Annotated in this window: 105 protein-coding genes and 2 riboswitches (2 of these 107 only partly in view); of the genes, 35 read left to right on the top strand and 70 right to left on the bottom strand. The window is 52.0% G+C overall.

Annotated elements, in window-relative coordinates:
- Together NDK47_RS05365 and NDK47_RS05360 are read right to left on the bottom strand one after the other, a co-directional pair.
- On the bottom strand, positions 1-1,179 hold the 5' portion of the coding sequence (locus tag NDK47_RS05365) for an anti-sigma factor (RefSeq protein ID WP_251873836.1). Its footprint begins 15 nt before the window's first position; 1,179 of the gene's 1,194 nt are visible here — the first part of the coding sequence; the start codon lies at positions 1,177-1,179; the stop codon falls past the left edge of the window.
- The gene (locus NDK47_RS05360) at positions 1,154-1,675 is read right to left on the bottom strand and encodes a sigma-70 family RNA polymerase sigma factor (protein ID WP_251873835.1); all 522 of its coding nucleotides are present in this window, start codon (positions 1,673-1,675) and stop codon (positions 1,154-1,156) included. The genes NDK47_RS05365 and NDK47_RS05360 overlap by 26 nt, the downstream gene beginning before the upstream one ends.
- A 248-nt stretch (positions 1,676-1,923) precedes the next feature.
- Positions 1,924-2,022: riboswitch (SAM riboswitch) on the top strand.
- Between the two features lie 161 nt (positions 2,023-2,183).
- Here NDK47_RS05360 and NDK47_RS05355 point away from each other — a divergent pair.
- From NDK47_RS05355 to NDK47_RS05340, 4 genes are read left to right on the top strand one after another with little or no spacing between them, the layout of a single operon-like run.
- A complete protein-coding gene (locus tag NDK47_RS05355; protein ID WP_251873834.1) occupies positions 2,184-3,395 on the top strand; it encodes a 2,3-diketo-5-methylthiopentyl-1-phosphate enolase in 1,212 nt (403 codons plus the stop codon).
- Positions 3,395-4,072, top strand: a complete 678-nt coding sequence (locus NDK47_RS05350; RefSeq protein WP_251873833.1) for a 2-hydroxy-3-keto-5-methylthiopentenyl-1-phosphate phosphatase — start codon at positions 3,395-3,397, stop codon at positions 4,070-4,072. The genes NDK47_RS05355 and NDK47_RS05350 overlap by 1 nt, the downstream gene beginning before the upstream one ends.
- Positions 4,069-4,716 (top strand): methylthioribulose 1-phosphate dehydratase, encoded by a 648-nt coding sequence (locus NDK47_RS05345; RefSeq protein WP_251873832.1) that lies wholly within the window; start codon positions 4,069-4,071, stop codon positions 4,714-4,716. The genes NDK47_RS05350 and NDK47_RS05345 overlap by 4 nt, the downstream gene beginning before the upstream one ends.
- 26 nt (positions 4,717-4,742) lie before the next feature.
- Positions 4,743-5,252 (top strand): 1,2-dihydroxy-3-keto-5-methylthiopentene dioxygenase, encoded by a 510-nt coding sequence (locus NDK47_RS05340; RefSeq protein ID WP_251873831.1) that lies wholly within the window; start codon positions 4,743-4,745, stop codon positions 5,250-5,252.
- 63 nt (positions 5,253-5,315) lie between these two features.
- On the opposite strand, the gene NDK47_RS05335 is transcribed toward NDK47_RS05340, so the two are convergent.
- The 3 genes from NDK47_RS05335 to NDK47_RS05325 are packed head-to-tail and all read right to left on the bottom strand — an operon-like array spanning position 5,316 to position 9,084.
- Positions 5,316-6,434: a Ger(x)C family spore germination protein gene (locus NDK47_RS05335; RefSeq protein WP_251873830.1), complete on the bottom strand. Its 1,119-nt coding sequence runs from the start codon at positions 6,432-6,434 to the stop codon at positions 5,316-5,318.
- Entirely contained in the window at positions 6,431-7,531 is a 1,101-nt protein-coding gene (locus tag NDK47_RS05330; protein ID WP_251873829.1) for a GerAB/ArcD/ProY family transporter, read from the bottom strand. The genes NDK47_RS05335 and NDK47_RS05330 overlap by 4 nt, the downstream gene beginning before the upstream one ends.
- Complete coding sequence (locus NDK47_RS05325; RefSeq protein WP_251873828.1) at positions 7,528-9,084, bottom strand: spore germination protein; 1,557 nt, start codon at positions 9,082-9,084, stop codon at positions 7,528-7,530. The genes NDK47_RS05330 and NDK47_RS05325 overlap by 4 nt, the downstream gene beginning before the upstream one ends.
- 157 nt (positions 9,085-9,241) lie before the next feature.
- On the opposite strand from NDK47_RS05325, the gene NDK47_RS05320 reads away from it, so the two are divergent.
- Genes NDK47_RS05320 through NDK47_RS05310 form a run of 3 tightly spaced genes read left to right on the top strand, consistent with a single transcriptional unit; the run spans position 9,242 to position 13,003 of the window.
- Positions 9,242-10,354, top strand: coding sequence for a GerAB/ArcD/ProY family transporter (locus NDK47_RS05320; protein WP_251873827.1), 1,113 nt, complete (start codon positions 9,242-9,244; stop codon positions 10,352-10,354).
- Positions 10,320-11,837, top strand: coding sequence for a spore germination protein (locus NDK47_RS05315; protein WP_251873826.1), 1,518 nt, complete (start codon positions 10,320-10,322; stop codon positions 11,835-11,837). The genes NDK47_RS05320 and NDK47_RS05315 overlap by 35 nt, the downstream gene beginning before the upstream one ends.
- Positions 11,834-13,003, top strand: a complete 1,170-nt coding sequence (locus NDK47_RS05310; RefSeq protein WP_251873825.1) for a Ger(x)C family spore germination protein — start codon at positions 11,834-11,836, stop codon at positions 13,001-13,003. The genes NDK47_RS05315 and NDK47_RS05310 overlap by 4 nt, the downstream gene beginning before the upstream one ends.
- An 83-nt stretch (positions 13,004-13,086) precedes the next feature.
- On the opposite strand, the gene NDK47_RS05305 is transcribed toward NDK47_RS05310, so the two are convergent.
- The 7 genes from NDK47_RS05305 to NDK47_RS05275 all read right to left on the bottom strand — a co-directional run bounded on the left by NDK47_RS05305 (position 13,087) and on the right by NDK47_RS05275 (position 23,276).
- Positions 13,087-14,865: an acyl-CoA dehydrogenase FadE gene (locus NDK47_RS05305; protein ID WP_251873824.1), complete on the bottom strand. Its 1,779-nt coding sequence runs from the start codon at positions 14,863-14,865 to the stop codon at positions 13,087-13,089.
- A 54-nt stretch (positions 14,866-14,919) separates the two neighbouring features.
- Entirely contained in the window at positions 14,920-16,098 is a 1,179-nt protein-coding gene (locus NDK47_RS05300; RefSeq protein WP_251873823.1) for an acetyl-CoA C-acetyltransferase, read from the bottom strand.
- A 22-nt stretch (positions 16,099-16,120) separates the two neighbouring features.
- Complete coding sequence (locus tag NDK47_RS05295) at positions 16,121-18,529, bottom strand: 3-hydroxyacyl-CoA dehydrogenase/enoyl-CoA hydratase family protein (protein WP_251873822.1); 2,409 nt, start codon at positions 18,527-18,529, stop codon at positions 16,121-16,123.
- A gap of 335 nt (positions 18,530-18,864) precedes the next feature.
- Positions 18,865-19,983 carry an S-layer homology domain-containing protein gene (locus NDK47_RS05290; protein ID WP_251873821.1) on the bottom strand — a complete coding sequence of 373 codons (1,119 nt, stop codon included), beginning with the start codon at positions 19,981-19,983 and terminating at the stop codon, positions 18,865-18,867.
- A gap of 290 nt (positions 19,984-20,273) precedes the next feature.
- The gene (locus NDK47_RS05285) at positions 20,274-21,938 is read right to left on the bottom strand and encodes a putative ABC transporter permease subunit (RefSeq protein ID WP_251873820.1); all 1,665 of its coding nucleotides are present in this window, start codon (positions 21,936-21,938) and stop codon (positions 20,274-20,276) included.
- Positions 21,931-22,656: an ABC transporter ATP-binding protein gene (locus tag NDK47_RS05280; protein WP_251873819.1), complete on the bottom strand. Its 726-nt coding sequence runs from the start codon at positions 22,654-22,656 to the stop codon at positions 21,931-21,933. The genes NDK47_RS05285 and NDK47_RS05280 overlap by 8 nt, the downstream gene beginning before the upstream one ends.
- 203 nt (positions 22,657-22,859) lie before the next feature.
- A complete protein-coding gene (locus NDK47_RS05275) occupies positions 22,860-23,276 on the bottom strand; it encodes a hypothetical protein (protein WP_251873818.1) in 417 nt (138 codons plus the stop codon).
- 197 nt (positions 23,277-23,473) lie between these two features.
- On the opposite strand from NDK47_RS05275, the gene NDK47_RS05270 reads away from it, so the two are divergent.
- The 7 genes from NDK47_RS05270 to NDK47_RS05240 all read left to right on the top strand — a co-directional run bounded on the left by NDK47_RS05270 (position 23,474) and on the right by NDK47_RS05240 (position 29,505).
- The gene (locus tag NDK47_RS05270) at positions 23,474-24,082 is read left to right on the top strand and encodes an IseA DL-endopeptidase inhibitor family protein (protein ID WP_251873817.1); all 609 of its coding nucleotides are present in this window, start codon (positions 23,474-23,476) and stop codon (positions 24,080-24,082) included.
- 354 nt (positions 24,083-24,436) lie between these two features.
- The gene (gene proB, locus NDK47_RS05265; protein ID WP_251873816.1) at positions 24,437-25,552 is read left to right on the top strand and encodes a glutamate 5-kinase; all 1,116 of its coding nucleotides are present in this window, start codon (positions 24,437-24,439) and stop codon (positions 25,550-25,552) included.
- Positions 25,553-25,609: 57 nt separating this feature from the next.
- The gene (locus NDK47_RS05260) at positions 25,610-26,881 is read left to right on the top strand and encodes a glutamate-5-semialdehyde dehydrogenase (protein ID WP_251873815.1); all 1,272 of its coding nucleotides are present in this window, start codon (positions 25,610-25,612) and stop codon (positions 26,879-26,881) included.
- A gap of 92 nt (positions 26,882-26,973) precedes the next feature.
- On the top strand, positions 26,974-27,816 hold the full coding sequence (gene proC, locus NDK47_RS05255; RefSeq protein ID WP_251873814.1) for a pyrroline-5-carboxylate reductase: 843 nt from the start codon (positions 26,974-26,976) through the stop codon (positions 27,814-27,816).
- A 96-nt stretch (positions 27,817-27,912) separates the two neighbouring features.
- Positions 27,913-28,722: a nucleoside/nucleotide kinase family protein gene (locus NDK47_RS05250; RefSeq protein WP_251873813.1), complete on the top strand. Its 810-nt coding sequence runs from the start codon at positions 27,913-27,915 to the stop codon at positions 28,720-28,722.
- 120 nt (positions 28,723-28,842) lie between these two features.
- Entirely contained in the window at positions 28,843-29,157 is a 315-nt protein-coding gene (locus NDK47_RS05245; protein WP_251873812.1) for a ferritin-like domain-containing protein, read from the top strand.
- Between the two features lie 15 nt (positions 29,158-29,172).
- On the top strand, positions 29,173-29,505 hold the full coding sequence (locus tag NDK47_RS05240; RefSeq protein WP_251873811.1) for a spore coat protein: 333 nt from the start codon (positions 29,173-29,175) through the stop codon (positions 29,503-29,505).
- A 46-nt stretch (positions 29,506-29,551) separates the two neighbouring features.
- Here NDK47_RS05240 and NDK47_RS05235 read toward each other — a convergent pair whose 3' ends face one another.
- The gene (locus NDK47_RS05235) at positions 29,552-31,006 is read right to left on the bottom strand and encodes an aminotransferase-like domain-containing protein (RefSeq protein WP_251873810.1); all 1,455 of its coding nucleotides are present in this window, start codon (positions 31,004-31,006) and stop codon (positions 29,552-29,554) included.
- A 152-nt stretch (positions 31,007-31,158) separates the two neighbouring features.
- Between NDK47_RS05235 and NDK47_RS05230 the strand changes: the two genes are divergently transcribed.
- Both NDK47_RS05230 and NDK47_RS05225 read left to right on the top strand, forming a co-directional pair.
- On the top strand, positions 31,159-31,782 hold the full coding sequence (locus NDK47_RS05230) for a LysE/ArgO family amino acid transporter (protein ID WP_251873809.1): 624 nt from the start codon (positions 31,159-31,161) through the stop codon (positions 31,780-31,782).
- Between the two features lie 95 nt (positions 31,783-31,877).
- Positions 31,878-32,267, top strand: coding sequence for a cupredoxin domain-containing protein (locus NDK47_RS05225; RefSeq protein WP_251873808.1), 390 nt, complete (start codon positions 31,878-31,880; stop codon positions 32,265-32,267).
- A 57-nt stretch (positions 32,268-32,324) separates the two neighbouring features.
- Here NDK47_RS05225 and NDK47_RS05220 read toward each other — a convergent pair whose 3' ends face one another.
- From NDK47_RS05220 to panE, 4 genes are all read right to left on the bottom strand, one after another.
- Positions 32,325-33,512 carry an MFS transporter gene (locus NDK47_RS05220; RefSeq protein ID WP_251873807.1) on the bottom strand — a complete coding sequence of 396 codons (1,188 nt, stop codon included), beginning with the start codon at positions 33,510-33,512 and terminating at the stop codon, positions 32,325-32,327.
- 79 nt (positions 33,513-33,591) lie between these two features.
- Positions 33,592-33,846: a hypothetical protein gene (locus tag NDK47_RS05215; protein ID WP_251873806.1), complete on the bottom strand. Its 255-nt coding sequence runs from the start codon at positions 33,844-33,846 to the stop codon at positions 33,592-33,594.
- Positions 33,847-34,584: 738 nt separating this feature from the next.
- The gene (locus tag NDK47_RS05210) at positions 34,585-35,520 is read right to left on the bottom strand and encodes a 4-hydroxy-3-methylbut-2-enyl diphosphate reductase (protein ID WP_251873805.1); all 936 of its coding nucleotides are present in this window, start codon (positions 35,518-35,520) and stop codon (positions 34,585-34,587) included.
- Positions 35,521-35,593: 73 nt separating this feature from the next.
- Positions 35,594-36,523: a 2-dehydropantoate 2-reductase gene (panE, locus tag NDK47_RS05205; protein WP_251873804.1), complete on the bottom strand. Its 930-nt coding sequence runs from the start codon at positions 36,521-36,523 to the stop codon at positions 35,594-35,596.
- Between the two features lie 224 nt (positions 36,524-36,747).
- On the opposite strand from panE, the gene glnA reads away from it, so the two are divergent.
- Positions 36,748-38,166, top strand: coding sequence for a type I glutamate--ammonia ligase (gene glnA, locus NDK47_RS05200; RefSeq protein WP_251873803.1), 1,419 nt, complete (start codon positions 36,748-36,750; stop codon positions 38,164-38,166).
- A gap of 171 nt (positions 38,167-38,337) precedes the next feature.
- Entirely contained in the window at positions 38,338-39,609 is a 1,272-nt protein-coding gene (locus NDK47_RS05195; protein WP_305883373.1) for an MFS transporter, read from the top strand.
- A 141-nt stretch (positions 39,610-39,750) separates the two neighbouring features.
- Here NDK47_RS05195 and NDK47_RS05190 read toward each other — a convergent pair whose 3' ends face one another.
- The 9 genes from NDK47_RS05190 to NDK47_RS05150 form a co-directional block, all read right to left on the bottom strand.
- Positions 39,751-40,668, bottom strand: coding sequence for an energy-coupling factor ABC transporter ATP-binding protein (locus NDK47_RS05190; protein WP_251873802.1), 918 nt, complete (start codon positions 40,666-40,668; stop codon positions 39,751-39,753).
- Positions 40,665-41,456 (bottom strand): cobalt ECF transporter T component CbiQ, encoded by a 792-nt coding sequence (gene cbiQ, locus NDK47_RS05185; protein WP_251873801.1) that lies wholly within the window; start codon positions 41,454-41,456, stop codon positions 40,665-40,667. The genes NDK47_RS05190 and cbiQ overlap by 4 nt, the downstream gene beginning before the upstream one ends.
- On the bottom strand, positions 41,453-41,737 hold the full coding sequence (locus tag NDK47_RS05180) for an energy-coupling factor ABC transporter substrate-binding protein (protein ID WP_251873800.1): 285 nt from the start codon (positions 41,735-41,737) through the stop codon (positions 41,453-41,455). The genes cbiQ and NDK47_RS05180 overlap by 4 nt, the downstream gene beginning before the upstream one ends.
- Before the next feature lie 3 nt (positions 41,738-41,740).
- A complete protein-coding gene (locus NDK47_RS05175) occupies positions 41,741-42,499 on the bottom strand; it encodes an energy-coupling factor ABC transporter permease (RefSeq protein WP_251873799.1) in 759 nt (252 codons plus the stop codon).
- 171 nt (positions 42,500-42,670) lie between these two features.
- Positions 42,671-42,864, bottom strand: a riboswitch (cobalamin riboswitch).
- A gap of 66 nt (positions 42,865-42,930) precedes the next feature.
- Positions 42,931-44,019, bottom strand: a complete 1,089-nt coding sequence (locus tag NDK47_RS05170; RefSeq protein ID WP_251873798.1) for a quinone-dependent dihydroorotate dehydrogenase — start codon at positions 44,017-44,019, stop codon at positions 42,931-42,933.
- A 294-nt stretch (positions 44,020-44,313) separates the two neighbouring features.
- Positions 44,314-45,438: an alanine dehydrogenase gene (gene ald, locus NDK47_RS05165; RefSeq protein WP_251873797.1), complete on the bottom strand. Its 1,125-nt coding sequence runs from the start codon at positions 45,436-45,438 to the stop codon at positions 44,314-44,316.
- Between the two features lie 128 nt (positions 45,439-45,566).
- Positions 45,567-46,802, bottom strand: a complete 1,236-nt coding sequence (locus NDK47_RS05160; protein WP_251873796.1) for a PucR family transcriptional regulator — start codon at positions 46,800-46,802, stop codon at positions 45,567-45,569.
- Between the two features lie 124 nt (positions 46,803-46,926).
- The gene (locus NDK47_RS05155; RefSeq protein WP_251873795.1) at positions 46,927-47,280 is read right to left on the bottom strand and encodes a response regulator; all 354 of its coding nucleotides are present in this window, start codon (positions 47,278-47,280) and stop codon (positions 46,927-46,929) included.
- A gap of 129 nt (positions 47,281-47,409) precedes the next feature.
- Positions 47,410-47,571, bottom strand: coding sequence for a hypothetical protein (locus NDK47_RS05150; protein ID WP_251873794.1), 162 nt, complete (start codon positions 47,569-47,571; stop codon positions 47,410-47,412).
- 281 nt (positions 47,572-47,852) lie between these two features.
- Here NDK47_RS05150 and NDK47_RS05145 point away from each other — a divergent pair, with 281 nt between their 5' ends.
- Positions 47,853-48,845 carry a BMP family ABC transporter substrate-binding protein gene (locus tag NDK47_RS05145; protein WP_251873793.1) on the top strand — a complete coding sequence of 331 codons (993 nt, stop codon included), beginning with the start codon at positions 47,853-47,855 and terminating at the stop codon, positions 48,843-48,845.
- Positions 48,846-48,865: 20 nt separating this feature from the next.
- Positions 48,866-50,686 (top strand): sensor histidine kinase, encoded by a 1,821-nt coding sequence (locus NDK47_RS05140; protein ID WP_251875999.1) that lies wholly within the window; start codon positions 48,866-48,868, stop codon positions 50,684-50,686.
- On the opposite strand, the gene NDK47_RS05135 is transcribed toward NDK47_RS05140, so the two are convergent.
- Positions 50,680-51,456, bottom strand: a complete 777-nt coding sequence (locus NDK47_RS05135; RefSeq protein ID WP_251875997.1) for an alpha/beta hydrolase family protein — start codon at positions 51,454-51,456, stop codon at positions 50,680-50,682. The two genes, NDK47_RS05140 and NDK47_RS05135, sit on opposite strands and share 7 nt — an antisense overlap.
- A gap of 43 nt (positions 51,457-51,499) precedes the next feature.
- Positions 51,500-52,381 (bottom strand): LysR family transcriptional regulator, encoded by an 882-nt coding sequence (locus tag NDK47_RS05130; RefSeq protein ID WP_251873792.1) that lies wholly within the window; start codon positions 52,379-52,381, stop codon positions 51,500-51,502.
- Between the two features lie 112 nt (positions 52,382-52,493).
- On the opposite strand from NDK47_RS05130, the gene NDK47_RS05125 reads away from it, so the two are divergent.
- Positions 52,494-52,913: a rhodanese-like domain-containing protein gene (locus NDK47_RS05125; protein ID WP_251873791.1), complete on the top strand. Its 420-nt coding sequence runs from the start codon at positions 52,494-52,496 to the stop codon at positions 52,911-52,913.
- 208 nt (positions 52,914-53,121) lie between these two features.
- Here the strand turns inward: NDK47_RS05125 and NDK47_RS05120 are convergent, their stop codons facing one another.
- From NDK47_RS05120 to NDK47_RS05100, 5 genes are all read right to left on the bottom strand, one after another.
- On the bottom strand, positions 53,122-53,535 hold the full coding sequence (locus NDK47_RS05120; protein ID WP_251873790.1) for a S1 RNA-binding domain-containing protein: 414 nt from the start codon (positions 53,533-53,535) through the stop codon (positions 53,122-53,124).
- Between the two features lie 236 nt (positions 53,536-53,771).
- A complete protein-coding gene (locus NDK47_RS05115; protein WP_251873789.1) occupies positions 53,772-54,269 on the bottom strand; it encodes a VanZ family protein in 498 nt (165 codons plus the stop codon).
- Between the two features lie 151 nt (positions 54,270-54,420).
- Entirely contained in the window at positions 54,421-55,695 is a 1,275-nt protein-coding gene (gene ltrA, locus NDK47_RS05110; protein WP_251871740.1) for a group II intron reverse transcriptase/maturase, read from the bottom strand.
- A gap of 579 nt (positions 55,696-56,274) precedes the next feature.
- Positions 56,275-59,523 (bottom strand): efflux RND transporter permease subunit, encoded by a 3,249-nt coding sequence (locus NDK47_RS05105; RefSeq protein ID WP_251873788.1) that lies wholly within the window; start codon positions 59,521-59,523, stop codon positions 56,275-56,277.
- Complete coding sequence (locus tag NDK47_RS05100) at positions 59,516-60,757, bottom strand: efflux RND transporter periplasmic adaptor subunit (RefSeq protein ID WP_251873787.1); 1,242 nt, start codon at positions 60,755-60,757, stop codon at positions 59,516-59,518. The genes NDK47_RS05105 and NDK47_RS05100 overlap by 8 nt, the downstream gene beginning before the upstream one ends.
- A gap of 421 nt (positions 60,758-61,178) precedes the next feature.
- On the opposite strand from NDK47_RS05100, the gene NDK47_RS05095 reads away from it, so the two are divergent.
- Both NDK47_RS05095 and NDK47_RS05090 read left to right on the top strand, forming a co-directional pair.
- Positions 61,179-61,871: a CoA transferase subunit A gene (locus tag NDK47_RS05095; RefSeq protein ID WP_251873786.1), complete on the top strand. Its 693-nt coding sequence runs from the start codon at positions 61,179-61,181 to the stop codon at positions 61,869-61,871.
- Positions 61,872-61,914: 43 nt separating this feature from the next.
- Entirely contained in the window at positions 61,915-62,571 is a 657-nt protein-coding gene (locus tag NDK47_RS05090; protein ID WP_251873785.1) for a CoA transferase subunit B, read from the top strand.
- A gap of 407 nt (positions 62,572-62,978) precedes the next feature.
- Here the strand turns inward: NDK47_RS05090 and NDK47_RS27790 are convergent, their stop codons facing one another.
- On the bottom strand, positions 62,979-63,047 hold the full coding sequence (locus NDK47_RS27790) for a putative holin-like toxin (protein WP_407653429.1): 69 nt from the start codon (positions 63,045-63,047) through the stop codon (positions 62,979-62,981).
- 241 nt (positions 63,048-63,288) lie between these two features.
- Between NDK47_RS27790 and NDK47_RS05085 the strand changes: the two genes are divergently transcribed.
- Entirely contained in the window at positions 63,289-63,999 is a 711-nt protein-coding gene (locus NDK47_RS05085; protein WP_251873784.1) for an alpha/beta hydrolase, read from the top strand.
- Here the strand turns inward: NDK47_RS05085 and NDK47_RS05080 are convergent.
- Positions 63,928-65,172 carry an MFS transporter gene (locus tag NDK47_RS05080; protein WP_251873783.1) on the bottom strand — a complete coding sequence of 415 codons (1,245 nt, stop codon included), beginning with the start codon at positions 65,170-65,172 and terminating at the stop codon, positions 63,928-63,930. The two genes, NDK47_RS05085 and NDK47_RS05080, sit on opposite strands and share 72 nt — an antisense overlap.
- 119 nt (positions 65,173-65,291) lie before the next feature.
- Here NDK47_RS05080 and NDK47_RS05075 point away from each other — a divergent pair, with 119 nt between their 5' ends.
- Both NDK47_RS05075 and NDK47_RS05070 read left to right on the top strand, forming a co-directional pair.
- Positions 65,292-66,176 carry a LysR family transcriptional regulator gene (locus NDK47_RS05075; RefSeq protein ID WP_251873782.1) on the top strand — a complete coding sequence of 295 codons (885 nt, stop codon included), beginning with the start codon at positions 65,292-65,294 and terminating at the stop codon, positions 66,174-66,176.
- A 102-nt stretch (positions 66,177-66,278) separates the two neighbouring features.
- A complete protein-coding gene (locus tag NDK47_RS05070; protein WP_251873781.1) occupies positions 66,279-66,902 on the top strand; it encodes a LysE family translocator in 624 nt (207 codons plus the stop codon).
- 143 nt (positions 66,903-67,045) lie between these two features.
- On the opposite strand, the gene purU is transcribed toward NDK47_RS05070, so the two are convergent.
- The 4 genes from purU to adhP all read right to left on the bottom strand — a co-directional run bounded on the left by purU (position 67,046) and on the right by adhP (position 71,070).
- Positions 67,046-67,945 (bottom strand): formyltetrahydrofolate deformylase, encoded by a 900-nt coding sequence (gene purU / locus NDK47_RS05065; RefSeq protein WP_251873780.1) that lies wholly within the window; start codon positions 67,943-67,945, stop codon positions 67,046-67,048.
- Between the two features lie 138 nt (positions 67,946-68,083).
- Entirely contained in the window at positions 68,084-68,443 is a 360-nt protein-coding gene (locus tag NDK47_RS05060; RefSeq protein WP_251873779.1) for a DUF779 domain-containing protein, read from the bottom strand.
- Between the two features lie 39 nt (positions 68,444-68,482).
- The gene (adh, locus tag NDK47_RS05055; protein ID WP_251873778.1) at positions 68,483-70,003 is read right to left on the bottom strand and encodes an aldehyde dehydrogenase; all 1,521 of its coding nucleotides are present in this window, start codon (positions 70,001-70,003) and stop codon (positions 68,483-68,485) included.
- A gap of 53 nt (positions 70,004-70,056) precedes the next feature.
- Complete coding sequence (adhP, locus tag NDK47_RS05050) at positions 70,057-71,070, bottom strand: alcohol dehydrogenase AdhP (RefSeq protein ID WP_251873777.1); 1,014 nt, start codon at positions 71,068-71,070, stop codon at positions 70,057-70,059.
- 245 nt (positions 71,071-71,315) lie between these two features.
- Between adhP and NDK47_RS05045 the strand changes: the two genes are divergently transcribed.
- From NDK47_RS05045 to NDK47_RS05035, 3 genes are read left to right on the top strand one after another with little or no spacing between them, the layout of a single operon-like run.
- Entirely contained in the window at positions 71,316-72,464 is a 1,149-nt protein-coding gene (locus tag NDK47_RS05045) for an iron-containing alcohol dehydrogenase (protein WP_251873776.1), read from the top strand.
- An 8-nt stretch (positions 72,465-72,472) separates the two neighbouring features.
- Positions 72,473-73,729 (top strand): ATP-binding protein, encoded by a 1,257-nt coding sequence (locus NDK47_RS05040; protein WP_251873775.1) that lies wholly within the window; start codon positions 72,473-72,475, stop codon positions 73,727-73,729.
- 20 nt (positions 73,730-73,749) lie between these two features.
- Complete coding sequence (locus NDK47_RS05035; protein ID WP_251873774.1) at positions 73,750-75,186, top strand: sigma-54-dependent transcriptional regulator; 1,437 nt, start codon at positions 73,750-73,752, stop codon at positions 75,184-75,186.
- A 9-nt stretch (positions 75,187-75,195) separates the two neighbouring features.
- Here the strand turns inward: NDK47_RS05035 and NDK47_RS05030 are convergent, their stop codons facing one another.
- From NDK47_RS05030 to NDK47_RS05010, 5 genes are all read right to left on the bottom strand, one after another.
- Entirely contained in the window at positions 75,196-75,873 is a 678-nt protein-coding gene (locus NDK47_RS05030; protein WP_251873773.1) for a TetR/AcrR family transcriptional regulator, read from the bottom strand.
- A 46-nt stretch (positions 75,874-75,919) separates the two neighbouring features.
- On the bottom strand, positions 75,920-77,059 hold the full coding sequence (locus tag NDK47_RS05025; RefSeq protein ID WP_251873772.1) for an ABC transporter permease: 1,140 nt from the start codon (positions 77,057-77,059) through the stop codon (positions 75,920-75,922).
- Positions 77,056-77,886 (bottom strand): ABC transporter ATP-binding protein, encoded by an 831-nt coding sequence (locus NDK47_RS05020; RefSeq protein WP_251875995.1) that lies wholly within the window; start codon positions 77,884-77,886, stop codon positions 77,056-77,058. The genes NDK47_RS05025 and NDK47_RS05020 overlap by 4 nt, the downstream gene beginning before the upstream one ends.
- 26 nt (positions 77,887-77,912) lie before the next feature.
- A complete protein-coding gene (locus tag NDK47_RS05015; RefSeq protein ID WP_251873771.1) occupies positions 77,913-79,109 on the bottom strand; it encodes an HlyD family secretion protein in 1,197 nt (398 codons plus the stop codon).
- Positions 79,110-79,301: 192 nt separating this feature from the next.
- Positions 79,302-79,820, bottom strand: a complete 519-nt coding sequence (locus tag NDK47_RS05010; protein WP_251873770.1) for a ribonuclease FAU-1 family protein — start codon at positions 79,818-79,820, stop codon at positions 79,302-79,304.
- A 300-nt stretch (positions 79,821-80,120) separates the two neighbouring features.
- On the opposite strand from NDK47_RS05010, the gene NDK47_RS05005 reads away from it, so the two are divergent.
- Together NDK47_RS05005 and NDK47_RS05000 are read left to right on the top strand one after the other, a co-directional pair.
- Positions 80,121-80,876 (top strand): DUF2087 domain-containing protein, encoded by a 756-nt coding sequence (locus NDK47_RS05005; protein ID WP_251873769.1) that lies wholly within the window; start codon positions 80,121-80,123, stop codon positions 80,874-80,876.
- Positions 80,877-80,897: 21 nt separating this feature from the next.
- Positions 80,898-81,245, top strand: coding sequence for a GIY-YIG nuclease family protein (locus tag NDK47_RS05000; protein ID WP_251873768.1), 348 nt, complete (start codon positions 80,898-80,900; stop codon positions 81,243-81,245).
- A gap of 70 nt (positions 81,246-81,315) precedes the next feature.
- Here the strand turns inward: NDK47_RS05000 and NDK47_RS04995 are convergent, their stop codons facing one another.
- The 5 genes from NDK47_RS04995 to NDK47_RS04975 form a co-directional block, all read right to left on the bottom strand.
- A complete protein-coding gene (locus NDK47_RS04995; RefSeq protein WP_251873767.1) occupies positions 81,316-81,888 on the bottom strand; it encodes a DUF4825 domain-containing protein in 573 nt (190 codons plus the stop codon).
- Positions 81,878-82,546: a permease prefix domain 1-containing protein gene (locus NDK47_RS04990; RefSeq protein WP_251875993.1), complete on the bottom strand. Its 669-nt coding sequence runs from the start codon at positions 82,544-82,546 to the stop codon at positions 81,878-81,880. Before NDK47_RS04990 ends, NDK47_RS04995 begins: the two co-directional genes overlap by 11 nt.
- Positions 82,547-82,560: 14 nt before the next feature.
- A complete protein-coding gene (locus NDK47_RS04985; RefSeq protein WP_251873766.1) occupies positions 82,561-82,908 on the bottom strand; it encodes a PadR family transcriptional regulator in 348 nt (115 codons plus the stop codon).
- Between the two features lie 161 nt (positions 82,909-83,069).
- Positions 83,070-83,954, bottom strand: coding sequence for an AraC family transcriptional regulator (locus tag NDK47_RS04980; RefSeq protein ID WP_251873765.1), 885 nt, complete (start codon positions 83,952-83,954; stop codon positions 83,070-83,072).
- Positions 83,955-84,183: 229 nt separating this feature from the next.
- A complete protein-coding gene (locus NDK47_RS04975) occupies positions 84,184-85,542 on the bottom strand; it encodes a glycoside hydrolase family 10-like protein (RefSeq protein WP_251873764.1) in 1,359 nt (452 codons plus the stop codon).
- 329 nt (positions 85,543-85,871) lie between these two features.
- Here NDK47_RS04975 and NDK47_RS04970 point away from each other — a divergent pair, with 329 nt between their 5' ends.
- Together NDK47_RS04970 and NDK47_RS04965 are read left to right on the top strand one after the other, a co-directional pair.
- Complete coding sequence (locus tag NDK47_RS04970; protein ID WP_251873763.1) at positions 85,872-87,329, top strand: DUF1254 domain-containing protein; 1,458 nt, start codon at positions 85,872-85,874, stop codon at positions 87,327-87,329.
- Between the two features lie 267 nt (positions 87,330-87,596).
- Complete coding sequence (locus NDK47_RS04965) at positions 87,597-88,721, top strand: hypothetical protein (protein ID WP_251873762.1); 1,125 nt, start codon at positions 87,597-87,599, stop codon at positions 88,719-88,721.
- A 7-nt stretch (positions 88,722-88,728) separates the two neighbouring features.
- Here NDK47_RS04965 and NDK47_RS04960 read toward each other — a convergent pair whose 3' ends face one another.
- The 7 genes from NDK47_RS04960 to NDK47_RS04930 all read right to left on the bottom strand — a co-directional run bounded on the left by NDK47_RS04960 (position 88,729) and on the right by NDK47_RS04930 (position 97,088).
- Positions 88,729-90,735: a response regulator gene (locus NDK47_RS04960; RefSeq protein ID WP_251873761.1), complete on the bottom strand. Its 2,007-nt coding sequence runs from the start codon at positions 90,733-90,735 to the stop codon at positions 88,729-88,731.
- On the bottom strand, positions 90,677-91,558 hold the full coding sequence (locus tag NDK47_RS04955) for a CheR family methyltransferase (RefSeq protein WP_251873760.1): 882 nt from the start codon (positions 91,556-91,558) through the stop codon (positions 90,677-90,679). The genes NDK47_RS04960 and NDK47_RS04955 overlap by 59 nt, the downstream gene beginning before the upstream one ends.
- A gap of 2 nt (positions 91,559-91,560) precedes the next feature.
- Complete coding sequence (locus tag NDK47_RS04950) at positions 91,561-94,263, bottom strand: ATP-binding protein (RefSeq protein WP_251873759.1); 2,703 nt, start codon at positions 94,261-94,263, stop codon at positions 91,561-91,563.
- 151 nt (positions 94,264-94,414) lie between these two features.
- The gene (locus NDK47_RS04945) at positions 94,415-94,621 is read right to left on the bottom strand and encodes a hypothetical protein (RefSeq protein WP_251873758.1); all 207 of its coding nucleotides are present in this window, start codon (positions 94,619-94,621) and stop codon (positions 94,415-94,417) included.
- Positions 94,622-94,735: 114 nt separating this feature from the next.
- Complete coding sequence (locus NDK47_RS04940; RefSeq protein WP_305883391.1) at positions 94,736-95,482, bottom strand: amino acid ABC transporter ATP-binding protein; 747 nt, start codon at positions 95,480-95,482, stop codon at positions 94,736-94,738.
- A gap of 20 nt (positions 95,483-95,502) precedes the next feature.
- Positions 95,503-96,162: an amino acid ABC transporter permease gene (locus tag NDK47_RS04935; RefSeq protein ID WP_251873757.1), complete on the bottom strand. Its 660-nt coding sequence runs from the start codon at positions 96,160-96,162 to the stop codon at positions 95,503-95,505.
- 152 nt (positions 96,163-96,314) lie between these two features.
- A complete protein-coding gene (locus NDK47_RS04930) occupies positions 96,315-97,088 on the bottom strand; it encodes an amino acid ABC transporter substrate-binding protein (protein WP_251873756.1) in 774 nt (257 codons plus the stop codon).
- 276 nt (positions 97,089-97,364) lie between these two features.
- Between NDK47_RS04930 and NDK47_RS04925 the strand changes: the two genes are divergently transcribed.
- Positions 97,365-97,547 carry a hypothetical protein gene (locus tag NDK47_RS04925; RefSeq protein WP_251873755.1) on the top strand — a complete coding sequence of 61 codons (183 nt, stop codon included), beginning with the start codon at positions 97,365-97,367 and terminating at the stop codon, positions 97,545-97,547.
- Positions 97,548-98,073: 526 nt separating this feature from the next.
- Here the strand turns inward: NDK47_RS04925 and NDK47_RS04920 are convergent.
- Positions 98,074-98,229 (bottom strand): hypothetical protein, encoded by a 156-nt coding sequence (locus tag NDK47_RS04920; RefSeq protein ID WP_251873754.1) that lies wholly within the window; start codon positions 98,227-98,229, stop codon positions 98,074-98,076.
- Between the two features lie 204 nt (positions 98,230-98,433).
- On the opposite strand from NDK47_RS04920, the gene NDK47_RS04915 reads away from it, so the two are divergent.
- On the top strand, positions 98,434-100,479 hold the full coding sequence (locus NDK47_RS04915) for an ATP-binding protein (protein ID WP_251873753.1): 2,046 nt from the start codon (positions 98,434-98,436) through the stop codon (positions 100,477-100,479).
- Between the two features lie 71 nt (positions 100,480-100,550).
- On the opposite strand, the gene NDK47_RS04910 is transcribed toward NDK47_RS04915, so the two are convergent.
- From NDK47_RS04910 to NDK47_RS04850, 13 genes are all read right to left on the bottom strand, one after another.
- The gene (locus tag NDK47_RS04910) at positions 100,551-101,537 is read right to left on the bottom strand and encodes a diaminopimelate dehydrogenase (protein ID WP_251873752.1); all 987 of its coding nucleotides are present in this window, start codon (positions 101,535-101,537) and stop codon (positions 100,551-100,553) included.
- A gap of 189 nt (positions 101,538-101,726) precedes the next feature.
- Positions 101,727-102,611: a DUF4367 domain-containing protein gene (locus NDK47_RS04905; protein WP_251873751.1), complete on the bottom strand. Its 885-nt coding sequence runs from the start codon at positions 102,609-102,611 to the stop codon at positions 101,727-101,729.
- A complete protein-coding gene (locus NDK47_RS04900; protein ID WP_251873750.1) occupies positions 102,604-103,179 on the bottom strand; it encodes an RNA polymerase sigma factor in 576 nt (191 codons plus the stop codon). The genes NDK47_RS04905 and NDK47_RS04900 overlap by 8 nt, the downstream gene beginning before the upstream one ends.
- Positions 103,180-103,466: 287 nt before the next feature.
- On the bottom strand, positions 103,467-104,909 hold the full coding sequence (nhaC, locus tag NDK47_RS04895) for a Na+/H+ antiporter NhaC (protein WP_251873749.1): 1,443 nt from the start codon (positions 104,907-104,909) through the stop codon (positions 103,467-103,469).
- Between the two features lie 37 nt (positions 104,910-104,946).
- Entirely contained in the window at positions 104,947-106,296 is a 1,350-nt protein-coding gene (locus NDK47_RS04890) for an aspartate aminotransferase family protein (protein WP_251873748.1), read from the bottom strand.
- Between the two features lie 228 nt (positions 106,297-106,524).
- Positions 106,525-108,333 (bottom strand): sigma-54 interaction domain-containing protein, encoded by a 1,809-nt coding sequence (locus tag NDK47_RS04885; protein WP_251873747.1) that lies wholly within the window; start codon positions 108,331-108,333, stop codon positions 106,525-106,527.
- 123 nt (positions 108,334-108,456) lie between these two features.
- Entirely contained in the window at positions 108,457-109,638 is a 1,182-nt protein-coding gene (locus NDK47_RS04880) for an NAD(P)/FAD-dependent oxidoreductase (protein WP_251873746.1), read from the bottom strand.
- A 34-nt stretch (positions 109,639-109,672) separates the two neighbouring features.
- Positions 109,673-110,104 (bottom strand): DUF1641 domain-containing protein, encoded by a 432-nt coding sequence (locus NDK47_RS04875; RefSeq protein ID WP_251873745.1) that lies wholly within the window; start codon positions 110,102-110,104, stop codon positions 109,673-109,675.
- A gap of 142 nt (positions 110,105-110,246) precedes the next feature.
- On the bottom strand, positions 110,247-111,122 hold the full coding sequence (locus NDK47_RS04870; protein WP_251873744.1) for a radical SAM/SPASM domain-containing protein: 876 nt from the start codon (positions 111,120-111,122) through the stop codon (positions 110,247-110,249).
- Positions 111,123-111,265: 143 nt separating this feature from the next.
- Positions 111,266-111,865: a response regulator transcription factor gene (locus tag NDK47_RS04865; RefSeq protein WP_251873743.1), complete on the bottom strand. Its 600-nt coding sequence runs from the start codon at positions 111,863-111,865 to the stop codon at positions 111,266-111,268.
- A complete protein-coding gene (locus NDK47_RS04860; RefSeq protein WP_251873742.1) occupies positions 111,862-113,001 on the bottom strand; it encodes a sensor histidine kinase in 1,140 nt (379 codons plus the stop codon). The genes NDK47_RS04865 and NDK47_RS04860 overlap by 4 nt, the downstream gene beginning before the upstream one ends.
- 135 nt (positions 113,002-113,136) lie before the next feature.
- On the bottom strand, positions 113,137-114,162 hold the full coding sequence (locus NDK47_RS04855) for a Delta(5) desaturase DesA (protein ID WP_251873741.1): 1,026 nt from the start codon (positions 114,160-114,162) through the stop codon (positions 113,137-113,139).
- Between the two features lie 213 nt (positions 114,163-114,375).
- On the bottom strand, positions 114,376-115,343 hold the 3' portion of the coding sequence (locus NDK47_RS04850; protein ID WP_251873740.1) for a winged helix-turn-helix domain-containing protein. The gene runs 277 nt beyond the window's last position; 968 of the gene's 1,245 nt are visible here — the last part of the coding sequence; its start codon lies beyond the right edge, outside the window; its stop codon occupies positions 114,376-114,378.

The following is a 115,343-nucleotide window of genomic DNA, read 5'->3' as shown; positions in this document are numbered from 1 at the left end:
CTCTCCAGAGGCACTGGGGTGATTCAAATTCCACCAGTCTATTTTCCCCAGAAATGCCGCTGTAATTGAAGGCTCTTGTTTGAGCCTGAGCAGTTCTTTGGTTGCTCCCGTCACTACGACACCATAGATTTTTACGCCGTTTTCCTCGAGGTACTGATAGCGCTCCTGTATCTGCGCCCCCTCTCTTTGGAAAATCAGGCTCTCGGCAATCGACTGACTCAAGCGCTTCTGCTCCGCGAGGTATTTCATCTCCGCCACGTAGGCAGCCGTGCGGCGCTCCTCCTCCCCTCTGACGATAATCGGAACTTCCCCGAAGTCAAGACCATTTTCCGGATATCCCCAAATCTCACCCGCAGACAGTAAAACAACGCCTTCTTTTGCCATTTCATGTTTGCGTTCCTGTCCGGTATCTACTGCCAGCCAGGTCAGATCCAGGTCATAAGGCGCCAGGAATTGATAAAGCTCTCTTAGGCTCATCAAATGGTCAAAAGAGATCGCCAGCTGTGATACGGTACCCTCCGGCAATTTTTCGAGGGTAGACCACGCCGGATCACGCCGATATGAGTGATCCTGCGAAGGAGTGTTTTCCAGCGGGAAGAGAAAGAATAAGTGTTTCTCGCGGAAGCCGTTATTCCAGACAGGCCGGGCTGAAACCTTGTAGAGCACATTGGTCGTTTCAAAGCTCCCCACCCGCTGCCTATCTCCTCCGATCCGCTCCCGCATTTCCATTTGAATTTTGCCGTACAAAAGACCGACCTGCGCACCACTGCTCCCCACTTCAATTCCCGGCTGGGTAAAGTTGACCAAATCTTTGGAGACACGATAGGTCTCATCGTAGAGGGAGCGGCCAATCCAGAAATTCACGAGCCATGCCGCAATCCCGATCAACAGAGAAATTCCCACCGTATAGGCTGCATTTGAGAGCCTGCTTTTCCACTTCCCCCGGCGGATGATCGCGCGCTGCTTGTCTTCAGGCAAGCTCTCCAACAAGGATTTGTCACTTCCTTTTTCCAAGGGTTCTTCCTCTCCGAGCAGTAGCTCTTCCAATCTCTCGGCATACTCCGGATCATCGGCTAGGCGCTGCCGCAGCTCTGCTTCTTCCTGCGCGCTCAGCTCGCCGCGCAGATACGCCAAGAGCATCTCTTCCCGCTCCCTATTCATCCTGTCCGCATCTGTCATCCTGATTATCCCTCCACCATTTTCGCATCTTCACACGTCCCCGATAGAGGGACCGCTTCACATCCGCTACATCGATCCCGAGGACATCCGAAATTTCCGCATAGCTTAGCTTCCCGGCATAGAGAAGCAGCGACTGCCGCTGTTTTTCCGGCAGCGCATCCAGCGCATCCTGCACAGAGGCAAATGTCTCTTGAAGAACGACCGCAGCCTCCGGACTCGCTGCCCTCTGATCTGCCTGATCGGGAAATGCATCGGTCAAGTATTCCGGCTTTCGCTTTTGCTTGCGATGCCAATCGATAAATGCGTGGTACGCAACCTTGAACAGCCAGGGGCGAACCTTTTCTCCCCGATAGGTATCCAGGTGCTGAAAGGCGCGGAAAAAGGTTTCCTGCGTCAAATCCTCCGCGAGACCGGCATCACCGGTCAGTTTGCGGAGATAGCGGTAAATATCGTTGACATGCAGGCGGTACACCTCCTCCACCCCTGCCTTTCTCATTCCTTCACACCCTTTCTCCTGATACCACGCTCGATTCTGCAAAAAGTTTCAGGTGTCCTTCCCATTTTTTCTTCTGAATTCTTCTGCCGGCTAAGGTAACTGTCTTGCCTCGCGATTCTGGCTACTGAGAAAGAGTCTATCCTGCTCGCCTCCTCATCTCTGCCCGACCAATTGCAGGGTTGACTGAAGATTACGAACGTCTTATGATTAGGGATATCGCTAGACTAATCACATAAAAACACATATCACTCTTATCGTGAGCTGGCTGAGGGACTGGCCCTATGATGCCCGGCAACCGGCGCTTTCCATTTTGGCAGGCGAAACGGTGCTAATTCCAACGGTGAGAGTCGTACTCCGCGATAAACGTCGGGTTGTTTCGACTCTGAACCGAGAGATGAGAGGAGACGAAAACGTTACCGAACGAACGCCTCCCCTCGCGAAGGGGAGGCTTTTTACGTGTTCTCCACATGGTAGTCAGTAATGCAGTGAAGAAAAGGAGGGTTTCTCAATGAGTGAGCCGCGCATCCTCGTTACCTATCTGACGCAGGCCAAAGACCTGCAAAAAAAGGCGGAAGCCATCGCTGTCGGCATGACCGTCGGCAGTTGGACTGATCTGCCCGCAGCCAAACAGGAAGAACTGAAGCCCTATCTGGGAGAAGCAGTCAGCTCCCAGGTGCTGGAGACTGCAGAAAATGGCGAGAGCCGCGGTCTGATTACCGTCAGCTACCCGCTCCGTAACTTTACGGCAGATATTCCTTCCTTGTTGACCGGCATCTTCGGCAAATTATCCATGGACGGCAAAATCAAGCTGGTCGATATCGATTTCCCGGACTCGCTTCTCTCTTCTTTTCCCGGACCAAAATACGGCATCAGCGGTCTGCGTGAGCGACTTGGCATTCACGATCGCCCCCTGCTGATGAGCATTTTCAAGTCCTGCCTGGGATTGCCGTTTGACGATTTGAAAACACAGTTTCGCGCCCAGGCACTCGGCGGGGTCGATCTGGTCAAGGATGACGAGATTTTTTTTGCAGACGACCGCGCACCTTTTCTGGAGCGCATTCGTGCCTTTAAACAAATTGCCCGGGAAACGGAGGCGGAAACAGGCAAAGCTGTTCTGTACGCAGCCAATCTCACCGGTCCAATTCACGACCTGAATGAACGTGCCAAGCGCGCTGTTGACGCAGGAGCGGACTGCCTGCTGTTCAACGTGCTCGCTTTTGGCTACGACGCGCTTCACCGTCTTGCCGCAGATCCGGACATCCAGGTGCCAATCATGGCGCATCCCGCGTTGGCAGGCGCATTTTACCCCTCGCCCGATTACGGAATCGCGACGCCGCTATTGCTGGGCAAGCTTATGAGAGTCGCCGGGGCGGACCTGGTGCTCTTCCCGTCCCCCTATGGCAATGTGGCGCTGAACAAAGACGAAGCACTTCAACTGTCCCAGCATTTGATCCAGCCATTTGGATCACTGCGCCAATCCTTCCCCGTACCATCGGCTGGTATACACCCAGGGCTTGTTCCCCAGTTGTACGAAGACTTCGGATTGAACCAGGTCGTCAACGCCGGTGGCGGGATTCACGGACATCCTGGAGGTGCCACCGCCGGTGCGCGTGCATTTGTCGCCGCCATTGATGCGGTCGTCGCCGGCCAAACATTGGAGGAAGCCGCAGCCGCTTCCACCGAGCTGGCACAAGCTCTTGCAAAATGGGGGGCGAAGTAATGAGTAAACAACTCGTGTTGTTCTGCGATTTTGATGGGACGATTACGGAAAAAGACAATATCGTGGCGATCATGCGCCGTTATGCACCACCTGAGAGAGAAGAGCTGATCGAACAGATTCTCACCCAAAAAGTCTCGATCCAGGAGGGAGTCGGAGCGTTGTTTCAACTGCTCCCCTCCGAGTTGAAACAAGAGATCATCGACTTTATCGTCGCGGAAGCAACGATTCGTCCCGGCTTTGCCGAGTTCGTCCATTTTTGTCGGGAGCAGGGCATCGAGCTGTTAATCACCAGCGGCGGCATCGACTTTTTCGTCGAGCCGATCCTCGCGCCGTATGAGCTTGATGTACCGATTTATTGCAACGGCAGTGATTTCAGCGGACCGCGGATCACCATTACCTGGCCGCATAGCTGTGACGAGCAATGCCAGAATCGCTGCGGCATGTGCAAGACAACGATTATCCGCCGCTACGATCCTGAGCACTACTACCGCATTGTGATCGGTGACTCCATTACCGACCTGGCCGGTGCCAAAATTGCTGACTTTGTCATCGCGCGTTCGCTGCTGGAACAAAAAAGCGAGGAGCTGGGACTTCCCTACCGGCCGTTCTCCACGTTTCATGATGTCATCGCTATTTTGCAGGAGTTGAAACACCAACAGGAGGTTCTATCAACATGAGCACAACATTGGAACAACGCTTGGATGCTTTCCGCCGCCTGGACGAAGCCAAGCTGACATTTGCCCGCCGGGACTGGTTTCCCGGAACCAGCGGCAATCTCTCGATCAAATTGAGCGATGACCCGCTTCACTTCGCCGTAACAGCGAGCGGCAAAGATAAAACCAAGCTGTCCCCGGAGGACTACCTGGTCGTAGACGGAGATTCCAAACCGGTGGAGCCTACCTCGCTCAAGCCTTCAGCCGAAACGATGATTCACGCCGTCGTCTACCGTATCATTCCCAAGGCACAGGCCTGCTTCCATGTTCATACCGTATGGAACAACCTGATTTCCGAGCTATACTTCAGTCAGCGCGCCTTCTCCATTCAGGGTCAGGAGTTGATCAAGGGACTGGGCATCTGGGAAGAAAATGCTCGCATCACTGTTCCGATTGTCGAGAATTTTGCCGATATTCCTACGCTCGCCTCAGCCATTGACAAGGTGATTACGCCGGAAATCCCCGGTGTGCTGATTCGCAATCACGGCATCTACGCTTGGGGCGACAGCGATTTTGCAGCCAAACGTCATCTCGAAGCCTTTGAATTTCTGTTTGAATATCACGCGCGCTGGCTGCAGCTTCGCCAAGCCGCTGTGGTTACACCATAAACAACCATCATAAGGGAGGTATTCGCATGGCAAAAGTACGTTTTCACGACAACAACGAGTATCTGACGGGAGAAGATGTGATCTCCTTTTTGGAAACACAGGGGATCATTTACGAACGCTGGGGTGTAGATCGTCTGGATGAGCAGCTCCGCAACAACTACAGCCCGACCGATGAAGAAAAGCAACAAATTCTGGATGCTTTCAAACCGGAAATTGACGCCATCAGCCAACGCCGCGGTTATCTGACAGCCGACATCATCGTGCTGTCCGACAAGACGCCAAACCTGGACGAATTGCTGGTAAAATTCAAAGGGGAGCATCATCACACAGACGACGAGTGCCGCTTCTGCGTGGACGGTCACGGTATTTTTGCTATCAAGGGCAAAGACGGCCGTTACTTTGACGCCGAGCTGGAGCCGGGCGATCTGATCTCCGTTCCTCCGAACTACCGCCACTACTTCACCCTGATGGATGACCGCAAGATCAAAGCGATCCGCCTGTTTGTAACCCCTGCAGGCTGGGAAGCGATCTATTAAGAAAATGAGCACATGCCCTCTCTTCTCCGCAAACCTTTTTGCCGGAAGAGGGGGCATGTTTGCTTAATCGATGATTCCGTTCCCTTTGATGAAAATGATTGGGGTAACCTTCACCTTCGCCTGCGAAAAGGCTTTGGGCCAATCGTCCTCTACCTTTTTCCATTCTTTGTACTGATAGGCTCTCGCGTATTGTCCAAAGCCAACCGGATCAAGTTGAAGCTTCTGCCATTGATGAATCAGCTTTGTATATCTTTTGGCCAGTTCCTCCTTCACCAGCTTCTCTAGTTCCTTGCGCTGTTTGGTTACATCAAACGCAAACAGCCGCTCAGAGATAGAGATATTCATTTTGATCTTCACATCGAATTCAAATTGGCCATTCTGATAGCCGGTTTTAATCTTTCTGGAGATATCCTTGGCAAAAAAGGTGAGCTTTGGTTTGATGAGCCGGTTCGGATTGAGATGATCAGGAACCTGTATGGTGATAATAGTTTCTCCTTTTTTTCCATGCGTCAGGGTCTGCAGCAGAACCGTATCTTTGGGAAGCAGCCTGGTGGCGTACTTTCCGTGCTTATCCAGAAGAGAGGTGCCCATCACTTCAACGCCAGCATGCAATTTCTTGAATTCGGACACAGACGGGGTTATCCCTTTGTCCGCCATCATGCTGCGTAATTCGCTGGCTGTCGTCCTGACGGTATAATTGCGGCGATTGGCTGTATCCAGCAGTTTGGTCAGATGGATGGGAATGATGGGCTTGTCAGGCGGATTAAAGTGAAAAACGTCATGTAAAGGCCCATCTACCACTACGATGCGCGAATTAACCGTCACTCTGGCGTCCCGATAGATGGTGTCGAGAAGAATGAACCAGTCGGGATGTTCTACCAGCCTCTTGCCAAGGGCCAAAACTTGGGTTTTCCCCTCAACCGTCAAAGCTGATACCAGGGTATCCATCCTTGCCCTCGCTTGTTTTACGCTGTCTGCTCGAACCCCAAACTCCTCCACTTTCCTTTTGGCGATTTTGTTAAAGACCGGGCTAACGATGTAGAAAAGCAGTTCATTTTTTTCGTTTAGATCAATCCCGGTCATCAGAGTCAAGGTAATATCCTCGAGATTGATCCGATCCGAACAGCCCGGCAAAATTGCCAGCCAAACAGTCAGTGCGAAGATAGACAAACGGCGCGTCATGGTATCCTCCTTTGACTGACGTAGTCAAACAACCGGGTATAGGCCCACAGGAAGACGGGAACCGCATATCCAAACACCATTCCAGCCCAGTTCCAACCGAAACGAAGCTTTTGTACATCCGTAAACGAGGGCGTGTACAGATACGTTCCAGCGGTTAAAAGCAGCATCAAAGCGATCAGATACCCGCGCTCATATGATTGTCTCCACAGTTTTCCAAGTGAGAAGACGGAAAAGTACATGTACGGCATCCAGGACGTCGAGATGATAAACAGATAGAAGGCGAGAAATACAAGATCCAGACGCTCCAAAAAGCGGTATTCAATGACTTTCCACATGCTGAGGACAGGGAAGTCCAAATGGGTGATCTCGTCCGGGCTAAACGTGACGTAGGCTGCGAGCGTGCCAAACAAGAAAACGCCCATGGACAAAGTATTGGCAATCACGATACCAACGGAAGCAAATTGTTTTTTCCGCAGATAGGGATAAAGAAAAAAAGCGATCTCAAATCCGAGGAAAGCAATAATGGTAGTCGGTACAGCCTTCAGAACCGGTTGAAGTCCCGCTTTCCACACGGGCAGCAGATAGAGAAAGTGCATTTCCTTGATCGATAGAATCAAAACGATCGGAACCCATAAGCTGAGGTAAAAAATCAATTCCGCATAACGGGCCAATGTCTTTACCCCTTTGCCGACGATAAACAGAACCGGAACCAAAATCAGGAACATGATCAAATAGTATGGAGTTTGCGACAGCAGCCACAGCTTCAAAAGGGAAACGATACTCAGCAAAATCGTTGTCGTCGCGAAGAAAAAATAGAGTAAGGTGACCACGGTGATGAGTTTCCCGCCCCATTTGCCGAATAAATGGGGCAGGAGATCCAGGATCGTCGAATTGGGATACCTTTTCATCGTTTGGATGGTGATCAGACTAACCAAAACCGCGAGCAGCCACCCCAGAATGATCGATATCCAACCATCCGTTCCGGCGATTTCGGCCAATTCACGGGGAAGTGTCAAAACAGAGAATCCGACCTGTGCTCCATGGATGAAAAAGATGTATTGCAGCACACTTATTTGCCTGGGAGCGTATGGATTCATGATTCCGCTTCCCCCGACGGCTTATGATCCTGTTTTCTTAACTGGACGGCTCTGGTGCTGACTGGCCTTTTGTCCATCCCCCGCAGCGGCAGGCGGACAAAGAGATCCTTCCAATCAGAGAATCGAACAGGTGCCAAAGGAGTCCCATAGGGAACACCCAAAGATTCCAGGGTAAGAAAATGTCCAACCAAGCACATCAAGCCGATCACAATCCCCACGATTCCAAACATGGCGGCAAGCACCATCATCAGAAAGCGAACCAGACGAATGGCTGAGGCCATATTGTAATTCGGGATGATAAACGAAGCGATCGCCGTAAAGGCAACAACGATGACCATGATGTTGCTGACGATCCCTGCTTGCACCGCAGCTTGACCAATGACGATACCACCGACGATGCCCACTGTCTGGCCAATCGGAGCTGGCAGCCGGACCCCCGCCTCGCGCAGCATTTCGAGCGTAATTTCCATCAGCATCGCTTCCAAGAGCGGAGGAAAGGGTACGCGTTCTCTCGATTCACCAATAGAGATCAGTAAGTCGAGAGGCACGATCTCATAGTTAAAGGAGATGAGCGCAATATACAGCGCCGGCAGAAACGTCGCGATCAAAAAGGCGGAAAATCGCAAGACCCGGAAGAAGGTTGCAATCGGCCAGCGAATGTTGTAATCATCCACATTTTGGAAGAAGGTGGAAAAGCTTGCAGGCCCAACTAGCACTTTGGGTGAACGGTCCACGACCACCGCGATTCTGCCCTGCAAAATATGAGACGCGGTCGTATCCGGACGTTCCGTGGTGATGAGCAACGGAAACGGGGAATACCGGCTGTCCTCGATCATCTCCTGCAATTCACCCGTGTTTAAGATCGCATCGACGTCGACCTGTTGGATGCGCTTGATCAATTCATTCAGAACGTCAGAATAGACGACATCCTCCAGATAGATGACGGATACCTTACAGATCCCCCTCTCCCCAATGTGCATCTCTCTGATTTTCAACGTGCGATTGGGGATATAGCGGCGGATCATGGCAATGTTTTGCTCACTGGTTTCTACAAAGCCTTGATGGGCTCCCAGAAGCGAAGCCTCGGTTTGCGGGTCTTCGATGGCCCGCTGCGGCCAGCCTGTGGCTTTGATTTCATAAGCTTCCTGTTTGCCTTCCATGAAAACCAGACTGTTGCCCAGCAAAACGGCCCGTTCCACACGTCCCCAATCTGTGATCACTTCGATGCTGCCGACCGTGATGACTTGATCAAGCCTGCTCTCTTTTGTTTTTGTGTGCCCCCTCCTCAGTAGCGGTGCAATGATATTGTTATCGATGGCGTTTTTGTCTACCAAGCCGCTCAAATAGACCAATACAGCCCGCTCATTTGTTTTGGCGTTGTCCAGGTAGCGAATGATCAGATCAGGGGCAAGGGAAAAAAGCCGCTGAATCTCCTGGATGTTCTCCAACAGATTGCTGCTGATGCCGCGCCCTGCTGATCCAGACAGGGGTGCTGCCAGCGGAGAACGGGGAGTGGTTTTTTTTTGTTTGAGCCATTCGAGAAGGTTTCTCATCGATTTCCTGCCTTGGATTTTCGTGGTATTTTCCCGTTAGATTGAGAGCGTTGCCCGCAAATTATACATGACTGCCCGATAGATTTGTGGCCCGCATACTCTCATGAGGGCTGGACATACTGAAAAGGAAATCAGGAAAAGTCTGGCGGGAAACCCAATGCAAAATGGCATTTCTTTTATACAAGTGGTATTTATCCTCATGCTGTCCAATGGCCTGGTCAATCACGTCATCATTATCCCGCATATGCTGGAAGCAGCAAGGCGCGATGCATGGATTTCGATCATCTGCGCCGCCCCGCTGTACTTCCTCTTGATCGGGATCATCGCTTACATTTTTCGCAAAACGGGGAAAGAGCCCTTGCTTTCGTGGATCAAAAGGCGCTACGGAGCAGGCATCACGAACTTTTTGATTGTCTTGCTGTCTGTCTATCTATTCGCCATTGCCGTCATCACGATGAAAGACACCATCACCTGGGTAAATCTCACCTTTGCTCCGCGTATTCCGATGATCGTTTTGGCCGTTGTCTTTGGTTGTGTATGCCTCGTCAATTGCCTTTTTGGCATACGCTCGATCTCCATCCTTTCTGTTTTTCTACTGCCTGTCGTTGTCATTCTCGGTTTCTTTGTCATGACGACCAATTTTCAGTACAAGGATTACACCTACCTCAAGCCCTTTATGGAATTTGGCTGGGCTCCTGTGCTTCGAGGGATGATCTATGCCGGTTCAGGTTTTTCCGAGATGATTCTCATCTTGCTGATGAAACAGTACATCGGCCCAAAGGTGAACTTCTGGAAGCTGGCGCTGCTTGGCCTGATTCAAATATGGCTGACGATGGGACCTCTGATCGGAGCCATTGCCGAATTTGGTCCCCAGGAAGCAGCCAAATTGCGCTTTCCCGCCTACGAAGAGTGGCGTCTGGTCAAAATTGGCTTGTACATTGAACACGTCGATTTCTTCAGTATCTACCAATGGTTTAGCGGTGCGACGATTCGCGTTTCCCTCGCCCTCTATCTTTTGGCCGAGCTGTTTAAATTGCCGGATGGACGAAAACGTGTTTATATCCTCGCGGGTTTCTTTCTGCTCACACTCGGACTCTCCGTATGGCCAAAAAATGACATCTGGTTCTATGAATTTCTTACCCGTGTTCTATTGCCCAGTCTCTTGGTTCTTTCCCTGTTTTTGGCTGTGATGCTTGGATTGCTGGCTCTATTCTCTCGCAGGAAGGGGCAGACAGATGGACAACAATCGTCAACGCGAAACTCCCTATGATCCCATTTCCAATCATGGAGAGCTGCCTCCACTGAATCGACTACGCGCCGCGGACATTCGTCAACTTTTCTCCGGATGCCACGATGTTTCAGTGGAAGAGTATGGCTTTCTCCCACATACGCCAAGCCTTCAAGTATATCTGATCTATGCGAATGGTTTATGCGATAAGAGAAAGATCATGCATATGTTTCTTCCGAGGATCAGTGAGCTGTTCGAAGCAAAAGAGATCGCGAACGCAGAAGATCTGGAAAGAAAGCGCCCTTTTCTGTTATCGAAGTTGAAGGTACCCGATGCCCATACGGTCGTCGACCACGTCTTCAACGGCAAGCTGCTTCTGCTCTTTGAAGCATGGGAGACGATCTTCAGTATAGATCTGACCGATCGACCCGAACGAAGTCCGGAGGAGCCTAGTACGGAGGTTTCCGTCAGAGGACCGCGAGATGGATTTATTGAAGATATAACGGTCAATGTAGCGCTGGTTCGCAAACGGCTTAAAACGCCGCTCCTCCACTATGAGGTATATACGGCAGGCAGCCAAACACGCACCCGCATCGGTTTGATGTACTTGCATCAAACGGTTGATCCCAAATTGATTGAGGAGATTCGCAACAAACTCTCCTCAATCAAAACAAACGGCATCGTTTCAAGCACTCAGCTTGAGGAGCTAATCCTGGACACTCCTTTTACACTTTTGCCTATGTACGAGTACACCGGCAGGCCGGACTTTGCCGTAAATAGCTTGCTAACTGGCCGTTTCGTTATTTTCGTCGACGGTTCCCCGACAGCATTGGTCGCACCCGTTAACTTTTCGTTTCTCTTGAATACAGCAGAGGACGTCAATGTATCCTTCTACCAGGCGGTTTTTGTACGACTGATCCGCCTTATCAGCGTAGGCACAGCCCTCTTTTTGCCGGGATTCTGGGTTGCGCTGATCACCTATCATCAGGACCAGCTCCCTTATACGCTGATTGCTACCATATTTCTGTCTCGTCAAGGGGTTCCGCTTCCTGCTGCCCTTGAGACTTTGCTCATGCTGATGTTATTTGAACTCTTCAGGGAAGCAGGCTTGCGCATGCCGACACCAATCGGTCAAACGCTCTCGGTCGTAGGTGGCCTAGTCGTGGGACAAGCCGCTATTTCGGCAGGGTTGACATCGCCTGCGAGTCTGGTCATCATGGCCATTTCCGTCATGGCTACTTATACCATTTTGAATCAATCCCTGGTCGCGTCGATCAGCATTACCCGTATCGCTATTCTTCTGATCTGTTCGTTTCTGGGGGCTTTCGGGTTTATGATGGCTTTGATTGGCACTCTGCTTTTCTACGGAAACACTCGCTCCTACGGTGTGTATTACATGGAGCCTTTTTCACCGCCGGTTATGAAGGATTTATTGAAAGTTCTCATCCGAACTCCCTGGCGTTTGTGGGAGGGGCGGGCCAGCATTTTAAAGCGTTCCTCCCGCAAGGAGCTGGATTCGGAATGAGTCGGTTTCCTAAATGGCTGGCTGTCGTATTGTGCACCTCCATGTTGCTGAGCGGTTGCTGGAACGCCCTGGATATTGAACAAATGCTCTACATCGATTCGATTGGGGTCGACTATGTCGATAAAAAAGTCGTGGTCTACCTGCAAGACATCGGCTTTTCGAATATCGCCAAAAAAGAAAGCAACCAAAAAGAAACCGAGGAGAAGATTGCCGTTGTAAAAGGGACTGGGAATACTGTGGAAGGGGCGATTCTCCAAATTTATTCATCTTCCCAGCAGCGGCTGGTCTGGAGCCACGTCCATTCCATCGTCTTTACCGAAAGAGCATTAAAGAATCATCTCTTTTCCCAAGCAATGGACACATTGGACCGCTACCAGGAATTTCGCTATACGATCTGGACCTTTGCTACCAAGGATTCACTGGAGGACATTTTTTACTCCAGACCAATCTTGGGTATCTCTACTCTTTATGCGATGCTTGCTAATCCCAAAAGCGTCTACAATCAATACTTGTTGATCCGACCGATATTGCTGGTTCACGTCATTTCAAAGCATAATGAGCCAAACGGCGTCGTTCGTCTCCCCTATTTAACCATACTGAAAAATCAATGGACGGAGAACAATATGCCGAAACCTCATTTAAAAATGGATGGATTCTGCTTTATGCAGGATAACCATTTGCTCGGCTGTTTGTCCCGAAAGGATGCATCGGGCATCCGTTGGATTGACAAAAAGACAGAGCGCACCTTTCTTCACCCAACGAAAAAAGGCTCAGCGATCTTGACCCTGGAAAAGTTACATGTGCACATCGATCCCCAGTTGAAAGGGGGGAAACCGGCCTTCCACATCAAAGTAAAGGCAGAAGGCTACACGACACAGGTCCTGGAGCCCACCCCCATTCACAAATTGGAAAAGGAGGCGCAAAAAAAGATCGAAAGCGAAATCCGTCACGTGTATGAGAAAGGGCTGAAGGAGGGCATTGACACCCTTGGTCTGGGCCATCTCTTCTACCGCAAGTATCCTCATGACTGGCACCGGCTGAGCAAGGACGGAACCCTCCCCCTTGTACGGGATTCGATCCAAAGCATACGGGCAAAGATCAATATCACCGACGGCGGAATCTCGAAGATCCGGCAGCATAAATCTCCCCACCAGAAGAAAAGGTAAGGGGACGGAAAAAAGAGCAGAGAAGTCACTCTCTGCTCTTTCCCGTTTTCTTATAACCGTTCGAATTCGTAGACTACTTATTCTTAGAGAACGTAGCCCCCAGCTTCAATGACCCGGTCGGCAATGACGCGTTTGAGCTGGACTGTGTTGATAGGCGTTCGGCGCGTCAGCTTTTTCAGAATCGAGAGACGGACGCGGAGATCATCTCCCTCCTCCATAGCCGCCAGTGCTTCCTTGGCCCAGCCTTCTACTTTGTCAAAGGCATCACTGACGTAAACGGTGGTCAAATCCAGTTTTTGCTGCTCCGCTTCGACGCCGTTTTTCTCAATGGCCTTCTCTGTACGCTTCACGATGCTGTCCATCGCGTACAGTTCAATCAGCATATCAGCAGAAAGCGCCAGCAGCTCCTGTTCTTTGGCGATGGCCTGCTGATACTTCATCAAGGCGGAGCCCGCCACCATCAGGATGATTTTGCGCGTCATGTCAATCAGATGCTTCTCCTGGGCCAGCGGCACATCCTCGATCTCCTCTGGATAGTAGCTCATCAGCTCTTCCTGCAGACCGGCTGCCGCTTGGAGAAGTGGCAGTTCGCCTTTCATGGCCTTTTTGACCAGCATGTCAGGAATCAGCAGACGGTTGATCTCATTGGTTCCTTCAAAAATCCGGTTGATCCGGGAATCCCGGTACATGTTTTCGATTTCGTACTCGGACATGAAGCCGTAGCCTCCGTGAATTTGTACCCCTTCATCCACGCAGTAGTCCAGCACCTCGGTGGCAAAAACCTTGTTGATCGAGCACTCGATGGCGTATTCAGCAATTGCTTTTGCAACCTCCCGACCGTCATCGGCCTTTTCGCCGAGGCTGGAGAGGGCGGTATCGAACAGACCAACCGTCCGGTACACTGAGCTTTCCGACGCGTAGGTTTTCAGCGCCATGTTGGCCAGCTTGTTTTTGATCAGCGTAAAGTTGGCAATCGGCGTCTTGAACTGCTTTCGTTCTTTGGCGTAGTTCGTAGCCAGCTCCAAAGCCCGCTTGGCGGAACCGACTGACCCAACAGCCAGCTTGTAGCGGCCGACGTTCAGGATATTAAACGCGATCACGTGGCCTCTGCCCGGCTCGCCCAGCAGATTTTCCACCGGTACCGGCACATCTTCCAGAATCACGGTGCGCGTCGAGGAGCCTTTGATCCCCATCTTCTTTTCCTCGGGGCCAAAAGAGACGCCCGGATAGTCGCGCTCGACGATAAAAGCGGTAAACTGCTCGCCGTCAATTTTGGCATAGACGATAAAGACATCCGCAAATCCCGCATTGGTAATCCACTGCTTCTCGCCATTCAGGATGTAGTGCTTGCCGTCCCCGGACAGCTTGGCTGTGGTTTTCGCACCCAGCGCGTCAGAGCCGGAGCCTGGTTCTGTCAGGCAGTAGGCAGCCAGACGTTTGCCGGATGCCAGATCAGCCAGGTAGCGCCGCTTCTGATCGTCGTTGCCGAAGTAGACAATCGGGAGCGAACCAATGCCCACATGCGCTCCGTAGCTGAGGGCAAATCCCCGCGCCAGCGAGAACTTTTCCGTGACCAAGGCTGTGCTCACTTTGTCGAGGCCGAGTCCATCGTATTTTTCCGGTACGTCGCCACCCAGGAGGCCAAGCTCCCCAGCCTCTTTCAGCAGGCGAACAGAGATGTCAAAGTGATGGTTCTCGATTTCCTCCAAATGCGGGCGAACTTCTCCCACAACGAAGTCTTCCGTGGTTTTGGCAATCATTTTTTGCTCATCGGTGAACTCTTCCGGAACAAACATCGAATCAGCAGAACCTGCATCAATCAGAAAACTGCCCCCGCGGATCAATTCTTTGGTATCAGCCATTGCCATCCCTCTCCTTTACAATTGAAAAGTATGCGTAAACGCCACGTTCCCTGCCTACAACATTTCAAACACACCTGCGGCTCCCATTCCGCCGCCGATACACATCGTCACAACTCCGTACTTGCCGCCTCTGCGTTTCATTTCATTCAGGAGGGAGACGGTCAGTTTGGCGCCTGAGCAGCCCAGCGGGTGTCCAAGGGCAATCGCTCCGCCGTTTACGTTGACTTTTTCCATATCCAGACCCAGCTCCCTGATCACGGCTAGCGATTGGGAAGCAAAGGCTTCGTTTAATTCAAACAAATCGACATCGGCCAAACTCAGACCGGCTATTTTCAGCGCCTTGGGAATGGCGACCACCGGCCCAATTCCCATGACGTCCGGATCTACCCCGCCTACAGTGAAAGAGCGGAATTTGGCGATAGGCCGTGCGCCCAGCTCTGCCGCTTTCTCTGCCGACATGACCAAAACGGCGGCAGCTCCATCACTGGTTTGCGAAGAGTTTCCGGCTGTCACGCTTCCCTTTACGTGGAAAACGGGCTTTAATTTCGCCAGGGCCTCCAGGGATGTATCGGCACGGACGCCTTCATCCTGGTCAAAGACGCGCTCCTTCACGTGCAGCTTGTGATTCTCGTCGATCACATGGGATTTGACCGTGATCGGCACGATCTCGTCGCGGAATTTCTCCGCAGCCAGCGCGGCAGCCGCCCGCTGATGGCTTCTCAGCGCAAACGCATCCTGATCCTCCCGGCTGATTTGGTACCGCTTTGCCACTTCTTCGGCGGTATGCCCCATGCTCATGTACGCTTCCGGCATGGTCTCGACCAGGGTCGGGTTGAGCGCTACTTTGTGACCGGTCATCGGCAGCAGGCTCATGCTTTCCACGCCGCCGGCGATCATCACATCTGCTCCTCCCACCATGATCTGGTGAGCGGCATAGGCGATCGTTTGCAAACCGGATGAACAGAAACGATTGATCGTAATCCCCGCTACATTGGTCGGGAGCCCGGCGCGCAAACCGATCAGTCGGGCCATGTTCATGCCCTGCTCTGCTTCCGGTACCGCGTTGCCGATGATAATGTCCTCGATCTCGGCCGGATCCAGCCCTGGCACACGGCGAAGCAAATCACTGACGACCGCCGCGCCCATATCAACCGGATGAACATCCTTCAGACTGCCGCGCTTCGCTCTTCCGACTGCGGTGCGGGCGCCTGCGACGATAACTGCTTCCTTCATGGATTTTCCCCTCTTTCTGGCATTAGTTGCGCAAAGGCTTGTTTTTCGTCAGCATATGCTGCATCCGCTGCTGGGTCTTCGGCGTTTTGATCAGCTCCAGGAAAGCTTGTTTTTCCAATCCGAGGATGTACTCCTCCGACACTTCTGTACCGGCCGGAACATTTCCGCCCGACATCACATAGGCGATTTTGCTGGCGATCAGCTCATCGTGATCGCTGATATAGCCGCTCTTCTTCATCGCATAAATATTTTGGCGAAGGTTCGCATAGCCGCTTTCGCCGATGACGCGGATTTTGCGCGATGCGGACGGTGCGTATCCTTCCCGGTCCATCGTCAAGACGAGCTGCTTCGCATCGTAGAGCAGATGATCGGGATTGACACTGATCCGGTCTGAACTGCGCAGATAGCCCAGCTCCATCGCTTCCCTGCCGCTGGTCGACACTTTCGCCATGGCAATGGTTTCAAAGGCGCGAGCCACGAACGGGAACGGATCAACCGGTACGCTTCCGCCTACAGGCACCTGCTCCATGGCCCGGAACAGCATCTCTTTCGTGCCGCCGCCGCCTGGCAGAAGACCTACGCCTACCTCCACCAAGCCCATGTAAGTCTCGGCCGATGCCTGCACGCGGTCAGCGAGGAACAGGACTTCCACACCGCCGCCCAGCGTCATTCCAAACGGAGCGGCTACCACCGGACGATGCATGCTTTTCAAGGCGCTTCCTGCCTTATGGAAACGCGTGACCAGCGTATCCAGCTCAAACCAGTTTTCATCCTGAGCCTCCATCAGTGCAAACCCGAGATTCATACCGACACAGAAGTTCTTGCCCTGATTGCCGATCACCAGTCCGAGGAAATTGCGCTGCACTTCTTCGACGGCGAAGCTGGTCATCTGGAGGACATCCATTCCCAGGGCATTGTGCGGTGAGGTGAACTCCAGGCAGGCTACGCCGTCACCCAGATCGATTAGCGCTGCCCCCGCATTTTTCTTGATCAATTTGCCCTGTTCCTTGAGAGCTGCAAGATTGATTTTTTCTTTCGGCTCCTCCACGGCCCGATACACACCGCCGATGGAAAACGCCGATCTGAGCCCCTCCTGCTTTTGGTAAAAGGAGGTTTTGCCGCTGGCGAGCAGCTCTTCTACCAAGGCCGGGATGCTCTCGCCCTCTTCCCGCATCCGCGCTACCGATTTTTCGACACCGATGGCATCCCAGGTCTCAAACGGCCCAAGCTCCCAGCCGAAGCCCCATTTCATCGCCTGATCCACGGCTACAATATCATCGGCAATCTCATGGGCCTTTGCCGCAGAGTAGAGCAGCACCTTTTTGAAGACGCTCCAGACAAATTCGCTGCCCTTGTCCTTCCCGTAGACGAGCGCTTTCAGTTTTTCGGGCAGGGTTTTCGCTGTTTTGGCCGCTTCCAGCGAGGCGTATTTCGCTTTGATGCGGGGACGGTATTCCAGTGTCTGGCAATCCAGCGCCAGAATTTCCTTTCCTTCTGCCGTCCTCACCTGTTTGAAAAAGCCCTGGCCGGCCTTTTGACCGATCCAGCGTTTCTCTACCATGCTGTGGACAAATGGCGGGATTTCAAATACAGCGATCTCTTTTTCATCGCTGCTCTTCTCTCTGACGTTGCCTGCCACATGCACATAGGTGTCCAGTCCCACCACATCGAGCGTACGGAATGTCGCGCTCTTCGGCCGGCCGATCACAGGGCCGGTCAACGCGTCGACCTCATCGACACCGAGGCCAAGCCGCATCATTTCCTGAATCGAAACCTGAAGGCCGTATGTTCCAATCCGGTTGGCAATAAAGTTGGGAGTATCTTTGCAAAGAACGGTTCCCTTGCCGAGAACGCTTTCTCCAAAATGCATCATAAAGTCAACAATCGCCGGATCCGTATCCCGACCAGGGATAATCTCCAGAAGCTTCAGATAACGGGGAGGGTTAAAGAAGTGTGTGCCCAGGAAATGCTTGCGGAATTCCTCGGAGCGCCCTTCGATCATTTCATTGATGGATACGCCGGATGTATTGGAAGAGACGATCGTGCCGGGCTTTCTATGCGCCTCCACGGTTTCAAAGACCTTTTGCTTTACATGCAGGTTTTCGACCACGACTTCAATGATCCAGTCCACTTCTTCTAAATAGGAGAGATGATCCTCCAGATTGCCCACGGTAATCCTCTCCAGGTTTGACTTCGTGTAGAGCGGGGCCGGCTTTTCCTTCAGCAACCGTTCCTTGCCGCTCTGCGCAAGGCGATTTCTCACCTCTGGGTCAGCCAGCGTCTTTCCCTTTTTGCTCTCTTCCTCCGTCAATTCACGCGGCACGATATCCAACAGATAGACGGGAATGCCGACGTTTGCCAGATGAGCAGCGATTCCCGCCCCCATCACACCGGAACCGAGAACAGCCGCTCTGCGAATTTTGCGCTCCATCCAATACCCTCCCTTTTCAAAACTTGGTTGCACCAAGCTTTTTGGCATAAGCTTCGTTGCTGCAGGACACCGAATGAAGGCAGTCAGACCATAGGCCCTGCCCGGATCGGTCATAAAATCCTTCTGTCCTGTTTTTCTCCCTGTTTCAAAAATATTCCTCTGCGAACCCAAAGATGTTTTTCTTGAATGAATGCTCATTCATTTTCTCAATTTTTATTTTAATCGAAAAATAGAAGCGTTGCAATCTCCATTTGTCAGTTTTTAAAACCGCGCTTCTCCCCTTTTTCTGCAACAGAAAAAGCCCGGTTTCCCGGGCACTCTTCTACATTTTCTTCCTACCTTTCTCGGAAAGTGATATTCGTAATTTTTTTGCCAAATGGGTTGGATTCATCTTTTTCAAACAGGAATTCCAGCTCGTACGGACCGATCTGGCGCTGCTCATACTGTCCGATTACCCACATTTTTTCTGTGGCAGACTCGTCCTTTCGAATCTGCAAAACAGATGGAAATTGATGCAGCGGCAGTTGGATGTCCCCCTGCTTCAAAGCGGCCAGGGCCGCTTCGCTTACATATGTAGATAAACGCTTCTGATTTTTGCTGGAAAGCGCCTGATTGGCCGCAGTCAGGTACAGGCTGGCAGCCAGTTGTTGACGCTTCGGGCTATCTCCAAACTGTTTTCCGGCGTCTGCCTGAAGATACTGGTGCAGGCGAGCAAGTACGACAGCTAACTGCCCCCGCGTCATATTTGCATAGGGATCAAAGTTTCTCTGATCGCCAAAAAGACGAAATTCCCGAATTCCTTCCGCATAGGGGGATGCTGTATCGACGTAGAAACTTTTCTGTTTCCATTGATGATAGCCATCATAAAAGATTTGGACATCCTCCACCTTTGGCTCCACAACCCGAAGCTTGTACGGAGACATCACGTAAAACAGAATCATGCTGGCCTCTTCCCGTGAAATCGGATACTGCAGGTAAGACGTGGACAACCACCAGTCCGGATTGTCTTTCTGCGGTTTTTTCATCAGAAAACCATTCGACGCCAGGTGCAGGTTGTAGAGCATCTGGTCACCCGGTCGAAAGGAGTTCACAAAACCGGTGTTGACATCCAGCAACGCCTGCATATTGGCGACAAGACTCTCAACCTCTGCTTTGAGTGGGTACCGATGATCGATATAAGATTTCTTGCCCGGCTCTGCCAGATTGCCGTACACATCCTCCAGCACCCGGTTGACCAGCACCATTGCTTCCCCTCGCGAAATCGTCTTATCCGGGTTAAAGTAGGGGTTACCTCCGCTTTTATATATACCGCGCTCAGCCAGAAAACGGATTTCCTTCTCTGCCCAGTGCCCGTTGATATCATCATAGAAAAATGCCGCGCCGACCTGAGCAGTGAAAAAGGACTGCACCCAAAACGCGACCATTGCCAGGTAAAGAAAATACCTTTTAGCCATGACATACTCCTCTCTTCGTGATTGGCTCTTCTGTAGATTTGTCGGACGGGTTAAACGATTGGACCCGAGACAAAAATACCAATCATTCCTACAATTGTAAAGATTGCAGGAAAAATTGAACAGTTAGAAGTAGGCTTCGAGCACTACGCATAGTACCTATATCCCATAAATAAGAGGAATGTATGGCCGGGCAAAATCGGAAAATAGTTCGAAAGATTCATATGATCTTTTCCCAAATAGAAAAACCGGAAGCTCTTTGTCTTTGGCCTCCGGTTTTTTGCATGTTCTGGTTATCCACCGATTTTTTCAAACCAGATCGGTCCCTTGGTCATGAGCACACGATACAGGATCAGGTCCAGGATGCACAGCCCTGCAAAAAGGACACTCGTCATCACAACCCCTGTTGCCCCTCCCCAAATCGCAAAGAACAGAACTGCTCCTGATAAAACAAAGGTGAATATCAACGGAATCAGGGTATTCAAATTCTGCTTGACTGCCTTTTGTTCGGAATCCCAATCCAGCTTGGGCATGTTCAGATCGATCACAATCCCGATCAGATTGATAAACAGGATTCCCGGGACGGCACTCAGTAAGCCCATCAGCAAGAAGGTAAACGGCGCCTTCAAGACAACGGCTGCCACTATCTCCATCAGCAGCAGGCTGAAAATCCCCAGAAGTATTCCCGGTATTGTTTTAGACAGGATGATCACTGTGGACCGGACTGGCAAAAACTTGTTGACGAAAAACCCCTGGCCTTCCCGGGAGATCGCCGTGACCGAGATACTGTTGGTCGTGGAAATAAACAGAGCGACAGCAAAAACAATCGCGATGCCGACACCCGCAGCCGTATCCGACTGCAGCTTGGCCCCGAGCTCCGCCAGTTCAGACATGCCCTCCGATCGGGCGAACAGCGGAATAAATGCAATCAACGGCAAAAAGAGACTGGAAAGAACACAATTCAGCAGGAATGCAGGTGTCCGGATCAACATCTTCCATTCCTTCCAGGCGTAAGCAACAAAAGCAGAGCTTTTCCCGGTCAGTCGGTCAAATTCTTCTGCAGTCGCCTGCTTTCGTTTTGCCGCTGTTTCCGTAATCCCGACGACGCCTTTCAGATAGAGGCGCTCTCCAAGGAGGATGAATACAGCAGCGAACGCCGCAGTAACTGCCAGAAACATTGCCAAGTAGCCCAGACCTACCAGTGTACTCGCTTCAGCCAATGCCATGGCCCCCAGCCTGCTGGTCGGGAATAACTGGGTAACGAGCGTAAGGAAGCCATTTTTGTCCGTTAACAGCATTTCCTGTATCTGCTCTGGACTGTTGAGATTGCGGGCTCCCCGTTGGACGACGGCCTGGAAGCCCACGGCGATTGAAATCCCGATCAGTCCCCCTACCAGTCTGAAGCGGTCCTTGCTTTTGCCGACATTGGTAAACCGCATGAACAGCATCGCCACCAGTGAAGCGAGAGAGAGCGGGATGATCGGCAAGGCCAGAAAGGCTATCAGCGCGTAGAGGTAGTACAGCGGACCTGCACTGCTTTTTACCCCGTACGTGATTAAAAGCGGCGCAAGCAACAAAAGCTCCGTCAAGTATTCATAAAGCAGAGTGACGAGGAATTTTGCCCCGATGATTTGTCCCGGCTTCAGAGGCAACGGCAGCAGATGCTGTATGTCCTGCGAGTAGTAAAAGACTGAAAGAACATAAAAAATGCCAAGCAAAAAAATCGCCAGAGATGCGATCCCCAGCCCCAAGCCCAGTAATACCGTTTCCTGTCCAACCATCTGCAGGCTATCGTACATCATCGAGGTGAAAAGTACGTATCCCGACATCATGGGGAAAAACCCAAGCGCGACCAAGAGCAGCAACAGGATCTTTTTCCACTGGGACTGCTGTTTGCCTCCCCACATGCCGTTTCCGTTCTTCACCAGCACTTTGGTTAATTGCCAGGTCTTATTCATGGCCAGTCATCTCCAGGAACAGGCGCTCAAGAGAATCGTTGGATTGGAAATGATCCTGCATCTCACGGAAGGTCCCGCAGAATTGGAGCACTCCTTTGTTGATAATCCCAACACGATCACACAGTTTTTCCGCCACTTCCAGCACATGCGTGGAGAAAAACACAGTCCTTCCTGCATCCGCGTGCTCACGCATCATCTCTTTCAGCGTAAACGACGATTTGGGGTCGAGACCGGTCAGCGGCTCGTCCAGAATCCAAATCTCTGGCTCATGAACCAGCACGCCCATGATTACAATTTTTTGCCTCATTCCGTGCGAATAGCTTTGAATCGGGTCCGTCAGCGCGCCCGTCATGTCAAAGCGTTCTGCCAGCTTGTTGATTCTCTCTTTGCGCACTCCCTGCGGCACGTCGTACATATCAGCCATGAAGTTGATGTATTCCAGCCCTTTCAGGCGCAAAAAAAGATCCGGACTGTCCGGTACAAATCCAAACTGTCGTTTGGCTGCGAGCGTATCCGTCAAAATATCTTTGCCGTTGATCAAAACCGTTCCAGTATCGGGGCGTGTAATCCCCGTGATCATTTTGATCGTCGTGGTTTTCCCTGCTCCATTTGGGCCCAGGAAACCAAATATTTCTCCGCTTGGAATAGTCAAACGCAAGGAATCAACCGCTTTGGTCGAAGCATTGAAGCTTTTTGAAACATCTTGAATCTCGATCATGTTTTTCCTCCTCTTCTGTCCATCTGGAAAGGAAGGTCCCACTTGTAATACGTTTGCCCATATGGAATAGTTGCAACCCATATTTTTCTGTGAACAATTTTTCAAGACGACGCCGATTTCAAAGGAGCCAATGAAAAAGGAGTGGTGATGAACACCCCTCCTTTTTTGCTAATCTATTTCCCCGTATGGTACCCGAATGATACTTAGGATTGGGGAATGAAGCTGCCGTCGCGAAGCATCGTCAGTTCACCCATGATAAAGGCGATATCCTCGTTGTCGTCGAGTACGCCCTGCTCTTCCAGTCCTTCCAGTCTGCGCAGTAGAATATTGGCAAAGTCCTGAATTTGAACAGGATGGCCTTCCATGTCTGCATCATCCAGAATGGTAATGTCCGTAAGTGCCTCCAGATGGGTCACCATGCGAAAACCGCCAATTTCCCCCAAGTATTCCTGCTTGTTCACAGGAGAGTTTTCCAATTTTTTCAACATGCTAACAATATCATTGGCAAATTGGCTGGGGAAAGCGACCTGATAAAAGTTACGGCTGGAAGCCTCGTCGGTCTTGATAATCAATACATCGGTACCGTCAAGCTTCTTCGCCTTTTTTCCAAAACCAAACATTCATATCCACCTCAATTTTTGGAACTCATCGCTTTCTCCATGATAGCCGTAACTGCAGGGAAGAAACAACCCCTATCTGTTTCCTGTTTCTCCTGTTCCGGTTCAGCCGCGTCCTTTCAGGAAAAACTTAACGCGATTGGCTGATCTCTACCCTAGGCATCCTAGGGGTAGAGAACTTGGAGAATGGAGATGCAGAGATGAAAAAGATATTGATTTTGCTTGTGGTAGCTGCTCTTTTCGCTGGCTGCAGCGGCACCCAGAAGAACGAAAAGGGAAAGGGGAAGGCAAAAACCACCTCCAAAAAGGGCCAGACGCAGACGCAATCCGTGCAGAAGCTGGAAAACAAGAGCGACACAGTCGTGTTCCTCAATCGAGCGGAGCATGTCTGGGAGGATCTCTATTACGCTGCCATGAACAACCAAAAAGGGAAGCCAATTCAAGAAGATGGTATGACCTATCGGCCGCTCCCCTCCCGTTTTGACAGCCGGGAAAAAATCGTCGCTCATTTTTCGCGCTTCTGGGCACGTCCCATGGCGGAGCGCATGTACGACCATCTGTCGACAAAAGAGGTAAAGGGGAAAGTTTACCTCGCCGAGCCGAAGACAACGTATCCCGTTTTGATCGCAAACAGCAACACCGCGGTGGAACAAGCGGCAGATGGATTGCTCGTCACAGTGACCGAGGCGACTTCCCCTGCGTTTGCTTCCGATCGTACGGTTCACTACACGCTCGTGCGCGACAAAAAAACAAAGAAATACGAGATTCAATCCAGATCAGGCGAATATGGCAAGGAGCAATTTGAATAATTCCCTTGACATTTTTATCCCTCCATGCGAATAATTATGAATTAATAAGCACATACGCAAAGGCAATGACGGGGACCAGTAAAACCGCATGTCCGGACCAGAGAGCGAAATTCAGCGGCTGAGAAATTTCGCCCGTGAAACCGGTTTGAAACCCACCCCAGAGCGGCTAGGGATGACCTGGACAGGTTTCTTTCACCTGTTACAAAAGAAAGAGAGCTGGACGATCTGTGAGCGTAAAGGATGCTCCTGTCGTCAAGTAAGGTGGTACCGCGAAGGTAAATGATACCCTTTCGTCCTTATTTCGAGGAACGAAAGGGTTTTTTATTTTTTTTTGACGAATGAGGAGGCAAGACGATGAACAAGAGAAAGATGCGACTGGTCGTAAAGGTGGGCAGCAGCTCGCTGGCTGCGCTTGGAGGCGGCTGCGACCCCGGCAAGATGTCCTTGCTCGTCTCCGCAGTCAACCAGCTTCGGCAAGCAGGCCATCAGGTCGTGTTGGTCTCTTCGGGAGCGGTTGCCAGCGGATTTAAGGGACTGGGCTATCAACAACGGCCACGGACTCTTGCGGCCAAACAGGCTGCAGCGGCGATCGGGCAGAGTTTGTTGATGCAAACATACACACAGCTTTTTGGCGCTCATGGGATCACAATTGCGCAAATATTATTGACACGCAGTGATTTTTCCCATCGCGGCCGTTACCAGCATGCTTTCCAGACCCTCTCGCTGCTGCTGGAGAAAACGGTGCTGCCGATCATTAACGAGAACGACACGGTTTCGGTTGAGGAGCTGACCTTTGGCGACAACGACATGCTGGGTGCTTTGGTGGCCGGACTGGTCCACGCCGATCTCTATCTGATCCTGACCGACACCGACGGACTGTACGACAAAGACCCGCGCACCCATAAAGACGCTGTGCGCATCCCGTACCTCTCGTCGATCACGGAAGACGTGGAGGAGCTGGCCGGCGGGGCTTCTGAGCTGGGCACGGGCGGTATGCGCTCCAAATTAATCGCAGCAAAAACAGCCCAGCAGCTGGGCGTCCCCAGCTTTATCGGACATCTGGGAGAGCCGGGTGACCTGCTCGCTGTTTTGGCAGGGCAAGGCAAAGGCACGTATGTCGACTACAAAGCAGAGAAGCAAAAGCGCTCCCTCCCCACCCTGCCCACACGCAAGCAATGGATTGCGGTGCACTCCCCGGTACGGGGACGGATCACGGTTGACGGCGGGGCAGCGGAAGCCATTTTAAAGAATCGCGGCAGTCTGCTGGTAGCCGGAGTCGTCGATGTGGACGGATCCTTCTTGCAAGGTGAAGTCATTGATGTGTTTTATGATGGCAGCCTGATCGGCCGAGGTGTCAGCCGTTACGACGCGAGCGAGCTGCAACTGCTGCTGTCCCCGCATCAAGACGGGAAGCCAAGCGGAACGGTGATTCACCGGGATCAATGGACCGAAGCCAGCTTCCTCGCGTAACGCCGCTGCAAAAGAGACGATGAAATATCGTGCGAAGCACATTGGGGGATGAGAAAAATGGAACAACTCATAAAAGAGCAAACACTGGAACAAATGAAACGGGCCAAACAGGCTTCACGGCGCTTGTCACTTTTGACACAGAAAGAAAAAGACCGAGCGCTGTACGAAATCGGAAAGCAACTGCTGCAAAGCCAAGAGACGATTTTGGCGGCAAACCAGCAGGACCTGATGCGGGCCGAGCAGGACGGCCAGCCCGCTTCTTATCTGGACCGGCTTCGTCTGACTCCAGAGCGGCTGCAGGATTTGGTCGACAGTCTGCACCAGTTGGCAGAGCAAACCGATCCGGTCGGAGAAGTAATCACAAGCTGGACCCGGCCCAACGGACTGATAATCGAGCAGGTACGCGTTCCGCTCGGTGTGATCGGAATGGTCTATGAGGCAAGGCCCAATGTAACGGTTGACGCGGCCGCAATCGCCCTGAAGACTGGCAATGCCATCGTGCTTCGCGGCAGCAGAAGCGCACTGGAGAGCAATCTCGCACTCACCGCGTGCATCCGTCAAGCATTGACAGAAACTGGTCTGCCGGAAGAGGCGGTTCAGTACCTCCCCTACCCTGACCATGCAGTTGTCGACGTCTTATGTACCGCCAATGCGCTGATCGATGTGATCATTCCCCGCGGCGGCGCCAATTTGATTCAGCGAGTCCTGCGGACCTCTACCGTCCCGGTTTTGGAAACGGGCGTCGGTAATTGTCACGTATTTATCGATAAGACAGCCGCCTATGACATGGCTGAGGCCATCATCCTGAATGCCAAAACCAGCCGGCCAGGTGTTTGCAATGCCGCTGAAACCCTTTTGCTGCACAAAGACTGGCCACAGGAACAGCAAGCTGCCCTGCTCTCTCGCCTGCTGACGGCCGGGATCGCGCTGCGTGCTTGCGAGAAGACGCGCACCCTTCATCCTGAGCTGGCTGAACGGCTGGCGATCGCTTCCCCTGAGGATTGGGACACCGAATATCTCGAACTGACGCTTGCCGTCCGCACCGTTGACAGCCTGGATGACGCGCTCGAGCATATCAGCATTCACGGTACCGGACACTCCGAAGCGATTATCGCCGAGGATGCCCAGAGAGCACAGCGATTCCTTTCTGGCGTGGACGCTGCTGCGGTGTACCACAATGCCTCCACCCGCTTTACCGATGGTGGTGAATTCGGATTCGGGGCAGAGATCGGCATCAGCACCCAGAAGCTCCACGCACGCGGACCGATGGGATTGATTGCGATTACGACGAGCAAATACTTGGTCCGGGGCTCCGGACAGATTCGTTAAAAGCTCACTACTGCCAACGGGCTTGGCTCCCCTGATTCGTTCTTGTTGCGAAAAAGAAGGTCTGGGCTCGTAGAAATAAAGGAGGATTCAGCATGAGTAGCCACACCATCAACCTGCAGACGATGCGCATCGGTTTTCTCGGCGCTGGCTCAATCGTCGAAGCCATGCTGTCCGGGATTGGAAAAAACTGTTTACTTGCACCGGATAGAATCATCGTCACCAATCGCTGCGATCAGGAGCGGCTGGACTTCTTGGCGAAGAAATTTGGCATCACCGCTTCTGCTGACAAGGAAAAAGTGATTGCCGAATCCGACATCCTGATTTTGGCCATGAAGCCAAAGGATGCAGCCGAAGCCTGCCTCAACCTAAAAGGCCTAGTGAGGAAGGAGCAGTTGATTATCTCCGTAATCGCCGGTGTCGCAACCTCTTGCATCGAGGAGTGGCTGGGCATCAATTGTCCGATCGTCCGAACCATGCCCAACACCTCGTCTGCCATCGGTTTGTCGGTCACCGGTTTGGCCGCCAATTCGTTCGTGACCGCTGAGCAATTGCAGGCCGCCACTCTCCTCTTCGAAGCGATCGGTTCTGTCTATACCGTTGCGGAGGAGGAGCTGGACATCATTACGGGTCTTTCCGGAAGCGGTCCCGCCTATATTTACTACCTGGTGGAAGCGATGGAGGGCGCCGGTGAAGAAGCTGGCCTGTCGCGCGAGATGGCCCGCCAGCTTACCGTCCAGACGCTCCTGGGAGCTGCCCAGATGTTGCTCCATTCCGCAGATGAACCGTCGCTTTTGCGTAAAAAAGTAACCAGTCCGGGCGGAACCACGCAGGCAGGATTAGAGGTGCTGGAATCCTATCGGTTTCAACAAGCCATTGTTTCAGCGGTGCATCGTGCTGCCGAACGGGCCAGAGAGCTCGGGGCGCAGTACCGCTAAACCGTACCTTCATACAAGGGAATCCCATTACCAGCTCCTGCTTCCCTCCACTTTCGTGTATACTGGTAAAAACATGTCCAAGCAAGGAGAGTACCCATGGAGATCTACGCCCTTTACGGAACAAGCGGAACCGGGAAAAGCACCAGCGCTCTCCAGCTTGCCCACCAACTGGAGATCGATGCCATCATCGATGACGGGATACTGATCTATCAAGGACGTAAGCTGGCAGGAACTTCTGCCAAGTATGAAAAGACAAAAATTCAGGCCGTCAAACGGGCGATTTTTCATTACCAGGAGCACGCTGATGAAGTGCGGAAGGTCATTGAGATGACGCAGCCCGGGCGGATTTTGATTTTGGGCACATCCCGCCGGATGATCTCGCGGATCATCGAAGCCTTGTCCCTGCCTGAGCCTGTTCGCTTCATCCCGATCGAATCGATCAAGCCGCAGCAGGAGATTGAAGCGGCCCGATACATTCGCGAGACAATGGGCAAGCACGTGATTCCGATCCCCCGGGTGGAAGTGGAAAAAGACTTGCTGCAGCGCCTGATTGCATCAGCTCAACAGATTTTCTCTCCCAAAAAGGAAGTTATCGGGGAAACCACGGTCGTCCATCCTTCCTTTGCCGGGGGACGCATTATCATCCATCCGCAGGTCCTGCGAAAAATCGTACAGGTGACGTGTGGCCGTTTCCCCGCCATTACCCAGATTCACAAAACCACGTACACCTTTGAGGATTTGCCGCGCCTGACGGTTGCCCTGTCGGTGAAGGTTGGCTTTGGCACCGCCATTCCCCCGCTGGTCGAGCAGGTGCAAATGGCACTTCATGAGGAAGCGACATACTGTTTAAATATTGCTCCTGCAAGCATCGACATTAAAATTACCGGGATAGAACTCGTCAAATAACCGGCTGAAGGCTTATCCCTTTGGCCGGTTATTTTTACTGCCACATATAGCGGATAATCCAAACTCTGTTGCCCATGCTAAACATGTGTAGCCCATCAACAGGATGAAAGGAGCACACCTATGCCTGCCACCATTTCTTCTACCCTGCAATCGCAAGTACCGATCCCTCAGCCGCCCCGTGTTATCACAACCAAAGACTGCAGCTATCTGAAGGACGCCCTTTCCTGGGAGCTCTTGGCCTTCAAAAAGTTTCACTTCTACGCGCAGCAGGTAACGGACCCAGAGGTGAAGCAAGCGTTGGAAAAAGCCGGTCAGATGCACCAGCAGCATTACCAGAAGCTGCTTGCTCATCTGCAGGTGAACAACACAGCGGCGATGGCAACCATCCCGCAGACACAAATGCAGTCCCAGCAACAGCAAAACCAGGCTCAGTAAAGGGAGGGGAACCTGATGCCAAACCAAAATCAGATCGCTAACCCACATACGGGACAGCTCCCGCAGGTAAAAGGTCCTCAGATGAATGACCGGGACTTTCTCAATGACGGACTGGCTACATGCAAATACCTGACTGACAGCCTCAATGTTGCTGTACGGGAGGCAAGCCATCAGCAGTTGTACGCGGATATGCTGCAAATCCTGACACAGACGCACCAGAGCGCCCGTGAGATGTACGACTTGATGTTTCGAAAGGGCTGGTACAAGCTGGAAGCAGAAGAACAGCAAAAGCTGCAGCAGGCTCACCAGCAATTCAGCGGTTACTCTACTCAGTTTCCTTACCATTGATGGGGATATGCACAGGGACATCCAGCCCAAAGCCGGATGTCCCTTTTTACGCACGGAGCAATTGTGACAATTCATACAGTGCTGATTCCAACTCTTCCTCTGAGGCGTAAGCATACGAGATACGGAGATGCCAGGAATCGGCGTAGTCGTAGATGTATCCAGGGTTCAGCAAAATTCGCTTGGCCAGCGCGCGGGAAAATAATGATTTCATGGATGTTGCCTGCTTCAGACGCAGCCAGATATAAAAGCCGCCCTTCGGCTCCTGCCATTCCGCTATATCGGAAAACCAGCGCTGAAGAGTTTTCATGGCAATCGCCCTGCGCTTGCAAAGGGACGCTCTGATGTCTTGCAAATGCCGTTCGTAACGCCCTTCCCGCAGCCATTCGGCCGCCACCAGTTGTGAAAAGGCACTGGTGCCGTAGTCTGTCTGCATCTTTACATCTGCCAGCCGCTCGATCACGGGCTGAGGACCGACAATCCAACCGATGCGAAGGCCCGGACTCAAGGTTTTGGACAAGCTGCCCACATACAGAACCAGCCCGTGATGATCCATTGCTTTCAACGGGAAAGGCGCTGGTTCATCCAGCCACAGCTCCCCGTATGCATCATCCTCTAATATCGGCAACCGCTCCCTTTCACAAATGGCCATGACCTGCCGCCTTCTCTCCTCTGACATCAGCGTACCGGTCGGGTTGTGAAACGACGGGATCGTATAGAGAAGCGCCGCATCCCGCATTTGCTTTTGTCTGGCCAAAGTCTCAGGCCGAATCCCTTGTTCATCCATGGGCACTCCGTGCAGACGCATGCGCGATGTCTGAAAGACTGAGAGAGAATACAGATAGGACGGACGTTCCAGCAAAATTCCGGAGCCCTGGCGCAATATCCCCTGGGAAATAAGCTGCAAGGCTTGCAGGGCACCTGACACGATGAGGATTGAGTCAGGCGGCGCCTCAATTCCTCTTGTCCGCAAATGTGCACTGACCGCCTCCCTTAGCGGCAGCCAGCCTTTTGGTTCCGAATATCCAAGATGGAGAAGCTTCCCCTGCAGCGAGCCGAGAATTTCCTCCATTTCCCGATAAGGCAAGAGTGCAGGTGTCAGCTCTCCTGTCCCCAATCGGATGATGGATGGATCGTTTTCATAGGTATTGATCGCCTGGACCGTTTGTGAATTGGCCGGATGCTCGCCCATTTGCACATAGCTCATCCAATCAGGAGGAGCAGCAGAAGCGAGAAGCGACCATGTATTATTGCTGACAATCGAGCCGCTCCCCGCAACCGTTTCGATCAGGCCTTCTGCCTTCAGCTCATCCAACGCTGTAATTACGGTGCTGCGGTTGACCCCCCAAGTATCGGCCATGGCTCTCTGCGTTGGCAGGCGGCTGTGGACCGGCCAGTCCCCACTGGCAATTTTTTCTTTTATATACTCGATTATCTGCACATAAACCGGTTGATCCGCATTCTTGTCCGGCTTCCAATCTGCCGGAAGGCCCGCTTTCAGCATATCTTATCATCCCTCCTCCCCATTTTCCCTTTTTTTGATGTGTCATGAGATTGGTTGGGTAATAGGTAGACCAATTGGCTGGAGACTTGTCGTACATTTTCATGTACCCTGATGGTTGTAATTGAGGTTGTTTTGAAAAGGAGGTTCCCCTCATGTGGGAAGCAATGGCACATGGATTCATGCTCGCACTCGGCCTTATTTTGCCGCTTGGTGCACAAAATGTTTTTGTATTCAATCAGGGCGCCGTACAACCTACCCTCTGGCGGGCATTGCCTGTCGTGATTACAGCCGCTCTTTGCGACACCCTGCTGATATTGCTGGCCGTGCTGGGTGTTTCTCTGGTCGTACTTACCTTTGCCTGGTTAAAAACCATTCTGTTTGCGGTCGGTGTCTGTTTTCTGACCTACATGGGCTTCATTACCTGGCGAAGCAAGCCGACTATCGACAAACAGGAAGCGGAGCGCTTCACACCACGACGCCAGATCGTCTTTGCCGCTTCGGTATCCCTGTTAAATCCGCACGCGATTCTGGATACAATCGGGGTCATCGGCACCAGCTCTCTTCAGTATTCAGATTCACTCAAATGGGGGTTCGCCCTCACCTGCATCCTGGTCTCGTGGCTGTGGTTCCTTTCACTCGCCATCGTTGGCAGAGGAGCCGGTCGTCTTGACCCATCGGGAAAATTGCTCCGGGGCATGAATATCATTTCCGCCCTGATCATTTGGGCAATTGCCTTGTACATGGCGACGTCGCTGCTGGGTGAGTTGTTCTTCTAAACCGGAACAGATCGCTTGTTTATCCCAATCAGGTCCAGGGCAGGATATTAGTAGCATCTCTACGAATATCCTGCTCGCGAAGGAGCTGAAGGGACATGACACGTCAACGGTTCAGACTGCTACGCTATCCATTTCTTGCGTTGGCGCTGATTTTGGGACTGCTCGTCATTCATCACCAATACTGGATGTCTGCCGCTCCCGCATCTGTCCAGCGGATGCAAACCGTCACGATCTCCAATGCCGGTTTTTTACCCAATAAGCTGACGGCTCGAAAAGGCGAGATCGTCTCCCTAACCATCATCAATACAGATATCCGTCCCCACAACCTGGTTATCCAGGAGCTCAACGTATCGTCAATTGATTTGAAACCAAGCCAATCAACGACTTTGCAGTTCGCTGCTGCCAAGGAAGGTCAATTTCCCTTTGTCTCAAATACACCAGGGTACCCGGAAACAGGGTATCAAGGCATTCTGATCATCAATTAGAAGTTTGCGTCTCACGCAAAGGCTCCCCCGTCTTTCCGGGCTGAGGCTGCCGTTTGTTCAAGACTGGCTGCTCGGAGCAAAGACCTGCTGCTTCCAGGGACCATAGCGAATCACGAGCAAAGGCACCAATCCGACCAGGGTCACAATCCCAAAGAATAAATACGTCTCCAGAATGGATGCAGCGTCTTTGATCATGCCGCCGACGAGATTGCACGTCATGGCCCCGAGTCCGTTGCCAACGGAAACAAACAAGGACAAGGCCGTTACTTGCAACGAGGCTGGGGTATTATCCCGGACAAACTGGGAAGCTGTCGCCAGGTAAAAGCCGACGGACAGACCCTGCATGAAAAAGAACGCGATGACCCAGCTCGTCCCTGGAGCAGAGCTGTACCACAGCCAGCGCATGGCCGAAACCGAAGCTGCCAGGATAATCGTCAGTTCCAAACCGTAGCGTCTTACAATATAACCGGCGATCTTCATAAAGGGCGCTTCACTGCCGGCGAAAAGCATGAAAGCCAGCCCTACCCCTGCAATGGAGCCGCCGATATGTTGGTAGTAGAGAGAAAACCAGATATTATGTGCGTTAATCGCCCCGTAAATGAAGAAGGACGCCACCAGAAAAAGGACGTACCGGGGCAGCTTCAACAGTTCTTTCACTCCCTGCAGCATGCCCACTTTGATGCGGGCTCCCGGCTCGAGGTAATCCGGTATTTTTCTCAAAAAGAGTCCTGCCAGCAGCAAGGCCGTACAGTAGGAGAGAAAAATACTGGAGATTCCCCATTTCTCCAGTGCAATGCCTGTCAGCAAAGCTGCCAGAGCAAATCCGACTGCTCCCCAAAGACGAATATCCCCAAACTGGAGGTTATGCTGTTTGGCATACCCTAGAGCCATGCTGTCCGAGATTGGAACCAGCGCACTTTGGAAGATGGACAGGAGGATGTACAACAGAAAGACAAACGCAAACGTAGAGATGGCTGGGAAAAAAAGTCCCAGCAGGCCCGAGATGAGCAGTGTGACCATCAGGACGGGTTTGCGTATATGAAACCGGTCGCAGATCATTCCCCAGATTGGCTGTGTGATCATCGAGACTACTGGCGTCACGGCGCTGATGATGCCGATCTGGGTGCCCGATAGCTGAATGGATTGATAATACTGGGTAATCAGCGGATAAAACGCTCCGTATGCGTAGTAGATAAACAGATAGAGCGCGCTCAGACTGATGTGCCGACCAGCGTTGCCTTTCATAGGGTCCTCCTTCGTGATTTGGCGAAAAATATGCGGAAAATTTGGATGTTTTTTTCTGTCTTTCAGTCTATTTGATTGTTCACCTGCTTTGAGGCAGCCCCTGACTCTGTTCGCGATACGGTGCTGCGGTGAGAAGAATCATGTTTCCCTGCTCAGCTCCGTATTCCGCCCTGCAGGGAGGATTCACTGTCCGCTCCACAGCGTCTGGCGGGGGTCCGCAAAAGCAGTAACGCTTCGGGGTCATCCCAAGGTTGCGGCCCTGTTTCCCGCCAGCCGCTGCTCCGCTGAGCTGGGCTACACAGTCGCACCGCAGGGAAACATGATTCTTCTCCATACATACTGCTTCTTCGTGTTTTTTATAATGATGGAAAGAAAGGGAATTTTTGCTTAAATGCAGATCGTTTTTCGTTTTTCATGAAAAGGTAGGCTATTATGAATGAAATCCAGGATCAATATTGATAAAATTCAGGATCATTGAAGTTGAATAGCTTACGACACCTCTGTTTGACACAGATGAAAGGCTCAATCAATCATATTACCCGTCCACGAATGATCATTTTTTCACCTTTGAACGAGCATATGTATAATTGTATACCTCGAATAACACTGTTCTTTATCGCTTTCATTTTGCTTACATAGTTATTATCATCTTTGTTTGACCTGGGTTTTGATCTTTGTGATCCTCAATTCTTTCATCATTGTTCCACCTACACGTTTTTAAAAAGCCCGGTATCGTGAAGAAGCATGTTTCCCTGCGGTGCGACTGTGGAGCCCTGCCCCAGCGGAGGGGGGATTCGCGGGAAAAAGGAGCGCAACCTTGGGATGACGTCGAAGCGATGCGGCTTTTGCGTCTCCCCCGCGAATCCCCCAGGAGCGGACAGTCCATACATCTATGCGGGCGGAATACGGAGCTGAGCAGGGAAACATGCTTCTTCTCACCACTGCTCCGCTCTTATTCAATCGGCATAAAGTTAGTCAGTTATTACTATCGCTTAGAGGATGGAGAATTCCTAAAAAGTTCTGTCTGACCAAGAAAAGACGAGCGTATGCTCGCCTTTTTTCGTGGTCAACCCTATTTTACAGATGGGAGAATCTTCTCCATATTGACGGTTCTCTTCTTTTCCCAGGTCTCTGGCTTCTCCTCGTCATACTGCTCCAGAAACTGAATGACTTCCTTCGTCAACGGTGTCGGAGTAGATGCACCTGAGGTGACAGCTACTTTCTTTTTCCCCTTCAGCCACTCCAGATCCAGTTCTGACAAATCTGCGATACGGTACGCGGGTACATCGGCAATCTCGAAAGCGACTTGCGCCAAACGGTTGGAGTTGTTGCTGCGCGGGTCGCCGACGACAATCGTCAAATCAGCCTCTCCTGCTTGCTCGGCTACAGCCTCCTGCCGCACCTGTGTGGCCAGGCAAATCTCGTTGTGTATCTCCACCCGCGGAAAGCGTTTGACGATGGCATCCATCAGGTGCTTGACATCCCATTGACTCATCGTTGTCTGATTGGTGACGATCAGCTTTTCATGCGGGACGGACAACGCTTCAACCTCCGCAACGGTTTGAACGAGATGAACCCGATCCGGGGCAATCCCGATCGCTCCCTCCGGTTCCGGATGGCCTTTTTTGCCAATGTAGATGACATGGTAGCCATCTGCAACCTTTTCCCGGATCAAATCATGCGTTTTTGTCACGTCCGGGCATGTCGCATCCACGACGGTCAATCCTTTTTCACTCGCCTTTTTACGAACCTCCGGCGAAACACCATGGGCCGTAAAAATGACGGTTCCTTCGTCTATTTGATCCAAGAGGGCAAGACGATCTTCCCCATCCAGGGTTTTGACGCCCATTTTCTCAAAAGACTCCACAACATGAGCATTGTGCACAATCATTCCCAAAATGTGAATGGGACGAGGCAAATCAAAGTTTTGGGCTGTTTTCAGCGCGAGTACCATGGCGTCAACGACACCATAGCAATAGCCGCGGGGGGAAATCTTGATGACTTCCACAAATACCCCTCCTCAATAAGAAAACTTGGCTTCGCTCAGTTTTTGGCGTGGCCACTCCTGCACCCATTATACCTTATTTGTCTGCCGCCCGCTTCAATTCATACACCTTTAGATTATTGTACACGACCTTCAGCAGCGGCACCGCTACTCCCAATTGATCCGCTTTCTGGATGAGGTAGCCCTGCAGATGGTCTGCCTCCACTTCCAATCCCTTCTCCATATCGCGAAGCATGGAAGCTTTCATGCCATAGCCTTGGTTCATAAATATCTTCATTTGCTTGTCCACAATGTCTGTGTCGATCGGGGCCCCGATCTTTCGCATGACAGACGCGCTTTCTTCAGACAGTTGCCGTGTCAGCTCCAGTCCGTAGACGGCCTCGCGAATCGGCCCGACAGCAGAATTCATCAGGGTCGTAATCCCGGACAGCGTCGTAATGAACAGGTATTTCTGCCACATATCGCGCTGGATGTCTGCACTGGTCCGGATCGTAGCCTTCGTGCCGGCGAATGTTTCTTTCAGCAGGTGAATGCGCTCGCTTTCACCGCCACTCCACTCGCCAAACACTGCTTCATGTGTCTGGCTGGTCTGAACCACATCTCCGTCGCTGTTTAACGTGGTTTCGATGAAGCACAGGCCGCCCAGAACGCGCTCACGTCCGAATCGCTCCCACAGCTGCTCCATATGGGCAATACCGTTGAGCAGGGGCAGAATCATGGTATTTTCCCCGACATAAGGAGCGATCGACTCCATGCTGTCCGACAGGTGGTAGGCTTTGTTGGAAAGCAGGATGACATCATAGGTCCCTGTTTCTTCGCCTGCCACGATGAGCTGCGGCTCTTGAAGATGGATATCTCCGTGCACACTCTGTACCCGCAATCCTCTTTCACGCAATTGCTCTCTTCTTCTCTCTCTCACCAGAAAGGTAACATCTTTTCCAGCCTCAGCCAATCGCGCGCCAAAATAACCGCCTACCGCCCCGGCTCCCAGAATCAACACTTTCATCGAAAACCCTCCACCCTTTTGTTCAAAATAGTTTGTCTATATTGTACAAAAAAGGAACCGAAGACAAAACCCTGCAATATCATGTTAGAAATACTGACATACAATGTAATAAAACCTCTTGACGCTTTTGCCCTTCAAATTCTATAATCACAAATAGAAAAGTGAAACAAAGTCGCACGTTACGGTAATTACCTAAATAAACATTCGTGATTGGAGTGGTCTGTGTGGATTTGAAAAGCGTATTATCCCTTGTTGAAGTGGAGAATGTTGAATATGTTGATTTTCGCATCGTAGACTTGCTTGGCCGTCAACACCATGTCACTATTCCTGCCTACGCTGTAGACGAGGACACTTTCACGAATGGTGTTGCTTTTGATGGCTCCAGCCTGATTGGCTACAAGGGAATCGAAGAAAGTGACATGGTGGCGTTGCCTGACCCATCCAGCGCCTTCCTCGATCCATTTGTCGAAGCCAAAACATTAAACATAGTCTGCAACATCTACAATCCCGATGGTACGCCCTATGCCCGTGACCCACGCGGTATCGCTCTGAAAGCAGAGGCCTACCTGGAGCAGCTAGGCATTGCCACCTCCGCTTATTTTGGCCCGGAATCGGAGTTCTTCCTGTTCGACCACGTCCGTTACGCTTCTGGTCCAACCGGCTCCTTTTTTCACATCGATTCCGAGGAAGCGTACTGGAATACCGGCAAGGAAGGGAAAAATCTCGGTTATAAAGTGGCTAACAAGGGCGGATATTTTCCCGTTCAACCAACGGACTCTCAGGCAGACATCCGAAACGAAATGTGCTCCTTGCTCACACAGGCCGGGCTCAAAGTGGAGCGTCATCACCATGAGGTAGCCACTGCCGGTCAGGGAGAGATCAACTTCCGTTTTGACACACTGACGCGGACCGCTGACAACCTGCTTTTGTTCAAATACATTGTGCGGAATGTAGCGGCCAAGCATGGGAAAACAGCCACCTTCATGCCGAAGCCAATCGTCGGCGACAACGGCAGCGGTATGCATGTCCATCAAAGCCTCTTTCAAGGCGATACCCCGCTGTTCTATGAAAAAGGCGGCTATGCCAACTTAAGTGAAATGGCTCTCCACTACATTGGCGGTATCCTGTACCATGCGCCTGCGCTGATCGCGCTGACCAATCCCAGCACCAATTCCTTCAAGCGCCTGGTGCCGGGCTATGAAGCACCGGTAAATCTGGTCTTCTCCAAAGGAAATCGTTCGGCAGCCGTGCGGATTCCGGTAGCGGCTGTGACTCCGAAGGCCTCCCGGATTGAATTCCGCACGCCTGACTCCACAGCCAATCCGTATCTCGCTTTCGCCGCCATGCTGATGGCCGGACTGGATGGAATCAAACGCAAGCTGGACCCGCGTGAGCTGGGCTACGGTCCGCTTGACAAAAACATTTACGACCTCTCCCCTGCAGAAAAAACAGACATCAAGAGCGCACCGGGCTCGCTTTCGGAAGCATTGACCGCTTTGGAGAACGACAGTGACTTCCTGCTGGAGGGCGATGTCTTTATCCGCGAAGTAATCGATGCCTGGATCGAGCGGAAGCGCAGTGAGATTCAACAGGTGGAACGCACTGTCAATCCGAAGGAATACGAGCTGTACTACGATCTGTAAAAACCTCTTCCTCTCTCGTCCTGTCTTTGCGCTGATAAAAATCTCGCTTGGCGCAAGCGGCCGGGCGAGGCTTTTTTTTGCCAAGTATAGCGATCCTTTTGGTTGTGTATAAAAAGAACAGAACAACCCACAATATGATCGATGCAAAGATAACCCTCGGAGGGAAGCCTGGTGCAGTCTGACAAAACATTGGATCTCATCTCTGTCGCATCCATTCCCCTGATCATGACCCTGGGCAATTCGATGCTGATCCCGATCTTGCCTACCCTGCAAACAAAACTGGGCGTCTCTTCCTTTCAAATCAGCATGATCATTACGGTTTACTCCGCCGTAGCAATTGTGCTTATCCCGCTTGCCGGCTACCTCTCCGACCAGTTCGGAAGGAAAAAGGTCATTGTCCCCAGTCTGATCATTACCGCCCTGGGAGGATTGATCTCTGGAGTGTCTGCCATGATGTTTCAGGATTCCTACTGGTTGATTTTGCTGGGAAGGATGCTGCAGGGCGCAGGTGCTGCCGGTTCTGCTCCGATCGTCCTGCCACTGATTGGAGACATGTTTTACAGGGAGGAGGAGGTCAGCAGCGGACTTGGCGTGATCGAGACAGCCAATACCTTTGGCAAAGTGCTGAGCCCGATACTGGGAGCCTTTCTGGCAACGTTCCTGTGGTATCTCCCCTTTTTGGCCATCCCTGTTTTCAGTGCCATATCAATCCTGCTGGTCCTCTTTTTATTAAAATCGCCCAAACAGCAAACGCCCAAAAAGTTTGGCGTTTTTCTCCACGATGTCCGAGAAATTTTCAAGCAAAAGGGAAAATGGCTGTTGGCCGTCTTCACCCTGGGCGGCATCTGCATGTTTGTCCTTTTTGGTGTGCTGTTTTACCTGTCCACCACGCTGGAAGAGAAGTACGGGATCGACGGTGTCGTGAAGGGACTGCTTCTGGCGATCCCGCTCGGGGCCTTGTGCATTGCCTCTTATCTTACTGGCAAGTTCATCGGGGACAAAAAGAAGCTGATGAAGTGGCTGACGTTTACAGGCTTGCTGTTCGCTGCGCTGGCTGTCTTTCTGGCTGGTTATGTAGCGACCCTCTCTTTTTTGATCCTGATCCTCGTAGCGGCAGGCGTAGGGATTGGCGCCTCGCTGCCGTGTCTGGACGCCTTCATTACCGCAGGCATTGAAAAAGAACAGCGCGGGACGATCAGCTCGCTTTACAGCAGTATGAGATTTATCGGTGTCGCTGCCGGTCCGCCCGTTGTTTCCGTATTGATGGGGGGTTCTCCCTTTGTTTTGTTTGGGTTGTTGGCTGGACTTACTCTCTTGGGAGCGATTGTGGGTCTGTTTGCCATCAGGCCGAAGACCAACGGCAAGGAGGAAGGGAGGGAATCGATGAAACAATTGATATGGCGTGATTTGTTTAAAGGCAAACCGCGAAACAAAGCGCGCTAAAACAGTATAAGGAAAAACTTGGTTTATCGCCAAATCCAATAGCGAAAGCCTTAGTTTTTCTTTCCGAAAGTACAAAAAATCCCCCGCTGGTGGCTCCCTTGCGAAAAAAGGAATCAAAAAGGGGGGATGGCAACATTTGCATTACTTTTGCATGACAACACTTTCGTACCGGTCAGCTTGGTTGGAAACAGCTCGCAATCTCGCCGCCAGCTCTGCGGAGGTTCGGGGAATACAGTCCGCATCCACCTGTTCCCGCAAAGCATCAGGCAGAGCCTGCCAGACCTCGTATACAGCCGGTATCCTGAGCTGCAGTCCTGCCAGTCTGTCCCTGTCGGAGAATACAGCTTCCGGCACTCCTTCCAGCACCAGCTGTCCTTTTTCCATGACAAATATCCAGTCTGCCCACGCAAAGGCAAGGTCAACATCATGTGTAGCCATGAGAATCGTAGTGCCAGCAGTATGAATCCGCTCCAGCTCCTGGACAAAGCTCTGCGTTTGTCCCTGGTCTAAGTAAGCCGTCGGTTCATCCAGCAAAAGCAGCTCCGGCTCCATCACCATTACACCTGCAAGGGCGACTCGCCGTTTCTGTCCCAAACTTAGATGATGCAGGGGCATTTCTGCCCACTCCGTCATTTGGAAGCGCTCCATCACGCCCTCCAGCTTCTCACGGATCATCGCATCGGGCAGCTTCAGATTGCATAAGCCGTAGGAGAGGTCCTCTGCTACTGTCGTCGCAATCAGCTGCTGTTCCGGGTCCTGAAATACCAGACCGATTCTCTGCTTCAATGCAAACAGGGAGGCGCGGTCATTTCCGATCGGACTCCCTTTCCACAGAACTTCTCCGTGCTGCGGCCGGAGAATGCCGTTTGCATGCAAAAACAGCGTGGATTTTCCACAGCCGTTGTGACCCAGCAGTACGCATTTTTTCCCCTGCGGTACTGTCAACGAAAGGCCGCTCAGCGCGGGGTGACCCGCTCCCGGATATGTGTAGCGGACGTCCGAGAATCGCAGCAGCTCGGTTGTCTCACTGGCAGTCGCTTTGGCATTCACATCTTTCATCCCCCTGTCCACCATTCCAGCATGAGCAGCAGCAATAAACCAGCCACCGCCTCCGATTCATATCTTTTGGAACGGACATGCGTGGAATAGCCGATCACCCGGAAATCATCGAGAAATCCTCTGGCCGTCATGCTGATGTACATCTGTCGATAGCGGATCATCGAACGGGTGAACAACTGAAAGACCAATCTCCCTGCATCCTTCAGCGTTTCACTCAGCCCGCCATGCCCTCCTCTTGCCTTCTGCGCCGTCCACATCTGCTCTGCAGTCTCCAGCAGGACAAAGACAAAGCGATACATGATCATCATCAGATCGGTCAAAATGGAGGGAACTCCTATTTTTCGCAGTACCTGCAGAATTTCGGCAAACGGAACGGTAAAGAGCAGAAAGGAAAAGCAGGAAAGCGCGGTTAGCGATCTCGCTGCCAGAATCCCTACTCTTGTCAGTCCAGCCTCTGTCACATAGAAGACCCAGCCTCCAAGCTGCCAGCTTGCCCAGACACTGTCTGTCGGGCTCCATTCCTGCCCCCCTGCAATTTCAATGAGCAGCGCAGGCGCTCCTGCCAGCAAAAAGGCCAGCGATGCACTCACAACCAGGACATAGATCCGCCAGGGCACACGGGCATACACCGTAATCCAGAGGCTCATCCAGACGAAAAGCAGGGCCTGAACCAGCGGATGACTGACAAGCGCCAGCACCAGCGCCCCGATGGCGAACAGCAGCTTGTGCACGGGCGGAAGATTGCGCAGTCTGCTTCCGTATGCCAGCGTGTCAATGCGTCCAATCATTCTTTCCCATTTTGGAGCCGGCCGCGGTACACTCCGATGGCATAACCGATCACACCCGCGCCAAGAGCGGCCTGCAGAGCAAATAACAAGCTCTCTGTTTCACCGCCAGGAGGCTCCAGCAGAGGTTGGAACCACGGCTCATAATCGGGAGCCATTTCCGTTATCGCTTCCTCCGCCGCGCCATCTGCCCCGGCGAATTCGGAATCCTTTACCAATACCAGCGGAACGACGGCAAGAACGGCGACCAACAGCAGCAGCACCCAGTTTGTCCAACGCTTCACCGCTTAGCCCTCCTTTTTCAGCAGCCTGAGCTGCGTCAGTTCTTGACCATTGTACGCCTGAAGCCAATTCCATACGAGCACGGTAAGCAGCCCCTCACTGATCGCCAGCGGCACTTGTGTGAGAGCAAAAATTCCGGCAAATTTGGCAAAGGAAGCGGCGATTCCGCCTGAGGCAGCCGGAAAAGCCAATGCCAACTGAACAGAGGTAACCAGATAGGTGCTCAGATCAGCCAGTGCAGCAGCCAGGAAAATGCCGATCTTTTGTTTGCCCAGTCTGCCTGCCACCAATCGATAGACACCGTAGGCGACAACCGGTCCGACGACGGCCATGGAGAAGGCGTTGGCTCCCAGCGTAGTCAACCCGCCGTGGGCCAGCAAAAGCGCCTGAAAGAGCAGTACCAGGCTGCCCAAAACCGCCATCACCCATGGGCCAAACAAAATGGAGCCCAGGCCCGTACCGGTCGGGTGCGAGCTGCTGCCCGTCACCGAGGGAATTTTCAGCGCTGACAGCACAAAAGCAAATGCCCCGGCTACGCCCAAAAGCAGCTTAAACTCCGGGCGTTCCTTGACAATTCGCCGAATGGAGCGCAAACCCAGGAAAAAGAATGGCAGAAACGCAGCCCACCAAAACAGCGACCACCCTACCGGCAAGTATCCCTCCATGATATGCATGGCATGTCCGGTTTCCGGCGTATTCAGCAAAAAATAGATCATCAAGCCGGCAATCAACAGAAAACTTGATCGTGTCCGTCTCCCTTTCATCCAGAACCCTCCCTCTTTTGCATTTTATTTCACTCTTTTGCACCGCAAGTCCACAAAGCTGTGGTTGCATCAAAAAAGCTCACCCGGAACGGATGAGCTGGCACACCACAACAAACGACACTTTGGGACAGTCGTTTTTGTCTCGGCTCACCTCTCCTTTCCTCGAAGGCATTTTGGGTGTGCAGCTAGGTAGGTCTCCTGGCTTCCGGATCAACACGCTCTTTTTGCCTTCCCCATCGGATCGATGAGTGGCTGCAGGATAAAAGAGCATTCCCCTGGTTACAGTGGCGGGACCGCTCGGGATTTGCACCCGATTCCCTGTTACCCCTTATCAAGATAAGGGCACCTGTCTGCATAGATTCAGTTGTCTTTTTCCGAAAATTCGTAGTTGATTGCTCTATTATATACGATCCCTTGCAAAAGAAAAAGGATCAACGAGCATCTGCACCGATGGCTTCTTTCACATGGGAAAAGCCATCGCGTTCCAGCAGGCGAAGCAGTTGTTTATTAATCGTTTTGACGATCGCGGGTCCCTGGTAGATCATGCCCGAGTACACCTGAACCAGGCTGGCGCCAGCGCGAATCTTGCGGTACGCATCCTCGCCTGTAAAGATGCCGCCTACCCCGATAATTGGAACCCTGTCGCCCACTTCCTGATAGATTTCTTTTACCCAAGCCGTCGCTCTCTCCTCCAGCGGCCTGCCGCTGAGTCCGCCTGCCTCATCGGCACGGGGATGGTCTTGTACGGCCTCGCGGGAGAGCGTCGTATTGGTCGCGATAATCCCGGAGAGACCTTCCTCCACGGCTGCCTGAACGACATCGCGCATCTGCTCGTCTGCCATGTCTGGCGCTACCTTCAACAGGATCGGTTTGGCAGCGACTCCGCGGCCCTGCAGCTCTGCCGCTTTCTCCCGGATGGCCCGGATCAAAGCACGCAAACTCTCCGTCTCCTGCAAATCGCGCAGATTGGGTGTGTTGGGCGAGCTGACGTTGATCACAAAATAGTGACCATAGGGATACAGCATGTCCAGACATTTGCTGTAATCCTGGGCTGCCTCTTCATTTGGCGTGATCTTGTTTTTCCCGAGATTGATCCCGATCGGAACATCCGCATAGGCGTAATCAATCAGGTTTTGGGAGGCCAGATACGCTCCCAGATTATTGAACCCCATTCGGTTGATGATCGCTTGATGCTCCATCAGCCGGAACAACCGGGGCTGTGGATTCCCTGGCTGTCCCTGGGGAGTAATCGTTCCTACCTCTACAAAGCCAAAGCCCAAAGCAGCAAGGGCGTGATAAACTTCTGCATTTTTGTCAAAGCCGGCTGCCAGCCCGACAGGATTGGGAAATTTCAATCCCCAAATCTGATTCTCCAGGCGCTGGTCGCGAACCTGGTACATCATTTTCAACAAACTTTTCGCTGCAGGCGACTTTTCCACCATTTTGAGGAGATGGACGGTTTTTTCATGAACCTCTTCCGCGTCCATCTGAAACAGGAATTTCCGCACTAGTTGATACATCGCTGCACTCCTCACTGCGTTTATTCTGCCTAGTAGCATATCACATTTTTGGAGAGAGGCGAACAAAATGAGAGATTCTTTTTTCACTTGGCAGAGATTGCTTGATTCTCCCCTCCCGAACAACGCCCTGGCCGATGTCACCGTAAGCGTAACTCTGGTCGATTCAGGAAGATGAAACTGGATTGGTATCAATAACCGGATTTGACTGAGAATATAAATAACTGCCTGCCCCGATTCAGCAGGGCAGGCAGTTGATCTGTAAATGTATGATTGTCGACTTTACAAAAGAATGGCTTAGTTTTTCACCATCAAAACTTCATCGAGTGCCACATAGGGCAGGTTATGTGCTTCCGCCACTGCCTTGTACGTCACTTTTCCATCAATGACGTTTACGCCTTTGGACAACGGACGGTTATCCAGGATCGCTTGACGGTAGCCTTTATTGGCCAGTTGAACCGCATATGGTACGGTTACGTTTGTCAAGGCCAGCGTAGACGTGCGGGCAACTGCCCCCGGCATATTGGCCACGGAGTAGTGGATGACCCCGTGTCTTTCATAGGTCGGATTGTCATGGGTAGAGATGCGGTCACAGGTCTCGATCGAACCGCCTTGGTCGATGGCTACGTCGACGATGACGGAACCTGGAGCCATGGTTTTGACCATGTCTTCGGTAACCAGACGCGGCGCGCGAGCACCCGGGATCAATACTGCGCCAACCAGAAGGTCTGCTTTTTTCACGGCATTTGCAATGTTAAAGGAGTTGGACATCAATGTTTGCACACGGCCCTGGAACAGGTCATCCAGTTGACGAAGGCGATCAGCGTTTACATCAATGATGGTGACATTGGCACCGAGGCCCACTGCCATTTTCGCTGCGTTGGTACCGACGATTCCGCCGCCGATGACCACCACTTCACCTTTTGGCACACCAGGAACGCCGCCGAGGAGTACGCCTTTTCCGCCGTATGGCTTTTCCAGAAACTGTGCGCCGATTTGTACGGACATGCGTCCTGCGACTTCTGACATTGGCATCAGAAGCGGCAATGCGCCGTTGTCCAATTGAATCGTTTCGTATGCGATGGCAACCACTTTCTTCTCAACCAGCGCACGAGTCAATTCCGGCTCAGGGGCGAGGTGGAGATACGTGAACAGGATTTGTCCTTCACGGAAAAAGCCATATTCATTTGGAAGCGGTTCCTTTACTTTCATCACCATGTCGGCTGCCCATGCTTCTGCTGCGGTAGCGACGATTTCGGCACCTACTGCCGTGTAATCTTCATTGGTGAAACCGCTGCCAAGACCTGCGCTGTTTTCGATCCGGACAGAATGTCCATTTTGCACCAGTGCCGCTACACCTGCTGGTGTGATGGCTACGCGATTTTCATTGTTCTTAATCTCTTTGGGAATCCCTACAATCATTGTATAAGTCCTCCTTTTGCAAATGCCAAATAACGAGATTATCTTCATTGTACAGCGATTTTAGACTGACTTTCCTTGGGGATTCCCTTAATCTTGCCTTCCTACTATTTGTGAAAATCCACAAAGAACTAGCGTTCGTCATTTAGTTTATCCAGCTTCAACTCGAGATAAAGAGCCACCCGTTGATTCATATCTTCCAGATCGACCTGCATGATTTCCTCAATTCGCTTGAGTCGATAGCTGAGTGTATTGATATGGATGTGCAGCCGATTGGCAGTTACGTTTACTTTTCCGGCCGTATCCAGATAGGCTTCCAGCGTTTCGGTCATCGCTGTTTGATTTTCTGCATCATAGCGCTTTAGCCTTGCCAATCTCTCATTTTCGTAACCCTGTTCCTCATCCCACTGTTTCAGCTTGATCAGGTAGCGGTAGATTCCCAGTTCGTGAAATCCGTGCAAGCCCTCAGTCTCGCGCGGAAACAGCCGCTTGATCTTGAGTGCATGCAGTGCCTCTTGGTAGCTTTTCACAATGTCGGCATACGCCTTGTAGCTGCGTCCGTAACCGGCTGTGACCGGGCCCTGCCGTTCATGTGATTCCAGCTTGCCAAGCGAATCGGCGAGAAACTGCTCCATCTTTCGTCCCAGCAGCTCCTCCTGCTTTTTGCCTGTTCCTGTATGGCCGACCAACAGGATGATTTGGTTGCCATCCACAACCCAAAGCATCTTGTCCCGCATCAGCAGCGGATAGAGGTACTGCTCCAGTCTCGTCCCGGCAGCCTCCATCACACAGATCAGATACGGTGCATACAGCTGCATTTGCAGACTCTCTGCTTTTTGACGGATCAGGGTATCGCTTGAGTGATTGCCCAACAACAGCTCCCATAAAAACTCTTTTCGCCGTTGTTCCTCCGCCTTGCGCTTTCCCTGCCTCTGAATCAGACGGGAAACAGCAGCGCGTGCCGCCTGGCGCAAGATTTCATCATCCGCTTCGGTAATGGGGCGGTTCACCTCAATCGCCCAGATGTAGCCGAGTACATCATTTCCCTTGCGGATGGCGATCGCTACTCGCTTGCCCAGCCCAACCTCATCCTTGGCAGGAATATGAACCGGCTCCTCTTTTGTCAGCAATTCCTGAAAAACGCCATCCTTCCACAGCCGGGTCAGCACCTTTTCGGGCACCCGCCGACTCATGATCGTCGACGATCGGGCCTGGTCGGTACTTTCGCTGTGTGAGCTGTAGGCGATCAGCTTGTGGTCGGAGTCCTCGATGGTAATCGGGTTCTGCAAAAGCTCCCCAATCACGTCGGCCAGTTCATCAATATCCGCATGCTGATAGTTTTGAAAAAAGTTCAGTTGATTGGACACAGCTCCACCCTCTTATCACTCGTGTGAGGCTATTCCTCTATTATACCGGAAAGACGCCCATGCTTCATAAAAAGCAAATAAAAAAGAGCCGCCTTTTTCCGTCGAAGGCAGCTTCTAGCTCTCCTCACACCAGTCGTGAAATTGCGTCCAGAATTTGTTCCTTTTGAAAGGGTTTGACCACGAAATCCCGTGCGCCGTGTTTCATCGCTTCCAACACCTTTTGCCGGTGGCCGATCGCCGAACAGATCAGAACCTTGGCCTCCTCGTCAATCGCAAGTATCTCGCGCATCGCATCAATCCCCTGCATTTCGGGCATGGTGATGTCCATCGTGACGATGTCGGGCCGCAGTTCCTTGTATCTTTCGATGGCCTCCCGTCCTGTCGTTGCCTCTCCGCATACCTCATGTTTTCCGGCAACCATGTCGGCCAGCATTCTCCTCATAAACGCCGCATCGTCTACAATCAACAAACGGGCCACGTAGTTTCCCCCCTGAACAGTTTCACATTCACCCTTTAACTCTTACAGAAAACGTGAAACTTGTCCACGAGAGAATATCTGTTATTTTGTCGAAACGACAGTTTGCCTGCTTTTGCTGTTTGGCCGGCTCTATTCCTCGAGAAAGCCAATGGATGGAGCAGGCTTTTCCGTGTGGACTGCAGGACTATCCGGTTTGGGGTGAGGGGTTGTTTCCCCGATTTCGGGCAGCTCCACCTGCCTGATCTCATCCGGGATATTGATGGGAGGAATTTCAATCAGATCTTTTTCCACCGTTCCACCTCCTGATTTTGACATCGGGGTTATCTTGCCCCGACTCTGGTGCGCCCATTCTTTTTCCAGACGAATCAGGACGCTCTCTGGCCATCTTGGGCGGTTGTCGAAAACTTGAGTGACCTGCATGCAAGGGCAGCCGTTTTCCCTTTGTGACTTTCTGCTTTATAATAGAGCCTGCACCGTAGTCACATCGGCCTCCTCTTTTTTTGGAGGGAGGATTTTGTCTTATTTTGTAGAAATTTGTTCAATTACGCTAAGTTGTTCGAGAGGAGACCGTCATGCCCAAGCTCCAACCGTTTCCTGTCTTGTTTGCATGCCTCGTCGTCGCTCTGCTCGTTTTGAATACGAGCCAGTTTCTTACCAGCATGCAGCATCTGCAACAGATGGAAGAAACGGATATGCCCGTGCGTCAATTGCGCATCGTTCTGATGCTGGAAGGGCCTACCTATGACCAGGGATGGAACAGCAGCGCTTTGGAGAGCTTGCTGGATTTGCAAAAAAAATACGGGTTCTCACTGGAAGTGGCCAGCAATATTAATCCGAACCAAATTACCAGTGTTGCCAAGGATTTCGCCTCTAGCGGATACGACTTGATCTTTGGCCACGGCGTCATTTTCTCCCATCCCTTTTCCGAGATCGCTCCGTACTACCCGGAGACGCGATTTGTCTCCTTTAATGGCGAAGCCCCTCATATCAACCAGACCACCATACGATACGACATGTATCCTGCGGGATATCTCGTAGGACGGTTGGCCGCACATATGTCCCGCTCAAGAAAGGTCGGCTACATTATCGCAGACAAGCCCACAGAATACGATCAGTTGAACGGTTTTACCAAAGGGGTCAAGGATACTTCACCAAAGATTGAGGTCTTGGTGGGAAAGGTCCAAGACTTCAATGACATCAAAGGCGCCACGGAGGCTGCGAAGGAAATCATCTCCAAAGGGGTGGACGTGTTGTACACGACGGGGGACAGCCTGAATCTGCCGGTCATTACCGAAGCCCAGAGAGCGGATGTCTATGCGATCGGCTACATCGCCGACCAGCGCTATATCGCACCCAATCACGTTCTCGCGTCCATGATTCAGGACGTGCAGCAATGCTACCGAATGATCCTGTCCGAATTTATTGCAGGGTCCTTGCCTTCTGGTACCGTGACCTACGGACTAAAAGAAGGAGTAAACCGCCTGAGTTCTTATGGCCCCATGGTACCACAGGAAGTGCGCGAAGCTTTAGCACGGGATTTGAACCGTCTAATCAACCATCGTTAAATATTTGGAGGATAGAAATGATGTCTCCGTTTCGCAGCCTTGGCTTTCAGAAGAAAATCATGCTCAGCTATCTGGTCATGATGCTGCTTATCGGTTGTGTCACCACGTTATTCAGCTTTCAGATGACCAAGGTAACTGCCGATGAGATGCACTTGACGCAAAACGTACTGCCGCAGGCCAGCGCCCTGTTGGATGTGAAAAACCAGCTCTACCTGAAAACCTTTGCGCTGAATATGTACACCTTGACGCGGGAAGCTACTTTTCTGGATCAGTACTATACCAATCTGATCAACACGAGTCGTTTTTCCAACATTCCCAATACAGATGAAAACAGTGAATTGTTGACCGTGATCGAATTGATCCGTCAGCTTGATTTCATCTTTCTCAACAAAATCAATCCGTTGCTGCAGGCCAATAATGTAACGGCTGTCAGCTATGTGCTGGAAAACGATGTCCAGCCCCGCATCAAACAACTGGAACGTCACTTGAATTACTCGCTCAATCAGCTCGAATACCAAACCAACAAGGAATTCCAGCGAACCAACGACTCGCTGAAGGTCTCGTTGATCCTGACCTACAGTGTCTCCGTCGCTTCGATCCTGTTCGGGCTTTTTTGCACCTTCTATTTCCGCAAAGAGCTGCTGCGGCCGATTCAGTCGCTAATCCTTCAGGTTCGCGAGGTCTCGAAAGGTACCTTTGGACAGCAGATTATCTACAATACAAAAGATGAATTTCATGAGCTGGCGGTAGAATTCAACAAAATGTCGACCAACATTGCCCAGCTCTTTCAGCAGGATCAGGCACAGCGACTGGTGCTGGAAGAAGAGAAAAATGTGCGGGAGCAGATTCTGAACTCTCTGCCTGTCGGCGTCATTACCCGTCACTTTCACTCTGAATGGGTACACATTAACCAAAAGGCCAAAGAGTTGGTCCGGTTTGATGACTGCAACTTTCCGGTCACCAAAGAACCTGATCTGTGGGTCGGCCGTCCCGGGGAACAAACGCCGTGGTTTGAAAACAGGAAAATCACGCTCTATCGGGAGGATGGCAGCAGCTTTATCGCCCTCGTATCCTATGTACCGCTGCGCAATCAGTACGATCAGGAAGCAGGCTGGATGGTCGCTTTCTCCGATATCACCGAGCAAGAGCGCGTGCAGGAGTATTTGCACCAATCGGAAAAATTGGCGATGGTCGGACAACTGGCAGCAGGTGCGGCACACGAGATCCGAAATCCGCTGACTGTCATTTACGGGTTTATCCAGTTGCTTGAGCAGCGGCTCCCAGAAGAAGAGAAGGACCGCCACTATCTCCCCTTGATTCTGGTGGAGATCGAGCGGGTCAACCGGATTGTGACCGAGCTGTTGATGCTCTCCAAGCCTTCCGAGCCCAACTACCGGGAAACCTCGCTCTCAGAAGTGCTCGACTCGATTCTGCCCTTGATGAAGGGAGAAGCGGCCCTGCATGGAATCGAGATTCTCGATCTTTCAGATAAAAACACCAAGCTGGAAGTAGACGTCGAGCAGCTCAAGCAAATCATGCTCAACCTGATGAAAAACAGTATCGAGGCGATGGGAGACGGGGGAGAGCTGCAGATTCAGAGCGAAGTCGTGGATTCATCGGTACGCATTCATGTTCGCGACAGCGGAAGCGGTATCCCGTCTGAGCATCTGGTGAAAATCTTTGATCCTTTCTTCTCGTTGAAAGAGGATGGAACGGGTCTGGGCTTGCCGATCTCCCGCCGGATGGTAGAGAACCACGGCGGAAGTATGCAGATCTTCAGCCAGCTTGGCGAAGGGACCGAAATCGTGATCACACTGCCCCTCCGTCCACAGCGTCACTGATCGGAGTGGACGGCATCCAGCCACTCAAACATCTGTCTGGTGTATCTCTCCATCTCCGCCCCTTTGAACAAGTGGCTGGCTCCCTCGGCCAGCCACAGCTCATAAGGCTTGCCGGCTGCCTGCAGGGCGTCCGCAAGACGTCTCGCGTGTTCCACTCCTACATTTTCATCCTCGCTACCGTGAATGATCAGTACCGGGCAACGCACCTCTGCTGCGCGGAACACGGGAGACCGCTCTTTGTACGCATCCTCCTGTTTTCGCGGGTGCCCGACGACGCGGCGGAGCATTCTCCGCAAATCCACTCGTTCTTCATAGGTCAGAAACAGATCGCTGACGCCTCCCCAGACGACGGCTGAATGCAGGCCCTCACATTCGATCGCAGCCAGCAGCGCCATGATCCCCCCTCGCGAAAAACCGTAGACACTGATTCGCCTTCTGTCCACAAAAGAAAGGGAACGAAGCAGCTCGTAGGCAGCAAAGACATCATGGCGGTCGGCGCCGCCAAATTCATCTCGGCCCTCGCCCCCTTCATTGCCGCGATAGTGGGGAGCGAGCACGACATAGCCAAACGCCGCCATTTGGCTGATCCGCTCCGGGCGTACTTTTCCTACACCCTTGATGCCCCCGCGGCAGTACAACAGGGCAGGCAGGCGGTCATCCTGGGCCATCGCTTCCGGTACGGCAAGCGCCGCTTTGACCAGCAGGCCCTGGCTTTCGTAGCTGACTGTGTACAGGCGGATACCCGGTTCCACAGACGGCTCTGCGACCATCTCCAAAAAAGGCTCCACATCATTGCTGATTGCTTTCACCTGATCACTCCCCTTCAGCTTTGGCGACCTGCCCGATCAAATGCTGCAGAGGCCGCGACAGCAATTTCTTTTTGTGATGAACGAGCTGGATGAAAAACGGCTGCCTGGTTCCCGCAAACGGCACTGCGGACAACATCCCTCCTGCCACTTCCCTGCCGACTGCCATTCGCGGAAGCAAGGCCACGCCCAAACCGCAGCGTACGCATTGCTTGATCGCCTCCGGGTTGCTGAACTGGCAGGCAATCCGGTACGCGGTGCCGGTATCCTTGAGCATGTCCACCAACATGCCCCGATACGTACAGCCTTCTTCCGTCACGATCAGTGACTCCCCCTCCAGATCATGGACAGCAACCGTCTTCATTATGCTCAGGCGGTGTTCGGGGGGCGTGACGACAACCAGTTCTTCCTCGCGAATCACATGTGCGATCAGCTCGGCATCGGTGCACAACCGATCGAAGATGAATCCGGCGTCGAGGAGGCCATCTTTGAGCTGCTGCATGATTCCTGCTTCGTTCCCTGTCTGCAGGACGAGCTCCACGCCGGGAAACGACTGCCGAAACGTTTGGATGTGGCCTGGGAGGAAATAGGCTGCAAGCGTATCGATCGTGCCGATCGAGAGCGGCCCGCTCGACTGTCTACCCACGACATCCTTAGATTCCCCATAGAGCCGAATCATCTCCAGGGCATAAGGCAAAAGGGCTTCCCCTGCTTGCGTCAGCCTCAGCTTCCTGCCGAACCGCTCAAACAGCGGAGCCCCGTAAGACTGCTCCAGCTTCTGCATCTGCGCCGTCACACTGGGTTGGGCGTATCCAAGCGCTTCCCCCGCGCGGGTAAAGCTGCCTGAACGGGCCACTTCGCAAAACGTCTGCAGATAGACCAGCTCCATTGCATGACCTCCCATCGAAATTTGTGATGCTTTTCATCCAAATGTATAGATAACAATAATACCAAATTCCATGATAAGCTACGATCATCCCAAGCGACAAGGAGGATGTCCCATGTCTCACGTACTCTCTATTTCTGCCGCTCCGCCCGAAACGGCCGAGCGCCACTTTCTCGCCAAGCTGTCAGTGGAAACCGATGTCTCCGACGTCTGGAACGACCTGCAAAACGAGGTGAACGGCTTCCAGTTGGTCGATGTGCGCAGTGAAAAAGCTTTTCAGGAATGCCATCTTCCAGGCGCAGTCTCTCTCCCCCATCCGTCTATTTCCGCCGACACGACTTCTACTCTGGATCGGGCAAAAGTCATTGTCGTCTACTGCTGGAGCCCTGCCTGCAACGGGGCGGCCAAAGGGGCAGCCAAGCTGGCGGCGCTCGGGTATCGTGTCAAGGAGATGCTGGGCGGCATAGAATATTGGCGACGGGAAGGCCATCCGGTAGAAGGAATCCTGGCCGAAAACGCTCCTTTGATTGGCTAGGATCGCAAGGAAAAACCTTCCCTATGCGGAAGGTCTTTTCCTTGCCTGATCACGATTGTGGTACGTCTGTCCTGTCAGGGAGGAAAGTGACCGAATGGTTGGCAGCTGATCGCCCTTCTTTCGGGACATTTCAAGCGGATGGGTCCGAGAAGCATAAGAAAAAGAACGGGAAATATCCCGTCCTTTTCACGTTGCATTATGGCAAGGCTTAGTAGCCGCGTTTTGCATTCTTTTTGTTAATGGTAGCGAGGTTCTCTTCGCTGTGCTTCAGCCATTTTTTCAATTTGTCCTCGAAGGAAGCCCCGCTGTCTCTTTTTGAGTTGCCCCCGCGGTCTCCTCCACGATATCCACCGCCACGACGCTCTTCACGTTCTGGACGCTCCGGCGCAGGTAGTGCGGCGCGAACAGAAAGCGAGATCTTGCCTGCATCATCAATGGAGAGGACCTTTACTTTGACTTGATCCCCTACGGAAAAGTGTTCGTTGATATCCTTTACAAAACCGTTCGCAACTTGGGAAATGTGGACTAACCCCTGCTCGGTTTCGCTGACTGCTACGAACATCCCAAACGGTTTAATCGCTGTCACTTTTCCCTCGATGATGCTTCCCACTTGTACTGCCATTCAGTTTGCACTCCTTTTATTATTTCCCAAAAATGGTGAGAACCTCTACCAGAAGCCTCATTACATTAGTATAGCAGAGTTAATCGATGGCTGAAAAGCCTATTCTTTCTTGGTAAGTTCTATCGGCGCATTCCTGATCTCGTTTTCACTCAATCGAGCCTGCTACCTCCTTCTTTGTATTCTCACAACCCTCAAAATAGAACTCATTTTAGGATGGATAAGGGGTTCCTATTTTATCACTTTGATTTTTTTGATTTCCAGCGTATCCCTGCTGCGATTACCAGCAGCATCGTAACTATGCCCGTGCCGTCGAGTACGACATCGGCAACCTGCCCGGTGCGATCCGGGGTAAACGTCTGATGCCACTCATCCAAAACAGCCAGGGTCAAGCTGAGAAACCCGCTCCAGGGCAACGCGGATTGTGCGGTCAATCTTTGTCGCAGCACCCTGTACCACGCTGCCGTCAACAGAGCAAATACGGTAAAATGTGTGCCTTTGCGCAGAAAAAACTCGATCATTCCGGCTGCTCCGGTGTTGTCGATACTGACCTCTGATTTTCCATACCGAAAAGAAAAGTCCTTCCACTGTTCGGAAACCGCATTTTCGTCGACGTATTGGGAAATCGGCCCCCGTAAATCCTGCTGTGAGTATGGCTGCGAGGACGAGATATACAAGCCCGCTATGATCGCAATCAGCAGGATGATTTCGCCCACCCGTTTCAGTCTTCCCACCATGCTCCTCCTTGCTCCGCTATCTTTTTCTGTCCTCTCTCAATCATAGCAAAAATCAGATTGCGGGGGAAAAGCTAGTAAGAGTCCGATAAAATCGAGTAGGAGGGGGCGGCTAGCCCCCGACCTCTCACACCACCTAGCATGCGGTTCCGCACTAGGCGGTTCGCCAACCTTGACGAATTTCGAAATATCTTTGGGTTAAACTCTTAAGTCCTTGGGATTGCCAGAAGGCGTTTCCAAGGACTTTGTGTATGTGAGGAGTTTCCGAGGTGCGCCATGCGCCTTTACGCGTAGACGCAATTTCGAGGGCTTGTCTATGTGTCAGTCCCAGTTTCCGAAGTTCGCGGTAACGAGTTCGAACCCGTTTCCATTGGTGCCACAGGCAGAGCCGCAGTCGGCGTCTTACCCATGACTCCAGCTCTCTAAGCGGCGATGGGGTTTCAATCAGTGCGTAATAGCCTATCCACCCCATCAGATATTGATTTAGTCGCTGAATCCGTTCCTCCATGGATATACTCCATGTTGGTTTTGTCAGCGCGCGAATCTTATCCTTGACCCGCTTGAGTGATTTCGGAGAGATACGAATTCTCGCCTCTTTCTGCGCCGTGAAGCTGAATCCTAGAAACTTGCGTTTCCATGGCCTCTCCACTGCACTTTTCTCCCTGTTTACCTTGAGTTTTAATTTCCCCTCCAAGTATCGCTCGATACTAGCTTTTACCCGTTCTCCGGCACGTTTTGTTTTCACGTAGATGTTACAGTCATCTGCAAAACGACTGAAGTGCAGTCCTCTGCGCTCCAGTTCCTTATCCAGGTCATCCAGTATAATGTTGGACAGTAATGGGCTAAGTGGGCCGCCTTGTGGAGTACCTTCCTCTGTGTGGCTCACAATCCCGCCTTCCATTACGCCTGACTTCAGGTATTTGCGAATCAGTTTCAGAACCCTCTTGTCCTTTACCTTCCTCGCAACACGGCTCATGAGGATGTCATGGTTCACACGATCAAAGAATTTCTCCAGATCGATGTCCACTACGATTCGGTATCCTTCGCGGATATATCTTTGCGCTTGACGCACCCCATCGTGTCCTCGTTTTCCCGGTCGGAAGCCAAAGCTATTTGGTGAGAAACACGGATCGAAGATCGGTGTCAATACTTGAAGAATGGCTTGTTGGAGCATTCGATCCAGCACGGTAGGTATACCTAGTAGTCTCACTCCTCCATCGGGTTTCGGGATTTCGACCCTTCGGACAGGAGCAGGCTTGTAGGTGCCGTCCAGCAGTTGCTGGTGAATCTTTTCCCAATGTTCGACGATATAGGCTCGGAGGTGTTCGGTTGAAACCCCATCAATGCCTGCCGCCCCACCGTTGGACTCCACTTTCTTTAGGGCTTCCAAGAGATTCTTCCGTTCCAGGATTTGCTCCAACAATTCCACTTGATACTTCTCCCTTCGCAGGACGAGATTCAGGTCTTGCCGGTCGACGCTCTGCCCTCTTCGGTGCCCTCGGGGCTTCACCCCTACTTTCCCGAAGTAGTTCCTTTCGGAATTCTGCTTTCTACGCATCGAATGTCTCGAAAGATTCTGGTTCGTCCTTGAGTTGACGTTCGGCCCTTCCACTTTCCGGCGTCCCGTACTCGTGTACTACGGCGTCTGCTGACTCCTGTGCGTTCAGCGGAACCTCACGGCTCCGGTTACCATCGTCAGATGGCCCACACACAGGCCTCCCCAGGTAAGAACGCCATCTTTCTGCTCATATACCCACCCAAGTTTACTAGAGCAGTCCTTGGCGGCTTAGGACTTCGCCTTGTCTTGCAGGCTCATCCGACTGCCCTAGCCTCAAATTGGGTTCGTGTACCTTGGGTCGAGCATTTGCCTCCAGCTTCCTTCAGATCCCACCTCGCGATGGGCACCCTTGCTCTTGGCTAACGGTAGGCGCTCGCCAGCCCCCGTTCGGGACTTTCACCCTATAGATGGACGCCCATGCTGGGCGCACAAGAAAAAAAGATGCCCCCTTTACAGGTTGGCATCTTTCGCTGAACTCGTCAAAGGTAAAAAGTCTTCCTCAGAAAGCGGCTTCGTACGTCCAGCGTCCAGTTGATCGCCTTGCTGTCCAGCCGTTTTTTCTTCCCTGCTTGCACGCCCTCTTTTGAACTGAAGGCGATCCATGCGACGGACCTTTTCATTTTCCCACCAGCTCCGGAGCTGTTTGCGGAGCATCGGCATGGTCAACGACTGGCTGTGCAGACGGCGATACTCCGAACCGCTGTACATGGCCGGAAGCAGAACGAGGACAGCATAGCTGGCCAAAAGCACTCCGATCAGCAAGGCAGCGAAGAGGGGCCCGTGAAGATCATCACCGCTTCCCCAGCCGAGACCAAATGGCAGGGCGGCCAGCAAGACAGCACCAAACATGATCAAGAGGACAGGTACGCTTTTGGACGCTGCCAACCGGATGTCGTCCAGGACGTTTTCTCCCGCATCCTGTGTCCGATGCAATCTGTCCAGGAACAACAGCGATTGCTGCAACGTAAGTGCCGCGGTGGCAGCGATGCCGTAAAAGCCCATCACATTGAGCGGGCGGTCAAACAATAATAATCCGCTCATGACGCCGCCAGAGAGCACGGGCAACAGAGACAGCGCAATAAGACTGTCGCGCAACCTCCGCAATAGCAAGGTGCCCGCCGCAAGAACGGTCGCCACAACGCCCGCTGCGGCAATCATCCGCCCCGCTGTATCCTTTTTATTCGTTTCCTCCAATTCTTCTTTTTCCAACTGAGTGGCACTCAGGATGCGGTATCCTTCCGGTATAGGCATACTCGCTTCAACGTTCAGCGGTATCGAAAAAGCCAGCCCCTCTATCCAGCTTGGATCGGAAACCGCACTGCTTATCAGAATGACATAATCGCCATCCACCCTTTGATACACAGACGGCTCATCCTCGATGGACCAATCAGCCAAATCCTGCAGCCGGACGGCACCAGCCGGTGTCCGAATCAGGATGTTCTTTACCTGATCCGCGTATTCCATCCAGTTCTCCGGAAAACGGGCATTGATCGGGACCCTCGTGTTATTCCAGGAGATGCTTCCGGCGGCTTGTTTCCCCAGGTAGCCTTCCAACTGACGTCTGATCTCCCCCTCTGACACCCGATAGTGGGCCAGCATCTCCTGTTTGGGCTTGATGGCAATGTGCGTCCCCGTGTTGCCGGAGCCGATGCGCTCGTCCGAAATGATTCTGTTGCCATCCCGATCAGTCCACCTCAATCCGCGTATAAAGGTAACGACCTCATCCGCAATCCCTCTGGCAGTATGAAGAGACGGACCCTTTACGGTGATTTCCATCCGGGTTTTCTGGTCATCGGAGACGACCATAGCGAAAGGATCGGTGTAAGCAATGACACGCAGACTTTTTTCCAGCTCTTTTTCTAAATCGAGACGGCTTCGGGTCCATTCATCCTTTTCCACAAGCTGAAGGTGAAAAGTGAGATTTTCCCGGGATGCCACCGTATAGACATCGCGAATTTCTGCCAATTCGAGCAAGCGCCCCTCTGCCACCTTGGCTGCCTGTATCGCCTGGTCCAGACTGCTGCCCTGGACCATCGCCAGGGACAGCGTTTTCTGTCCCGCATCTGTTTTGTTATAGTCCTCCACGATAACAAACTTGTTGAGGAGAACAACCGCCAGCAAAGAGGCTGTCAGGGCAACGCCATACGGCAAGAATCCTTTGCGGACTGCGTTCTCCCAGCGCGAGATCAGATAGTTTGACCACTTGCCCGCCGCACGATTGGCTGGACGCGCCATGCCTTCAGGAATCCACGTGGCAGTCAGAACGGGGACGATGAACCCGTAGACACCAGCCATTACGACTGTGCCGATCAGGGATATAGGCAGCACGTCTTGCAGCAAGGACAGGTCAGAAGCTTTGAGCCAATCTGCAGACATGATCCCCATCATGCCGGCAAATAGAATGACGATCCCCAGCAAAATCGGCTTGGTTAACTCACGGGCAATCAACAGACTGCCTTCCTGAGAGAGCGTGCTTTCCTCCCCCAGACGCAGAAAAAGGGTAACGCCTGCGCCCGCAAACAGCAAAGCAAACATCGCTACCGGTCCAAGTGACGTAAGCGTAAGCGGGATAGCAGCGACCCACATTCCGCCCAGCAAGGCCCCTACGGCCAAGAGGAGCGTTAACAGGGAGAGAACACCTGCCGTAGCGCTGCGGAGCGTAATGCCTACGGCCAACGAGGCGACAACGGCGAGGAGGATCACCATCCAGCTTGTATCCCGAAGCGCGGCCGATAAAATCCCTGCATGGTCCTCAACCTGATCAATCTGGTATCTGCCGGCTGAAGCCTGATTCAGTTCCGCGACCGCTTTCTGGACCTGGGCACGAACAGTGGGTATTTGAACGCCTTCTGCTGCGTAGACAGTGATACCCACGGCTGGCGCCCCTTTATAGACCTGCACGGTCTCCCCTTTGCTTCCCCGCAGATCGCGGATGTCCGCTAAATGCTTCAACGGCACATAGCCTTTATCTGTAGAAATCAGCTGGTTGCCGAGTTCCTGTGGACTCGTCCACTCATTGCCCCAGCGGAAGTGAGTCTGGTCGACTCCCTTCCCAATCGTCCCCATCTGCTCCTGAGAACCCTTTCCCTGGAGTTGACCAAGCACATCACCGGGAGTCAGGCTGTACGTCTGGAGCATCGTGGGCCGAAAAATGAGCTCTATTTCTTCCCGGACACTGGAGTCATCTATCAGCACACGGGAAACGCCGGGAATCGCCCCGACTTTTTCGGATACGTCACCACGGGCAAGCTCCGCGATGGTCTGCAAATCGGCGCCGTGTACCAGATAATAGCCAATCCGGTCATCCGCGAGATTGGACTGCATGAGCTTCCAGTCGCTGACAGGCAAAGAAGCCGTCACGTCTTTCAGTTTCTGTTCGAGCTTCTCTCGGTCATCCCCAAACAGCTTTGCTTTTGTCCTGATTGTGATCGATGCGGAGCTAGCCTGGGAGCGAGTCGATATTTTGGGAGCCAGTCCTGTCGCGCGGATCGCTTCCTCGACGGGGCGGGCCACCTGCTCGTCTATCATTTCGGCACTCATGCCCGGCGCGCTCAAACGAACGGTATACTCCGGCAAAACGCGATCTGGAAACAATCGGATTTCCATGCGAAGGGCAGCACCCAGAGTCAGCAAGATGCATACCACGGCCAACAGCTTGGCAAGCACGGGCCATGTCGAGGCAAATGTACGATTATTCATCAGCTACCTTCACCACCTCGCCAGCCACCACATAGGATAGGCCGGAGGAAACGATCTCATCGCCCGGCTCTACTCCTTCCAGGACTTCGTAAAAGGTTCCATACAGGTTGCCGACTGTGACAGGCTCTTTTCGCAAGGTATTGTCCACGATTTTCATCACGTAGTACGATTCCTCGGCAATCCCGACACTTGAGACCGGTACAAACAGCGAGTTGTTTGTCTTCACCTCATAAACGCACGTCACAGTCATCCCGCCGCGCCAGTGATCCGTCTGTTCCTGAATCATAACCTCCACCGGATAGGTGCCAGTAGCCGGGTCCAGAACCGGAGCCACAAAAGTGACAACTCCCTCTGCTTCGGTTCCGTCCGCTGCCCTGACCGTTACCTTTTTCCCCGTCTGCCAGCTTCCGATCTGACCGCTGTCCACCTGCAGATTGACCAGCCACCCCGACGTATCGACCAGACGGAACACCTCTCGGCCCGGCCCCGTCTGCTCCGACTCCGTCTGTGAGATGGCGGCGATGACCCCGGAAAAAGGAGCTTTCAATACTGCATCGGAAGCATCCTGACGCGCACGGGTCAACTGCACATTGGCTTGCTGCACTGCGGCATTGGCCGCTTCCACTTCCAGTTTGTCCGCGCCCTGCTTCAGCTTGTCGTAGCGAATCTGCTGTTCCTGCAACTGAATACCCGCCTGCTTGTCGGCAAGCGCCTGGCGATCCAGCTCATCTTTGGAAATCGCCCCGTTGTTGTACAAAATCTGGGCCTGGGCATGCTCCGCCGAAGCCTTTTCCGCGTTCTGTCTGGCTTTTTCCACCTGCAGCCGCTGTGTTTCCATCTCGTGCTGCTGGGGACCTTGCAGCGTCTGGTCACGGCGAATGCTGGCACTGGCAACCTGCCCTTGCGCTGCCGAGACCTCCTGCTGAAAGACAGACGCATCAAGCGCAGCCAATACCTGGCCTTGCTTGACCACACTCCCCTTTTGCACCAAAATCTGCGAGATTTGTCCCGAACGTCCAAACGAGAGCGAAAGCTCCTTTTTGGGAGAGACGACACCGGAAATTTCCTGCTTCAGCGCCTCTTCCCCGGACTCAACGGTATAGGCTTTCACCGTCTTTACTTTGATATCCGTATCCACTTCTTCCATTCGTTTTAATTGCTGAACACTCTCATCCAGCCTCTCGCATCCAGAAAGGAGCAAAGCTGCCAGCGAGAGCCCTATCCATTTCTTCATTCCATCAGCTCCTGCTCAAAACTCTTTTTTTCCAAAAATGAACATAGAATGGCAAAATATATTTTACAGAAAGATCAATTTATTTGTAACACTTTTCTGTCACTTTTTATTTTTCTTTAGTTTCTGCCTGACTTCCAAAGTTTCTAGGTAAGAAAACTGTCACTCGTTTGTAACTCTTCCTGTTATGATAATAAAAAAGTGGTAATCCTTACACAACTCCAATCCAGTCATCTTTTGCGCATGAGATCATCCGCTTTTTGACAGCGCTTTCAGTTGCCTGTTTTGTGAAAGACGTCCGCTCCGCTCCGGAGAACGAACCCTTTGGGCGTTTTTCCTTCCTCGCAGTCCTGCCTTTTTCCCTGATGCGGGAAGACAGCAGTGACTGTCATTGCTCAAATTTTATATGGTGGGAGTGAGCTTCATGGCAAAAATCTACACGTCCTATGCGGACATCGTGGCTGACATCCACGACGGAGCCACCCTGTTGGTCGGCGGTTTTGGTCTGGTCGGGATTCCCGAAAACCTGATCATCGCACTGCGTGACAAGGGTGTGAAGGGCTTGACTGTCGTCTCCAACAACTGTGGAGTAGACGATTGGGGATTGGGGCTTCTGCTCCAGGAAAAGCAAATCAAAAAAATGGTTTCCTCCTACGTCGGAGAGAACAAAGAATTCGAACGCCAATTCCTGTCGGGCGAGCTGGAGGTTGAGCTTACCCCGCAAGGTACGCTGGCTGAACGCATCCGTGCAGGCGGTGCTGGCATCCCTGCCTTCTATACGCCGGCTGGCGTGGGCACACCCGTAGCGGAAGGCAGAGAGATACGTGACTTTGGCGGCAAGGAATACTTGCTGGAATACGGCATCACTGGCGACTTTGCTTTGATCAAGGCGTGGAAAGCGGACAAAATGGGAAATCTCGTCTTCCGGAAGACAGCGCGCAATTTCAACCCGATGATGGCAGCGGCCGGCAAAATCACCATCGTGGAGGTAGAGGAGATTGTGGAAACAGGGGAACTGGACTCTGACCAAATCCACACCCCGAGCATTTATGTGCAGCGCCTGATTCAGGCCCCGTCTTTTGAAAAACGGATCGAACGGAAAACCGTCAAAAAGTAATCCGACAGTACTTCATTCAGTATGAAAGAAGGAGGACAATGCTATGTCCCTTACGCGTGAACAGATTGCTATGCGCGCCGCCCAGGAATTGCAGGACGGCTTTTATGTAAATTTGGGCATTGGTATGCCGACTTTGGTCGCCAACTACATTCCAGAGGGGATGACCGTCGTGCTGCAGTCGGAGAACGGTCTGCTCGGCATCGGTCCCTACCCTGCCGAGGATGAAGTGGATCCTGACCTGATCAATGCCGGAAAAGAAACGGTTACCGCCATCCCCGGCGCTGCCTACTTCTCCAGCGCTGAATCCTTTGCCATGATCCGCGGCGGCCACATCGACCTGGCGATCCTCGGTGCGATGGAAGTCTCCGCTGCCGGCGACCTCGCCAACTGGATGATCCCCGGCAAAATGGTCAAAGGCATGGGCGGTGCGATGGACCTGGTGCATGGCGCGAAAAAAATCGTCGTCATCATGGATCACGTCAACAAGCACGGCGAGCCCAAAATCCTGAACCAATGCGCTTTGCCGCTGACTGGCAAAGGCGTGGTCAACCGGATTATTACGGACCGCGCTGTACTGGACGTGACAGCCGAGGGTCTGGTTCTGGTTGAAGTGGCAGAAGGCTTTACCGCCGAAGATATCCAGGCCTGCACAGAGCCGAAACTGCTGATCTCCAGCGATTTGAAAACCATTCGTGTGTAAATTTAGCCATAGAAAAACTGCACCTCCAACTGTTGAATATGTCCAACAATTGGGGTGCAGTTCAATTCTTGCGGTTTTTTTGCAGTCTATCGGGTAGAGTGTACGTAAACCCAAAACACATTCCGATCTCAGAATTCAGGTCTTTTCAAAAGTTTTGATACATGTAGATTGAACGTAAAACGTTGAACATGTTATAGTAGATGTACAATTAGTGGTTTGCTAAGTGCTACACTTAGCTTACAATATTCGTATCATAACGTATAAGGATTTTTTCTAATGGAATCGGATATAAATAAAACCGTAGGTGTTCCCGCACCTACGGTTGATTCAATAGACGTTCCCATAAGGGATCGGCTCAATAGTGTTACAGCGAAAAGACCGCCTGGCCTCGCAAGCTCAAGGGCGGTCTATTTCTTTTTGAGGTAAGTCAACAAAGCGAGGATGAACATGCCAAACATGAACATGAGCTTAAACATCACCCCCTCGCTGTAAGGCGTGAGAGAGTGAGCCGCCCACCCTTGAGTGAGCCCGTCCTATTGAATTAACTTGATTTTACGCGAACAGAAAGGAAAAGACAATGTAGCTATCAATGAGAACGGCCAACACAGAGGCCTCGCAGAAAGCTTGGAGCGACTCCGAAAACCATGTACACTAAAGAGAAAGTCGTGTCTTTGCGGCCGCCCGGCTCGGCTGCTGATTTGGAAAGGAGCATCCCCGATGAAACCGACTGTCGGCTGTCTTGTCCTGCATGGATTTGCCGGTACTACCCAAGATGTTCTCCCGCTCGCCCTGGCCTTGCAAAAAGAAGGCTTTCCCGTTGAATGTCCCACCCTGGAAGGTCACGGGTTGGGGCGCAAGGGCTTGACTTCGAGCACGCGGCTTGACTGGCTGCGTTCTGCTGATGAAGGCTACAAACGCCTTTCCATGCGCGCTGATGAGATTATCGTCATCGGCTTTTCCATGGGCGGTCTGCTCGCCGTCCACCTCGTAAACCGCTATCCGGCCCGTCTTTTAATAACAGTCAATACCCCTTTTGCCTACTGGGATATAAAGCAGGCCGCAGGCAATTTGCGGTCCGATTTTCCCGTCCATTCCCGCCGCTATCTCAATAGTCTTGTCAAGATTCCGGTTCGCAGCATGCTGCAATTCCGCAGGCTGCTGGCAGAGACGAAGCCTCTTTTGTCCGGGGTGTCCCTCCCCTACGTGCTTTTGCAGTCCCGCCTTGACGATACTGTACAGTCTCGCAGTGCCGAGCTTTTGGCAGGCAGTGTGGCAGCATCCGCTGAGCCGCAGATTCATTGGTTCGATCATTCGGGTCACATGATTTTTCACGACGCGGATCGCGATGAAGCGATTTCATGCATCCTGGCTGCCGTGCGCCGTCACGCCTCGTTTCCCGAGCCAGCCAAATGTAACGAGGAGGAGTGAAAAACTGATCCCTGCATACATGAACGGAAGGCCTATCCCCTCTTCCAGCCAAAAAGCGAGTAGCGGCCCCAGCGCGGCTCCCAAATCCGTCATGACGGAGTAGACCATCATCGTGGAGGAGCGGTTGCTCATCCGGGCTGCCTCATCTGCAGCCAGCGTGTCCATTACGGTGGTCAAGATCGTCGCCGAAAACTGGATGCCCAGAAGTACCAATAAAAATAGGGAAAGCGGCAAGCTGATAGCGGCGCTGCCAAAGAGAACAGACGCTGCCAGCATGGCCATCACGAACAGCCGCCTTCGCCCATAGCGATCAGACAGCCGCCCAAACCAAGGGGCCGCCCACGGCTCCCAAAGCCAACGAACACCCTGCACCACTCCCGCAAGCACCGCTGCCCCGACCACAAGCCCGCTCACCAGGATCGTCGGGTGAAAATACTCGATCAACCGGCTTAGGGAAGCGGTAAACATGCCTTGAAAACACATCGCGACAAACAATCCGGTCAGCATGGTAACGGCCATGCTCTTTTTCCAATGAAAAGGCGAGACCGCTTCCCGGCCAGTCCTATTAGGCGCAGTCCCAAATGATGGCCGGATGAACAGCACAGGGAAAAAAGCGAGCAGGGAGGCAACTGCAAAGACCAGGGAAGCCACCGTAATACCGCCCCACGCCGCCAGAATCGCGCCTCCAACCATTCCGACCAAACTGCCCAAGCGATACAATCCATTGTACAAGCCCATCAAATGCCCTCTGTTTCCATCATCGGAAACCTCTACAATCAAAGAGTAGGCCCCCAGCCGCAAAAACGTCCAGGCCAGTCCCCACAACCCCCGCATAATAAGCCAGAGCCAAAATCCCTGAAGAGAATAGGCCGCTGTGCTGACAACGGCCAACACCACGGCTAGCAGCAAACCCGAACGGCCGCCGGAGTGCTCATACCATTTGCTTACCAGCGGATTCAGCGGCACCCTGATAAACCGATTGATCGACAACAGTACTCCCACTTGCCACAGCGAATCCAGACCAGCTTCCTGCCAATACAAAGGCAGCACGACGTACAGCATCGAGTCCCCCATCATGCAAAGAGCCGTCACCATCGCCAGCATGATGACCTCGGTCTTGCCTCTGGGTGCGTGCATTTTTCTCTGCTTCGACATATGCTCCATCCGTTTCATCCCGTTCCCCTTTGCAAACCCGATTGTTTTTCTCTTAGACTACGAAGTATGATTAATAAAATCCAATACATATTTGTGGCCCATTTATAAAAAAAATTGATGATTTGGAGGAACAGGAGATGAATCTTCATGCTCTGCGTATCTTTGTCGAAGTTGCTGCACATGGCAGTGTGACGGCGGCAGCTTCCTCGCTCTCCATCAGTCAACCGGCTGTGACCGCACAGATACGCAAGCTGGAGGGAGAGCTGGGAAGCAGACTTTTCGCCGCGAAAGGAAGGGGAATCGCTTTGACTCCAGAAGGCCAATTTCTGTTTGCAAAGGCCCGGCGTATTTTTGAGTGGGAAAAGGAGCTGGAAAAAGAGTGGAAGGAGCTGCAGGCAGGCAGACTGGGCAAACTGCGGTTGGTCTCTACCTATGTGCCCTCGCTGTATCTCGTCCCCGGCTGGCTGGCCGTATTCAAAAAACGCTACCCCCAGGTACAGGTAGAAATTTTCACGAGAAATTCGGAGCAGTCGGTCTATCATCTCCTGCACAATCAAGCAGATGTGGCCGTGATCACCAACGAGTCCTGGGACGATTTGCCGATCAAAAGAGAGTATGTGGCAGATGTTCCGTATTGGTTTATCGTGCCTGGAGATCATCCGTTGGCTGGACAGGAGGTGCCCTTGAAAGTACTGATGCGGGAGCCGTTCATCCTGCGCGAAAAAGGAAGCTCTACGCGAGAGAAATTGTTTTCCCTGTGCGAGGAGAACAACGTTCCGCTGCCAACTGTAGGATTGCAATACCACGGATTGGTGGAGGCGGTCCAATCCGTCAAAGCGGGATACGGCGCGATGCTGGTCCCGGAACCGGCCGTCAGCGATTTGGTGAAGCGCGGTGAAGTGGGGCGTGTCCGCGTCACGGGTATCGAAATCAGACGGCCCATCTACATGTGCACCCGATTGGAGGACAGCCAGCCAAAGCCTGTGGCCGCCCGCTTTCTCGATCTTGTGTTTGGTCGCTAAAAAACGGTTATTCGACCTTTCAGAAAATATAGATAAGAGCTCCCGCGTCGTGTTATGATATCGCCATCAGATCATACGTCATATCTTCTGCGGGAGGCTCCCATGACAAATGTTTCCTTATTTATTCTGATGTCCGTCTTGCTGATTATCCTACCTGGGCCGGATACCGGGCTCGCGACGCAAAACACGCTGGCTGCGGGCAAACAGGGCGGTTTAAAAACAGTTCTCGGCAGTGCCGCCGGGCTCATGATCCATACTCTGGCCGTCACCCTCGGTTTGTCCTCGATTCTGGTCAAGTCGGCTTTTCTGTTCTCCATCTTCAAATACGTGGGTGCGCTTTACCTGATCTACCTGGGGATTTCGGCCCTGTGGTCGATGCGGAAAAATCCAGCGTCAATCGGGGAAGAGCTGCCTGCCGGCTACAAGCATAAATCTCACTTTTTGCAAGGCTTTCTGACCAATCTGTTGAATCCCAAGGTCGCTGTCTTTTTCCTGACGTTTCTCCCGCAATTCGTCAAGCCGGGAGGGTCGGCATTTTGGCAGCTGCTCACCATGGGCCTGATCTATACAGTCCTGACCGTCATCTGGTTTTTCTTCTACGTTCACTTTATCAACCTGATTCGGGCCTGGATGAAGAAGCCGTCTACCCAACGGGTCATCCAAGGCATGACCGGGATTGCGCTTCTAGGCTTCGGGGTGAAGCTGGCTTTGGAGAAGCAGCCGTAGGCACTGGTTTTTGGTGATGGTTTTTGGTGATGTGGAACTGATCTGGATCAAATTTGCGGAGATTTGCAAGTCGTATTGACCTGAAAAGCAGAAAACCCCTGACTCCTACGACGGAGCCGGGGGTTTTCATATGGTGGTCCTGCCTACGGAAAGACAATTGTCTTATTCCCATAAACAAGCACGCGATCCTCCAGATGCCAGCCGACGGCGCGTGCCAGTACCGTCCGCTCTACCTGACGGCCCAGCTGCTTGAGCGTCTCGACATCCTCCTGATGGGTCACACGCTGTACATCCTGCTCGATGATCGGTCCTGCGTCCAGCTCCTCTGTGACATAGTGGGCCGTCGCACCGATCAGCTTGACGCCGCGCTGATAGGCCTGCTCATAGGGCTTGGCCCCGACGAAAGCGGGCAGGAACGAGTGATGGATGTTGATGATTTGCATCGGGTACACCTGTAAAAAGCGTGGAGACAGGATTTGCATGTAGCGCGCCAAAACCAACAGATCCACGTTGTCCGGCACGGCTGCCAGCTGCGCTTCTTCCGCTTCTGCCTTGCGATCCTTGACCACCGGGATATGACGATACGGGATGCCAAAAGACTCGACCGTTTCTTTCATGTCGGGGTGGTTGCTGATCACGACTTCAATATCGGCATGCAGGGCTCCCGACTTCCAGAGCCACAGCAGTTCGAGCAAACAGTGGTCTTCCTTGGATACAAAGATCGCCATCTTTTTGCGGCGATTGGCTTCCACGAGCGACCATTCCATGGCATAGCTCTCGGCAACCGGACGGAAGGATTCCTTGATGGACTCATAACGCTCAGCCAGATTTACCACGTCAAACTCGATCCGCATGAAAAAACGGCCCGTTTCCGGGTCTGTCGTGTACTGGTCGGATTGAACAATATTGGCCCCCTGCTCAAACAGGAAATGGGACACGGCGGCGACGATTCCGGCACGGTCGGGACAGGAAATCAGCATACGCGCCCGATCCTTGTTTTTCTGCCGGTACGCCAGCCATTCTCTCTCTGACAAAAGATGCATGGTTCTACTCCTCCAACTTTTGCAATCAATGTTTTTGCCATTATACCATGTTCATCTTTTCTGCTCCGAGCGAACTTTTTTTATTGAAAAGGCTCCGGTTCCCCCTTTTTCCCGGGGTTCCCAGAGCCTTTCTGCTTTCTATGGATGGTCTGTGCTGTTTTCCGCATCGGCAAAGCAGCGCGAACGCGTGAGGAATCTTACGCCATGCGGAGCTTCCAGAGAAAACCCGCTGCCCCTTCCCTTCACCACATCAATGATCAACTGGGTATGCTTCCAGTATTCATACTGAGCCGCACCGATGTAAAATGGGCATCCGCCGATCTCTCCGAGCAGGACATCCTGCTCCCCTACCCGGAATTCTCCTCTCGGGTAGCACATCGGGGCGCTTCCGTCACAGCATCCCCCTGATTGATGAAACATGAGCGGGCCATGCTGCTCCGTCAGCTTCTCAATCCAGTCCAATGTTTCCTTTGTAGCCACTACCTTCGGAACCGTCATTACGCCACCCGCCTCTGCTGTTTTTCCTGTCTGTTCGACTCAGAAAAAACCCAGTGCTTTCGGGCTGTAGCTGACCAGCAAATTCTTCGTCTGCTGATAGTGGTTCAGCATCATTTTATGGGTTTCCCGTCCAATCCCCGACTGTTTGTACCCGCCAAAGGCCGCATGGGCCGGATACGCATGGTAACAGTTCGTCCAGACACGGCCCGCTTGAATACTCCGCCCGATTCTGTAGGCTTTGTTGATGTCACGCGTCCATACGCCCGCCCCCAGACCGTACAGGGTGTCGTTGGCGATGGCAAGCGCCTCATCATAGTTAGCAAAAGAGGTCACAGAAACAACCGGTCCGAAAATTTCCTCCTGGAAGATGCGCATGTTGTTGTTCCCGGCGAAAATCGTCGGTTTCACATAGTAGCCTTCTGCCAGATCGCCTGGCAGCAGATTTCTCTCCCCGCCGGTCAGCACTTCAGCCCCCTCCTGTTTGCCGATATCGATGTAGGAAAGGATTTTCTCCAGCTGATCGCTGGAGGCCTGTGCGCCGATCATCGTCTCGGTATCCAGCGGATTGCCCTGTTTAATTTTATTTGTCCGCTCAACGGCTCTCTCCAGGAACTCACCATAAAAGCTTTGTTGAATCAAAGCACGGGACGGGCATGTGCACACCTCTCCCTGATTAAGCGCGAAGAGAGTAAATCCTTCCAGCGCCTTGTCCGCAAAATCGTCCTGCTGAGCAAACACATCCTGAAAAAAGATATTGGGAGACTTGCCGCCCAGCTCCAGCGTCACCGGAATGATATTTTCCGAGGCATACTGCATGATTAGGCGGCCTGTCGTGGTTTCACCCGTAAAAGCGATCTTGGCGATTCGTTTGTTGGAAGCCAGCGGTTTTCCCGCTTCAATGCCAAAACCGTTGACGACATTGACCACACCCGGCGGGATCAGATCGCCGATCAGCTCCATCAGCACCATGATGCTTGCGGGCGTCTGCTCGGCTGGCTTCAGGACGACGCAATTCCCCGCCGCCAGTGCTGGTGCCAGCTTCCACGTCGCCATCAGCAGCGGGAAGTTCCACGGAATAATTTGCCCCACTACGCCCAGAGGCTCATGGAAATGGTAAGCGACCGTATCATCGTCCACCTGGCTGAGGCTGCCTTCCTGTGCCCGAATCACGCCGGCAAAATAACGGAAATGATCGATGGCAAGCGGCAGATCAGCATTCAGGGTTTCGCGGATCGGTTTGCCGTTATCCCAGGTCTCCGCTACTGCCAGCATCTCCAGATTTTCTTCCATCCGGTCTGCGATTCGGTTTAAGATCAAGGACCGCTCTGCTGCTGAAGTCCTCCCCCATGCGTCTTTTGCAGCGTGGGCGGCGTCCAGCGCTTTTTCAATATCCTCTGCTCGGGAACGGGCAACTTCGCAAAACACCTTTCCATTCACCGGCGAAACATTTTCAAAATACTCCTCATGCACCGGCGATACCCACTCACCTCCGATATAGTTTTCATAGCGGGTCCGAAACGTCACTTTGCTGCCGGATTGCCCTGGTTGTGCATAGATCAAATGAATGCCCCCTCTCACCAATCTACCGAGATCATATTATTGACTGAGGAATATTATTCCATCGTAAGAACGACCCGCCCGTTAATTTGACCTTTCACCATGCGGTCAAACACTTCGTTGATCTTATCCAGCGGCTGTGTCTCGATAATCGCGCGGACTTTCCCCCGCGCTGCGAAATCCAGCGCCTCCTGCATATCCTTCCGCGTACCGACGATTGAGCCTTTGACCGATACCCCGTTCAGCACGGTATCAAAGATCGGAATAGGCAGCTCGTCATTGGGCAGACCCACCACGACGACAGAGCCGCCGCGGCGAACGGAACGGTAGGCCTGTTCAAAGGCTTTTTTGGTCACAGCCACGCTGATCGCTGCATGAGCGCCTCCGATGTTATCCGTAATAAACGAGACCGGATCGACTTTCGCGCCATTTACTGTCAGATCCGCGCCCAGCTCTTTGGCCAGTGTCAGCTTTTCGTCGTGGATGTCTACCGCGGCCACATTGTAGCCCATTGCTTTGGCGTATTGCAGAGCGAGATGGCCCAACCCTCCAATGCCGTAGATCACTACCCACTCGCCCGGCTTCACATTTGCCACCTTCAACGCTTTGTACGTCGTGACACCCGCGCACAAGATCGGAGCAGCGTCCACATCGCTGATGCCATCGGGAATTTTGGCAACGTAAGCAGCCGGCGCCTTGCAATACTCGGCATAGCCGCCATCCACCGAATATCCGCCGTTCTGCTGCTTTTGGCACAGCGTTTCCCAACCGGTCAGGCAGTACTCACATTCGCCGCAGGCGGAATAGAGCCAGGGAACGCCGACCCGATCTCCTACCTTGAGCGAGGTGACCCCGTCGCCTACCTTTTCAATGGTGCCTACACCCTCGTGGCCGGGGATAAGGGGAAGCTTCGGTTTTACCGGCCAATCCCCGTGCGCCGCATGCAGGTCCGTGTGACATACCCCACAGGCTTTAATCCGGACCAGGACCTCTCCGGGACCGATTTCGGGAATAGGAACCTCTTTCAACTCCAGCTTTTCTTGAAATTGATTCACCACTGCTGCTTTCATGCCAATTCCTCCTTTATCGTGTGAGTGAGACTCTCCTCACCTTTCTTTTGTTAGCAAAACACATGCCAATTCGAAATAATGGTAATATTCAGGTAAATTAGGGCGTTCCGCGTTGTCCTGGGCCAAAAAAACGGCCGATAGGTCAAAATAATGGCTGCACAGCCGACGATTTGTCCTTGGAAGCGGTTACTTGCCCATATTACAATACAAGAAAACAGATTTTACGGAAAAAAGGAGTGTTTTGCATGCAGATATCCAAGTTTGCCACTCCGGAAATCATCTTTGGCAACGAGTCGCTCAGCCAGGTTGGCGAAAGCCTGAGCCGCCTGGGGGCAAAGAAGGTCTTCCTCGTCAGCGATTCAGGCGTACTGAACGCCGGGTGGGCAGAGCAGACCATCAAATATTTGCAAGACAGCAACCTGGACTATCACCTCTGGACTCAGGTCACTCCCAATCCGAAAGATTACGAGGTACATGCCGGGGCAGCCGAATATCGCGCCCAAGAGTGCAATGCCATCCTCGGTGTCGGCGGCGGCAGCGCGATGGATGCTGCCAAAGCGATCGCCCTGCTCGGCACCAACGATGGGAGCATCCTGCACTACGAAGGGGTGGATAAAATTGTTCGCCCACTCCCACCGATGGTGATGCTCCCCACCACGGCCGGTTCTGGCTCGGAGGTGTCGCAATTTTCGATCATTGTCGATTCCGAACGCCAGGTAAAGATGGCCATCATCTCCAAATCGTTGATTCCCGACATCGCTATCATCGATCCGCAAACCCTGATGACAAAGGATCGGCGGCTTACAGCCAACACTGGAATTGACGCCCTCACCCACGCCATCGAATCCTACATTTCCCTGGCGGCAACTCCGCTGACCGAGGTGCTCTCCCTCTCGGCGATGCGCCTTATTTCCCAGCATTTGCGCCCCTCTGTAGCCAGTGCGTACAACCTGGAAGCCAAGCAAGCGATGGCGATGGCCAGCCTGCAAGCCGGAATCGCCTTTTCCAATGCGATTTTGGGAGCGATCCACGCTATGTCGCACCAACTCGGCGGCTTGCTCGATACGCCTCATGGAGAGGTAAACGCCATTCTTCTCCCCTACGTGCTGGAGTACAACTACATCGCGGCTCCCGAGAAGTACGTCAAGATGGCGGAAGCGATGGGCGAAAACGTGACGGGACTCAGTCAGCATGATGCCTCCCAGTTGATGATGAAGGCTGTGACCAATCTGACACGCGATCTGCAGATTCCCGTTACTTTGTCCGAATTGGGGCTTCAGCCCGAGCAAATTGATCGGTTGAGCCAGACAGCCGTACAGGATATCTGCATGGCCACCAATCCTCGCGACATGAGTGTAGATGACGTCAAGGCCCTGTATCAAAAAGCCTTGTAGGAGGCCCTATGCAGCATAAAAGAGAAATCCTCCAAAAGCTGACCGGCGTGGAATCGTCGCGCAAGACCTATTACCACGAGCTCAACCTCGTCGTGGATGAGATGAAAAGAAAAAACAAGCAACTGGAGATCATCAACCGGCTGACCAAGCTCCAGGTTGACGCAGACTGGACAGAAGTTAGCCTGTACCTCGCCGAACAACTGGCCCAGCTGATCCCGTTTGACCGCTTCATCCTGACGCTTGTCGAAAAGGCCACCCTGTTTTCCTACATCACCCAGCGAGAGAGCTGGCAATGCGGTACGGCGACACGCCCGCTCCAGCAGACAACACCTCTCCATGTTCAACAGCTAAACGATCTGATTTCGGCGGAACATCCCGGTTGTCTCGTCACTTCTGTCGCGCTTCAAGGCCGGCTGCAGCGGGTATTCGGTTTTCTTACACTGCTGCAGGAACAACCCACCACAGCAGATAGCAGTCACCTGCTGTTGTTCCAGCAGATCGCCGAGCATGTCAGCGTATCTGTAGAAAATATGCTCCTGTTTAAAGATGTCAGCGAAAAGGTAAAAATCGAGGCACAGCTTATCCAATCCGCAAAAATGGCGGCAATCGGAGAGATGGCGGCCGGGGTCGCGCACGAGCTGAACAGTCCGCTGACAGCCATCCTGGGAAATATTCAGCTTCTGATGCGAATGATCAAGACTGAGCCTCATGCCCAGATGATGCATGATATTTACCAATGCGGCGTGCGCTCCAAGAAAATCATCCAAAATCTGTTGACCTTCTCCAGGCAGGAGGAGTACTCCTTCGAGCGCCTGAATATGGACGATCTGGTCGAGGATGTCCTGGGTTTGATCGGCTACCAGCTCACGGTCTCGGGTGTCACGATCCTCCAGCATCCCTCGGACAAGCCGTTGCTGTTTTCCGGCAGCCGCCACCAAATTGAGCAGATCATCATCAATCTGCTGCTCAATGCGCGCGATGCCCTGCAGGGGGTCTCGTCGCCAACCATCACGATCCACACCTTTCAACAAGTGACAGAAGACGGTTCATATGTCGGGCTTTCTGTCCATGACAACGGCTCGGGTATCAAGCAAGAGGATCTTCCCCAGATTTTTCATCCCTTCTTTACAACCAAGGATCAGGCCAAAGGAACAGGCCTGGGACTGTCGGTCAGCCTCGGCATCGCCGAAGCCCACAATGGGAAGCTGACGGTGGAAAGTGAGGCCGGCTCGTTCAGCCGCTTCACCCTGCTCTTGCCTACATGATCTGATGAGGAGTTGGACGGTTGATGAAGAAACGCGTGCTGATCATTGATGATGAAGTAGAAGTCACCTCTTTTTTCACGTATTTTCTCCAAAGCCAGCAATGCGAGGTGACGGTCGCCCATTCCGGCCGGGAGATGCACCATCTGCTGGAGGAAGGCACTGACTATCAACTGGCATTGATTGATCTCAAATTGCCCGATGCCAACGGTCTGGAGCTGTTGACCGCTGTCAAAAAACGCATGCCAGCCTGTGAAGCCATCGTAATGACCGGGTACAGCACGATCAAATCAGCCGTGACCGCTATGCAGCTAGGGGCTCGCGACTATTTGGAAAAGCCCTTCGACGATTTGGACAGCCTGGAGTCGGTTCTCTTTTCCGTCCTGGAGCAAAACACTTCCACGGATGACGAGCTTGCCCGCACTGCCCGCCACTTTGGGATTCTCTATGCGGGGAGCAGTCCGATGGTTACATTGTTGACCCTGGCAGAAAAACTGGCCAAGAAGGCGATCAACGTGCTGATTGAAGGAGAGACAGGCACCGGCAAAGAGCTGCTTGCCCGCTTTCTCCACGGTGTCAGCCCCCGGGCGGCTTTTCCCTTTGTCGGGATCAACTGCGGCGCGATTCCGGAAACACTGCTGGAGAGCGAACTGTTCGGTCATGAAAAAGGGGCATTTACCGGTGCCGTGAAGGGGCGCAAGGGTTTTTTTGAGCTGGCCAACAACGGTACGCTGTTTCTGGATGAGATCGGCGAAGCGCCTTTGTCCATTCAGGTCAAGCTGCTGCGTACCATCGAGACCGGTGAATATATGCGCATCGGCGGAGAGCAGACATGGAAGAGCAACATCCGTTTCGTCTCGGCCACGAACCGGAATCTGGAACGAGAGGTGGACGGAAATCGATTTCGCGCGGATCTGTTGTACCGGTTGGAAGGCGTCAAATTGACGATCCCGTCCTTGCGGGAACGGCCGGATGATATCCCCGTGATTGTTCAGGATTATCTGGAGAAAAAGTATGGCGGCGCTTACCGGATTGATGAAGAGGCCCTGTCCCTGCTCAAGACCTATTCTTGGCCAGGGAATGTCAGACAGCTGCTCAATGTGATCAACCAGGCGGCAGCGATCCACGAAGGGCCTCTTCTTTTGCCTGAGCATCTGCCTGCTGCGATCCGAAGCCACACCGCCCCGCTCCCCCAAAACGAAAGCGGACCGCTTTCTGTCCAGCAATTCGTGGAACAGGAAGCGATCCGCTTTCAGGAGAATATCATGAGCCGGATTGGTTCGATCGACGATATTCAGTTCGATATATTGCTGGAGAGAATCCGCAGACTGGAGACCGAGGTGGGCCGCCATGTCATCCGCAAAGGGCTGGGCGAGACGAATGGAAACCGGCAACTGCTCAGCGAAAAGCTGGGCATCTCCAAGCGGACGCTCCGTTACATCCTCAACGAAAAAGACTGAGGACTGCCCTCAGGAGCGGTTGGCAATGCCGTTCATCAGAATATCGACGGTAAGCGCAATTTGCTCGTCATCGCTGCGCTGGGCAAAGCGATCCGGGTCGGCTACGTGTTTGAACAAAACCAGGCCGATGAGCGAGGAAAAAATGACCCGGAACACAGCCTCAGACGGAAGCGGCCGCAGCTCGCCCGCCTCGATGCGGTTGTTGATCAAATGATCGGCAAGCCCTTTGGTCTCGCGGAATACTGTGGACAGAAGAGCCTCCCGAATTTCCTCATGAAAGAACGCTTCCTGCAACAGGATGCGGGCGTGCTTTTCGTTGGCTTCGATCAGCTCCAGCCGATTGCGAAAGAGGTTTGTGATGATTTCATTTATAGACAGCTCGGACTCTTTGTGAAAAATTTCTCGAATGTCGCGAAGGATAAACGGCGCCGCAAATTTGACCAGTACCGGAGCCACTACGGCCAGCAATATATCCTTCTTGGATTTGTAGTGGCGGAAGATTGTTCCTTCAGCCACGCCAGCTTCCTTGGCAATCTCTGCAGTGGAGCTGGCGTGAAAGCCTTTTGTCGCAAACAGCTTGATCGATGCTCGGATAATATTTCGCTGCTTTTCCGTCATTTCACTCTCATCTTTTAACTCTTCCACGTATTGCAGCAGACTTTCTTCTATACTTTTGCTTTTATCCACGTCAACGCTCCTCCATCCTACTCGTGTTTCTCTGGCGCAGAGGCGGTTACTCGATTCGTTTACGGAAACGGATGATGGCCACACTGATGATCAGCAGGAAAAAGATGACCATGCCCATCGTATCTTTCCACAAGGCCTCAAGACCGACGCCTTTTAAAAAGATGCCCCGCAAAATTTCCAGGAAATAGGTAAGCGGGACAATCCCGCCTAACCATTGTATCACGACCGGCATCGTTTCGCGTGGAAACATAAAGCCGGACAACAGGACACTGGGCAGAATAAAAGCGAAGGCCATCTGCATCGCCTGAAGCTGCGTGCGGGCCACGGTAGAGATAAAGATGCCAAGTGTGAGCGTCGTCAGCAAAAACAGCACCGACAGCGTGACGAGCAGCATGACACTCCCTTTTACCGGTACGCCAAACCACGAGGTGCCCAGCATCAGGACCAGACAAAATGAGAAGAACCCGATGATGACGTAGGGCGTTATTTTCCCGAGTAACAGCTCCAGCGGCCGGATCGGGGTGACAATCAACTGCTCCATCGTCCCCCGCTCTTTCTCCCTGACCAGGGAAAAGGCGGTCAGAATCATCGTTACGTTTTGCATAATCAGCCCAATCAGACCGGGAATGTTAAACACGATGCTTTCCATATTAGGATTAAACAGCACGCGCGGCTGCAGCTCTACAACCGGCTCCAGCTGTCCGAATCCCTGCTTCTGCATGCGCTCTTCGAGAATCGTCATCCCGTTGTTCTGGATAATGATTTGGGCATTGGACGCAGCCGTGCGGGCAATATTGGGATCGGAGCCGTCGATCAGCATCTGCACATCTGCCTTCTCCCCGCGGTCCCGCTTCCGGGTGTAATCGGGCGGGATCACAAGCGCGACACGGGCGCTCCCCTCATCGAGCATCGCTTCCAGCTGGCTGTAGCTTCCGGCATGTGCCACCACCTGAAAGATGTGGGTGTTCTCCAGTTGACTGACCAGCTCCCGACTGTAGGCAGAGGGGCTTTGATTCCAGACCACGGTCTTGATGTCATTCACATCGGTATTGACCGCGTAGCCAAACAGAAAGAGCATCATCAGTGGCATGGCCAAAGCAATCGCCAGACTGGGGCGGTCCCGTTTGATCTGAATGATTTCTTTTTTGACCACAGACCAGTATCGGGCCAGCGAAAAACGTTTCATTTTTCTTCCCCCTTTTCAGGGACGGGCAAGTCATTGTCACGCTTGCCCCTTCGACTGCCTTGTTTGTCACCGCTCACCTGCGGCCCTGCCTGCTGCCCCTCCTCCTCCTCTTTCACCAGCTTGATAAACACATCCTCCAGATTGGCCGCCTGATGCTGCTGGATCAGTTCAGAGGGGGTACCCTGGACGAGAAGATTTCCAAAAAAGATAAAGCCGATCCAGTCGCAGGTCTGGGCCTCGTCCATGTAATGCGTCGTGACCAGAACCGTCATCCCCTGCTTCGCCAGATCGTGAATGACGTCCCAAAAAATCCGCCGGGAAACCGGGTCTACTCCTGCTGTCGGCTCATCCAGAATCAGCAGCTCTGGCCGATGAAGCAGGGCGCAGGAGAGAGCCAACCGCTGTTTCCACCCGCCGGAGAGCGAGCCTGCAAGCTGCTTTTCCCGGCCCGTCAGTCCGGCCATTTCGATCAGTTCTGCTTTGCGCTGCTGTCTTTCCGCTTTGCCTAGCTGGTACACACCCGCGTAAAAATCGAGATTCTCTTCCACGCTCAAATCTTCATACAGGCTAAATTTTTGCGACATATAGCCAATCCGCTGCTTGATCTCCTCGCTCTGCGTCATCACATCGTAGCCCAGCACCGTCCCCTGTCCCGAGGTCGGGGTTAAAAGGCCGCACAGCATCCGAATTGTCGTCGATTTGCCTGAGCCGTTGGGGCCGAGAAAGCCGTAGATGGAGCCTTTGGGCACCGTCAGCGACAAGCTGTTGACGGCGATCCGCTCCTGAAAGCGTTTGGTGAGCTCTACACAACGGATGGCCTCGTTCATCGGGTAGTCAGGCTGTGTGACTTCTCTCATCGCTCTCCCTCCTCCGTCAGCAGGCGCACATCGGCAGGCATGCCCGGTCTCAGCTTCTCCAACCCTTCTGTAATCCGGATCGTGACGGCAAAGACCAGCTTGGTCCGCTCGTTGGGTGTTTGCACATTTTTCGGTGTAAACTCCGCTTTTTCGGCAATTGACTGGATCTGGCCGACAAACACTTCATCCGGGTACGCATCCACCTTGATCTCGGTCTTTTCCCCGATTTTCACCTTGGACAGCTCTGCTTCCGGGATGTACACCTTCAGCTTCAGGTGATCGGCTTTCATCATCGTAAACAGGGTAGCTCCCTGCTTGGCAACCTCCCCCTCCGAAATCGAGGTGCGGAGCAAAATGCCGTCGGCTGGTGCCTTGATCACTGTTTTTTCCAACTGCCATTTGGCCTGGTCCAATCGCGCATCGGCCTGCTGTACTGCCGCCAGCATCGCGCGAATCGTATAGTCTGTACTGCCTTCTTTCAACAGGTCCAGATCGGCTATCGCTCCTTTGCGCTGCGCCTCTGCCGTTCCCTTTTGGGCCAAGGCCGCCGCGATATCCTGTTGAGCCGAAAGCGTGCGAGAACGTGACGCCTCCACCTGAGCGGCGAGCTGGTTTACTTGTGTCTGCGCCTGGTTGACGGCTTCCTGCTGCGCTTCGTAATCCTTTTTGGAAATCGCCCCGCGCTCAAACAGGGAGGCTGCTTCCTTCAGCCGGCTTTCCTGGTAGGCCAGCGTCTTTTTTGCTCCCTCCCATTGCGTCTCTACCTGTGTCGTTTGCTCCTGACTTTGGGCCAGCGCTGCCTGGGCCTGCTTGGCACGCGCATCCTGCAGGGAAATGGTCGCATCGGCCTGCTGAACCGCAGCGATCCCCTTTTGCACAGAAGGATTGCGGCTCCCCGCTTTTGCTTCGTCCAGCTTGGCTTGCGCCTGGGCCTTCGCTGCTTCGGCCTCGTTGACGGCTGCTTCATAGGTGCGCTTGCTGATTTCGGCCAGCACACCCCCTTTCTGGACATGCATGCCTTCCTCAGCAGTAGCGTGCTCGACCAAACCGCCTACTTCGGCGACGATCGGCACTTCATCTGCTTCAATCGTGCCAGAGAGCAGTTGTTCCGGCTTTTGCAGGAGAGAGCAGCCAGCCAACAGAGAAACGGAAAGTGACAAAACCAGGAAGGAGCAGATTCCTTTGCGATACATCCTCATCACCTCATTTTGTAAAAAAGTGAGTACTCACTCATTTTTCTTCTCAAAAAAATAACATCCCCCCAAAATTTGCAACCCGTCTGGTTTTTAGAGAGAATGCTTGTTTTCTCTTGGTGCTCATCTTGCGAGTGATTACTCACTTTTCTTACTTGCATTATAGTGTGATCCCCTCTCGCGTGTAAAGACCTACTTCCACGGATCAGGAAAATCAAACCATTCTCTGTCTCCCGCTTCATATCTTTTCAACAGTTCCGCCGCCGTTTGACAGGCAAATTGATACTCTTGCCGGTTAATCAGCTTCCTTTGCAGCGCTTCATCCAGCTCGTCCTGATCGAGCAGATACACCTCGCCGTTTGGCAATACAACAATATCGAGATACAGGTCATCATAATACAGATGCCCCTCCTGATCCTTGCCGTGCTCCTTGCAAATATCGATGTACCACTGAATCGTCTCTCCCCGCTCGTTCAGCATCTTGGTTACGGCATAGCCACAACCGGACGGAAAAAACTGCAGGTAGCAATAATCCTGATCTCCTACACACAAGCGTTTTTCTCCCACAGGCATATAAGCAGGCTCGATGACATCATCCAGTGTCAGGCGAACTGCATAGCCGGTAAACTGCGCTGTCTCCAGCCACTTTTCATCGTAGCCAAGTTTTTTCACTCTTCGCCAGTTTGGGCGGTCCGCTCTTTTTCGTTTCATGCAAAACTCCCCTTTCCTCTCTGAGATTTCTATGAACGGATGGCGAGATATACGTTCGTTCTCTCGCTATCAGCAGTACGTAGCTGGCCATCGCTCGCAGCAGCGATTAACGGCATAACCTCTCCAGTATAGCTCGATGGGGATAGGAATTACCAATAGCTGTTTTGTCAATTGTTCGATAGAGATGGACACTGTCAGTGGTGGCAATTTTCTCTAACACCGAAATACAACTCGACAAAACATAGACACTTTGGTAAAGTGTCTATAAAATGATAAACCGAGTAAGGATGTGTTTGTACCATGAGTGTTTCTGAGCGTTTCTGGAATGCGTCGGTGGAAGAACTGAAGGCAGGGTATGTAAAAGCCGATCATCACTTCTTCTGCTTGCTCTGTGGCAAACCCTTCGAGGATGGAATCATTTATCCGGAAGACGGTGTTTTTTATGAAGCGGAAAGATATGTACGCCTTCATATTGAAAAAGCTCATCAATCCGTATTTGACTTTCTGATTCGCATGGATAAAAAATTTACGGGTCTGACGGAGCACCAGAACAGCCTGCTTCACCTGTTTTATCAGGGAAAAAGCGATGCGGAGGTGCAAAAGGAGCTGGGGATCGGAAGTGCTTCAACCATCCGCAATCACCGCTTTGTGTTAAAGGAAAAGGAGCGGCAAGCCAAAGTATTTCTAACGCTGATGGAGCTTTTAAAAGAGAAAGACAAGCATGCCCCGGCATTCGTCCCGCTGCATCAAACGGCAAGAATGGTGGATGACCGCTACAACATCACCGAAGACGAATCCCAGGCGATGCTCCAAAAGTACTTTCCCGAGGGTACGGACGGACCGCTTGCAACGTTTGCTCTGAAGGAAAAACAGCGAGTCATCGTACTGCGGGAAATCACCAAGCGCTTTGACAGCGAGCGCATCTATACCGAGAAAGAAGTAAACGAGATCCTGAAAGCTGTCTATGATGACCACGTAACGCTGCGACGCTATTTGATCGAATACGGTTTTCTCGACCGAAAAACAGATGGCAGCCAGTACTGGCTGAAAAAATGATCAGGAAGGCAGGAAACGAGGATGAACCGCAAAGAAGAGTTAAAGCATCAATACAAAGAAATGAAGACAGAAGCCGGTGTCTACCAAATTAAGAACACTGTGAATCAGAAGGTGTGGATCGAAAGCACCCGCAATCTGAAGACGATGAATGGCAAGCAGTTTCAGTTGAAAATGGGCAGCCATATCAACAAACAACTGCAGCAGGAATGGAATGAATACGGCGAGGACGCCTTTGTCTTTGAAGTGCTGGAGGTCTTGAAGAAAAAGGAGACCGGCTATTTTGACGAAGCCGACGAGCTAAAGAAGCTGGAGGAAAAATGGCTGGACCAGCTCCAGCCGTACGGGGAGCGCGGCTACCACAAAAGATGAATTCCACGAAAAAGCCAATCGACCGGCCAAAGACAGGTTGATTGGCTTTTTTTGCTCTGTAATCTGGCCACTACTCACTGCTTTTCTCAGCAGAGGCCACTTGCTTGAAAAACGTTTTTACGTAGCTCTCCTCTGCCAGTCGGTCTCTTACTTCCTGGTCCCACTGCTTTTTCTCCAACAGTCGTTGCAGATTGCCACCGTACCATTGCTCGATCGCTGTCCGCGAAAACGTGTAGGAGACATCGGGGAATCGGACCTGGTAGCGCTCCAGATTTTCAATCAAGACAAAATTGGCCGTGGCGTTATAGAGCAATGCTTGTTTGAGCAGCACGTCATCAACACTGGCCGCATCTCTTTGATAAATCAGCTCAGCTTTGTACTCCTCGGGGTACAACTGAAATGTTTTCGGAATAGCTGACAGCGGAAGATGGTGATTCAGGTTGATCAAATTGGAGGCATCCCCCATGTATTTGCTCTGATAGCGCAGGACACTTTGAAAGTCATGTGTCAACGGGTTCTGCTGATCGGCCTTGTACTGCTCCTCCTGTGCTCGCAGCTGGGGTTTCAGATAGCCTTCTACCACTGTGAGTCCCACTACACCAACGAGCAACAGCGCAATGATCCACTTATTTTTATTGTTCATCTGTGCCCATCACCTCGTGCTTTCCAATCAGCTCGAATGCTCTTCGAATCATGAGCGGGACAATGATCAGCAGGAAAGGCATCGCGTAATCGACGACCAAAAGTCCAAATTGGTACGGTCCGTCGATGTGAATCGGACGCCAAAACCAGAGATTGCTGCCAAACTTGATGGCTGTGGTGTAAAGGGTCATCACTCCGGTGTACAATCCACAAAAAAGCCAGGCAATTTTTTGCGCTCTTTTCCATGTGGCTGCATTCACGACGGCAACAGCCGAGTCGCCCTGTCCCTTTTTCAGCAGCATGAGATAAGTGACACCGCAAATCAGAACAGACAGCGTCGCCAGATTGTTGAGCAATTGACCGGATAGCGTAAACCGGAGCGGAATGGACAAGATCCAGACAATCAAGATGTACAAAAAGACGGACTGGGCAAGCTCCCGCTTATACCGCCCAACGTAAATTCTCGGATGCCCTTCCAGCAAAAAATCAACGGTATCCATACTTTTGGCGGCAAGTCTGAACGCCTCGTCACGTGACAATCCGTCCTGCATGAAGTCGGTGATTTTGGCTTCCAGATTGCTGATGATTTCTTCTTTCAGCTCACGGGTTTCCTCGCTCTCCTTATGGCCGGAAAACAACCCTTCCACATACTTTTCCACGTCTTTCAAGTGAGTCACCCCTCATTTTCCACACGGATCAATCGGTCGATGAGATCGCGCGCGCTTTCCCATTCGTCGCAGTTTTTCTGGTACAACGCTCTGCCAAGCTCCGTGATCCGATAGTATTTCCTGCGCCCGCCCTGTGTTTCTTCTCCCCAGTAGGATTCAATCATGTTCTGCTTTTCGAGGCGGCGCAGACTCGAGTACAGCGTAGGCTCTTTTAATTCAAAGCGAGATTCGCTTTTTTGGTAAATTTCCTTGATGATCTGGTAGCCGTAGTTATCCCGTAGCATCAGTACAGACAAAATAATCGTGTCGATGCTCCCCCTGACCAAATCACTGTTGTATGCCGTTTCTTCCAATGCAGCACGCCTCCCGTCCCTTGCCAGATACATCATAACACATATTACTATGTGTGATAAAGTACTATTTGTAAAAGGGTGTATCCACTTGCCTTACGTCCGCACAACGGGGCCGCAGTGAAAGAGAAAAAGAAAAAGAGCGGCCGAAGCAGCTTCTGTACCTATTCCCTACCTTCCTTCTTTAAAACGGGAATCCAAATCTCACTTTTTACCGTTGGTGAAGTCAAATCTTTGCTTTGGATTGACGAGATTTCGGGTCCCTCCGCCTGTTGAAAGCCCGAGGATGGAAACCACTCTGAATAGATGCGTCCCCACGTTTCCTGCAGGGTCTGAGGAAACGGTCCCGCTGACTCGAATACCGCCCACGTAAAGGCTGGAACTTCCAGTTTCGTAAATCCTTCCGGACACTGATGCGTTGTGGCCACACCGATATAATGATCAAGCCCTCCTTTTTCCTCCATGCGGTCTTCCGAAAAGTTCGTGGATGCTTGAATGAGCCCGGTTGGTTCCACATTTGATAATGCTTTCAGTTTATTGATGTTCTCCATGCCCAAGCTTTTCCACATGGCGGTTATTTCCGGGTTCTCTCCCTGGAAAACGATCGGCACTCTTTTCATGATCCCCACGATGTGAAATGCTTCTTTTTCTTCTATTCGGTAATTCATTTCACTTCCTCCTTTTATCGATATTTGGAAGGTCATGCGCGGAAAGGCTTTTAACGCTTTGCCATTCTTTCTGGCTTCTGAAGGCGTGACACCATGCAAACTTTGAAAAGCTCTGGTAAAAGAATCGGGCGAATGATATCCGTATTTCACCGCGATATCAATGATTCTAAGATCGCTATGGTTTAGTTCAAAAGCGGCAAGAGTCAGTCGTCTCCGGCGGATATATTCAGACAACGTCATGCCTGCGAGAGAAGAAAACATTCTTTTAAAATGATACTCGGAACAGAAAGCGGCCCTGGCTACTTCCCTCAAGTCAATCTCATCAGCAAGATTATCTTCGATATACCGAATGGCTTCGTTCATGTGTCTCAGCAAATCCATCAGATGACCTCCTTTATCAAAAGCATAGCAGGATCTGCATGTATTCTTCCGACATTTTATGCTCAATGATGCAGGGTCTTCATTTTGGAAGTCATGCAACCCCATCTGTAGACTCTGCATCATGTTCTCGATGCGCTCAAACAAAAATAGCCTCCTCGTCCAAATGGCAGTACGTACCGCCATTTGTCACGAAAAGGCCATCTATGCTACAACTTCAAAACCCGCTTCCTCACTGGTTCTGAGCTGAATAGTACTGTTTCAGACTGGAGCGAATCCCTGCTGTATCCTTCATCAGCGTTTTGGCACTGAAGAAAATACTGCCCTGCACCTGCGGGAAAGCCTTGTTGAACTGCAGCTGCTGGATTATCGTCTGGCTGGAAGCCCAATCCGTCGTATTCGATCCTACGCGGTACGCACCTTGGCCAATATACAGCTTCACAGGCGTGCCATTCGTCTCGTTGGACCACCAGTGAACCAGCTTGTCGTAGGCGGCAGGCTTATACCCAATGCTCCAGTAAAGCTGCGGCGCTACATAGTCCATCCAGCCGTTGCGAATCCAGGTGCGCACATCGGCATACAGATTGTCGTAGGAGCTTTGACCGTTGGTGTCGGAACCAGTTGGGTCATCCTTGGCATTGCGCCAGATTCCAAACGGGCTGATGCCAAACTCCACTTGCGGCTTTACGCTTTTAATCGACTGATAGAGATCTCTTACAAATACGTTGACATTATCGCGGCGCCAGTCGCCTTTATTGGTGAATCGGCCCTGGTTATAGGCGGCAAAAGCAGCATCGTCCTTGAAATCTTCTTTTCCATACGGGTAGAAATAGTCGTCCAGGTGAACACCGTCGATATTATAGTTGTTCACCACTTCCATAATGCCGGCAATGATGTGCTTACGCACTTCCGGCAGTCCCGGATTGTAAATCAGCAGGTTATTGTGCACCACGGCCCAGTTTGGATGTACGCGTGCCGGGTGAGTCGCAACCAGGTTTTCCCTTACTGCCGAGGTGCTTGCCCGAAACGGGTTGAACCAGGCATGGAATTTCATGCCGCGCTTATGCGTTTCTTCCACCATGAAAGCGAGTGGATCGTACCCCGGATCTTTGCCTTGCGTACCCGTCAGCCATTTGGACCACGGAACCAGCTTGGATGGATAAATCGCATCCGACTCCGGGCGAACCTGAACGATAATCGAGTTCATGCCCGTTGCCTTCAACTCGTCCAGCATGTGTATGTATTCCGCTTTTTGCTGTTCCGCACTGAGGCCTGCCTTTGACGGCCAATCAATGTTGAATACCGTGCTTACCCATGCCGCACGCATTTCTGGGTGCTGTTGTACCTGGTTGAGCGTTGTGTTTGTTTCGTTTGTCCCTGCTCCGGAACCAGTATTGATCGCAGCCGGCGGAGCAATGACAGACCCGTTGCCGGCGATATCAGGCGGTGCCACAGAAGCCACAAGCTTACTTGTTTGCGAGCCTGTGAAGGCAGCAAAAATACTTGGCTGAGGCTGTGCCGAAGCCGCCATGACTGGTTGAACACCTAGCAACAAAACGAACAAACCCATGAGAAAGCCATGTTTCTTCAATTTCAAATCCTCCTAACAGCAAAAAAATTCCCCATACTTCTCTATACTGGTTTGGCACACTTTTCTATCTATCAATCTAGTAGACGCTGCAAGGAAGATTTTGTTGCTTGCAAATCGCGAAAAAATTGTTGAAAAATCGCGAAGGGCTTACCTGACCTGTCTCATCACAGGATAGAAAAATGGCAATGCCCATGATTTTCTGCGTACCATGGCATGGAGTTTCGCAATCATTACGCAGGGGCATAATTCCCGAAATCTGGAAAACAATAGTATCAGCATCTAATGGCACTACGCATTCGGCACCGTTATCGAAAGTAGGGGATCAGGGTTTGATTCGGATATCCAGAAAAAATCGTGTGTTCGCTGCCGTGTTTACGACGATTCTCACCGTTCTTTCCGTCCTCTGGTCAGGAAGCTTTACGCCAGTCCAGCAGGCTGCGGCTTCTCCTGCCGCTCCCAAACCGGAGGGCTCATCGCGACAACCGTACAAAATCGGGGCCATTCAAGCAAAGGAACAGCTTGCCTATGTCTTGGGTGTTCAAGCGTATCTGTACGGCTACCCGCTCGTCGAGATGGAGAAAATCAAAGCTGAAAGCCTGCAGAACCTGGCGCCATTGAACCAATTTGCGTATATCACCCGCTTAGCCACTCCCGCAGACAGGGTCATCGTGTCGCCCAATGCGGATACACTGTATTTGTTTGCCTGGCTCGATCTGGCCAACGGTCCGGTCACCCTGCACGTCCCGGAAGATCCGGATGGACGGTATTACACGATCGAGATGCTGGATGCCTACACCAATGTGTTTCAAAATGTATCCAGCCGCAGCACCAAGCAAAAGGCTGGCAACTACGCCATCGTCGGTCCTTCCTGGAAAGGAAAGCTGCCCTCCCGCACGAAGCGTATCGTCGCCCCCACAAACATGGTTTGGCTGATCGGACGGGTAGAGGTAAAGGATCAGGCTGATTTGCCAAAGGCCGTTGCCTTCCAAAAGCAATTTGCCTTGTCCTCTCCAGGTAATCACGAAAACAAGGCTCAACCAGGACCGCTGACATCAGCAAAATCAAACAAGACACAGCAAGTGCTGGACCCCTTGGCTTTTTTTGCCGTCATGACCGATGCGATCAAACGCAATCCGCCGCCACCGTGCGATGAGGTCCTGCTCGACCAGTTCAAGCTGATCGGCATCGATCCCAGCACGGGGTTTCAGCCGCAGGCGCTGGACCCGCCCATCATTGCGGGGCTGACACGAGCCGCCCGTGACGCACGATCCATCATCGAACACAGCGACAAGCTGTTTACGCAAAGCGAAAACGGCTGGACGTCCACCCCTCTGCTCGGTCGGTACGGCGATCAGTTTCTCCTGCGCGCGTACGTCGCTTATTCCGGGATCGGCGCCAATGTCCCCAGCGAAGAAAAATACGCCCGAACGTTTGTGGACAGCACCGGAGTGCCGCTGAACGGAAAAAACAAGTACGTCCTGCATTTTGCCAAGGATCAGATTCCCGACGTATCGGCTTTTTGGTCCGTTACGATGTATGGCCCCGATTTTTACCTGGTACCCAACAGCATCCAGCGATACTCGATCGGCAGTCTCACAAAGGGGCTCGTCTACAATCCCGACGGTTCCCTGGACCTCTATATCCAAAGCACGCCGCCGCCCAAAGGGGAGTCTAACTGGCTGCCGGCCCCATCCGGCCCGTTTAATCTGGTCCTGCGCATGTTCGAGCCGCGGCCCAAGTCGCTCAGCGAGCCGTATCGCATCCCGCCTGTGCGCAAACTGCCTTGAGCAAAAGTCTTCCCCTGCATCCAGGCTGATTTTCCCTTTGCCTCTATTAGAAAAACGTTGCTTATCGCCAAGTCAAACAGCTATGTAACGCGTTAGCGAAATTAAACCTTCCGAAAGTACAAAAAAAGACCGCCCTGCCACAGGGATCGGTCTATTTTTCATTTTCGATTCAGTTCCCGTTTCCATCCCGTTACTTATTTCCCATTTTCTCAACAAAATGCGAATTAATCGACGATTTGCGCTAGAATAAATCAGGAGGTGATCCCTTTGATAGAAATGCAGAGAAAACATAGCCGTTTATTCTCAAACGAACTGCCAAAATGGGCGCTCGTACTTCACATCGGACTAATCTCCCTGTTCTTCCTGATCGCACTAGCTTCTCTCCTTGTCCTTGTGATCAATCCGTTTTCTGAGGAAGAGTCGGGGCTTCTTGTATTATTCGGGATTCTCATCATCCTGTTCACGTGGCTGGGTCGATTTGCCTACAAAAATTTGCGGCTTTACACAAAATTACGGATGAGCGTAGAACTGCGAAAAGACGGATATTTTTACTCGTACAAGAACCAAATGACGAAGGAAGAAAAAACATGCTTTCTTCCGTTTGCAGACATGGACTCTCTCCTGATCGGCATGGACTACCAGCAGACTGTCGAGGCGGAGTACCGACCCTCTCGCCCCAATGCCAAGATTGTGTTCTATCAAGTCGCCAAACTTCTCATCAGCGGCAAAAGCAGCGAGGGCAAGGATGAAGTGCTCTTTTTCACGCTGAGCGATGCTCCGACGGTGAACGAGTGGTTATCCGTGTTTGAGGCAAATCAGGTACGCATTTACTGCACCGATCAAGCCTTGTCCGCGGCCATTCCAGAAAAGGAGTGGATCGAGGAGGTCCCCAAGTATCCGTACGCGGGGAAACTGTCTTTTGAAATCGGCAAAAAGGCCGATCAACTGGACAAGGTGTTTTTCAGCCAGGAACAACAGCTAGAACGTGAGCAGCAGAGCAAAAAGAGCCGCAAAAGAGGCTTTCTCCTTCTCAGCATTTTGGGCATGTTTCAAATCTTTATGGTGCGCTATTGGTTTATCGATTGGCCGATCGACGATGGTACGTTCAGTGATGACTCCGGGATGGGCAGTGCGTGGCTTTTCACCCTTCTCGCTTTGGCTGTCATCACCTTTCTGATAAAGCAGCAAGGCTTCCTTGATCTGCTGAAAGCAGTAGCCGCTCTTTTCCTGTCCCTGACTATCGGTCTCCTCTGGGTACTTGCCAGTGTGCGCGTCCCGGATGGATTTGCAGAAGCAGTTTACTTTTACGGCATCCTGGTCTCTGTCATCTACGTTCCTGTTGCGCTCTTTATGATCATCAGGCGGTCCATCCGGCAATCCTACGGAATTTGAAACGATCTTAGCTCCGTATGGGAAACAGGACAAAAAACGTCGTGCCCCGCTCACTGGTTTCGACCTCGATGCGGGCATGATGCCGGTTGGCAATACTGTAACAGACCGCCAGTCCGAGGCCAGTTCCTTCTTCTTTGGTCGTAAAGAACGGCGTCCAGATTTTATCCAACAGGTCTTCATCAATTCCTGGTCCTTGATCGCCAATCTCCAAAACAACATCCTGATCCTTCACATAAGTCTTCACGGTCAATACCCCGCCACTGTTCATCGCTTCCATGCCGTTCAGCGTCAGATTGAGAAACAGTTGGCGGATTTCTTTTACATCCAGGAAGAGCTCGGGACATGCCTTCAGCTCTGTATACAGGTCCTTTCCGCTGAGAGAGGCTTCAGCCTGCACGAGTGGAAGAAGTGGTTCGATGATCGGCAATAAGTGCTGTTTCTTCAAATTGCTTGTCCTGTTTTTCGCCAGCGTGAGAAATTCTGTGATGATCGTATTGGCACGATCAAGCTCTGTAATCATAATATCCACAAACTGGAAGCTCTCTGTGTCTTTCTTGCTTTTTTCCAATTGCAGAAAGCCTCTGACGGTCGTCATCGGATTCCGGATTTCATGAGCAATTCCCGCTGCCATCTCTCCGATCAGATGAAGCCGATCCAGCCGCGCCATCTCTTTTTCCAGATAGACGCGATCGGTAATATCCGTGATCACACTTAGGATGCAGCACTCCCCCCGAATGTTTATCTTCTCTGTTGACAGAAGGCCCTCCCGAACTTCTCCTGACCTGGTCACGTAACTGATTTTTTCGTTGCGGACGGCATCCTCCAGATCAATCGCACACTCCGCTTGCACACTTTCCTTCGCTAAGATCAGCCGGTCATGAGGCAGGTGTTTTACTTCTTCGTAGGCATAGCCGGTGTACGAGAGCCAGCTTTTGTTCACATCGATATAGCAGCGATCTTTGCATGAACGGATCGCCATCAAGCAGGGACTGGACTGAAAAATCTTTTGAAACAGCTCCTGGGAAAGTACTAGCTCTTGTGTCCGTTCATTTACCAGCTGCTCCAACTGCTGATAGTGATGTTTTCGTTCGATTTCCAGTTGTTTTCTCTCGGTGATGTCCCGTATGGAGCAGACGTAGATGTGCTTCTGCTGGACCGTCGCTTTCTTGAATTGCACATCAACGGCAAACTGCGTGTGATCGCTGCGTGTGGCCACGGTTTCTATAATCCGGTCCTCCCTACACCTCGAATTTTTTGAAGGGATTTCCAGTAACAGCTCGATGTGCATACCGATAATCTCACATATCTGATAGCCAAACATAGACTCTACCACCTGATTGGCAGAGAGGATGATTCGGTTCTCATCCAGTGTCAGGATGGTATCCGCTGACGCTTCGACAATCGTCCGGGACAGAGCTTCGCTTTTTTGCAGTTCCATTAAGGTATAATAATGACTTTTATTCGCCTCCAGCAGTTCCATGGTTCGGTAGCGAAGCATTTCCCGCTGATATTCAATTTGCTTTTGTTTGCGGTAAAGCTGAATAAATCCCTCTACTTTCATTCGCAAGGTATCGGGGTGAAATGGTTTGAAGATATAATCGATAGCCCCTGCTTCATAGCCTTGTACCACGTGCTCGGTAGCCTTGCTGATCGCCGTGATGAAGAGGATTGGAATATGCCGTGATTTTTCCCGTTGTTTGATCAGCTTGGCTGTCTCAAAGCCGTTCATCCCCGGCATCTGCACATCCAGCAGAACGCACGCGAATTCATCGTTTAGCATGCATCGCAATGCCTCTTCCCCCGACTGAACGGAAACAAGGTGATACTCGGGAGAATCAAGCACCGCCTCCAGCGAGAGCAGGTTCTCCTTGCGATCATCTACCAGCAGGATATGTACCTTATTTTCCGCTTCCCAAGCATCTTCACTCGGTGTGATTGGTGAACAGACGAGATAGTCATTGCAATTTACGATAAAGTTTTTCTGTTCCGTCAACTTCTTCGTAGCCATTTGCATGGGTCGTAAATACAACTCCTTCCTTATCCCCAAGCCCGAGAAAACCGTTGGTACAAAGACTTTCATAAAATAATTGGTGGACGTGATCCTGAAGACTGTGATTGAAGTAAATCATGACATTCCGGCAGATAATTGTATGAAATTCATTAAAAGACCGGTCCGTTACCAGGTTGTGCTGGGCAAATACCATGTTGTCCCGCAAGAAGGATTGAAACTGAACGGTGTCTTTTTTTACATGGTAGTACTCGGAAAAAGCCCGTTTGCCGCCGGCCCGCAGATAGTTTTTCGTGTACAGCTGCATTTTCTGCAGGGGAAAAATTCCTTTGCTTGCCTTTTTCAGCACCTGTTCATTCATATCTGTCGCATACAACCTTGTTTTCGACAAAAGGCCTTCCTCGTGCAAAAGGATGGCCATCGAAAAAACCTCCTGCCCGGTGGAGCAGCCCGCATGCCAGATCCGAATGAACGGAAGCTCTCGCAATGCGGGCACGATTTTTTGGCGAAACGCCAGAAAAAAGGAAGGATCGCGAAACATCTCCGTGACATTGATGGAAAAATCCCCGAAAAGCTTTTCCATCATGGCCGGATCATGAAGAACCTTTTCCTGCAGCGCAGAGATGGTATGCATTTTTTCGATCCGAATCCGGTGCCAGATGCGGCGTCTGATGGCGGGGTAGTTGTAATTTCGAAAGTCATACCCGTACTTGCGGTAGATCCCCTCCAGCAACAGGGTGATTTCGATTTTTTCCAGCTCATCATTGGTTTGTGCTTCCTGTACGAGTGGATGTTTCTGCTGTATCGCCCGTTCCCCCCTTTCTGTCATACTTACCCGTACAGCCAGACTTGCATCAGCGAGAGGAGTTGTTCGATTTCGACCGGCTTGCTGATATAGTCAGATGCCCCGACTTCGATGCATTTTTCTCTGTCGTGCTTCATGGCTTTGGCCGTCAGGGCAATAATGGGCAGATGCATCATGGCGGGAATCCCGCGAATTTCTCTGATCGCTTCATAGCCGTCCATCTCGGGCATCATAATATCCATCAAGACGATATCGACATCCGCATTTTCATACAAAAGCTCAATCCCCTCACGGCCGTTTTCCGCGTAAATGACGATCATCTCACGCTCCTCCAAAGCTGCTGTCAGCGCAAAAATATTTCGCATATCATCGTCGACCACGAGTACTTTTTTTCCTTTTAGGCATTGGTCAGGGGTCTCAGACGAGAGTGACGAGGAATCGGCTTGGTACTCCTTCTCCAACACTCCAGTTGCCACAGGCGGCAGCGCATAGGCATCCAGGACGCCGCTCTCTTCCTCTTTTTGTAAAATGGGCAGGTACAGGGTAAACGTGCTCCCCACCCCCTCGATACTTTCCAACTGAATGAATCCTCCCAGCAGGTTGGCCATCTCTCTGCTGATCGATAAGCCCAAACCGGTTCCGCCATATTTGCGGCTGGTCGTGCCGTCCGCCTGCTGGAATGCCTCAAAAATGATTTCCTGATTCTTCGACTGTATGCCGATCCCCGTGTCGCGGACGGCGATCGCGACATGCTCCCCTTCGGCTTTTGCTACCCGCGAGATGTGCAGATACACACCGCCCTGGGAGGTGAACTTAAAGGCGTTCGCCAGCAGATTGGTAATGATTTGCTGCAACCGCTGCTCATCAGACCAAATCAGCTCTGGTACGTCATCGGCGATCTCCACCCGGAACTCCAACTGTTTCTGAACGGCAAGGTGCTGGAAACCGCGCAAAGCGTTGGCCCCCATTTCACGAAGGGAGACATCTCCTCGGTTGATGACCATTTTCCCCGATTCAATCCGTGTCAGATCGAGAATATCGTTGATCAGATTGAGCAGATTATTGCCCGATTTCAAAATCGTCTGGACGTATTCAAGCTGCCGTTCCGTCAGATTCTTATCCTTGTTTTCGAGCAGAATCTGCGACAGGATCAACAGACTGTTCAGCGGGGTCCGCAGCTCATGAGACATATTGGCAAGAAACTCCGACTTGTAACGGGAAGCCTTTTGCACCTGGTCTGCCTGTCTCTCCAGCTCCTCCTTTACCCGCTCCAGCTCTTTCGCCTTCTGTTCGGAGTTCTTGTACTGCTCCTCCAGCTTCTCGTTAATGCTGCGCAGCTCTTCCTGCTGCAGCTGCAGCTCCTCGGACTGGCTCTGCAGCTCCTCCGTCAGGATTTGTGATTCCCTTAGCAGATTGCGGATTTGCATATGCACAAAAATACTGTGAATCGTAATCCCCATCGTGGCCGTAATTTCTTCCAGCAAGTTGATTTGAATTGCGGAAAACGGAGTAAAAGTAGCCAGCTCGACGACGGCTAGCACCTTCCCCTCATAAGGCACCGGCAACAGGATGATCGAAGCCGGATCTGCCTGACCCAGGTCGGAAGAAATTCTAATGTATTCCTCGGGCAGATCGGTCAGGTGCAGGATGTGGTTTTCCACGGCGCACTGCCCGACCAATCCCTGGCCCACTTCGACAAAAGAAGCGCCGATCTCACTGTGGTCACAAGCGTAGGTTCCAGCTTTGATCAGCCGCGTCGAATCCGTCTGTCCGTCCCTGATGTAAATGGCCCCGTAACTGGCTCCCACGAGCGGGGTTATTCGCCGGATAAAGAGATTGGCGAGTGTTTGTACGTCCTGTATCCCCTGAAACAACGAGGTGATTTCAGCCAACTGGGTTTTCATCCAGCTCTGTTCCCGCATGGCTTGCGTAAATTCCTTTTCCTGCTGGGCATGTTCCTCCAGCGTCGAGGCCATCTTATTGAAGGCTTTGGCGATATCGCCGATTTCATCTTGACTCGTGACAGGAATGCGCGGGAATTTTTCCGTAGAACGATTTACGACGGTTGAGATAACGGATGTGATTCCCGCCAGATTTTTGCTGATTCCCTGGATTACCCAAAGAGTAACGACAATCCCCACCAACAATCCGACTCCAATGAAATACAGGGAAAGCATTTTGATAAACTCATACTCTTCCATCGAACGGTCGTATGCGTCATCGAGAAGCGATTCCTGCAGGTCCTTCAACTCTTTGATCCTGTAGAACAACTCTTCCTTTCGTTCAATCAGGTCCTGACTGATCAAAGACGCTGCCTCTCTTTTCTGACCGATTTCTACCTTTTCCATCACTCTTCTGGCAAGCTGCGTATACATCTCGTATTCTGCAGATATTTTTGACAGCAGCGTCCTTCCTTGTTCAACGTGAACCTTGTTCTGCAGGAGTGCCAGAGAAGTCCCTGCTTCTCTTATGCTTTCCTCAATGCGACGCTTGTCTTCTTGAAAGCTTTTCTGGTTCTCATCCAAAACAATGCTGGTGACCAGCCGGCTCATGTTGTTCACATGGTTTTGCATGTCATTGGCGGACTTCAGTTTCTCGTAGCGGTCGTCGACAATTTCATGAATGCTTGCGGTCAAGTTGGTCAGCACATTAAAAATAGTCCCCATCAAAACCATCATCAGCACCAGCAAAGAGCCAAATCCAATGAGTAATTTGGTTTTATATTTCATGATGTATTTCCTTTCCTGTTTTCTCAAACAGATACAGTAAGAAAGTTGTGACAATTTTTCAAATTTCTCTACCTCTACTGGGGAATCCTTCTAGGAATAAAAAAAAACTAGCTGGGTTTCCAACTAGTCATCCATGTGTCTATCCTGTTATTTACACGCCCATTTTTCTACGCTGGTTGCTGACCTTTTTGGTCTGTTGGCTTTTCACTACCTGATTGCCGGCCATTTGATGCTTTTGCTGTCCTTTTCCCCCATTCTGGGATTGCTTCTTCTGCTCCAGCATCCGTTTCGCTGCTTCGGCCAGGCTTACTTTTTTCGTTTCGGCGGCTTCTGTTTGCTGCTTGTTCTCTTGCTCCATATCCTTTTCACCTCAAGGTTCATTTGCCATATATGTCTGGATTTTACCATCTCCGTGTGAAAAGTTCCAGTTATAGACGCCGTTATTTGGAGTAGATTTTTCGCACATCCCGGTCTATTTCAGAGAGCGCTGCAAAAATGCTTTGGTCCGCTCAAACCGGGGATTCAGGAATAACTGGTCTGGTGTACCTACTTCGATGATCTCACCGTTGTCCATAAAGATGATCTGGTCAGCCACTTCTCTGGCAAAACCCATCTCATGCGTAACGACGATCATGGTCATGTGCTCTCGTGCGAGCTGCTTGATTACCTGCAAGACTTCGCCCGTCAACTCCGGGTCAAGCGCCGACGTCGGCTCGTCAAAAAGCATAATGGCCGGACTCATCATCAGTGCCCGGGCGATCGCGACCCGCTGCTTCTGACCGCCGGAAAGCTTGGCTGGATAGACCTCCGCTTTGTCGGCAAGACCTACTTTTTGCAGCAGCTCCTCTGCTTTTTTCCGGCTTTCTTCTTTAGTTTCCCCTTTTACCAGTCGGGGAGCCAGCTCCAGATTTCCCCGAACAGTCAGATGGGGAAAGAGATGAAAGTGCTGGAAGACCATTCCCATCTTTGAGGTGACGCGCTTGATCCCCTGCTGGTTGGTGTAGACACCCTCTTTTACCAGGTAATCGCCTTCCACACAGATACTGCCGCCGCTTACCTGCTCCAGATGGACCAGGCTTCGGAGCATGGTGCTTTTGCCTGAACCGGAGGGACCGATCACTGCGACGACTTCCCCTTTTTTCACCTCGAAGCTGACGTTGTTCAGCACTTCCAGCGTGCCGAATGATTTTTTCAAGTTGGACACTTCAACAATTCCCATTCCCATGCCAATCCATTCCCTTACGCAAATTTAAACCGTCTTTCCAGCCATTTGAAGAACAAAGTCAACACAAAAGCCATCAGCAAATAGATGACACCCGCCATAAAGAACGGCGCGATGGTAAAGTCGCGATTCACCGCTGTCTGGGCAAAGTAGAGGAGCTCGGGTACTGCGACCGCATAGAGAAGTGCGGTGTCCTTTACCAGCGTGATCGACTCGTTGGCAATCGCCGGCAGCGCAACCCGAATCATCTGCGGAACAATCACCCTCGTAGTTGTCTGCCAGCGGTTGAGGCCCAGCACCTGTGCTGCCTCGTACTGCCCTTTGTCGATAGCCAGCAAGCCCCCTCTGAAAATCTCTGCAAAATAGGCGGCATAATTAAGGATAAAGCCCAGGCAGGCAGCCACAAACCGATCCATGACGAGGTAGTCACCGACAATAGGCAGAATCGGCAGGCCGAAGCAAATGAAAAGCAGTTGCAGCAGCAACGGCGTCCCCCGCACGACATAAATATACGTATGGGCAAACCAGGCCAGCGGTTTGCTGCTGCTGTTCGCCATCAGCGTCAGTAAAAACCCTAACGGAATGGACGCGATGATAGCAATGAAAAACAATAACACCGTCATCTGTGCCCCTTCCAGCATCGGGGCGGCAATTCTGAGCATATAGTCCATGTTCATCTTGCATTCTCCTTATGAAAACCTCGATCAAGGCCTGTTCAAGAGGGGGCGGCGGCAGTTCCGCTTGTCCCCCGGGATGTTTGACCATCCCCGAAAAGTCCTCCGTCAAAAGAGGAAAACCGGATCGCAAAACAATCCGGCACACAAACTATTTATTTCAATACTTTATCTTCACCAAACCACTTTTCGGAGATTTTGGCCGCTGTTCCGTCCTGGTTCAACGCATCCAGGGCTTTTTGCAGCTCTTCCAGCAGCTTTTCGTTTCCTTGTTTGACACCGATGCCGTATTCTTCCGGCGCCAGGCTTTCGTCGAGCAGTTTAAAGGTGTCCGGTTCCTTTGCCATGTAGTAGCGAACCACAACCTCGTCAATCACCACTGCATCCACACGGCCGATCTTCAAATCACTGAGCGCCAGCACATTGTCTTTAAACTCGGAGACGCTTTTTACCTTCGGCTTGAGGTCACTGGCTTCCAGCGCATTAGAAGCTGAAGACTGCGCCTGCAGACCGATCACTTTTCCCGTGAGGTCTTCCAGATTGTGAATGTCAGACTTGTTTAAGACAGCGACCACCTGCGCATTTTTCAGATACGGTTTGGTAAACAGCACTTTCTTTTTGCGCTCGTCGTTAATCGTGTAGCCGTTCCAGATGAGATCAATCCGTCCGCTGTTGAGCTCAGATTCTTTGGCATTCCAGTCAATCGGCTGGAATTTGGCTTCATAGCCCATTTTTTCAGCGGCGGCCCGGGCGTAATCAATATCAAATCCGACGATATCGTTTTTCTCATCCCGGAAACCGAGTGGGGCAAATTTATCATCGATACCAATCACCAGCGTTTTGCCATTGCTTCCTGTACTGGTACCACAACCTGTAATCAGCGAGAATACGATCCCGCATATCATCCACAACGCTGCCGTCTTTTTCATCCTGTTGACCCTCCTGAACGATGAACCATGATTATGAGTAAGAAATCATTTCTCTCTCTTTCGTTTACGAGTGTATCCTTTATTACGGTAAATTGCTAATTCGATAATATGGTAAAATGTTTGGGAAAAGCGTTTTCATTTTTGGTTAGATTGAAAAAGCTCTTTGTTTTTTCGATTTGCTTCGTTTTTCATGTCGTGTATTTTGGCAAATATAAAACAATGCGGGCGTCGCTGCGGTGTTTCTTTTCGTGATACGGGGCCGAGGTGAGAAGAATCATGTTTCCCTGCTTGGCTCCGTATTCCGCCCTGCAGGGAGGATTCACTGTCCGCTCCACAACGTTTGGCGGGGGTCCGCAAAAGCCGCATCGCTCTGATGTCATCCCAAGGTTGCGTCCCTTTTTCCCGCCAAACGTCGCTCCGCTGAGCCGGGCTTCACAGTCGCACCGCAGGGAAACATGATTCTTCTCCGTACATGCTGCTTCTTCCCTGCTTTGAAAGGATACAAGCAAGATTATTTTATACAAGATTATTTATAAAGAAAGGGAACGGAAGTACATTTCTAATCAAAAGAAAATGACATTTTGGTTAAAAATATGGATTCAATCTATTTGCCTACTTATGAATGGACGATTTCATTATGGAAAGATCGAAATATACCTGCTTACTTAATGCTTGCTTGGCTTTTCATTGTTATTGTTCATTTGTATTGTGCATTTGCTTTGTTCATTCGTTTTGTTGAATCTTTATTTCCATTCTTTTTCTTCATCGCATCCACCCGCAAAAGTTTTGATGCTCCGATTCGAGAAGAAGCACGTTTCCCTGCGGTGCGACTGTGGAGCCCTGGCGGACAGTCTATCTCCCCTCGTGGGCGGAGCCCGGAGCTGAGCAGGGAAACATGCTTCTTCCCCCTACGGCTCCGTGCAATAGGTAAAAAACCCCCCACTGGAAAACGTGGAGGGAATGATAGGGAGTTCGTAATTTATCTTCATTGTTTCTGTTTTGCAACCTTATAGGCGGCGTATTCGCTTTCTGCCTGAGAGGGATTGCTCGGTTTTTTTCCTGCTTCCAAACCAGCAGCTACGGATGACAGTGTGCAGAGTGCGATCGCGCTGGCGATAAACAAAGAGGCTTCTCTACGCAACAGTAACCATTTCCTTTCCTGACTATTTTCAAATGTTTTTCCATCCACGTATAGGCACAAAGGCCTCATCTCGATAAAATGGTACCATGAGCTCTGCTGCTCTTTGTCTCAAATCCGTCTCAAGTTGATCAGATGACCTACCACGTTGTGTTTACATATTTGGATTACCTACATTCAGGATTGAATTAGACAGGGGGTGAAAAGATGGGACGAAAACTGGACGAGCAGCAGTTGGAGAGAACGAAACTGTTTGTCGGGAGGAACCGGGAACTAGGGGCATTGCGCGAGTGGCTGGATGATCCGGAGGCACCTTTTCGCGTCTATTCCATTTCCGGAATGGGCGGCATCGGCAAAACCTCACTGATGGCCGAAATGCTGCAAACCGCCAAAAAGCGTGACGTTACAGGTATCTGGCTGGACGGACGTTTTTGTGCACCGACTCCTGTTGGCTTTCTTGATTATGTATCGGCCACAGTCGGTCTGGAAAAGTGGGAACAGCCGCTTCCTCACCCTCTCCAGCCTTTTTGGGAAGCGAGTCCGCAGCGCCGCATCATCCTTTGTATCGATAACTTTGAGAGTGTCACCCTGTTGGAGGGCTGGCTGCTGGAGGTTTTTTTCCCCAAGCTCCCCGCCCAGGGAATCGCCATCGTCCTGGCGTCTCGTCCCTCTCTCTCCCCCGCCTGGAAAACCCACCCGGCATGGGGAAGACAGATCGTGGAGCTCCCGCTTTCCCACTTTTCGTTTGAGGAAACGGTTGCCTTCCTCGCTTCCACTGGTTCGTTCCGTCAGGAATTAGCGGGCGAGATGGCTCGAGCGACCGATGGTCATCCGCTCTCGCTCGCGCTTAATGTGGAGGCGGCACTCCGGCAAAAAAGCTGGTCTGTCCGCGACAATCTGGTCGTCTCCCAGACGATCAGCGCCCATCTTCTGCGGGAATTGACACTGCCGGAGCTGCAGCCGATGGTGGATGTCCTGATCACTCTGCAGCATGCCAACCAGGAGATGCTCTCCCTGGTTTTGGACGAGCCCGTTACGGTCCATCAATACCAAAGCCTGCAGGGAATGTCGTTCATTCAGACGGAACCGGATGGACTTGCCCTGCATGATGTCGCCCGAATGCACCTGCTGCGCGATTTTGGACAGCGTGAGCCACAGCGGCTGGATGATTTGCGCAACAAGGCTGCGTCGATTTTGTATCAGAAGCTGCAATCCGCTGAACGGGGAAAACGGAGGAGTATCGCCTCGCAGCTTCTGCTGCTTTGCAAATCTGCTTTTCCTTTGGATAAATTGTACTTTGATTTCTCGGCTGATACGCTAATCTCACCCATGCAGCAGATACAGGCATCAGACCTCCCTGCGCTGCATGAGCTCCTCCGCCACTGGTGCAGCTACAGTGTAGATCCGTGGCAGTCCGAGCCTTACTACCGGTTTCTCGATGAAATCGCCATTCACTTTCCGGAAAGCATTGTCGTCATACGCGGGGATGACGGCCAGCCTGTCGGGATGTTCATCACGGTGCTGCTGCACAAGGAAACGAGCCGCATCCTGGCTCGCTATTTCCCCGCTGAGATTCAGGAGTGCTGCACGCCGGAGGAGCTTTCCTGTGAGCCAGACCAGGCTGATACCTACTTCGCAGTATTGGGAACAGCAACAGACCAGCTTCCGGGCTACACGCGCGAGGAGCTGGTCGGACTTTTGACGCTGGATCGCCTTTCTTTGCTCGGAGAGGGAACACGTGCAGTCCTGGTCGCGACCAATCCCGATCTGAAAATGACCCTGCAGCAGCTTGGCTTTCGTCTTCGTCCGACACGTACGCGCGATTGTGATACATCCTTCGCCCAAGCAGACGTACTGGAGCTGGACCTGCGTCAGGAGCGTTTCGGTGACTGGGCCATGTCCTTTTTTCGGCAACCGGAGCCGCTTCACACCGCAACGGACACAGCCCTGGTGACGGAGAAACAGGTGCGAAGCATGCTCTCTTCGCTGCTCTCGCCTGCAGAGCTTCACACCTACGTCGAGTATTTTCCGGAAATGGTCAGCGGAGCCCAGCTCCAAAAGCATCTCCTCTCTCTGATTGAGGGACAGCTTGAGGGCCTTTCGCAGACGGATCAGCAACTGTTGAAAGCAGCATATGTGACCCATGCGAACAATATGATTGCGGCCGCTCTTGCCTGCAATATGAGCCGGGCAACCTTTTACCGCCATCTGCGAAGCGCGGTTTCCCATCTGGCCTGGATTCTCAACCATTAGTGGGCACAAGATGAAAAAAAGAGCCCAGGCAAAATCGCCCGGGCTCTTCCTCTGCGTGCTCAGCAGCTCTCCTATAACAGCTCTTTCCTCAACTCTTCCGCCGACTTGGGTGATACGTAGACCGGCGGTACTTCAAAGACCGTTTTCGCACCTGCCTGACCTTCCTGGTTCATCCGGTATGCCGCTCGCGCGTAGGCAACCAATACGCTGGCGGTAAACTCCGGGTTGCTGTCCAGCTTCAGCGAGAATTCGATCACTTGGCTGTGGTCTTCTCCCGTTTTGCCGCCCCGAATGACAAAGCCCCCATGCGGCAGCTTGGAGTGATTCGCCCGCAATTCTTCTTCACTGATAAAGTGCACCTCGGTATGATAATCCGCGAAGTAGTTCGGCATCGTGACAATTGCTTGTTTGATTTTCTCTTTGTCATAGCCTTCCTCTGCCACGACGTAGCAAATCCGCTGGTGCTTCTCTGATGTGGCAAGCGCCGGATTCTCCCCGCTTCTCACCCGTTTGATCGCTTCTTCCATCGGTACGGTATACTGGACACCCGCTTTTACGCCCTCCACTCTGCGAACAGCGTCTGAGTGTCCCTGGCTGAGCCCTTTCCCCCAGAAGGTGTAATTTTCGCCGTTGGGCAGGATCGCTTCTGCCATCAACCGGTTAATCGAGAACAAGCCCGGGTCCCAGCCCACAGAAATGATGCTGGTCTTTCCGCTCTGTTTGGCTGCATTGTCCACTACTTGGAAATATTCAGGGATTTTTGCATGCGTATCGTAGCTGTCTACGGTATTAAACAGCCTTGCAAAATAGGGAGTCTGTTCGGGAAGATCGGTAGCCGATCCACCGCATAGAATCATCACGTCGATTTCGCTGATGTACTCCTCTGCCTGCGAAATATGGAGCACTTTTACAGCGGAATCCTGTACCTGGATGCTTTCCGGCTCTCTGCGCGTGAAAATCGCAACCAGTTTCATATCTGGACATTGTTCAATCGCTGCAACCGTCCCCTTGCCCAGGTTGCCGTAACCGACAATGCCGATTTTAATCTGTTTGTTCATCCTTCTCTCCTCCATTGCTGCATTTCTACGGGAAGCTGGTTCCCTTTTCTTTTCTGCGAAAATTTTGTCATAGAATGTACCTATCATAAACGAGATATGAATTTTTTGCATCTATCGAAAACAGAAAGGGGACTGCCCCAACGTCATTTTTATCATCGTTGGAACAACCCCTTTTTTCTACGTGCCTCGTTATTCTATTGACTTGGCGATTTTCATCGCTTCCTCTTTTCCAATGCCTTTGCAAACCAGCGTATAGCTGACACCGTCCTTCTCCCACATCAAGGTACCGGATTCCATCCAGGCTCCTTTGACACCGTTGATTTCCACAGTCTCGACGGGATCAGAGGTTGCCAACCCGAATGCGGTTTCTTCATTCATTATTCTTTGGAAAAGTACGATCTCTCTTTTTGAACCGTCGTTAAAATACAAGTTCATATATTCATCTGCGCCTTCAAATCCCTTTGCCTGCGTGAAAGCATATCCGGCCGGCAGGTATGCGGGGCCTTTCAGCTTGAATCCCACATGATTCTGGGCTTCTGCCAGGCTGGCGTAGCTGATGTAGCTGATGTCGGTTTCGACCTGCCCTGTTTTATCCACGGTTGATATTTTCACATTCTCTGCATGATCTGCAGTGGGTTGAGCGGTGTCTGATTCTTCTGTCGGGTCTACTTGCATGACACTGGAGTATCCCAGTTGTACGATTTTTGATATGGAAAGGGATGCGTTGTAAGCCAGTGCCCGCAGAGGCTCTGAGAACATTGAGGCTCCCAGAATCGCTACGATCGCTACCGCTGCGACCTTACCCGCAACAAAACGACTTCCAAAGATTTTTCTCATCAACATATCCTCCCTGGCAGATTGGTCGGTATTGCTTTGCGGACGGAATCCCGCTTTGTCCCTGATTCTCTCCCGTGTTTCTTTATCCAAAGGAATATCTATCTCGCGCAAAGCAGAACAGAGTTCCATGATCTCGTCATACTCTGGCGATGTATCCTGACTTTTTTGCAGCTGTTTCCCCTGTATAATCTGGTCCACGTCCTGCAGAAAACGCTGCTTCGGATGATCCTTATTCATGGTTTCCTCCCCTTTCTTTCAAGATTTTGCGCAGCTGTCGCAGTGAGCGATAAAGAATGACACCGACATTGCTCTCTGACAGTCCTACTATCTCGGCGATCTCATTGTTTTTTAGCTCCCCGACAAATTTGAGGGAAAGGATTCTTCGCTCGCGTTCTTTTAGTGAATAGATGGCTTCGATCAGCTCTGATTCTTCGGCTTTTTTCGAGACAGCCTCTTCTGGGGCGATATACGAGGACACCATTTCTTTTATGCTCTCAAGCGGAGACCACTGCCAGCGCCTTTGCCTGCGGTAGAAGTCATTCACGGTATGGTGGGCAATCGAGAAAAGCCATACCTCGAAGGGGGCGCGTTCGGGACGGAACGTATGAATCTTCTGCATGACTTTTTCAAAAACCTGACTGGTCAGTTCTTCGGCTTCGCTCGAATTTGAAATCCGGTAACGCATATATTGATAGATGCGCTGGTGATAGCAGTCAAAAACCTCATGAAAAAACTTCGCGTCCGTCTGCGTTTCATGTTGAAAGAACATCACACTGTTTGCCAGTGACATTGTTTTCTTTTCCATTTTCACCCTCTTGCCTTTCGTTTACGTTCTTAGCTAAGAGACTCTATACGTACATACGCCTGGACCTGCGTTCCATTACATGTGAGCTGGAAAACATCTTGAAACAGCTGTCAGCTTTGCTCTAGATAAGTTTCGCTCAATGTGGCCGCAGTGGGAAGAAAGGTTAACATCCAAGAGGTGGATAACGCTTATCATGGGACAAAAAAGAGCTGTCCCCCGGTCATCGCAGACCTGTGGAACAGCCTCTCCCATTTGTGAAATATCAAACTCCGCACTCGTCCGCAGCCTTAGACCGATTCCATCTTCACTTCCGGGCCGAGCGACTCGCTGCGTGCCCGCTCCGTTTTGTCTACATACGCGATTTTCCAGCCAAAATGGCCATAAATAATCGCAATGATCGGACTGAGGAAGCAGAAAAAGGCAAAAGGAGCATACGTCAGGGAGTGAACCCCAAGCGTTGCAAACATAAACGCTCCGCAGGTATTCCAGGGAATCAACGGAGACGTAACAGAGCCTCCATCCTCTACCGTACGCGAGAGATTTTTCATGTGCAAGCCTCGCTTTTTATATTCAGAGGCATACATCCGCGCCGGAAAAATCATCGCCAGATAAGCATCGCAGGCGAGAATATTAGTGATGACGCTGGTGCCTACCGTCGTAGTAATCAGATGGCCTGTCGTTTTGACCAGCTTCAGGATCGAATTGACGAGACTTTCCAGGATTCGGGTCGTCTCCAGGATGCCCCCGTAGGTCATCGCGATCATAATCAGCGCAATGGTCCAGAACATCGATTCGATCCCGCCGTTGTTCAGCAGGCTGTCGATCACCTCGATCCCCGTGTCTGCGGTATGACCGTAATACAAGGTGTTCAAGGCCTGCTTCAGCGGGATGCCCTGCACCACAATGCCGCAGATGGTGCCCAGTACCGATCCGATCATCAAGCCGGGAATCGCCGGCATTTTAAAGACCAGCATGATAATGACACAAAGGGGGACCAGCAAAATCCACGGCGTGATGACAAAAAGCTCGCGAAGCTGTCCTTGCAAAACGGCCACTTGATCGATGCTTCCCGGTGATTGGGTGAGATTGAAGCCGATAATGGTATACAAGATCAGGGCAATGCCAATCGCGGGTACGGTCGTATACATCAAATGCTTGATATGCTCAAACAGATCCACACCCGTCACACCGGAAGCCAGATTGGTCATCTCCGACAGAGGGGATACCTTGTCGCCAAAATAACAGCCAGACACGACAGCCCCTGCTGCCAGCGCTGTGTTAATGCCAAATCCCTCGGCCATGCCCATAATCGCAATCCCGATCGTCCCGGCTGAGGTCCAGGCATTGCCGGAAGCGACCGATACCAGCATGCAGATGGCGCAAGCCGCCACCAGAAAATAGGTAGGCGAGAGAATTTCGAGGCCGTAGTAGATCATGGTCGGTACGATCCCGCCCGCGGTCCACGAGCCGATCAAGGCACCGATCACCATCAGGATGACAATGGCCTGCAGCGGCAATGTAATCGTTTTCAAAAATCCTTTTTCAATGTCCTTCCAGGAATATCCCAGGCACAGCCCGACGATGGTGGCGACGATGGCACTGGCCAAAAGCGGGATATGCGGGTCAAGCTCCAGCGCGAAGATTCCGATGAGCAGGGACAGGATCATAAAGAGAATCGGAATCAGAGCAACCCACACAGAAGGTATTTTCTTCCCTTCGGCAACTTCCATCTGATCATCTCCCTTCGGATGATAAGTGGTATCGGCTTTATTCGAGCAAAGATTCTACACTTTGCCGGAACACTTCCGTATGGTAATCCACATCCTCCACCGCTGTCTGCGAGGAGATGAGGGCCATGTTGTGAAACGGCGTCATCAGAATTCCGCGGTTCAACGCATACAGATGCATGTAGCGATCCAGCTCAAAGTCGACAGCGGCAGCAGCTTCTCCGCCATTGCGCGGCGGTGTTTCGCGGAACCAGTACTCGGTTCGGCAGCCGAGCCGCTTCACAATCCAGGGCAGTCGCTTTTCCTCAATAACCGATTCCACCCCTTCCGCAAACCGTTTGGCAAGGGCGATGTTGCGCTCAAAGGCCTCTTCTGTCAGCACATTTTCCAATGTCGCTCTCATGGCCGCCATGGAAAGGGCATTGCCCGCCAGTGTGCCACCGATGCCGCCTGTATCCGAATCCTCCAGCGAGATCAGCCCGCGCATTCTTTTTGCCACCTCTTCACTGAAGCCGTACACCGCCGTGGGGATTCCTCCGCCGATCGCCTTGCCCACTGTCAGCATATCCGGCTTCAGGCCATACGCGCCGGTGTAGCCCCCCGGTCCGGCACACATCGTATGTGTTTCATCATAGATCAGCAAGGTGCCTGTGCGGCGGGTCATTTCCCGCAATGCTTCCAGATACCCCGGCTCCGGGTGAATTATGCCGATGTTGGTCATCGCCGGCTCGGCCAGTACACACGCAACATCTCCAGGAGCGAGTGCTTTTTCCAGGGCCTCGATATCGTTAAATTCGATCACCTTGGTTGTCTGCGTCGGGTCTACCTGGGGACCGATATTGCCGCTGCGGCTTTCGGCCACACCGTCTTTCAAGGTGATAAAGGCTTCATCCACGGTGCCATGATAGCTGTAATTAAAGACCAGCACGTATTTGCGCTTGGTGATGTGACGGGCGAGCCTCAGCGAAAAGCGGTTGGCGTCTGTGGCAGAGATCGCCACCTGCCAATAGGGCAGTCCGAAGCGCTTGGTCAATGCCTCCCCGACCCAGATCGCATCCTCGGTAGGCAGCATAAAGGTGACGCCGTTTTTGATCCGCTCTACAATCGCTGGAACAGCACCCTCCGGTGCATGGCCGGTCATCGATCCGGTATCTCCCAGACAGAAATCGATAAACCGGTTTCCGTCCACGTCTGTAAAATAAGCGCCTTCTCCCCTATCCACAAAGATCGGATAGCTGCCTGCCCACTTCACCATCCAGTTCATCGGGACCCCATCGATGAAGTTGGCTTTGGCCCGTTCAAACAGAGCTTTGGAGCGCGGGTGTTTTTCTTCAAACAGCTTCAGTTCTTTTTCCAGTTTTTCCTTCACGCGCGGTCGGTCAATAACCATCTAACGTTCCCCCGTTCAGCAGAATTTTGATGTTCTCCCTCCTTCTCATGAGCAAAAATGATGCCAACGAAGCCAAAATAGCAAAATCCTTGGCGTTAGAGGGACTTGTCCAAGCTGTGCACTTTCACGTTTGTCATTTTTGACAAATGGCGAAGGTTCATCGATCTGCTGAAACGGGAGACCGCAGGAATAAAGGCGGGGGATTAATATTTTGTTAATTTTGAATATTCATTTATCATTTTTGACAAATGGAGCAGGCGGCTTTTCATGGATACCCAACTCGCGGATTCTGCGATACAGCGTCGATTCGCTGATGCCGAGGCGGCGTGCAATCCGTATTTTGCTTTCCACGCTGGACCCCATCTCTCTTAAGTACCTCTCGATAATCTGCTTTTCAAAAACGTTGAGCTGGGTTTTCAGCGTTGCATTGGTGAGCTTCTGCCGATGCAGCTTCAAGATGCGTTCCGGGATGCTCCCTGGCGTGATGGCCGACTCCGTTTCCATGTTGACGGCGTACTCGACGGCATTCTCCAGCTCTCTGATATTTCCTGGCCAGTGGTAATTCAGAAGCAGCTCCATGGTTTCTTGTTCAAACCCGCGAATCTCTTTTCCGATCAACCGCCGATACTTCTCCAGCGCATGATGGAGCAGCAGCGGAATATCTTCTTTTCGCTCAAACAGCGACGGAATCCGAATCGGGATCACACTCAGGCGAAAATACAAATCCTCTCGGAACTCGCCTTCCTGCATCATCTTTTCCAGATTTCGGCTCGTCGCAGCGATCACTCTCACATCAACCGGGATCACCCGTGTTCCGCCAACCCGTTCAATTTCGCGGTGCTGCAGCACATGCAGCAGCTTTACCTGCAGATGGAGCGGCATATCTCCGATCTCATCGAGGAAGATCGTCCCTTCCTGTGCAAGCTCAAATTTGCCCACTTTTCCCGACTTGCTGGCTCCCGTAAACGCACCAGCTTCATACCCGAACAGTTCACTTTCCAGCAGCGTATCGGGAATCGCGCCGCAATTCACCGTGATCAACGGCTTGTGTTTTCGCGGACTGGTAAAATGGATCGCTTTTGCGAGCAGACCTTTCCCGGTGCCGCTTTCCCCGGTGATCAGGATGGTGGAATTGCTTTGGGAAACCTTTTCGGCGTATACCTTTACCTCCTGAATCTGCTCGCTGCGGCCGATGATCTCCTGCAGGGAGGAATGCTCCTCTTTTTCCGTAATCTCGTAGACCAACTTGCGCACATCGGCCGCATCGCGAAAGGAAATGACCGCTCCCACCACCTGACTGTCCGGCGGGAGCTGGTGACTTAAGATGGGCGTGACCGTGGTGAAAAAATGCATTGCCGAAGCTGCATGGGAGTGCCCCCGGTACATCTCCTCCCGATCCTTATACCCCACTCCCGTGGAGATCACCTCCATGACCGGAGAGTCCGGCCAGATGGAGATTAACCGCAGTCCGAGAAGACGGGTTCTTCCCAGCCCGATCAGCTTTTCAGCCGTTTCATTGCAAAGGGTGATAAAGCCCTGCCGATCCACTGCAATAATGCCGTGATGAATGGTTTCAATAATACTTTTCAATTCATTGGACATCTTCGTTTCCGAGACTTTGCTGGAGAGCAGATATGCCATTCTGCGCAGAAAAATCATCAGCTCCCGCTGACTCTCCAGCAGCAGGACCCTTTGCGCTTCCGTAAACGCGACCAGCCCGATCAAGCCGATAATGCGGTTTCCGGACGTAATCGGGCAGCACACCTCGGCCAGCTCATTTTCACAGGCGTGATAGAACTCGTCATGCCGGGCATCCTCTACCACGTACTCTTCGCCTGTTTTCAGGATATGGCTGTAAATGTAGCCGGAATCAATATTCCCTTCCTCTTCCCTTTGGCCAATCTTCTCCGTATACCGCCCCGTCCCGGCAACGATCATCAGTTGATCGTCGATGATCTCCACCTCAATGCCAATCGCCGCCGTGATCGCTTCCGCAATATCCTGCGCCGTATTTTTGATTTCCCATAAACTGGACATCTGGCATCTTCCCTTCCAGATTATACTAACCCTATGATACACTTACCCGGCCAGAAAAAAATAGAGAGCCAACAGAATGTTGGACTCTCCTTCGAGATCGCAAATCTATGCTTTTGCATCAAACTAGTGAATCAAGGAGAACAAGCCGTTGATGTGAGTCAGGTATCGCACATGGCTTGCTTCTTTCATCAGTGAGGCAGGAAGCCCTTTGATGCGGGTTTGACTCGCGCCAAGTGTTGCAATCGCATCTTTTCTTCCCAAGCTGGCCAGAGTTCCGGAAAACACAGGGTTAAATTCTTGCATGGCGGAGCCTTTCAGGCTGGCAAAAATGTTGTAGCCAATCGCCTCTCCCATTTGCCAGGCCAGCTGGGCCGTCGGCGGGTATGGACGCTCTGAATCTTTGGGGAAGACAACGGCGCTGTCGCCTGCCAGGAAGATATCAGGGTGAGAAGTAGATTGCAGGAACTCGTTGACAGTTGCGCGTCCACGGTTCACTTCGATGCCGGAAGCCGCGACAAGCGGATTGCCCTGTACGCCGCCGGTCCAGACAAGCGTGCTGGTTTCAATGGTTTGACCGTCCTTCAGATGAACGGTTTTTCCATTTACCTCGGTAATTGCGACACCCGTCAGGAACTGCACACCGCGTTTTGCCAGGCTGGTTCTCGCCCGCTCTACATGGTCAGGAGCAAAGCCTGCCAGGATATTCGGTCCCGCCTCAACGGTGTAGAGGGAGATTTCCTGGAAGTCCACTCCTTTGCTGCGGCACAACTCCGGAAGCATGTCCGCAAATTCGCCAACCAGCTCAATACCAGTCAAACCGCCGCCGCCGACCACAATGGTGGCATCCGCTTTATCCCTGGTCTTGCTGTACGCTTCGATGCGCTCTTCGACGTGCGCCCGAATCTTGTTGGCATCCTGTACGGATTTCAGTGTAAAGCTGTTCTCTTGCAGCCCCGGAATACCAAAGAAGGCGGTTTCACTGCCCAGTGCGATGACCAGCACATCGTAGGAATAGGAGTGGCCGCTGGTCAATGTGACGCGCTTTTCCTCAGGCAGAATGGATTCAACCGTATCGATGCGCAGATCGATTTCTTTTCCTTTAAACAGCTTCTCCAGAGAGAGCGCCACGTTGTTTTCCTTCAGGTTGCCGACAGCCAAACGGTGCAGCTCGGTAATGATTTGGTGAGTAGGATAACGATTGACAACGGTGATGGTTGCTTCCTCGGGCGTCATGTATTTTCTGGCTGTCAAGGCGCTGAGCAATCCACCGTAGCCGCCGCCCAAGATTAGAATATGTTTTGACATAGAAATCCTCCGTCCTTCTTTCTGCGTTCGTTCTCTATTCTGGTTTGCGCGCAGCTTGGCGCTCGCCCAATACATCCAGGAATGCCTGTGCAAAACGGAGTGTTTTTTGCACTTGTGGATCTTTCAGCATTTTCAGAATGCCGAACAACCCGATCGTTGCGGTTTCTTCCTGGGAACGCTCGTTGGCCTCCATTGCTGCCGAAGCGATGCCCATTGCTTTTTCTTGAATCGGCTTCACAAACTCTTGGACGCCGCCTTTGAGATCTTCCACAAATACCTGATCATTCGCCAAACCATTTACCACATCATACGTTTTGGTAAGCATGGTCACCATTTCCGCCAGCTTCGGCAAGTTGTCAACCAGAATGGTGAGCGACTCTTGTACTTCGGGCTTCATCAGCTGGTCCAGCACATCCAGCGATTCACGTGTGACTGACTCCTTCGTAACTACCGCTTGTTCAGACATGACGTAACTCCTTTGCGTTGTAATAAAGATCATGTTTGTACCAAATTTCACAAAGAAAGAAGCACGACTGTGCTTCTACCCTCTTTCATTAGTCATTATACCTCGAAACCGGAAAAAAGGGCGGAAAAACAAATTTTCCCTGCTAGGCTCCGAATCTTTGACGATAGCCGCATTTCCGGCATAACTCTTCGACCGCTTCCCTTCTGGAAAACCCGTCTACCAGATTATTCGCCCGCTCTCCCTCTACGATGTCGGTAAAACCGGTGCGGTGAATGTTGCCCAGATTGATCACACCTTCTCCATCCAGACAGCAGGGCACAACGGTTCCGTCTACGAGAATCGCCGCTTGTGTACGCAGCGCATGACAAAAGCCCTTGCCATCATCTTCGGGAGCATCCAAACTGGGCCATTGGAATTCGTGATCCTGATTCAGATAGATACGGTCGGCAATTTTGACCCCGCCACCCGGGACTACCTTTTCCTCAATGCGATAATCCAGCTGAAACTCTTTCTCCAGCATCTCCAGTGTCTCCCGGTTCCGTCTCTTTTCACTGCTTGAGATTTCATGCTTCTGCAAATTCCACAGCCGAAACGAGACGATGATTCCCTGCGCGGCGGCCTCCCGGACAAAGGACAGGATGCTGGAGACGTATCCCTCGCGATCCGTAGAGCCTTCGTGTCCGTCAAAGCTGTGCAAAGAAAAGTTCATCTGGCGCAGCGCCGGCTTTCCCAGCAGCTTGTGCCGGTTCTTGTTGATCAGCGTTCCGTTAGTCGTGATGTTGACTTTGAAGCCTTTTTCATGCGCCATGTCCAGCAGCTCGTCGATCTTGGGATGAAGCAGCGGCTCTCCTTTGACATGCAGGTAAATGTATTTGGTATGCGGCCTGATCTGATCCAGCGTGTACGCGAACGTATCTGGCTTGATGAAGTTGGCTTTTCTTGCGGTCTGCGGGCAAAAGCTGCAGGCCAGGTTACAGACGCTCGTAATTTCGATATAGACTTTTTTAAAGGTTTTCAAGATTGATTCTCCATTCTCCCTACACTGGCAAAACTACTGACTAGCAGACTTTCCAACGCACCCACATTATCCCTAGGAACATGAAAAAACTCAAGCGCTATTTTCCGCTTGAGTTTGGCGATCTCGCTTTTAAAGCCCGCTTTTTATTTAAACCAGCCCTGTTCCTTAAAGCGCATGATCGCTTCGATTCGGTTGCTCACACCCAGCTTGTCGAGAATCGTGGAGATGTAGTTGCGGACGGTTCCTGTTGTGATAAAGAGCTGACTGGCGATCTCCTTGGTATTTTTGCCGTCGGCGATCAGCAGCAGCACTTCCTTTTCCCGCACGGTCAGCGGATTCTCCTGACCATACGCCTCATCGACCAGCTCGGATGCGTAGATTCGGCGTCCCGCCATAATGCTGCGGATGGAGCTGGCCAGCTCTTCGCTGGGACTGTCTTTCAAAAGGTAGCCGTGAGCGCCGGCTTTCAGCGCGCGTTCGAAATAGCCCGGCCGTGCGAAGGTAGTCAAAATCATCACCTTGCAGCCGCAGCCCTTCAACTCCTCTGCTGCGTCCAGCCCGCTTTTTACCGGCATTTCAATATCCATGATGCAAATATCCGGCTTGTGCAGATGAACCAGCTTGACGGCATCCTCGCCATTGCTGGCCCGGCCGACGACCTCCATATCCTCTTCCAAATCAAGCAGAGACGCCAGTGCGCCAAGCAGCATACGCTGATCCTCGGCGATTACGATCCGAATCATACACTCGCCTCCTTTTCCGGTTGTTTGAAGACGTTTGGCACCCGAATACATACCGTTGTTCCACTTACCGAAGAGAGAATCTCCATACTACCGTTGACGAATTCCAGTCGCTCTTTCATCCCGCGCAGCCCGTTTCCTCTGACCGTAACCGATCCATCCCCCATCCCGATCCCGTTGTCCTGGACGTTGACCACCAGATCGGTTCGGCCCGGTATGATCGAGATTGAACAACAGGTCGCGCTGCTGTGCTTGACGATGTTGGTTACCGCTTCTTTCAGGCACATGCTGAGCACATTTTCCGTCATCAGCGAGGTGTTGGTCAGGTTGGGGTCGCCTTCCAGAATGAATTCAATTTGCGCTGCTTTAAAAATCTGCTTGATGCGATAGATTTCGTCCTCCAGCCGCGTTCCCCGCATCTGGGTCACCATTTCCCTGACTTCCTTCAGGGCAATACGGGCCGTTTGCTGAATCTCGCTGATTTCATTCTGAGCCTGAACCGGGTCTTTGGCAATCAGCTTGTTGGCCAGATCGCTTTTGAGGCCGATCAGGGAGAGCTTCTGGCCCAGCGTATCATGCAGGTCGCGCGCGATTCGCTGCCGTTCCTCCAGCTTGACCAGCTCGGAAATCCGCTTGTTGGCGTCCTCCAGCTGCCCCTCCAGCTTCTCCCGCTTGTTCCGGTTGTAGGTGGTCACCGGCAGCAAAATTACCGCGATCATGCTGACCAATACGAAGGGCAGCTGGGTGATCATATTGGAGTTTTTCAAAATAAAGCCAAGGTTGATCGTCACCACCGTACTGATCAGATGGACCGTGTACAGTGTAAAAAAGCCGATCTTGTTCTGGATGTTGCCGATAAAAAACGCCAGAAACAGCGAGAAATACACATAGCCGAACAACAGGGTCATGACGATGGAAATCAGTATTTGCAGCCCTGTCCAAACGTAGATCTGCCACCCTTTGGTCAGGAAGGAAAAGACGTAGCAGACAAAAAAGCCAAGGATCATGATAATTCCGATCACAACCTCATGCGTTGAGGAGGAGCGGAAAATGAAATAGAAAGGAAGGATAAAAAATACAACCCATACATACGGACTCAGGCCCGTATTTTTATAAAGAATTTGATACCACTTTTGCATAGCCGCCCACCTTTTTTCAACGCCGCTTATGGTAAGTGTATCGGAATCACGGGCGAAATGGCAGGCTTTTTTCCTTCCATCTGCTACGGGTGCGAATGAGGCTGCTCCTGGCGCAGATTATGCACTGTCCGAAGATTATGCACTGTCCGCAGCAGACGCCGCTTTGCGGGGAAAGGACTCCAGCTCCTTGAATCCGATGAATCTCTTGCCCCTTTCATCCCACAGACGAAAGCTCAGCGACTTCAGGCTTGTCGACAGGGTAATGGTCGTGGCCTTTTGCAGCGGCGGTGTGGCATTATGCGCTTCCTCCAGTAAGTAGTTCGGCACCTTTGGACTTAAGTGATGCACATGGTGGAAGCCGATATTGCCCGTGATCCATTGCAACAGCTTGGGCAGCTTGTAGTAGGAGCTTCCTTCTACCGCTGCTTTTACATAGCTCCACTCTTCCTCATTTTCAAAATAGGAATCCTCAAATTGATGCTGGACATAGAACAGCCAGATTCCGAGGAAGCCAGAGATGAAAAAGATCGGTCCCTGAATCATCAGAAATGCTTGCCAGCCAATGGCCTTGATCATCAGGGCGTACAGCAGAATCAGCGCCACGCTGGTGAAATGGGTGTTCAGACGCTCCTTGGTCTTTGCGCCTTTGCGGTTGAAACGGTATTGCAGGAGAAACACATAAATAGGACCCAACCCGAACATGACAATGGGGTTGCGATAAATCCGATAAGCGATACGGCGCCACAGAGGGGCAGAAATATATTCGTCTACCGTCAGAATCCAGATGTCACCAACGCCCCGTTTATCCAGGTTGCTGCTCGTTGCGTGATGAATGGCATGGCTATTTTTCCACTGTTCATAAGGAACGACCGTAATAATGCCGGTTATATTGCCGAGAATATCATTGGCCAGACGGCTTTTGAAAAACGATTGATGGCAGCAGTCATGAAAAATGATAAACGTGCGGATGACAAATCCTGCCGTGACGATCAAAATCGGAAAAGTCAGCCAATAGGAAACAGAAAGGCTGAGGTAGGCTCCATACCACAGGGCAAACAGAGGAATCAGCGTGTTGAAAAGCTGTTTGATACTGGAGCTGGTATTCGTCTTTTCATAGGGAGCAACCTTTTTCTTCAATTGCGCAATATTCGCTTGGGACATCGCTTGTTTCCTCCTCCGGATGACGCGCGGGTGACGCTTGAGAACGCCAGACGCCACTAACTTTCTTCATTATAAAAAGGAGGAGCATTCAGCGGTAAGTCATAAACGTCAATGCAAAGCCATGACATCTGTCATGGCTTCTCAGAGGAAATTTCCAATTTTTCATGCATTTCCCTTTTCACAAAAGGATGCCCTTCGTTTTTGGGGGTTCCCTCATGATTCAACCCAAATATTCTCAATCGAGACGGTTTTGGCCCCGTGGGTACGGGCAAAGGCATCCACAGCCTTCCGCAGCCGCTTCTCCAGTGTTTTGGTGAATTTGACTTGCGGTTCAATCTGGAGCAGTTCCACGGTCAAGTGCTTCTTTTTGGCGTCGAGGCGCGGGTCCATCCGGCCGATCAAGCGGTCCCCGAGCAAAATCGGCATGGCGTAATAACCGTATTTGCGCTTGTGGGCCGGTGTGTAGATCTCCCACCGGTACGAGTACGAGAACAAGTCCTCCAGCCGTTTTCTGCTCCACAGCAGGTTGTCCAGCGGCGGCAGAAAACGCACCTGATCTTGATCGGCATGCGCCAATCCCGCTTGCTCCTCTTCCGCGTAAAAGCCAAGCCGCTTAGCATCCGCCCCGAGGATATAATAAGGCTTCGTCAGCCCTTCCACCTCTACAGTTACGACCTGTCCAGAACGGAGGCGACGATCAATGGCCTCTCTTCGCTCACTGGCACTCAATCGCTGCCAGCCCAAACGCGGATCGCTCGGTTCAAAGACACGGTATGCCCGGAAGTACTTTTCCAATAACGCTTCCGATGCCTCATGGGGATCGATCTGCTCAGACTGCTGCAGCAGCTCCGCCGGGACGACCCGCTCTCTCACATCAAACAAGCGCTGGTTGCCCTCCCGGCCGACAATCGCGATTTGCGCAGCGTCCAGCAACAGATTGAGAGCGTGGGATGTCGCTTTTGTCTTTGCCTGAACGTTATCCCAATACCCGTGAACCCGCAGCTCGGAATCGAAGGCCTTGGACGGGAGCGGCCCTTCCGCCGACAGCTTCTGCAGCACCTGCTCGATGATCGGGGCATGCGTGTCAAGCTGGTGCTGAAGCTTTGCCCGCAGCCGCTGGCGAGTCGGCTCAAACATCGGGTAATCCTCCATGGGGATCAGGCATGCGGCATTGGCCAGAT

The sequence above is a fragment of the Brevibacillus ruminantium genome (assembly GCF_023746555.1).
Taxonomy (GTDB): domain Bacteria; phylum Bacillota; class Bacilli; order Brevibacillales; family Brevibacillaceae; genus Brevibacillus; species Brevibacillus ruminantium.
Note: the sequence above shows the minus strand (reverse complement) of the source record. Positions and strands in the feature narration are given on the sequence as shown.

What these genes read in the sequence shown, in the direction of transcription:
- NDK47_RS04945 (WP_251873758.1), bottom strand. Translation starts at nt 94,621, where the DNA reads ATGGAGCAAGAGAACAAGCAGCAAACAGAAGCCGCCGAAACGAAAAAA.
- NDK47_RS04855 (WP_251873741.1), bottom strand. Translation starts at nt 114,162, where the DNA reads ATGTCCCAAGCGAATATTGCGCAATTGAAGAAAAAGGTTGCTCCCTAT.
- NDK47_RS04980 (WP_251873765.1), bottom strand. Translation starts at nt 83,954, where the DNA reads ATGGATTTGCTGAGACACATGAACGAAGCCATTCGGTATATCGAAGAT.
- NDK47_RS05100 (WP_251873787.1), bottom strand. Translation starts at nt 60,757, where the DNA reads ATGAAGAAATGGATAGGGCTCTCGCTGGCAGCTTTGCTCCTTTCTGGA.
- NDK47_RS04900 (WP_251873750.1), bottom strand. Translation starts at nt 103,179, where the DNA reads ATGGAAAAGAAAACAATGTCACTGGCAAACAGTGTGATGTTCTTTCAA.
- NDK47_RS05330 (WP_251873829.1), bottom strand. Translation starts at nt 7,531, where the DNA reads ATGAATCCATACGCTCCCAGGCAAATAAGTGTGCTGCAATACATCTTT.
- proC (WP_251873814.1), top strand. Translation starts at nt 26,974, where the DNA reads ATGAGTAGCCACACCATCAACCTGCAGACGATGCGCATCGGTTTTCTC.
- NDK47_RS05355 (WP_251873834.1), top strand. Translation starts at nt 2,184, where the DNA reads ATGAGTGAGCCGCGCATCCTCGTTACCTATCTGACGCAGGCCAAAGAC.
- NDK47_RS05025 (WP_251873772.1), bottom strand. Translation starts at nt 77,059, where the DNA reads ATGAAACGTTTTTCGCTGGCCCGATACTGGTCTGTGGTCAAAAAAGAA.
- NDK47_RS05135 (WP_251875997.1), bottom strand. Translation starts at nt 51,456, where the DNA reads ATGGTCGCAGAGCCGTCTGTGGAACCGGGTATCCGCCTGTACACAGTC.
- NDK47_RS05175 (WP_251873799.1), bottom strand. Translation starts at nt 42,499, where the DNA reads ATGAAAGGGAGACGGACACGATCAAGTTTTCTGTTGATTGCCGGCTTG.
- NDK47_RS05040 (WP_251873775.1), top strand. Translation starts at nt 72,473, where the DNA reads ATGCAGCATAAAAGAGAAATCCTCCAAAAGCTGACCGGCGTGGAATCG.
- NDK47_RS04865 (WP_251873743.1), bottom strand. Translation starts at nt 111,865, where the DNA reads ATGATTCGGATCGTAATCGCCGAGGATCAGCGTATGCTGCTTGGCGCA.
- NDK47_RS05020 (WP_251875995.1), bottom strand. Translation starts at nt 77,886, where the DNA reads ATGAACGAGGCCATCCGTTGTGTAGAGCTCACCAAACGCTTTCAGGAG.
- NDK47_RS05220 (WP_251873807.1), bottom strand. Translation starts at nt 33,512, where the DNA reads ATGAAAGGCAACGCTGGTCGGCACATCAGTCTGAGCGCGCTCTATCTG.
- NDK47_RS05240 (WP_251873811.1), top strand. Translation starts at nt 29,173, where the DNA reads ATGCCAAACCAAAATCAGATCGCTAACCCACATACGGGACAGCTCCCG.
- NDK47_RS05190 (WP_251873802.1), bottom strand. Translation starts at nt 40,668, where the DNA reads ATGAAAGATGTGAATGCCAAAGCGACTGCCAGTGAGACAACCGAGCTG.
- NDK47_RS04935 (WP_251873757.1), bottom strand. Translation starts at nt 96,162, where the DNA reads ATGAACATGGACTATATGCTCAGAATTGCCGCCCCGATGCTGGAAGGG.
- NDK47_RS04925 (WP_251873755.1), top strand. Translation starts at nt 97,365, where the DNA reads ATGTTTCCCTGCTTGGCTCCGTATTCCGCCCTGCAGGGAGGATTCACT.
- NDK47_RS05235 (WP_251873810.1), bottom strand. Translation starts at nt 31,006, where the DNA reads ATGCTGAAAGCGGGCCTTCCGGCAGATTGGAAGCCGGACAAGAATGCG.
- NDK47_RS05140 (WP_251875999.1), top strand. Translation starts at nt 48,866, where the DNA reads ATGTCTCCGTTTCGCAGCCTTGGCTTTCAGAAGAAAATCATGCTCAGC.
- panE (WP_251873804.1), bottom strand. Translation starts at nt 36,523, where the DNA reads ATGAAAGTGTTGATTCTGGGAGCCGGGGCGGTAGGCGGTTATTTTGGC.
- NDK47_RS05170 (WP_251873798.1), bottom strand. Translation starts at nt 44,019, where the DNA reads ATGTATCAACTAGTGCGGAAATTCCTGTTTCAGATGGACGCGGAAGAG.
- NDK47_RS05340 (WP_251873831.1), top strand. Translation starts at nt 4,743, where the DNA reads ATGGCAAAAGTACGTTTTCACGACAACAACGAGTATCTGACGGGAGAA.
- NDK47_RS05005 (WP_251873769.1), top strand. Translation starts at nt 80,121, where the DNA reads ATGAGTGTTTCTGAGCGTTTCTGGAATGCGTCGGTGGAAGAACTGAAG.
- NDK47_RS05090 (WP_251873785.1), top strand. Translation starts at nt 61,915, where the DNA reads ATGTCCCTTACGCGTGAACAGATTGCTATGCGCGCCGCCCAGGAATTG.
- nhaC (WP_251873749.1), bottom strand. Translation starts at nt 104,909, where the DNA reads ATGGAAGTTGCCGAAGGGAAGAAAATACCTTCTGTGTGGGTTGCTCTG.
- NDK47_RS05290 (WP_251873821.1), bottom strand. Translation starts at nt 19,983, where the DNA reads ATGGCTAAAAGGTATTTTCTTTACCTGGCAATGGTCGCGTTTTGGGTG.
- NDK47_RS04910 (WP_251873752.1), bottom strand. Translation starts at nt 101,537, where the DNA reads ATGAACAAACAGATTAAAATCGGCATTGTCGGTTACGGCAACCTGGGC.
- NDK47_RS05350 (WP_251873833.1), top strand. Translation starts at nt 3,395, where the DNA reads ATGAGTAAACAACTCGTGTTGTTCTGCGATTTTGATGGGACGATTACG.
- NDK47_RS04915 (WP_251873753.1), top strand. Translation starts at nt 98,434, where the DNA reads ATGGGACGAAAACTGGACGAGCAGCAGTTGGAGAGAACGAAACTGTTT.
- NDK47_RS05345 (WP_251873832.1), top strand. Translation starts at nt 4,069, where the DNA reads ATGAGCACAACATTGGAACAACGCTTGGATGCTTTCCGCCGCCTGGAC.
- adhP (WP_251873777.1), bottom strand. Translation starts at nt 71,070, where the DNA reads ATGAAAGCAGCAGTGGTGAATCAATTTCAAGAAAAGCTGGAGTTGAAA.
- NDK47_RS05245 (WP_251873812.1), top strand. Translation starts at nt 28,843, where the DNA reads ATGCCTGCCACCATTTCTTCTACCCTGCAATCGCAAGTACCGATCCCT.
- NDK47_RS05230 (WP_251873809.1), top strand. Translation starts at nt 31,159, where the DNA reads ATGTGGGAAGCAATGGCACATGGATTCATGCTCGCACTCGGCCTTATT.
- NDK47_RS04955 (WP_251873760.1), bottom strand. Translation starts at nt 91,558, where the DNA reads ATGACAGAAAGGGGGGAACGGGCGATACAGCAGAAACATCCACTCGTA.
- NDK47_RS05310 (WP_251873825.1), top strand. Translation starts at nt 11,834, where the DNA reads ATGAGTCGGTTTCCTAAATGGCTGGCTGTCGTATTGTGCACCTCCATG.
- NDK47_RS05125 (WP_251873791.1), top strand. Translation starts at nt 52,494, where the DNA reads ATGTCTCACGTACTCTCTATTTCTGCCGCTCCGCCCGAAACGGCCGAG.
- NDK47_RS05105 (WP_251873788.1), bottom strand. Translation starts at nt 59,523, where the DNA reads ATGAATAATCGTACATTTGCCTCGACATGGCCCGTGCTTGCCAAGCTG.
- NDK47_RS04875 (WP_251873745.1), bottom strand. Translation starts at nt 110,104, where the DNA reads ATGTCTGAACAAGCGGTAGTTACGAAGGAGTCAGTCACACGTGAATCG.
- NDK47_RS05075 (WP_251873782.1), top strand. Translation starts at nt 65,292, where the DNA reads ATGAATCTTCATGCTCTGCGTATCTTTGTCGAAGTTGCTGCACATGGC.
- NDK47_RS05320 (WP_251873827.1), top strand. Translation starts at nt 9,242, where the DNA reads ATGCAAAATGGCATTTCTTTTATACAAGTGGTATTTATCCTCATGCTG.
- NDK47_RS04960 (WP_251873761.1), bottom strand. Translation starts at nt 90,735, where the DNA reads ATGCAAATGGCTACGAAGAAGTTGACGGAACAGAAAAACTTTATCGTA.
- NDK47_RS05305 (WP_251873824.1), bottom strand. Translation starts at nt 14,865, where the DNA reads ATGGCTGATACCAAAGAATTGATCCGCGGGGGCAGTTTTCTGATTGAT.
- NDK47_RS05260 (WP_251873815.1), top strand. Translation starts at nt 25,610, where the DNA reads ATGGAACAACTCATAAAAGAGCAAACACTGGAACAAATGAAACGGGCC.
- NDK47_RS05315 (WP_251873826.1), top strand. Translation starts at nt 10,320, where the DNA reads ATGGACAACAATCGTCAACGCGAAACTCCCTATGATCCCATTTCCAAT.
- NDK47_RS05360 (WP_251873835.1), bottom strand. Translation starts at nt 1,675, where the DNA reads ATGAGAAAGGCAGGGGTGGAGGAGGTGTACCGCCTGCATGTCAACGAT.
- NDK47_RS05120 (WP_251873790.1), bottom strand. Translation starts at nt 53,535, where the DNA reads ATGGCAGTACAAGTGGGAAGCATCATCGAGGGAAAAGTGACAGCGATT.
- NDK47_RS05095 (WP_251873786.1), top strand. Translation starts at nt 61,179, where the DNA reads ATGGCAAAAATCTACACGTCCTATGCGGACATCGTGGCTGACATCCAC.
- NDK47_RS05000 (WP_251873768.1), top strand. Translation starts at nt 80,898, where the DNA reads ATGAACCGCAAAGAAGAGTTAAAGCATCAATACAAAGAAATGAAGACA.
- NDK47_RS04995 (WP_251873767.1), bottom strand. Translation starts at nt 81,888, where the DNA reads ATGAACAATAAAAATAAGTGGATCATTGCGCTGTTGCTCGTTGGTGTA.
- cbiQ (WP_251873801.1), bottom strand. Translation starts at nt 41,456, where the DNA reads ATGATTGGACGCATTGACACGCTGGCATACGGAAGCAGACTGCGCAAT.
- NDK47_RS05225 (WP_251873808.1), top strand. Translation starts at nt 31,878, where the DNA reads ATGACACGTCAACGGTTCAGACTGCTACGCTATCCATTTCTTGCGTTG.
- NDK47_RS05300 (WP_251873823.1), bottom strand. Translation starts at nt 16,098, where the DNA reads ATGAAGGAAGCAGTTATCGTCGCAGGCGCCCGCACCGCAGTCGGAAGA.
- NDK47_RS05280 (WP_251873819.1), bottom strand. Translation starts at nt 22,656, where the DNA reads ATGATCGAGATTCAAGATGTTTCAAAAAGCTTCAATGCTTCGACCAAA.
- ald (WP_251873797.1), bottom strand. Translation starts at nt 45,438, where the DNA reads ATGATTGTAGGGATTCCCAAAGAGATTAAGAACAATGAAAATCGCGTA.
- NDK47_RS04930 (WP_251873756.1), bottom strand. Translation starts at nt 97,088, where the DNA reads ATGAAAAAGACGGCAGCGTTGTGGATGATATGCGGGATCGTATTCTCG.
- NDK47_RS05045 (WP_251873776.1), top strand. Translation starts at nt 71,316, where the DNA reads ATGCAGATATCCAAGTTTGCCACTCCGGAAATCATCTTTGGCAACGAG.
- proB (WP_251873816.1), top strand. Translation starts at nt 24,437, where the DNA reads ATGAACAAGAGAAAGATGCGACTGGTCGTAAAGGTGGGCAGCAGCTCG.
- NDK47_RS04890 (WP_251873748.1), bottom strand. Translation starts at nt 106,296, where the DNA reads ATGGTTATTGACCGACCGCGCGTGAAGGAAAAACTGGAAAAAGAACTG.
- NDK47_RS05215 (WP_251873806.1), bottom strand. Translation starts at nt 33,846, where the DNA reads ATGGAGAAGAATCATGTTTCCCTGCGGTGCGACTGTGTAGCCCAGCTC.
- NDK47_RS05295 (WP_251873822.1), bottom strand. Translation starts at nt 18,529, where the DNA reads ATGGAGCGCAAAATTCGCAGAGCGGCTGTTCTCGGTTCCGGTGTGATG.
- NDK47_RS05085 (WP_251873784.1), top strand. Translation starts at nt 63,289, where the DNA reads ATGAAACCGACTGTCGGCTGTCTTGTCCTGCATGGATTTGCCGGTACT.
- NDK47_RS05115 (WP_251873789.1), bottom strand. Translation starts at nt 54,269, where the DNA reads ATGGTGGGAAGACTGAAACGGGTGGGCGAAATCATCCTGCTGATTGCG.
- NDK47_RS05325 (WP_251873828.1), bottom strand. Translation starts at nt 9,084, where the DNA reads ATGAGAAACCTTCTCGAATGGCTCAAACAAAAAAAAACCACTCCCCGT.
- NDK47_RS04880 (WP_251873746.1), bottom strand. Translation starts at nt 109,638, where the DNA reads ATGTCAAAACATATTCTAATCTTGGGCGGCGGCTACGGTGGATTGCTC.
- NDK47_RS05285 (WP_251873820.1), bottom strand. Translation starts at nt 21,938, where the DNA reads ATGAATAAGACCTGGCAATTAACCAAAGTGCTGGTGAAGAACGGAAAC.
- NDK47_RS04905 (WP_251873751.1), bottom strand. Translation starts at nt 102,611, where the DNA reads ATGAATAAGGATCATCCGAAGCAGCGTTTTCTGCAGGACGTGGACCAG.
- NDK47_RS05270 (WP_251873817.1), top strand. Translation starts at nt 23,474, where the DNA reads ATGAAAAAGATATTGATTTTGCTTGTGGTAGCTGCTCTTTTCGCTGGC.
- NDK47_RS05010 (WP_251873770.1), bottom strand. Translation starts at nt 79,820, where the DNA reads ATGAAACGAAAAAGAGCGGACCGCCCAAACTGGCGAAGAGTGAAAAAA.
- NDK47_RS05015 (WP_251873771.1), bottom strand. Translation starts at nt 79,109, where the DNA reads ATGTATCGCAAAGGAATCTGCTCCTTCCTGGTTTTGTCACTTTCCGTT.
- NDK47_RS05145 (WP_251873793.1), top strand. Translation starts at nt 47,853, where the DNA reads ATGCCCAAGCTCCAACCGTTTCCTGTCTTGTTTGCATGCCTCGTCGTC.
- NDK47_RS05070 (WP_251873781.1), top strand. Translation starts at nt 66,279, where the DNA reads ATGACAAATGTTTCCTTATTTATTCTGATGTCCGTCTTGCTGATTATC.
- NDK47_RS05250 (WP_251873813.1), top strand. Translation starts at nt 27,913, where the DNA reads ATGGAGATCTACGCCCTTTACGGAACAAGCGGAACCGGGAAAAGCACC.
- NDK47_RS05130 (WP_251873792.1), bottom strand. Translation starts at nt 52,381, where the DNA reads ATGGAGCTGGTCTATCTGCAGACGTTTTGCGAAGTGGCCCGTTCAGGC.
- NDK47_RS05060 (WP_251873779.1), bottom strand. Translation starts at nt 68,443, where the DNA reads ATGACGGTTCCGAAGGTAGTGGCTACAAAGGAAACATTGGACTGGATT.
- NDK47_RS04950 (WP_251873759.1), bottom strand. Translation starts at nt 94,263, where the DNA reads ATGAAATATAAAACCAAATTACTCATTGGATTTGGCTCTTTGCTGGTG.
- NDK47_RS04885 (WP_251873747.1), bottom strand. Translation starts at nt 108,333, where the DNA reads ATGTCCAGTTTATGGGAAATCAAAAATACGGCGCAGGATATTGCGGAA.
- NDK47_RS04860 (WP_251873742.1), bottom strand. Translation starts at nt 113,001, where the DNA reads ATGCAAAAGTGGTATCAAATTCTTTATAAAAATACGGGCCTGAGTCCG.
- NDK47_RS05275 (WP_251873818.1), bottom strand. Translation starts at nt 23,276, where the DNA reads ATGTTTGGTTTTGGAAAAAAGGCGAAGAAGCTTGACGGTACCGATGTA.
- NDK47_RS05080 (WP_251873783.1), bottom strand. Translation starts at nt 65,172, where the DNA reads ATGAAACGGATGGAGCATATGTCGAAGCAGAGAAAAATGCACGCACCC.
- NDK47_RS05335 (WP_251873830.1), bottom strand. Translation starts at nt 6,434, where the DNA reads ATGACGCGCCGTTTGTCTATCTTCGCACTGACTGTTTGGCTGGCAATT.
- NDK47_RS04940 (WP_305883391.1), bottom strand. Translation starts at nt 95,482, where the DNA reads ATGGGAATTGTTGAAGTGTCCAACTTGAAAAAATCATTCGGCACGCTG.
- purU (WP_251873780.1), bottom strand. Translation starts at nt 67,945, where the DNA reads ATGCATCTTTTGTCAGAGAGAGAATGGCTGGCGTACCGGCAGAAAAAC.